The 112925-nt window shown below is 68.6% G+C and carries 101 protein-coding genes (2 of these 101 cut by a window edge); 54 read left to right on the top strand and 47 right to left on the bottom strand.

The annotated features are described in order from the left end of the window. From FBQ73_RS15050 to FBQ73_RS15040, 3 genes are all read left to right on the top strand, one after another. Nucleotides 1–747 carry the 3' portion of a putative bifunctional lysylphosphatidylglycerol flippase/synthetase gene (locus FBQ73_RS15050; RefSeq protein WP_138400307.1) on the top strand. Its footprint begins 399 nt before the window's first position, so 747 of the gene's 1146 nt are visible here — the last part of the coding sequence; the start codon falls outside the window, past its left edge; its stop codon occupies nucleotides 745–747. Between the two features lie 216 nt (nucleotides 748–963). Next, nucleotides 964–2178 carry an acyl-CoA dehydrogenase family protein gene (locus tag FBQ73_RS15045; RefSeq protein WP_138400306.1) on the top strand — a complete coding sequence of 405 codons (1215 nt, stop codon included), beginning with the start codon at nucleotides 964–966 and terminating at the stop codon, nucleotides 2176–2178. Further along, the gene (locus FBQ73_RS15040; RefSeq protein WP_138400305.1) at nucleotides 2175–3209 is read left to right on the top strand and encodes a phosphotransferase family protein; all 1035 of its coding nucleotides are present in this window, start codon (nucleotides 2175–2177) and stop codon (nucleotides 3207–3209) included. Before FBQ73_RS15045 ends, FBQ73_RS15040 begins: the two co-directional genes overlap by 4 nt. Nucleotides 3210–3305: 96 nt before the next feature. Here the strand turns inward: FBQ73_RS15040 and FBQ73_RS15035 are convergent, their stop codons facing one another. From FBQ73_RS15035 to FBQ73_RS15020, 4 genes are all read right to left on the bottom strand, one after another. Next, the gene (locus FBQ73_RS15035) at nucleotides 3306–3995 is read right to left on the bottom strand and encodes a TetR/AcrR family transcriptional regulator (protein WP_246089719.1); all 690 of its coding nucleotides are present in this window, start codon (nucleotides 3993–3995) and stop codon (nucleotides 3306–3308) included. Nucleotides 3996–4122: 127 nt separating this feature from the next. Next, on the bottom strand, nucleotides 4123–4341 hold the full coding sequence (locus FBQ73_RS15030) for a hypothetical protein (protein WP_138400303.1): 219 nt from the start codon (nucleotides 4339–4341) through the stop codon (nucleotides 4123–4125). Nucleotides 4342–4455: 114 nt separating this feature from the next. Then, a complete protein-coding gene (locus FBQ73_RS15025; protein WP_138400302.1) occupies nucleotides 4456–4926 on the bottom strand; it encodes an SRPBCC family protein in 471 nt (156 codons plus the stop codon). A 73-nt stretch (nucleotides 4927–4999) separates the two neighbouring features. Next, the gene (locus FBQ73_RS15020; RefSeq protein WP_138400301.1) at nucleotides 5000–5482 is read right to left on the bottom strand and encodes a hypothetical protein; all 483 of its coding nucleotides are present in this window, start codon (nucleotides 5480–5482) and stop codon (nucleotides 5000–5002) included. 116 nt (nucleotides 5483–5598) lie between these two features. Between FBQ73_RS15020 and FBQ73_RS15015 the strand changes: the two genes are divergently transcribed. Beyond that, nucleotides 5599–5934, top strand: coding sequence for a hypothetical protein (locus FBQ73_RS15015; protein WP_138400300.1), 336 nt, complete (start codon nucleotides 5599–5601; stop codon nucleotides 5932–5934). A gap of 64 nt (nucleotides 5935–5998) precedes the next feature. Here the strand turns inward: FBQ73_RS15015 and FBQ73_RS15010 are convergent, their stop codons facing one another. From FBQ73_RS15010 to FBQ73_RS14990, 5 genes are all read right to left on the bottom strand, one after another. Then, nucleotides 5999–6232, bottom strand: a complete 234-nt coding sequence (locus FBQ73_RS15010) for a type II toxin-antitoxin system HicB family antitoxin (protein WP_138400299.1) — start codon at nucleotides 6230–6232, stop codon at nucleotides 5999–6001. After that, the gene (locus FBQ73_RS15005; RefSeq protein ID WP_138400298.1) at nucleotides 6229–6471 is read right to left on the bottom strand and encodes a hypothetical protein; all 243 of its coding nucleotides are present in this window, start codon (nucleotides 6469–6471) and stop codon (nucleotides 6229–6231) included. Before FBQ73_RS15005 ends, FBQ73_RS15010 begins: the two co-directional genes overlap by 4 nt. Nucleotides 6472–6631: 160 nt before the next feature. Then, nucleotides 6632–8230, bottom strand: coding sequence for an AMP-binding protein (locus FBQ73_RS15000; RefSeq protein ID WP_138400297.1), 1599 nt, complete (start codon nucleotides 8228–8230; stop codon nucleotides 6632–6634). Nucleotides 8231–8349: 119 nt separating this feature from the next. Continuing rightward, the gene (locus FBQ73_RS14995; RefSeq protein ID WP_138400296.1) at nucleotides 8350–8892 is read right to left on the bottom strand and encodes a CAP domain-containing protein; all 543 of its coding nucleotides are present in this window, start codon (nucleotides 8890–8892) and stop codon (nucleotides 8350–8352) included. Between the two features lie 167 nt (nucleotides 8893–9059). Beyond that, nucleotides 9060–11675, bottom strand: coding sequence for a DUF3772 domain-containing protein (locus tag FBQ73_RS14990; RefSeq protein WP_138400295.1), 2616 nt, complete (start codon nucleotides 11673–11675; stop codon nucleotides 9060–9062). Nucleotides 11676–11846: 171 nt separating this feature from the next. On the opposite strand from FBQ73_RS14990, the gene dapE reads away from it, so the two are divergent. Together dapE and FBQ73_RS14980 are read left to right on the top strand one after the other, a co-directional pair. Next, complete coding sequence (dapE, locus tag FBQ73_RS14985) at nucleotides 11847–13067, top strand: succinyl-diaminopimelate desuccinylase (protein WP_281278815.1); 1221 nt, start codon at nucleotides 11847–11849, stop codon at nucleotides 13065–13067. A gap of 6 nt (nucleotides 13068–13073) precedes the next feature. Then, nucleotides 13074–13850 (top strand): alpha/beta hydrolase, encoded by a 777-nt coding sequence (locus FBQ73_RS14980; protein ID WP_138400294.1) that lies wholly within the window; start codon nucleotides 13074–13076, stop codon nucleotides 13848–13850. A 115-nt stretch (nucleotides 13851–13965) separates the two neighbouring features. Here FBQ73_RS14980 and rpmB read toward each other — a convergent pair whose 3' ends face one another. After that, nucleotides 13966–14271 (bottom strand): 50S ribosomal protein L28, encoded by a 306-nt coding sequence (gene rpmB / locus FBQ73_RS14975; protein WP_138400293.1) that lies wholly within the window; start codon nucleotides 14269–14271, stop codon nucleotides 13966–13968. Between the two features lie 160 nt (nucleotides 14272–14431). Next, the gene (locus FBQ73_RS14970) at nucleotides 14432–15352 is read right to left on the bottom strand and encodes a LysR family transcriptional regulator (protein WP_138400292.1); all 921 of its coding nucleotides are present in this window, start codon (nucleotides 15350–15352) and stop codon (nucleotides 14432–14434) included. A gap of 243 nt (nucleotides 15353–15595) precedes the next feature. Between FBQ73_RS14970 and FBQ73_RS14965 the strand changes: the two genes are divergently transcribed. The 5 genes from FBQ73_RS14965 to mmsB all read left to right on the top strand — a co-directional run bounded on the left by FBQ73_RS14965 (nucleotide 15596) and on the right by mmsB (nucleotide 20173). Continuing rightward, nucleotides 15596–17092 (top strand): CoA-acylating methylmalonate-semialdehyde dehydrogenase, encoded by a 1497-nt coding sequence (locus tag FBQ73_RS14965; protein ID WP_138400291.1) that lies wholly within the window; start codon nucleotides 15596–15598, stop codon nucleotides 17090–17092. Nucleotides 17093–17176: 84 nt separating this feature from the next. Then, nucleotides 17177–17401, top strand: a complete 225-nt coding sequence (locus tag FBQ73_RS14960; RefSeq protein WP_138400290.1) for a FitA-like ribbon-helix-helix domain-containing protein — start codon at nucleotides 17177–17179, stop codon at nucleotides 17399–17401. Then, nucleotides 17398–17823 carry a type II toxin-antitoxin system VapC family toxin gene (locus FBQ73_RS14955; protein WP_138400289.1) on the top strand — a complete coding sequence of 142 codons (426 nt, stop codon included), beginning with the start codon at nucleotides 17398–17400 and terminating at the stop codon, nucleotides 17821–17823. Before FBQ73_RS14960 ends, FBQ73_RS14955 begins: the two co-directional genes overlap by 4 nt. A 1-nt stretch (nucleotide 17824) precedes the next feature. Continuing rightward, nucleotides 17825–18967 carry an isobutyryl-CoA dehydrogenase gene (locus FBQ73_RS14950; protein WP_138400288.1) on the top strand — a complete coding sequence of 381 codons (1143 nt, stop codon included), beginning with the start codon at nucleotides 17825–17827 and terminating at the stop codon, nucleotides 18965–18967. 306 nt (nucleotides 18968–19273) lie between these two features. Further along, nucleotides 19274–20173, top strand: a complete 900-nt coding sequence (gene mmsB, locus FBQ73_RS14945; protein ID WP_138400287.1) for a 3-hydroxyisobutyrate dehydrogenase — start codon at nucleotides 19274–19276, stop codon at nucleotides 20171–20173. Between the two features lie 226 nt (nucleotides 20174–20399). On the opposite strand, the gene FBQ73_RS14940 is transcribed toward mmsB, so the two are convergent. Continuing rightward, nucleotides 20400–23204, bottom strand: a complete 2805-nt coding sequence (locus FBQ73_RS14940; protein WP_138400286.1) for a [protein-PII] uridylyltransferase — start codon at nucleotides 23202–23204, stop codon at nucleotides 20400–20402. 295 nt (nucleotides 23205–23499) lie between these two features. On the opposite strand from FBQ73_RS14940, the gene FBQ73_RS22815 reads away from it, so the two are divergent. From FBQ73_RS22815 to yihA, 3 genes are all read left to right on the top strand, one after another. After that, nucleotides 23500–24162: a hypothetical protein gene (locus FBQ73_RS22815; RefSeq protein ID WP_170218916.1), complete on the top strand. Its 663-nt coding sequence runs from the start codon at nucleotides 23500–23502 to the stop codon at nucleotides 24160–24162. Between the two features lie 271 nt (nucleotides 24163–24433). Continuing rightward, a complete protein-coding gene (locus FBQ73_RS14930) occupies nucleotides 24434–26644 on the top strand; it encodes a transglycosylase domain-containing protein (protein WP_138400284.1) in 2211 nt (736 codons plus the stop codon). Between the two features lie 109 nt (nucleotides 26645–26753). Continuing rightward, nucleotides 26754–27407 (top strand): ribosome biogenesis GTP-binding protein YihA/YsxC, encoded by a 654-nt coding sequence (gene yihA, locus FBQ73_RS14925; protein ID WP_138400283.1) that lies wholly within the window; start codon nucleotides 26754–26756, stop codon nucleotides 27405–27407. Nucleotides 27408–27625: 218 nt separating this feature from the next. Here yihA and FBQ73_RS14920 read toward each other — a convergent pair whose 3' ends face one another. The 7 genes from FBQ73_RS14920 to FBQ73_RS14890 form a co-directional block, all read right to left on the bottom strand. Then, nucleotides 27626–28249: a 2,3-bisphosphoglycerate-dependent phosphoglycerate mutase gene (locus FBQ73_RS14920; protein WP_138400282.1), complete on the bottom strand. Its 624-nt coding sequence runs from the start codon at nucleotides 28247–28249 to the stop codon at nucleotides 27626–27628. Between the two features lie 97 nt (nucleotides 28250–28346). Then, the gene (gene dapB, locus FBQ73_RS14915; RefSeq protein WP_138400281.1) at nucleotides 28347–29162 is read right to left on the bottom strand and encodes a 4-hydroxy-tetrahydrodipicolinate reductase; all 816 of its coding nucleotides are present in this window, start codon (nucleotides 29160–29162) and stop codon (nucleotides 28347–28349) included. Between the two features lie 113 nt (nucleotides 29163–29275). Then, nucleotides 29276–29920 (bottom strand): DUF1330 domain-containing protein, encoded by a 645-nt coding sequence (locus tag FBQ73_RS23470; RefSeq protein ID WP_170218915.1) that lies wholly within the window; start codon nucleotides 29918–29920, stop codon nucleotides 29276–29278. A 101-nt stretch (nucleotides 29921–30021) separates the two neighbouring features. Next, nucleotides 30022–30726: an orotidine-5'-phosphate decarboxylase gene (pyrF, locus tag FBQ73_RS14905; RefSeq protein ID WP_138400279.1), complete on the bottom strand. Its 705-nt coding sequence runs from the start codon at nucleotides 30724–30726 to the stop codon at nucleotides 30022–30024. Next, nucleotides 30723–31427: a histidine phosphatase family protein gene (locus FBQ73_RS14900; RefSeq protein ID WP_138400278.1), complete on the bottom strand. Its 705-nt coding sequence runs from the start codon at nucleotides 31425–31427 to the stop codon at nucleotides 30723–30725. The genes pyrF and FBQ73_RS14900 overlap by 4 nt, the downstream gene beginning before the upstream one ends. 58 nt (nucleotides 31428–31485) lie before the next feature. Next, on the bottom strand, nucleotides 31486–32103 hold the full coding sequence (locus tag FBQ73_RS14895; protein ID WP_210236788.1) for a class I SAM-dependent methyltransferase: 618 nt from the start codon (nucleotides 32101–32103) through the stop codon (nucleotides 31486–31488). Nucleotides 32104–32263: 160 nt separating this feature from the next. Then, nucleotides 32264–32896, bottom strand: coding sequence for a TetR/AcrR family transcriptional regulator (locus tag FBQ73_RS14890; protein WP_281278814.1), 633 nt, complete (start codon nucleotides 32894–32896; stop codon nucleotides 32264–32266). 78 nt (nucleotides 32897–32974) lie between these two features. Between FBQ73_RS14890 and FBQ73_RS14885 the strand changes: the two genes are divergently transcribed. Then, nucleotides 32975–33988: an NAD-dependent epimerase/dehydratase family protein gene (locus FBQ73_RS14885; protein WP_210236786.1), complete on the top strand. Its 1014-nt coding sequence runs from the start codon at nucleotides 32975–32977 to the stop codon at nucleotides 33986–33988. A gap of 32 nt (nucleotides 33989–34020) precedes the next feature. Here the strand turns inward: FBQ73_RS14885 and dnaJ are convergent, their stop codons facing one another. Continuing rightward, on the bottom strand, nucleotides 34021–35163 hold the full coding sequence (dnaJ, locus tag FBQ73_RS14880) for a molecular chaperone DnaJ (RefSeq protein WP_138400277.1): 1143 nt from the start codon (nucleotides 35161–35163) through the stop codon (nucleotides 34021–34023). A 263-nt stretch (nucleotides 35164–35426) separates the two neighbouring features. Next, nucleotides 35427–37322 carry a molecular chaperone DnaK gene (dnaK, locus tag FBQ73_RS14875; protein WP_138400276.1) on the bottom strand — a complete coding sequence of 632 codons (1896 nt, stop codon included), beginning with the start codon at nucleotides 37320–37322 and terminating at the stop codon, nucleotides 35427–35429. 240 nt (nucleotides 37323–37562) lie between these two features. Here dnaK and pncA point away from each other — a divergent pair, with 240 nt between their 5' ends. Further along, nucleotides 37563–38222 (top strand): bifunctional nicotinamidase/pyrazinamidase, encoded by a 660-nt coding sequence (gene pncA, locus FBQ73_RS14870; RefSeq protein ID WP_138400275.1) that lies wholly within the window; start codon nucleotides 37563–37565, stop codon nucleotides 38220–38222. A 27-nt stretch (nucleotides 38223–38249) separates the two neighbouring features. Here the strand turns inward: pncA and FBQ73_RS14865 are convergent, their stop codons facing one another. Both FBQ73_RS14865 and FBQ73_RS14860 read right to left on the bottom strand, forming a co-directional pair. Beyond that, entirely contained in the window at nucleotides 38250–38630 is a 381-nt protein-coding gene (locus FBQ73_RS14865; protein WP_138400274.1) for a VOC family protein, read from the bottom strand. Nucleotides 38631–38830: 200 nt separating this feature from the next. Then, nucleotides 38831–39307, bottom strand: coding sequence for a hypothetical protein (locus FBQ73_RS14860; RefSeq protein WP_138400273.1), 477 nt, complete (start codon nucleotides 39305–39307; stop codon nucleotides 38831–38833). Nucleotides 39308–39579: 272 nt separating this feature from the next. On the opposite strand from FBQ73_RS14860, the gene FBQ73_RS14855 reads away from it, so the two are divergent. The 10 genes from FBQ73_RS14855 (at nucleotide 39580) to FBQ73_RS14810 (ending at nucleotide 50573) form a co-directional block, all read left to right on the top strand. Further along, a complete protein-coding gene (locus FBQ73_RS14855) occupies nucleotides 39580–40236 on the top strand; it encodes an alpha-ketoglutarate-dependent dioxygenase AlkB family protein (RefSeq protein ID WP_246089718.1) in 657 nt (218 codons plus the stop codon). A gap of 126 nt (nucleotides 40237–40362) precedes the next feature. Further along, nucleotides 40363–41301: a hypothetical protein gene (locus FBQ73_RS14850; RefSeq protein ID WP_138400272.1), complete on the top strand. Its 939-nt coding sequence runs from the start codon at nucleotides 40363–40365 to the stop codon at nucleotides 41299–41301. A 68-nt stretch (nucleotides 41302–41369) separates the two neighbouring features. After that, the gene (locus FBQ73_RS14845; protein WP_138400271.1) at nucleotides 41370–42749 is read left to right on the top strand and encodes a sensor histidine kinase; all 1380 of its coding nucleotides are present in this window, start codon (nucleotides 41370–41372) and stop codon (nucleotides 42747–42749) included. Next, nucleotides 42746–43765 (top strand): NADH-quinone oxidoreductase subunit B family protein, encoded by a 1020-nt coding sequence (locus FBQ73_RS14840; RefSeq protein ID WP_138400270.1) that lies wholly within the window; start codon nucleotides 42746–42748, stop codon nucleotides 43763–43765. The genes FBQ73_RS14845 and FBQ73_RS14840 overlap by 4 nt, the downstream gene beginning before the upstream one ends. Continuing rightward, on the top strand, nucleotides 43762–45219 hold the full coding sequence (locus tag FBQ73_RS14835; protein WP_138400269.1) for a nickel-dependent hydrogenase large subunit: 1458 nt from the start codon (nucleotides 43762–43764) through the stop codon (nucleotides 45217–45219). Before FBQ73_RS14840 ends, FBQ73_RS14835 begins: the two co-directional genes overlap by 4 nt. A gap of 5 nt (nucleotides 45220–45224) precedes the next feature. After that, entirely contained in the window at nucleotides 45225–47516 is a 2292-nt protein-coding gene (hypF, locus tag FBQ73_RS14830; RefSeq protein WP_138400268.1) for a carbamoyltransferase HypF, read from the top strand. A gap of 94 nt (nucleotides 47517–47610) precedes the next feature. Next, a complete protein-coding gene (rsmI, locus tag FBQ73_RS14825; RefSeq protein ID WP_138400267.1) occupies nucleotides 47611–48573 on the top strand; it encodes a 16S rRNA (cytidine(1402)-2'-O)-methyltransferase in 963 nt (320 codons plus the stop codon). Next, nucleotides 48566–48949: a YraN family protein gene (locus FBQ73_RS14820; RefSeq protein ID WP_138400266.1), complete on the top strand. Its 384-nt coding sequence runs from the start codon at nucleotides 48566–48568 to the stop codon at nucleotides 48947–48949. The genes rsmI and FBQ73_RS14820 overlap by 8 nt, the downstream gene beginning before the upstream one ends. A gap of 75 nt (nucleotides 48950–49024) precedes the next feature. Beyond that, nucleotides 49025–49972, top strand: a complete 948-nt coding sequence (gshB, locus tag FBQ73_RS14815) for a glutathione synthase (RefSeq protein WP_138400265.1) — start codon at nucleotides 49025–49027, stop codon at nucleotides 49970–49972. 289 nt (nucleotides 49973–50261) lie between these two features. Beyond that, entirely contained in the window at nucleotides 50262–50573 is a 312-nt protein-coding gene (locus tag FBQ73_RS14810; protein WP_138400264.1) for a polyhydroxyalkanoic acid system family protein, read from the top strand. An 87-nt stretch (nucleotides 50574–50660) separates the two neighbouring features. Here the strand turns inward: FBQ73_RS14810 and FBQ73_RS14805 are convergent, their stop codons facing one another. Then, nucleotides 50661–51446, bottom strand: a complete 786-nt coding sequence (locus tag FBQ73_RS14805) for a class I SAM-dependent methyltransferase (RefSeq protein ID WP_138400263.1) — start codon at nucleotides 51444–51446, stop codon at nucleotides 50661–50663. Between the two features lie 140 nt (nucleotides 51447–51586). On the opposite strand from FBQ73_RS14805, the gene FBQ73_RS14800 reads away from it, so the two are divergent. Beyond that, nucleotides 51587–53119, top strand: coding sequence for a YifB family Mg chelatase-like AAA ATPase (locus FBQ73_RS14800; RefSeq protein WP_138400262.1), 1533 nt, complete (start codon nucleotides 51587–51589; stop codon nucleotides 53117–53119). Between the two features lie 181 nt (nucleotides 53120–53300). Here FBQ73_RS14800 and FBQ73_RS14790 read toward each other — a convergent pair whose 3' ends face one another. Beyond that, nucleotides 53301–53912 (bottom strand): hypothetical protein, encoded by a 612-nt coding sequence (locus FBQ73_RS14790; protein ID WP_138400260.1) that lies wholly within the window; start codon nucleotides 53910–53912, stop codon nucleotides 53301–53303. A gap of 476 nt (nucleotides 53913–54388) precedes the next feature. Between FBQ73_RS14790 and FBQ73_RS14785 the strand changes: the two genes are divergently transcribed. Further along, nucleotides 54389–55480, top strand: coding sequence for a GNAT family N-acetyltransferase (locus FBQ73_RS14785; RefSeq protein ID WP_246089717.1), 1092 nt, complete (start codon nucleotides 54389–54391; stop codon nucleotides 55478–55480). A 179-nt stretch (nucleotides 55481–55659) separates the two neighbouring features. Then, entirely contained in the window at nucleotides 55660–56082 is a 423-nt protein-coding gene (gene arfB / locus FBQ73_RS14780; protein ID WP_138400258.1) for an alternative ribosome rescue aminoacyl-tRNA hydrolase ArfB, read from the top strand. A 235-nt stretch (nucleotides 56083–56317) separates the two neighbouring features. Here the strand turns inward: arfB and recN are convergent, their stop codons facing one another. From recN to murB, 8 genes are all read right to left on the bottom strand, one after another. Then, a complete protein-coding gene (recN, locus tag FBQ73_RS14775) occupies nucleotides 56318–58015 on the bottom strand; it encodes a DNA repair protein RecN (protein WP_138400257.1) in 1698 nt (565 codons plus the stop codon). A gap of 6 nt (nucleotides 58016–58021) precedes the next feature. After that, the gene (locus tag FBQ73_RS14770) at nucleotides 58022–58876 is read right to left on the bottom strand and encodes an outer membrane protein assembly factor BamD (RefSeq protein WP_138400465.1); all 855 of its coding nucleotides are present in this window, start codon (nucleotides 58874–58876) and stop codon (nucleotides 58022–58024) included. Nucleotides 58877–59418: 542 nt separating this feature from the next. Continuing rightward, the gene (lpxC, locus tag FBQ73_RS14765) at nucleotides 59419–60354 is read right to left on the bottom strand and encodes a UDP-3-O-acyl-N-acetylglucosamine deacetylase (protein ID WP_138400256.1); all 936 of its coding nucleotides are present in this window, start codon (nucleotides 60352–60354) and stop codon (nucleotides 59419–59421) included. A 515-nt stretch (nucleotides 60355–60869) separates the two neighbouring features. Then, nucleotides 60870–62642 (bottom strand): cell division protein FtsZ, encoded by a 1773-nt coding sequence (gene ftsZ / locus FBQ73_RS14760; RefSeq protein ID WP_138400255.1) that lies wholly within the window; start codon nucleotides 62640–62642, stop codon nucleotides 60870–60872. Nucleotides 62643–62730: 88 nt separating this feature from the next. Further along, nucleotides 62731–64056, bottom strand: a complete 1326-nt coding sequence (gene ftsA / locus FBQ73_RS14755; protein WP_210236785.1) for a cell division protein FtsA — start codon at nucleotides 64054–64056, stop codon at nucleotides 62731–62733. Next, nucleotides 64053–64928 carry a cell division protein FtsQ/DivIB gene (locus FBQ73_RS14750; RefSeq protein ID WP_138400254.1) on the bottom strand — a complete coding sequence of 292 codons (876 nt, stop codon included), beginning with the start codon at nucleotides 64926–64928 and terminating at the stop codon, nucleotides 64053–64055. The genes ftsA and FBQ73_RS14750 overlap by 4 nt, the downstream gene beginning before the upstream one ends. 80 nt (nucleotides 64929–65008) lie before the next feature. Then, nucleotides 65009–65929 carry a D-alanine--D-alanine ligase gene (locus FBQ73_RS14745; RefSeq protein WP_138400463.1) on the bottom strand — a complete coding sequence of 307 codons (921 nt, stop codon included), beginning with the start codon at nucleotides 65927–65929 and terminating at the stop codon, nucleotides 65009–65011. A 136-nt stretch (nucleotides 65930–66065) separates the two neighbouring features. After that, nucleotides 66066–67019 (bottom strand): UDP-N-acetylmuramate dehydrogenase, encoded by a 954-nt coding sequence (murB, locus tag FBQ73_RS14740; RefSeq protein WP_138400253.1) that lies wholly within the window; start codon nucleotides 67017–67019, stop codon nucleotides 66066–66068. Nucleotides 67020–67157: 138 nt separating this feature from the next. Between murB and FBQ73_RS14735 the strand changes: the two genes are divergently transcribed. Further along, nucleotides 67158–67847, top strand: a complete 690-nt coding sequence (locus FBQ73_RS14735) for a sulfite oxidase-like oxidoreductase (RefSeq protein ID WP_138400252.1) — start codon at nucleotides 67158–67160, stop codon at nucleotides 67845–67847. A 25-nt stretch (nucleotides 67848–67872) separates the two neighbouring features. Here FBQ73_RS14735 and FBQ73_RS14730 read toward each other — a convergent pair whose 3' ends face one another. Continuing rightward, nucleotides 67873–68793 carry a LysR family transcriptional regulator gene (locus FBQ73_RS14730; RefSeq protein ID WP_138400251.1) on the bottom strand — a complete coding sequence of 307 codons (921 nt, stop codon included), beginning with the start codon at nucleotides 68791–68793 and terminating at the stop codon, nucleotides 67873–67875. 200 nt (nucleotides 68794–68993) lie between these two features. Here FBQ73_RS14730 and FBQ73_RS14725 point away from each other — a divergent pair, with 200 nt between their 5' ends. From FBQ73_RS14725 to FBQ73_RS14715, 3 genes are all read left to right on the top strand, one after another. Then, nucleotides 68994–69776: an alpha/beta hydrolase gene (locus FBQ73_RS14725; protein ID WP_246089716.1), complete on the top strand. Its 783-nt coding sequence runs from the start codon at nucleotides 68994–68996 to the stop codon at nucleotides 69774–69776. Nucleotides 69777–69814: 38 nt separating this feature from the next. Next, nucleotides 69815–71047: an efflux RND transporter periplasmic adaptor subunit gene (locus FBQ73_RS14720; RefSeq protein ID WP_138400249.1), complete on the top strand. Its 1233-nt coding sequence runs from the start codon at nucleotides 69815–69817 to the stop codon at nucleotides 71045–71047. A gap of 346 nt (nucleotides 71048–71393) precedes the next feature. Next, nucleotides 71394–74639: an efflux RND transporter permease subunit gene (locus tag FBQ73_RS14715; protein ID WP_138400248.1), complete on the top strand. Its 3246-nt coding sequence runs from the start codon at nucleotides 71394–71396 to the stop codon at nucleotides 74637–74639. A 364-nt stretch (nucleotides 74640–75003) separates the two neighbouring features. Here the strand turns inward: FBQ73_RS14715 and ppc are convergent, their stop codons facing one another. Further along, entirely contained in the window at nucleotides 75004–77775 is a 2772-nt protein-coding gene (ppc, locus tag FBQ73_RS14710) for a phosphoenolpyruvate carboxylase (RefSeq protein WP_138400247.1), read from the bottom strand. 323 nt (nucleotides 77776–78098) lie between these two features. Between ppc and FBQ73_RS14705 the strand changes: the two genes are divergently transcribed. After that, nucleotides 78099–78608: a prolyl-tRNA synthetase associated domain-containing protein gene (locus tag FBQ73_RS14705; RefSeq protein ID WP_138400246.1), complete on the top strand. Its 510-nt coding sequence runs from the start codon at nucleotides 78099–78101 to the stop codon at nucleotides 78606–78608. 7 nt (nucleotides 78609–78615) lie between these two features. Here FBQ73_RS14705 and FBQ73_RS14700 read toward each other — a convergent pair whose 3' ends face one another. After that, entirely contained in the window at nucleotides 78616–79236 is a 621-nt protein-coding gene (locus tag FBQ73_RS14700; RefSeq protein WP_138400245.1) for a hypothetical protein, read from the bottom strand. Nucleotides 79237–79308: 72 nt separating this feature from the next. Here FBQ73_RS14700 and FBQ73_RS14695 point away from each other — a divergent pair, with 72 nt between their 5' ends. Together FBQ73_RS14695 and FBQ73_RS14690 are read left to right on the top strand one after the other, a co-directional pair. After that, entirely contained in the window at nucleotides 79309–79863 is a 555-nt protein-coding gene (locus FBQ73_RS14695; protein ID WP_138400244.1) for a DUF2975 domain-containing protein, read from the top strand. Between the two features lie 125 nt (nucleotides 79864–79988). After that, on the top strand, nucleotides 79989–80213 hold the full coding sequence (locus tag FBQ73_RS14690; RefSeq protein WP_138400243.1) for a helix-turn-helix domain-containing protein: 225 nt from the start codon (nucleotides 79989–79991) through the stop codon (nucleotides 80211–80213). Between the two features lie 19 nt (nucleotides 80214–80232). On the opposite strand, the gene FBQ73_RS14685 is transcribed toward FBQ73_RS14690, so the two are convergent. Further along, entirely contained in the window at nucleotides 80233–80598 is a 366-nt protein-coding gene (locus FBQ73_RS14685; protein WP_138400242.1) for a winged helix-turn-helix transcriptional regulator, read from the bottom strand. 146 nt (nucleotides 80599–80744) lie between these two features. Here FBQ73_RS14685 and FBQ73_RS14680 point away from each other — a divergent pair, with 146 nt between their 5' ends. After that, a complete protein-coding gene (locus FBQ73_RS14680; RefSeq protein WP_138400241.1) occupies nucleotides 80745–81581 on the top strand; it encodes an SDR family oxidoreductase in 837 nt (278 codons plus the stop codon). Nucleotides 81582–81605: 24 nt separating this feature from the next. Here the strand turns inward: FBQ73_RS14680 and FBQ73_RS14675 are convergent, their stop codons facing one another. From FBQ73_RS14675 to FBQ73_RS14665, 3 genes are all read right to left on the bottom strand, one after another. After that, nucleotides 81606–82052: a GNAT family N-acetyltransferase gene (locus tag FBQ73_RS14675; protein WP_138400240.1), complete on the bottom strand. Its 447-nt coding sequence runs from the start codon at nucleotides 82050–82052 to the stop codon at nucleotides 81606–81608. Nucleotides 82053–82080: 28 nt separating this feature from the next. Then, nucleotides 82081–83784, bottom strand: coding sequence for an acyl-CoA dehydrogenase family protein (locus tag FBQ73_RS14670; protein ID WP_138400239.1), 1704 nt, complete (start codon nucleotides 83782–83784; stop codon nucleotides 82081–82083). Nucleotides 83785–84062: 278 nt separating this feature from the next. Next, nucleotides 84063–85181: an FUSC family protein gene (locus FBQ73_RS14665; RefSeq protein WP_170218914.1), complete on the bottom strand. Its 1119-nt coding sequence runs from the start codon at nucleotides 85179–85181 to the stop codon at nucleotides 84063–84065. 142 nt (nucleotides 85182–85323) lie between these two features. Between FBQ73_RS14665 and FBQ73_RS14660 the strand changes: the two genes are divergently transcribed. Then, nucleotides 85324–86220, top strand: a complete 897-nt coding sequence (locus FBQ73_RS14660; protein ID WP_138400237.1) for a YihY/virulence factor BrkB family protein — start codon at nucleotides 85324–85326, stop codon at nucleotides 86218–86220. Beyond that, complete coding sequence (locus FBQ73_RS14655; RefSeq protein ID WP_170218913.1) at nucleotides 86217–86693, top strand: MmcB family DNA repair protein; 477 nt, start codon at nucleotides 86217–86219, stop codon at nucleotides 86691–86693. The genes FBQ73_RS14660 and FBQ73_RS14655 overlap by 4 nt, the downstream gene beginning before the upstream one ends. A 261-nt stretch (nucleotides 86694–86954) precedes the next feature. On the opposite strand, the gene FBQ73_RS14650 is transcribed toward FBQ73_RS14655, so the two are convergent. Then, the gene (locus tag FBQ73_RS14650; RefSeq protein WP_138400236.1) at nucleotides 86955–87509 is read right to left on the bottom strand and encodes an ActR/PrrA/RegA family redox response regulator transcription factor; all 555 of its coding nucleotides are present in this window, start codon (nucleotides 87507–87509) and stop codon (nucleotides 86955–86957) included. Between the two features lie 84 nt (nucleotides 87510–87593). Beyond that, nucleotides 87594–88928 (bottom strand): ActS/PrrB/RegB family redox-sensitive histidine kinase, encoded by a 1335-nt coding sequence (locus FBQ73_RS14645; RefSeq protein WP_138400235.1) that lies wholly within the window; start codon nucleotides 88926–88928, stop codon nucleotides 87594–87596. A gap of 218 nt (nucleotides 88929–89146) precedes the next feature. Between FBQ73_RS14645 and FBQ73_RS14640 the strand changes: the two genes are divergently transcribed. After that, complete coding sequence (locus tag FBQ73_RS14640) at nucleotides 89147–90568, top strand: polyhydroxyalkanoate depolymerase (protein ID WP_138400234.1); 1422 nt, start codon at nucleotides 89147–89149, stop codon at nucleotides 90566–90568. A 61-nt stretch (nucleotides 90569–90629) separates the two neighbouring features. Further along, nucleotides 90630–91388: a M48 family metallopeptidase gene (locus FBQ73_RS14635; protein ID WP_170218912.1), complete on the top strand. Its 759-nt coding sequence runs from the start codon at nucleotides 90630–90632 to the stop codon at nucleotides 91386–91388. A gap of 300 nt (nucleotides 91389–91688) precedes the next feature. Here the strand turns inward: FBQ73_RS14635 and FBQ73_RS14630 are convergent, their stop codons facing one another. From FBQ73_RS14630 to FBQ73_RS14620, 3 genes are all read right to left on the bottom strand, one after another. Continuing rightward, nucleotides 91689–92099, bottom strand: coding sequence for a DoxX family protein (locus FBQ73_RS14630; protein ID WP_138400232.1), 411 nt, complete (start codon nucleotides 92097–92099; stop codon nucleotides 91689–91691). Nucleotides 92100–92278: 179 nt separating this feature from the next. Then, nucleotides 92279–93382, bottom strand: a complete 1104-nt coding sequence (locus tag FBQ73_RS14625) for an AbrB family transcriptional regulator (protein WP_170218911.1) — start codon at nucleotides 93380–93382, stop codon at nucleotides 92279–92281. Continuing rightward, nucleotides 93379–94662 (bottom strand): pyridoxal phosphate-dependent aminotransferase, encoded by a 1284-nt coding sequence (locus tag FBQ73_RS14620; RefSeq protein WP_138400230.1) that lies wholly within the window; start codon nucleotides 94660–94662, stop codon nucleotides 93379–93381. Before FBQ73_RS14620 ends, FBQ73_RS14625 begins: the two co-directional genes overlap by 4 nt. A 376-nt stretch (nucleotides 94663–95038) precedes the next feature. Between FBQ73_RS14620 and FBQ73_RS14615 the strand changes: the two genes are divergently transcribed. Then, nucleotides 95039–95629, top strand: a complete 591-nt coding sequence (locus FBQ73_RS14615; protein WP_138400229.1) for a malonic semialdehyde reductase — start codon at nucleotides 95039–95041, stop codon at nucleotides 95627–95629. A 171-nt stretch (nucleotides 95630–95800) separates the two neighbouring features. Here FBQ73_RS14615 and FBQ73_RS14610 read toward each other — a convergent pair whose 3' ends face one another. After that, nucleotides 95801–96250 carry a GlcG/HbpS family heme-binding protein gene (locus FBQ73_RS14610; RefSeq protein WP_138400228.1) on the bottom strand — a complete coding sequence of 150 codons (450 nt, stop codon included), beginning with the start codon at nucleotides 96248–96250 and terminating at the stop codon, nucleotides 95801–95803. Between the two features lie 348 nt (nucleotides 96251–96598). Here FBQ73_RS14610 and FBQ73_RS14605 point away from each other — a divergent pair, with 348 nt between their 5' ends. From FBQ73_RS14605 to FBQ73_RS14550, 12 genes are all read left to right on the top strand, one after another. Continuing rightward, the gene (locus FBQ73_RS14605) at nucleotides 96599–97114 is read left to right on the top strand and encodes a universal stress protein (protein ID WP_138400227.1); all 516 of its coding nucleotides are present in this window, start codon (nucleotides 96599–96601) and stop codon (nucleotides 97112–97114) included. A 355-nt stretch (nucleotides 97115–97469) separates the two neighbouring features. Further along, nucleotides 97470–98336: a ribosome maturation factor RimP gene (rimP, locus tag FBQ73_RS14600; protein WP_138400226.1), complete on the top strand. Its 867-nt coding sequence runs from the start codon at nucleotides 97470–97472 to the stop codon at nucleotides 98334–98336. Continuing rightward, nucleotides 98336–99931 carry a transcription termination factor NusA gene (gene nusA, locus FBQ73_RS14595; protein WP_138400225.1) on the top strand — a complete coding sequence of 532 codons (1596 nt, stop codon included), beginning with the start codon at nucleotides 98336–98338 and terminating at the stop codon, nucleotides 99929–99931. Before rimP ends, nusA begins: the two co-directional genes overlap by 1 nt. 27 nt (nucleotides 99932–99958) lie before the next feature. Then, a complete protein-coding gene (locus FBQ73_RS14590; protein WP_138400224.1) occupies nucleotides 99959–100678 on the top strand; it encodes an RNA-binding protein in 720 nt (239 codons plus the stop codon). Further along, nucleotides 100675–103938 carry a translation initiation factor IF-2 gene (gene infB / locus FBQ73_RS14585; RefSeq protein WP_138400223.1) on the top strand — a complete coding sequence of 1088 codons (3264 nt, stop codon included), beginning with the start codon at nucleotides 100675–100677 and terminating at the stop codon, nucleotides 103936–103938. The genes FBQ73_RS14590 and infB overlap by 4 nt, the downstream gene beginning before the upstream one ends. Nucleotides 103939–104237: 299 nt before the next feature. Continuing rightward, complete coding sequence (gene rbfA, locus FBQ73_RS14580; RefSeq protein ID WP_138400222.1) at nucleotides 104238–104693, top strand: 30S ribosome-binding factor RbfA; 456 nt, start codon at nucleotides 104238–104240, stop codon at nucleotides 104691–104693. Beyond that, a complete protein-coding gene (gene truB / locus FBQ73_RS14575; RefSeq protein WP_138400221.1) occupies nucleotides 104690–105790 on the top strand; it encodes a tRNA pseudouridine(55) synthase TruB in 1101 nt (366 codons plus the stop codon). Before rbfA ends, truB begins: the two co-directional genes overlap by 4 nt. Nucleotides 105791–106082: 292 nt before the next feature. Next, the gene (locus FBQ73_RS14570) at nucleotides 106083–107678 is read left to right on the top strand and encodes an ABC transporter substrate-binding protein (RefSeq protein ID WP_138400220.1); all 1596 of its coding nucleotides are present in this window, start codon (nucleotides 106083–106085) and stop codon (nucleotides 107676–107678) included. Nucleotides 107679–108038: 360 nt separating this feature from the next. Next, nucleotides 108039–108308: a 30S ribosomal protein S15 gene (rpsO, locus tag FBQ73_RS14565; RefSeq protein WP_138400219.1), complete on the top strand. Its 270-nt coding sequence runs from the start codon at nucleotides 108039–108041 to the stop codon at nucleotides 108306–108308. Nucleotides 108309–108589: 281 nt separating this feature from the next. Continuing rightward, nucleotides 108590–110782 (top strand): polyribonucleotide nucleotidyltransferase, encoded by a 2193-nt coding sequence (gene pnp, locus FBQ73_RS14560; protein WP_138400218.1) that lies wholly within the window; start codon nucleotides 108590–108592, stop codon nucleotides 110780–110782. A gap of 305 nt (nucleotides 110783–111087) precedes the next feature. Continuing rightward, nucleotides 111088–111453, top strand: coding sequence for a 2Fe-2S iron-sulfur cluster-binding protein (locus tag FBQ73_RS14555; RefSeq protein WP_138400217.1), 366 nt, complete (start codon nucleotides 111088–111090; stop codon nucleotides 111451–111453). 164 nt (nucleotides 111454–111617) lie between these two features. Beyond that, on the top strand, nucleotides 111618–112094 hold the full coding sequence (locus tag FBQ73_RS14550; protein WP_138400216.1) for a ferritin-like domain-containing protein: 477 nt from the start codon (nucleotides 111618–111620) through the stop codon (nucleotides 112092–112094). 114 nt (nucleotides 112095–112208) lie between these two features. Here FBQ73_RS14550 and FBQ73_RS14545 read toward each other — a convergent pair whose 3' ends face one another. Next, a protein-coding gene (locus FBQ73_RS14545; protein ID WP_170218910.1) for a phosphotransferase enzyme family protein crosses the window boundary here: on the bottom strand, nucleotides 112209–112925 show its 3' portion. 279 nt of this gene lie beyond the right edge of the window; the window shows 717 of its 996 coding nt (coding positions 280–996); the start codon falls outside the window, past its right edge — the gene reads right to left on this strand; its stop codon occupies nucleotides 112209–112211.

Genomic DNA, 112925 nt, shown 5'->3' with positions numbered 1-112925 from the left:
GCCATCGACGTGGCCAAGATCTGCTTCGTGGCGGGGCTCACCTTCTGGCTCGGCAACATCGCGGTGCTGGGCCTGGGCATTACCATCCATCCGGAGGCCGCCACGGCGGTGGACCGGCTGCCGCCCTTCATCAACCGGATGATCGGCATCGGCGCGCTGGCGGTGCTGGCGGGCTACATCACCTGGGTGTCGCTGGCGCCGCGCACCATCGGGCGCTCGTCCTGGTTCGTGACCCTGCCGCGCGGGCGCACCACTTTGGTGCAGGTGGGCATCGGCATCCTCGACCTCACCCTGTGCGCCGCCGCCATGTTCATGCTGATGCCGTCGACGCCCTATATCGACCCGGTGTCGCTGGCGGTCATCTTCGTCACCGCCACGCTGCTGGGCTTCGCCAGCCACGCCCCCGGTGGCCTCGGCGTGTTCGATGCGGCGCTGCTGGCGGCCCTGCCGCAGTTTGAGCTGACCGAGATGGTGGGCGCCCTGCTGCTGTTCCGGCTGTTCTATTACATCGTGCCCTTCGCCCTTTCGCTCACCCTGCTGGGCGCGCGGGAACTGAGCCTGCGCTTCATCAGCCGGACCCAGGCGCCCGCCGGGCCGGACGGGAGCGCGGCGGCCCACACCGGGGCCGCGATCGAGGCCGGCACGGAGCCCGGGATCCAATCCGCGGCCAAGACAGCCGCCAAGACAGCGGCCACGACAGCGACCACGACGACCACCAAGTCCACGGCCAAATCCGCCGCAGAGTGACGGAGGCCCCTGCCGGCGGACACCGGCAGGGTCGATATAGGGCGTCCGCCGGGAGATGAGGGGGGGTACGGTGCGATCCCGAACGCCTCGCCACCTGCTCTCTCGCCCGCGCGCGCAGCGCTCACACCTCCGCATGCCGGTCCCTTGCGGTTTCTTCAGCAGGAATATAAAAAGCGAGCGCTCGCTCTTTTTCTACGCCCAACCATCGAGGACGCCATGGACTTCACCATCTCTCCTGCCCTCGAAGACCTGCGGCGCCGCATCGGCGCATTCGTGGACCGCGAGATCATTCCGCTGGAAGCCGACCCCGCCGCCTATGACGCCCATGAGAACATCGCCCCCGCCCCCCTGGCGCGGCTGCGGGCGAAGGCGCGGGCCGAGGGCCTGTGGAACCTCCAGCTGAAGCCGGAGAGCGGCGGCCTCGGTGTCGGCCGGGTGGGCATGGCGGTGTGCTACACGGAAATGAACCGCTCCATCTTCGGCCCCGTGGTGTTCAATTCCGCCGCCCCCGACGACGGCAACATGATGGTGCTGGAGGCCGTGGGCACGCCCGAGCAGAAGGCCAAGTGGCTCGCCCCCATCGCGTCCGGCGCGGTGCGCTCCGCCTTTGTGATGACCGAGCCCCATCCCGGCGGCGGCTCCGACCCCGGCATGATGCTCACCCGCGCCGAGAAGCAGCCGAACGGCAGCTATCGCATCTATGGCCGCAAATGGTTCATCACCGGCGCGGAGGAGGCCGCCCACCTCATCCTTGTCGCCCGCACCTCGGACGATCCGCGCACCGGCCTCACCGCGTTCGCCTTCCACCGCGACGCGCCGGGCTGGCGCATCGTGCGCCGCATCCCCATCATGGGGCCGGAGGAGCATGGCGGCCATTGCGAACTGGAGTTCGACGGCCTCGAAATCCCGCCGGAAGACGTGCTGCTGGGCGAAGGCAAGGGCCTGCGTGTGACCCAGATCCGCCTGGGGCCGGCGCGCCTCACCCATTGCATGCGCTGGCTGGGCCTTGCCATGCGCTGCGTCGAGATCGCGCGGGAGTATGCGGATGTGCGCTACGGCTTCGGCGTGCGCCTCGCCGACCGCGAAAGCGTGCAGACCCTGCTGGGCCGCATCGCCATGGACATCGAGATCAGCCGCCTCCTCACCATGAAGGCGGCGTGGGAGCTGGATCGCGGCGGACTGGCCCGCAAGGAGGTGTCCATGGCCAAGATCAAGGCCGCCAACACCCTGCACCTCGCCGCCGACAGCGCCATCCAGATCAATGGCGCGCGCGGCTATTCCAAGGATACGGTGCTGGAGTGGATCTACCGCTACGCCCGTCAGGCGCGCCTCGTGGACGGCGCGGACGCGGTGCACGAAATGGTGCTGAACCGCTTCCTGGAGAAGGAGGAACGCGCCTTCTGGAACTGGCCGGTGGGAGAGGGCGCATGAGCACGCACGACTCCAGCACTTCCGGCGTCAGCGCCTACGGCTTCGACGTGGCGGCCCTCGATGCCCATCTGAAGGCGCACATCGGCGGGCTCGAAGGCGCACCGCAGCTCCAGCCCATTTCGGGGGGTCAGTCCAACCCCACCTTCTTCGTCACCTATGCCAACCGCGCGCTGGTGCTGCGCAAGCAGCCGCCGGGAGAGCTTCTGCCCTCCGCCCATGCGGTGGACCGGGAATTCCGCATCATGCGCGCTCTGGCCGACACGCCGGTGCCGGTGCCCCCCGCGCTGCTGCTGTGCGAGGACAAGTCCGTCATCGGCACCTTGTTCTATGTGATGGACAAGGTGGAGGGGCGCGTGTTCCACGACTGCACCCTGCCCGGCGTCTCGCCCGCCGAGCGCGGCGCCATGTATGCCGCCATGGCGCAGACGCTTGCCGCGCTCCACAACGTGGACTTTACCGCCGCCGGCCTCGCCGATTTCGGCCGTCCGGGCAATTATTTCGGCCGCCAGATCGCCCGCTGGACCCGCCAGTGGGAGCTGTCCAAGACCCGCGAGGACGCCAATATCGACCGGCTGGTCGCCTGGCTGCCGGCCCATGTGCCGGCGGACGACACCACCCGCATCGCCCATGGCGACTATCGCATGGGCAATCTCATGTTCCATCCCACCCGCCCCGAGGTGGTGGCGGTGCTGGACTGGGAATTGTCCACCCTCGGCCATCCGCTGGCGGACCTTGCCCATTGCGCCATGGCCTGGGTATCGCGCCCTGAGGAGTATGGCGGCATCGCCGGGCTGGACCTCGACGCGCTGGACATCCCGACCCGCGCCGATTTCGTGGCGCAATATGAGGCGGCGGCGACCCATGGCCTGACGCTCACCGACTTTCACATGGCGTTCGCCCTGTTCCGCTGGGCGGTGATCTTCGAGGGCATTGCAGCGCGGGCCAAGGCCGGCAATGCGGCAGCGGAGGGCGCGGCGGAAACCGGCGCGCTCGCCGCAGCCTTCGCCCAGCGCGCGGCGGAGTTTACTTAATACCATCGGCCTCGGTCTTCGGCCGCTGCCAAGGGTACTCTCAAAGCATCGCGCGCCTGACTTAAGTCAAGCGCGCGATGCTTTGGCTAAGTTCGCTCACTTGCGCACCGCGAGCGCGCCCTCCACGAAGCGCGTGACCTGCGCCGCATAGGTCTGTGCATCGATACCGCGCTCGCGATACTTGCTGCGCTTCACGTACCAATCCTGAAGCAAGGGCTTGATGAGGGTGGCGGCAAACAGCGGATCCTCGACGGCAAACACGCCCTGCCGCACCCCTTCGGCGATCACGTCCGCGAACATGCGCTCGGTCAGCCGCTCGCTGTCGATGGCGCGCTTGCGCGCCTCGGGCGGGAAGGCCTTCGCCTCCATATAGGCGAACACGAACCAGGCGTGCATGGCCTCGGACAGCTGGACGTGCGCAGCGATGAGCCAGTTGAGGTGCGCCGCCGGGTCGGCGCGCACCGCCTCCGGCACACGGCCCAATGCGGTGTCCACAGCGTGGGAGACCTCGCCCAGGATCATCAGCAGCAGCGTGTCCTTGCTGTCCAGATAGGAATAGAGGCCGCCCATGCTGAGGCCGGATTCGGCGGCCAGCTGGCGCAGGGTCATGGCATGGAAGCCGTGGCGGTTGGACAGCTTCAGCGCCGCATCGATGATGCGCGCGAGGTTGGCCACCGCGACATGAGGCTTCTGCACCTTGATGAGGTCGCGGTGGCGCGCGTGGATGCGCGCCGAAAGGGCTTCCAGGGAATGAGCTTCAGGCGCATCAGGTCCGGGCGCGTGCATTCCCGGCGCTTGGGTCTCGCCGGCCTCGGCCCTCTGGTCTGCACCCACCCTCAACCCCCGAATTTGAAAGGGGGAAGACTGCGGCGCGGATGCGGAAAGTCAAGCGCGCAGAGGTCGCGCGCGCCTTTCAGACCATGGCGCAGAGCGCTTCCATGCGGGCGCAGACATCGCTCAACGACGGCGGCGCGCCATCGCTCGGCAGGGTCATGAGCAGGTCGGCGAAATCGTCCGCCTCCTGCTGGCGCAGGAAGCGCACCACGTCGTCGATGCTGGAAGCCTGCATCTCCGCATCGCCGATGACGATGCGCAGGGAAAACGGATCGGTCGGCGGAAGGCTGCGTCCCATCGTGATCTCCCAAATGCCAGGCGCCGTCGGGGCGCGTCATGGCAACCGGAGAGTTAACGCGGCCTTCGCCGACAGGTTCCCGTCTTTCGCATGCGCACGGCGGCTTTCGTGCCCTCAGGCGCCGTGCTGGATGAGGTCCGGCAGGCGGCGGGTCAGGGTGCGCAGCACGCTCTGGGAACCCTTGTTCATCACGTCGAACACCCCGTCCGAGGTGGCGGCGGTGCTGAAGCCGTCATGAACGAAGCGGAAATGGGTGCCGCCGCTCGCGGTGGGCGTGAGGGTCCACGTCACCAGCGTGTCGATGTAATGGCCGAAGCCCTTCAGCTCCTCGTGCCCGCCCTTCCAGCTGAACGACAGCTCGCGCTCGGGCACGGCGGTCTTCACCTGGCACTGGAACTCGCCGTCCCAACGCTCGATGGGCCGGCCCCAGATGGTGAAGCGGTGGCCCTCCAGGGGCTGGATGTCGTTGGGAAAGAACCAGACGGCCAGCCATTCGGAATCGGTGATGGCCCGCCAGACAATGTCCACCGGATACTCGAACTCGGCTTCGGTCACGATGGAGCGGGTCTCGACGACATCCGACATGGGCGAAACTCCCCAAAAAAAGGCGAACAAGCAAAAAACGTAGCGCAGGGAGCGAGGAAGCAAGAAGCGGGCCTCAGGCCGCGTCGCATCGTCCGCCGGCGAGCGCGGCATGGAACTGGCGGGCGAAGGCGGCGCGGTCGTCCTCCTGCGCGAACAGGATGTCGGCGCTCCACTCGATGCTGTGGGCGCCATCGGGCCAGACGCGCTCGGCCCGATGCCATGACAGAGCCGGCCAGCGCGGGTTGCGCCGGGGCAGGCCATCGGGCCCCCGCGCCCCCGGACGGCCGAGATGGAAGCTCAGGAACGCCACCACCTCGGGGCGAAACGCGAGGGCGAAGGCGACCCCATGCCGAATGGTCCGGGGCGGCGGCCGCACCAGCGCCTGCTCGATCACTGCGAAGCCCGCCGGGCCGTCACCGTCGGCCAGTTCGCGCAGCACCAGCATGCGGAAACCATGGGCCAGCGCCACGGCCGGAACGGCGTGGACGGCCACAGCTGCGTCATGGGACGGCGCGGCGGCTAGATCGGGACGCGTGGGCGGGTCCGAGGCGCTCATGCGGGTCGGCCCTTGAAGCCCCCCGATGGCGCCGAAACCGCCCGAAGCGCATCTATTGGCACCGTTCCTGCTTCAAGCGGACCACCCCCTGCGCGGGGCGGGCGAGAGGTCACATCTTGGTCAAGACCGACTACATTCCCGAACTCAGCGAGGTGCGCATGGAGCGGCGCGCCCCGGAGGGGCCCTACACCCTCGACGCCGACGACCGCGCCTATATCGAGGGATGCCTCCGGCAGGTGGAAGCCGCCTTCGGCACGCAAGGTTTTACCGGCATGCCGTTCGAGGCCATTCCCGGCCGCGCGCTGATGCGCCGGTTCATCGTGTGGTGGCGCACCCTGGAGCCGGAAACCGAAGCCCAGGGCGAGGCCCACGCCCAATTGCCCGGCGCCATCCGCCTGCTCGACACCGTCTCGTCCTATCTGGAGGAGAAGGCGCGCGGCGGCGGGCGCTGACGGGCGGGTTCCCCCACACGATTTTGGTCCTGCACGTGTTATCAGGCGTGCGGCGGCCACCGCCTCACGCCTTCGCCGAACCGGGCTCGGGCGGGGTGCGATCGGCAGCCTTCAGGGCGTCGATGCAGGCGAACAGGGCCTGACGCCCGTCGGCCAGGGCCGCTTCTTCGGTCTCGCCGACGCCGTGGCAGCCCGGCACATCCGGAAAGCTTGCCACGAAGCCCCCGCCCTCCTCGGGTGGGATGGGCGCGACGGTGACGGGATAGGCTTCAATGCCGGGGGGAAGGGGGGCGCTCATCGGTCCAGCGCGTCCATGCGGTCCACCATGGCGACGAACGCCTTCACATGGACGGCGCGAATCTTCTGCTTCATGGGCACGGCGACGCAATCGGGCACCGAGGGATGGGTGAAGACCACATGGGTCCCCGTCACCTTGCGGAACTTCATCGCATACTGGGATGCGGTGATCTCGATGTCGGCGGGCCGCCACTCCCCGCCGGGATTGGCGCGCAAGGCTTCGAGCCTCTTGTTATGCATGACAGTATCCGTCGAATGAAAAGGGATGAAGCTGGAAAGACTTCAGTGTAGGCGCACGCGCCCTGCGGGCAAGCCGAAATGGTGGGCAGCACCGAGGGGCGGCCTGCGCCAAGCGCAGGCGGGGCGATGTGAATGTCTAGAAGTGAAGGCCGGGCGCCCGTCAGTCCCTGAGCAGGCGGCGGATGACCTTGCCGGTGGTGGTCAGGGGCAGCTCGTCCACGAACTCGAACGCGCGGGGATATTCATAGGTCGCAAGGCGGGTGCGCACGAAGGCGCGGATGTCATCTTCCAGCGCCGCCGAGGGCGTGATGCCCGGCATCAGCACGATCACCGCTTTGACGATCTCGGTGCGCAGCGGGTCCTTCTTGCCCACCGCGGCGGCGATGGACACCGCCGGATGGCGCAGCAGCACATCCTCGATCTCCGCCGGGCCGATGCGATAGCCGGCGGAGGTGATCACGTCGTCGTCGCGGCCGAGGAAGTGGAAATAGCCCTCCTCGTCCAGGGTCGCGAGATCCCCGGTGATGAGCCAGCCGTCGCGCACCTTCTCCTGCGTGGCGTCGGGCCGGTTCCAGTATTCAAGGAACATGACCGGGTCGGGCGCGCGCACGGCGATCTGCCCCATCTGGCCGGGGGGCAGCACCGTGCCGTCCTCGCCCAGCACCGCCACCTCGTGGCCCGGCACCGCCTTGCCGGTGGCCCCGGCCTTGGCCACGCCCAGGACGGCCGAGGAGCCGATGACGTAATTGCATTCGGTCTGGCCGTAGAACTCGTTCACCGGCACCCCGAGGGCCTGCCGGCCCCATTCGAAGGTCTCCGCCCCCAGCGCCTCGCCCGCCGAGCCCACGGTGCGCAGGTCGAAGCTGAAGCGGGCCTTGGGGTCCGGCACGGCGCGCATCATCTTGAGCGCGGTGGGCGGGATGAAGACGTTGCGCACCTGCGCCCGCCGGATCAGATCGAAAGCGGCCTCGGGGTCGAACTTGCCGCGCGGCTGCGCCACCACCGGCACCCCCAGCGCCAGCGCCGGCAGGATGGTGTTCAGCAGCCCGCCGGCCCAGGCCCAGTCGGAGGGGGTCCACATGCGGTCGCCCGCCTGGCCGATGCCGTCATGGGTGAAGGTGACGCCGCTCACATGGGGCAAGAGCACCCGGTGGCCGTGCAGCGCGCCCTTGGGCTGGCCGGTGGTGCCGGAGGTGTAGATCATCAGCGCCGGATCGTCCGGGCCGGAAGTGATCGCAAGCGGCCGGTCCGAGGCGGCGTCCAGCAGGGCATTGAAGTCGAGCACCCCCGCCCGCGCCCCGTCCACATTGATGAGGAGTCCCAGCGCCTCCGGCCGCTCCACCACCTTGGCAAGGCCGGCATCGTCGGTGACGAGGGCCTTGGCACCGGAATCGGCGAGGCGATAGGCGATGGCGTCCACCCCGAAGGCGCCGGCCAGCGGCACCGCGATGGCGCCCATCTTGTAGACGGCGAGATGGGTGACCAGCACATCCAGCGACTGGGGCAGCAGGATCGCCACCCGGTCGCCCCGGCCGATGCCGTGGGCCAGCAGGGCGTGGGCCAGCCGGTTGGAGGCCGCAGCCAGCGCACCGTAGGAGACCGGGCGGAAGCCGGCGCCATGGGGCAGGAACAGTGCAGGCCGATCGGGCGCGCGGGCGGCGATGCCGTCGCAGGCATGGACCGCCATGTTGTAACGGCGCGGAATGTCCCAGGAGAACGCCCGGCGCCGGCGCTCATATTCACTCGTGTGCGCCAGCATAACCCGGCCGACCCTTCTGCCCCCGCAATGTTGCGGCGCACGCTACAGCTTCGCGCCTGCGAGGTGCAAGGGGTCTTTTGCCGGCCCCGGATGCGCCGGCCCGGGCCGAGAACTTCAGGTCACCGCGCGCTCTTGTCCGGCTCGGCCAGCACCAGCGCCCAATAGACCTTGTACTTGGAATTGGGCGCATTGGCCGTGGCGATGCCCATGCGGCTCACCCCCGGCTCCAGCATGTTCTTGTTGTGGGATGGGGAATCGCGCCAGCCGGAGAAGGCTTCAGCGAGGGTGTGATAGCCCGCGCCCACATTCTCCACCGCCTTGGAGGCGTTGTACCCTGAAGCCTTCATGCGGGTCATGAAATTGCGCCCGCCCACCTCGTGGGAGAGGTTGTCGGCCCGCGCCATGGCGTTGGCCTGGTCCTGAGCGATCTTGTTGAGCTGGTCGTCGATGGTCACCGGGCTCAGCCCGCGCCCGACCCGATAGTCGGAGATGATGGATGCGGCCGCGGCCGCATCCACCGGCTTCCCGGTCTTGGCGAGGTTGATGTAGAAGGCCGGCTGGCTGTCGAGCTGGGTATCGGTGGTGCCGCAGGCGCCGAGTGTCAGCAGCAGAGCGAGCCCGGCACCGGCGAGAAGGGGACGGCGGAGGATCGGGTCGCGCATTTCTCTCTTCCAGCTGGTTCGGGGGCTCCTCGCCCCTTGGACATCCCGCCCGCCTCGCCCGGAGCCCGCCATCTCGGCGGATCCTGCGCGCGGGGGACCGCCAGCCTTGTGCGCCCTCGGGGTTGAGGAAGCGTTAGCGGGCGGCACTGGCGCCCGCCGCCGGCGCCTCACTGGAGCGGATCGGGCGGCGCGGGCGGCGGCGGCACCATGTCCACGGGGGCGCGCGACAGCGAGGCCCAGGGCTGGATCGCCATGCCGATGCCGGCCTTGCGGAAGCGCGCGAGCACCTGGAAATGCAGGTCGCTCTTCACCGTCAGGCCGTAGTCCACGTTCGCCACCACGCAGCGCAGCTCGAAGGCCATGCCCGCATCGGCAAACTTGGTGAGGAACACCCGTGGCGGCGGCGTCTGCAGCACCTGCGGATGGTCGCAGGCGCAGCCGACGAGGATGTCGCGCACCTCCTCCGCGTCGCAGTCATAGGACACGTTCACCGCCACGATGATGCGGCCGGTGGTGTTGGAGTGCGTCCAGTTCTTCACCATGCCGGTGATGAGGTCGGAGTTGGGCACGATCACCGTGGCGCGCTCGAAGGTCTCGATCTCGGTGGAGCGCACCGAGATGCGCCGCACATAGCCTTCCTCGCCCTTCACGTTGATGGTGTCACCCACCCGGATCGGCCGCTCCGCGAGCAGGATCAGGCCCGACACGAAGTTCGACACGATGGCCTGGAGGCCGAAACCGATACCCACCGAGAGCGCGCCGGCCACCAGTGCGATGTTCTCAAGGTTCAGCCCCACCTCGCTCATGGCGATCATGATCGCGATGATGGTGCCCACATAGCTGACGATGGTGGCGATGGAGGATTGCAGCGACGGCTCCAGCCCCGAGCGCGGCAACAGGGCGGTGGAGACCCAGCGCTGGAAGGCGCGGGCGGCCACCAGGCTCACCAGCAGCAGCAGCACCGCGTAGAATACGCTCCACAGGGTGATGGTGGCGGAGCCGATGCGCACGCCGAAGGAGGCGCGCTCCACCGTGTCCATCACGTCGGCGGTGGAGGTGCCCCAGCTGCCGGCGATGAGGAAGGCGGCCACCACGAACAAGAGCAGCTTCAGCAGGCCGGACAGCACCACCCCGATCAGCTCCAGGCTGGTGGGCTGGAGGCCGAGGGCCTTGGACATGTGGCGGGCGCGCGGCGTCTCGGCCGAAAGCCCTTCCCCGAAGAAGGAATCGATGAGGGCGTAGAGCAGGTAAAGCCCGCCCAGCACCGCAGCGGCCACTACCATGCGAGCCGCGACGAAGGCGGCGAAGCTCACATAGCCCCCCACCAGGGCGCCGATGAGCAGGATCACCGACATCCAGATGACGAGGCGCAGCCATTGCGGGCGACTGCCGGACGCGGCCGCCGCCTGCTCCGCCGGAGAGGCCTCGCCCTCGGCCTCGATACCGCCATCCTCCGAGCGGGCCACCCCCACGAGGAAGCGGGCGATGAAGCCGGCGATGAACAGGGCGAGGAGCGCGCTGGTCAGCACCGTCAGGCCCACGGGGGCGAACAGCACCTTGTGCATGGCGTTGAGGAAGGCCGCGATGGCCAGCGTCCACACCGCGAACGAGAAATAGCGGAAGGCGAGCGCCGCCGCGGCGTCGGACAAAGGCGGCAGACGGCGCCACGGCTCGTCGGGGGCGAGCAGCGCGCGCGCCACCGCATTGCCGATGGCCTTGATGAAGACCGCCACCACCAGCCCGTGCAGCAGGTCCGAGGCGCGCGGCGGCACCACGTCGAACCCGCCCAGGAAGGCGAGGGCCGCCATGGTGGCGGCGGGTGCCACGCAGGCGTTGAGAACGAGGACCTTCAGCGCCTCGCGGGCGGAGCGCAGGCGGGTGAAGCTCTCTCCCGGGCCGGGGGGCGGGGTGCGCAGCCGGCGGCGCAGCAGGCGTCCACCCAGGACCACCGCGGCGCCGATGCCGAAGCCGCCCACAACGATGCCCAGCAGGGCGAGGGAGCCCTGGCGGCGCTGCGCGAAGGACGACCAGTCGTTGACGAAATAATGGACCGCCCGCCACTCGGACGACACCGAGGACAGCGCATTACCCCAAAGATCCGGATCGAGGATGGAGTCCGAGCGCTCGAACAGCTGGCCGGTGAACAGCGCCCGGCGGCGGGTACTGATGCGGTCTGAGATCTGGTCGGCGCGCAGCAGCAGCGCCCGGTTCTGCTTCAGCACCGCGCCGAGGTCGGAGCTGATCTTTTGCAGGCGCTCGCGATCGGCGGCCACCGCCGGATCTTCCGTGGCGCCGTCGGCCGGCTTGGCGCCGAGGCCGCTGAGCCGGCTCTCGGCGTCAGTGACGCGGGGCGCAATCTGGTCGCTCACCGCCGCAAGGTCGCGGCGGGCGGGGTCGAGCCGCTGGCGCACCTCGTCGAGATCGTTGGGACGCAGGCCCTCCAGCGCCAGGGTGGCGTCGAGGGCATCCAGGGTGGCGCGCGCCGCCTCCAGCTTCTCGCGGGCGGAGGTGATCATCGGATCGGGCGGCAGCACCACCGGCTTGGCCGCTTCGGGCGCGGCGGCAGCAGGTGCGGCGGCGGGCGGGGCTCCGGCGGCAGGAGGGGTTCCAGCGGCGGGCGTTCCGGCGGCAGGCGCAGCCGGCGCGCCCGCAGCGGGCACGCTCTGGTGCGGGGCGGCCTGCCCCTGCGCCGTCTGCGCCCCAGCCGGGGCCAGGGGGACCATCGACACAACCATCGACAGGAAGAGCGCGACCAGAACGGCCGCGGGCTTCGTTACATGCATATCAGACCTCCGCGGCGGCGTTCCTGTCGCCTGAAGGCGGCATGTTCGTGGCGGATGGGAGAGAAAGGCGGCGCGGCAGGGCTTCGAAATCGCGAAAACCGGTATAAAGATCGTCCCGTTTTCGCCTTTTCGCATGCTCCGGCCGCAACCGGAGGCAGAGAGACTCTCGTGATGACCGGCGCCGCTCCCGTCAAGCCCCAGACTGCACCTTCCGCCTCCATTGCCACGCCCGAAGGCACCCCCTTGGCTGCCGCCTCCGATCCCGTCGCGCTGGCCGCCGAGCTGATCCGCGCGCCTTCGGTGACGCCGCACGCGGCCCACGCGCTGGAGCTGGTGGCCCAGCGCCTGGAGGCCGCCGGATACCGGGTGGAGCGCCTGACGTTTGAAACCGGCGGCGTGCCCATTCCCAACCTTTACGCCCGCATCGGCGAAACCGGTCCCAACCTGTGCTTCGCCGGCCATGTGGATGTGGTTCCCGAGGGCGATGCCGCCCAATGGGCCCACGGCCCCTTTGCAGGCACGGTTGAGGATGGCGTGCTCCACGGGCGCGGGGCGGTGGACATGAAGGGGGCGGTGGCCGCCTTCCTCGCCGCCGCGCTCGCCTTCGGCCGGCCGGAGCGCGGCAGCCTCTCCTTCCTCATCACCGGCGACGAGGAGGGCCCGGCGCTGGACGGCACGGTGAAGGTGGTGGACTGGCTGAAGGAGAAAGGCGAGACCATCGATCATTGCCTGCTGGGCGAGCCCACCAATCCCGACGCCCTGGGCGATGCCTTCAAGGTGGGCCGGCGCGGCAGCCTCTCCGGCGTCCTCACGGTGAAGGGGGTGCAGGGGCACGTGGCCTATCCGCACCTCGCCGACAATCCCATTCCTCGCCTCCTGAAGCTCATCGGCGAGCTGACCGCCGCGCCCCTCGACCACGGCTCGGACTTCTTCCCGCCGTCCAACCTCGAAGTTGTCTCGGTGGACGTGGGCAATCCGGTGTTCAACCTGATCCCGGCGCAGGCCACCGCCCGCTTCAACGTGCGCTTCAACGACCACTTCTCGCTGGCGACGCTGAAGTCCGAGATCATCCGCCGCATCGATGGCGCCGGCCTCACCTATGACCTCGAATTCCAGACCGGGGCGAGCCAGAGCTTCCTCACCGCCCCCGGCCCGTTCACGGAGCTGGTCGCCGGCGCGGTGGAGGAGGTGACCGGGCGACGGCCCGTGCCCTCCACCTCGGGCGGCACCTCGGATGCGCGCTTCATCAAGGACATCTGCCCGGTGGTGGAATTCGGCCTCGTGGGCCGCACCATGCACAAGGTGGACGAGGCGACGCCGGTGGCGGACATCCAAGCCCTCACCGCCATCTATGGCCGCATCATCGCCCGCTATTTCGCAACCTTCGCGTGAGTTCCCATGACGCCCGGTGAAACGACACTCGACGAAGACTTCTCCCGGCTCGATGTGGATGGCCGCGACATCGCCATGCGCGCTTTGGCCGGAGCGACGCCGGGCCTGTTCTGGCTGGGCGGCTTCAAGTCGGACATGACCGGCACCAAGGCCGAACACCTCGCCCGCTGGGCCGCCGACCATGGCCGCGCCAACGTGCGCTTCGACTATTCCGGCCACGGCACCTCCGGCGGCGCCTTCGAGGACGGCACCATCTCCCGCTGGCTGGAGGAGGCGGTGGCGGTATTCGACCACAAGACCCAAGGCGATCAGGTGGTGATCGGCTCGTCCATGGGCGGCTGGATCGCGCTGCTTCTGGCGCGGCTGCTGGCCAAAAGGGGAGACCGGCGCCTGAAGGGGCTGGTTCTGGTGGCCCCGGCGCCGGACTTCACCGAGGACCTCATGTGGGCGGGGTTTCCGCCGGAGGTGCGCGCGACCATCGAGAGCACGGGGCGTTTCGAGAAGCCGTCCGCCTATTCCGACTCGCCCTATGTGATCACCCGCGCCCTCATCGAGGACGGCCGCCGTCACCTGCTGCTGGGCGCGCCGTTCGCGGTGGGCTGCCCGGTGCGCATCCTCCAGGGTGCGCATGACGAGGACGTGCCATGGCAGCACGCCATGCGCCTCGTGAGCTGCCTTGCCGAGGATGACGTGGTGTTTTCCCTGATCAAGGACGGCGACCACCGCCTGTCCCGCCCGGAAGACCTGGAGCGCCTGACCGACGCGGTGGCCGAGCTGGCCTGAGGCTCGGCCACCGAAGGCGGGAACAAAACGCCCCGCCCAAGACGACGAAAACCCGCGGAGGCATTGCCGCCCGCGGGTTGATTCGTCAAACCGGGCCGAAGCCCGAAGGTCGGCTTCAGGCCGCGGCGGTCTCCGCCTCGGCGGTCGCAGCCTTGGCGATCAGGCGCTTGAACTCGAGGGCGCGCGGGGACAGTTCCTCGTCGCGAGCCTTCTTGAGGAAGGCGTCGAGGCCACCGCGATGATCCACGCTCTTGAGAGCATTGGCGCTCACCCGCAGGCGGATAGTGCGCTTCAGCGTCTCGCTCTCAAGGGTGACGTTGCACAGGTTCGGGAGGAACCGGCGCTTGGTCTTGTGGTTCGAGTGGCTCACCGTGTGGCCGCTCAGAACCCCCTTGCCGGTCAGATCACACCGCCGGGACATGGCAGAAGTCCTTCTTATCTGGTCTTCAGCGGGGAACGCGAAGCGGGGCCAGACGACCCTGCCGCACTCACCCGCTCTATCGGGAAGCGGCTCGTATAGGGGGATAGGGGCGGACAGTCAAGGTATGGGGAGGACGCCACGGCGCACGCCGCCCCATCCCTCACCCCGGCAGCAGCACGCTCCGGCCCTTCTGGACCACGCCGGCGATGAAATCCGCCGCCACGCGGATGCGGGCGAGGTCGCGGGTGTCGGTGTGGGTGAGCAGCCAGAAGGTGCGCGTCAATCCCACCTCGCCGGGCAGAATGGGCACCAGGGCATCGGGCAGATCACCGGCGAACAGGTCCGCCATGAAGCACGGCAGCACGCACACCCCCGCCCCCGCCTGGGTGGCGGTGAGCTGGGCGACGAGGCTCGAGCTCTTCAGCCGAACGCGAATATCCTTGGCCACCAGCGGCACATAATCCAGCTCCGGCGCGTAGATCAGGTCATCCACATAGCCGATGAAGGGATGGCGCTGGAGACTGGCGCGGCTCTCGATGGGGCCGTGCCGCTCCAGATAGGCCCGCGACGCATAGAGCCCCAGCCGGTAGTCGGTGAGCTTGCGCGCATGGAGCCGCCCTTCCTTGGGCCGCGACAAAGAGATGGCAATGTCCGCCTCGCGCTTCGACAAGGAGAACAGGCGCGGCATGGCGAGGAGCTGGATGTCCAGCTCCGGGTGCAGGTCGGCCAGCGCCGAGATGCGCGGGGCGAGGAAGAAGGTGCCGAAGCCGTCCGGCGCGCCGATGCGCACGGTGCCGGCGACGCCCAGGTCCGCCCCGCCGATCTCGCCCTGCGCCGCCAGCGCCAGGGTCTCCATGCCCTCGGCGGCGGCCATCAGGCGCTCGCCGGCGGCGGTGAGGCCGTAGCCGTGGGGCCGGCGGTCGAACAGCTTCGCCCCCAGCGCCTCCTCCAGCGCGCCGATGCGCCGGCTCACGGTGGAATGCTCCACCTTGAGGCGCGCGGCGGCCGCCGTCAGCCGCCCGGCCCGCGCCACGGCGAGGAAGAAGGTGAGGTCCGACCAGTCGAAATCCCCCGCGCGCACGGCTCCCCCTCATGTGATCCCGGCGGCTCGGACACGCCCGCGCGGCGCTTGGGTAAAACGCCGGGAACCGGTCCAGGACCGGTGCCGCAGGTGTGAATTGACGCACATCGATGGTGCGGAGATTGCCGTAGCTGTGCACAAAAAGATAGGGCAATGTGCCGGCCAACAAAGGGTGCCGCCCAGGTGGTGCCCTCGCTCAAAAGCATCAGATCCTCGGAAACGCACCACAAGGGAAAACCCATCATGCGCGAGATCGGCCATTTCATCGGCGGCAAGCACGTGCCCGGCACGTCGGGCCGCTATGCCGACGTCTACCAGCCCATGACCGGCGAGGTGATCGCCCATGTGGCCCTCGCCTCCACCGACGAGCTGAACGCCGCCGTCGCCAACGCCAAGGCCGCCCAGCCGGCGTGGGCCGCCACCAATCCCCAGCGCCGCGCCCGCGTGCTGATGAAGTTCCTGGAGCTGGTGCAGCGCGACTATGACAAGCTCGCCGACCTGCTCGCCCGCGAGCACGGCAAGACCGTGCCGGACGCCCGCGGCGACATCCAGCGCGGGCTGGAAGTGGTGGAATTCGCGGTGGGCATCCCCCACCTCATGAAGGGCGATTATTCCGACGGCGCCGGCCCCGGCATCGACATCTATTCCATGCGCCAGGCGCTTGGCGTGGTGGCCGGCATCACCCCGTTCAACTTCCCGGCCATGATCCCCATGTGGAAGTTCGGCCCCGCCATCGCCTGCGGCAACGCCTTCATCCTGAAGCCGTCCGAGCGTGATCCCGGCGTGCCCATGCTGCTGGCCGAACTGATGCTCGAAGCCGGCCTGCCGGCGGGCATCCTCAACGTGGTGAACGGCGACAAGGAATCGGTGGACGGCATCCTCGACCATCCGGACATCCAGGCCATCGGCTTCGTGGGCTCCACCGCCATCGCCCAGTACATCTATGCCCGTGGCGCGGCCAACGGGAAGCGCGTGCAGGGCTTCGGCGGCGCCAAGAACCACATGATCATCATGCCCGACGCCGACATGGACCAGGCCGTGGACGCCCTCATCGGCGCCGGCTACGGCTCCGCCGGCGAGCGCTGCATGGCCATCTCGGTGGCGGTGCCGGTGGGCGAGGACGCCGCCGAGCGGCTGCTGGAAAAGCTGGTGCCCCGCGTAGAGAACCTGAAGATCGGCCCCTCCACCGACGGCGCGGCGGACTTCGGCCCCCTCGTCACCCGCGAGGCGGTGGAGCGGGTGAAGAACTACGTGGACATCGGCCTCCAGGAAGGCGCGAAGCTGCTGGTGGACGGCCGCGGCTTCAAGATGCAGGGCTATGAGAACGGCTTCTACATGGGCGGCTGCCTGTTCGACCACGTGACCGCCGACATGCGCATCTACAAGGAGGAGATCTTCGGACCCGTCCTCTCCGTGGTGCGCGCCCCGGACTACCAGGAAGCCCTGCGGCTTCCCACCGAGCATGAATACGGCAACGGCGTCGCCATCTACACCCGCGACGGCGACGCGGCCCGCGACTTCGCCTCCAAGGTGAACGTGGGCATGGTGGGCATCAATGTGCCGATCCCGGTGCCGCTCGCCTACCACACCTTCGGCGGCTGGAAGCGCTCGGGCTTCGGCGACCTCAACCAGCACGGGCCGGACGGCGTGCGCTTCTACACCAAGACCAAGACCGTCACCTCCCGCTGGCCCTCGGGCATCAAGGACGGCGCGGACTTCGTCATCCCCACCATGGGCTGACGGAGCGACTGGACCGGCGCTCCCTTGTACTTGAAATCTCGTGCTATCATTTTTGATAGCACGAGATGAGAGCAGGAGGGGGCCATGGCCCAGGTGCTGATCCGCAACATTCCCGACGAGACCCTCAACGTCTATCGGGAGCGAGCCAAGCGGAACGGGATCTCGCTGGAGCAGGAAATCCGCAACCTGCTGGAGAAGAACCGGCCCTACACGCCGGAGGAGCGGGTGGCGGTGTCGCGGTATTTCCGCTCACGCACCAAGCCCTCTCCCCCCTTGACCCTCGATGAGATCCGCGAAGGCAGCAAGTGAGCCGCTTCATCGTCGATGCCTCTATCGCGCTGAAATGGTTCTTCGATGAGGGCGACGAGGCGCAGGCCGAAGCCCTTGCCGCTTCCGGCGCCACCCTGCTGGCGCCGGTTCTGATCCAGACGGAAGTCGCGAACGCCCTGTGGAAGAAGGGCCGGACGGGAAGGGTGACGGTGACCGAGGCGATCAACATCTGCGCCCAGCTGCCTGCGTTCTTCGAGCGGCTCTTTCCGGTTGAGCCGCTGCTTCCCGAAGCTGTGGCGCTGTCGTTCCGGCTGGATCACCCCATCTACGACTGCATCTATCTCAGCCTTGCCCACGCTGCCGATTGCCCGCTCGTGACCGCCGATCGCCGACTGGTCCAGAAGATCAGGGGCGAAAGCGGCCTGCCGAACATCCTCCCCCTCGATCACTGGCGCCCCTGACATGTTCACGCTCACCGAAGACCAGATCGCCATCCGCGAGATGGCGCGGGATTTCGCGAACGCCGAGATCGCCCCTTTCGCCGTGGAGTGGGACGAGAAGAAGCACTTCCCGGTGGACACCCTGCGCGCCGCCGCCGCGCTGGGCATGGGCGGCATCTATGTGCAGGACGACGTGGGCGGCTCCGGCCTCTCGCGCCTCGACGCGGCGCTGATCTTCGAGGCGCTGGCCACCGGCTGCCCCGGCACGGCGGCCTTTCTCTCCATCCACAACATGGCCACCTGGATGATCGACCGCTTCGGCGACGACGACCAGCGCAATTCGTGGGTGCCCCGCCTCACGACCATGGAACATATCGCCTCCTACTGCCTCACCGAGCCGGGCGCGGGATCGGACGCCGCCGCCCTGAAGACCAAGGCGGTGCGCGACGGCGATTACTATGTGGTCGATGGCCAGAAGCAGTTCATCTCGGGGGCGGGGGCCTCCGACATCTATGTGGTGATGGTGCGCACCGGCGGGGAAGGCCCCAAGGGCATCTCCACCCTGGTGATCGAGGCGGGCACCCCCGGCCTCTCCTTCGGCGCCAACGAGAAGAAGATGGGCTGGAACGTGCAGCCCACCCGCGCCGTCATCTTCGAGGGCGTGCGCGTGCCGGTTGCGAACCGCCTCGGCGCCGAGGGTGACGGCTTCAAGATCGCCATGGCCGGCCTCGACGGCGGGCGGCTGAACATCGGCGCCTGCTCGCTCGGCGGGGCGCAGGCGGCCCTCGACAAGACGCTCGCCTACATGCGCGAGCGCAAGGCGTTCGGCCAAAGGCTCGACGCCTTCCAGGCGCTGCAATTCCGCCTCGCCGACATGGCCACGGAGCTGGAGGTGGCGCGCACCTTCCTGTGGCGCGCGGCGGCGGCCCTCGACGCCAAGACGCCGGACGCGACAAAGCTCTGCGCCATGGCCAAGCGCTTCGCCACCGACGCCGGGTTCAATGTCGCCAACGAGGCGCTCCAGCTCCACGGCGGCTACGGCTATCTCGCCGATTACGGGGTGGAGAAGATCGTGCGCGACCTTCGGGTCCACCAGATCCTGGAAGGCACCAACGAGATCATGCGGCTCATCATCTCCCGCGCGCTGATCGCGCAGGGGAATTGAGCGGGGCGGGAGGGTGCTGCCGGCCGTGGGCAGGTAATTCAGACCGGAAGCACCGGTCCGCCCCCTCTCCCGCGTGCGGGGGAGGGCTAGGGAGGGGGCAGCCCCTTCCCGGAGACATCACGTCAGGTGGATGGGCAGCAGCCCCCACCCTGCCCTCCCCCGCAAGCGGGAGAGGGTTTGCGCGGCTCCCGGCCCCAGGTCGTGGGTACGAAGATTGAGGCCGGAAGAACCGGCCGGCTCCCTCTCCCGCGTGCGGGGGAGGGCTGGGGAGGGGGCAGGCCCCCTGCAGCATCGGGGAGGAAACACATGACCACCATCGCATTCATCGGCCTCGGCAACATGGGCGGGCCCATGGCGGGCAATCTGGTGAAGGCCGGCCATAGCGTGCTGGGCTTCGACCTCGCCCCGGCGGCGCTGGAGGGGGCGAAGGCGCGGGGCGTGGCGCTGGCAGACAGCGCCAAGGCGGCCGTGGCCGCATCGGACGTGGTGATCACCATGCTGCCCTCGGGCAAGCATGTGGTCGCCGCCACCACCGGCGCCGATGGCCTGTTCGCGGCCGCCAGGCCCGGCACCCTGTTCATCGATTCGTCCACCATCGACGTGGCCTCCGCCCGCGCCTTCCATGAGGCGGCCAAGGCGGCGGGCCATGCCAGCGTGGATGCGCCCGTCTCTGGCGGCGTGGGCGGGGCGGAAGCGGGCACCCTCACCTTCATGGTCGGCGGCACCGACGAGGCCTTCGGCGCGGCAAAGCCCCTGCTGGAGCTGATGGGCAAGAAGATCGTGCATTGCGGCGGCGCGGGCGCGGGTCAGGCGGCGAAGATCTGCAACAACATGATCCTCGGCATTTCCATGATCGCGGTCTCGGAAGCCTTCGTGCTGGGCGAGAAGCTCGGCCTGTCCCACCAGGCGCTCTACGATGTCGCCTCCACCTCGTCGGGTCAGTGCTGGTCGCTCACCACCTATTGCCCGGTGCCGGGGCCGGTGCCCACCAGCCCGGCCAATCGCGACTATGTGCCGGGCTTCGCGGCGGCGCTGATGTTGAAGGATCTGAAGCTGTCGCAGGATGCCGCCGGGACCTCGGGCGCGGCCACGGCGCTGGGCGCGGCGGCCACCGCCCTCTACACCGCCTTCGCGGCGGAGGGGAACGAGGGCAAGGACTTCTCCGGCATCGTGGAGTGGATCCGCACCCGCGCCGACGAGACCTGATCGGCCACTTCTTCCCGTCTTCGGCTCCCGGTCTTCGACCAGGGCCGAGCGGGTCCGCTCATGCGCCGCGCGGGCTTAAGGCGCGCGCGGGCAAGCTTCGCGCGTAAAAGCGTTGTCGTGCGAAGTGGCTCCCGGTTCGCGTGAAGAAAACGCATCAGCACAAGGCTCTAGAACGATTTCCGCAAGCCAGGGCGAGCGGAAAACGTTCGAGCCGCGTTCCGCCGCCTCACCCCCGCGCGGCGCGGCGCGGGGCTTCCTCGTCCTCGGCGGGGCCTTCGAACACGGCCACCAGCGCCCGGCGGATGGTGGACTGGCGCGCCGCCCCGGTGATCTTCGCGCCCATGAGGTCGGTGACGTAGAACACGTCCACCGCCCGCTCACCGAAGGTCGCCACATGGGCCGAGGCGATGTTGAGGTTCAGCCGCGACAAGGTGTTGGTGAGGGCGAACAGCAGGCCCGGCCGGTCGAGGCCGGACACCTCCACCACCGTGTGGCGGTTGGACCAGGCGTTGTTCACCGTCACCTCGGGCTCCACTGTAAAGGTGCGGCGGCCCTTGGGGATCTTGCGGGCCATTACCTCCGGCAGGCGCACCTCGCCGGTGAGGGCCTGCTCCACCGCCTCCTGGATGCGGCCGGCGCGGCGCAGTTCGTCCTCGTCGCGATCGAAAGCGCGACGCAGGGCGATGGTGTCCAGCGCCAGCCCGTCGGTGGTGGTGGAGATGTGGGCATCCACGATGTTCGCCCCCGCCGCTGCGCACGCGCCCGCGATGATGGACAACAGCTTGGGATGGTCCGGCGCCACCACGGTGAGGGTGGTGATGCCGCGCCCGGCCTCCAGCGTCGCATGGGTGGCGATGGAGCGGCCGGCGGTTTCCGCCTCGTCGATGAAGCGGGCGTGGCGCAGCTTGGTGTCGAGGTCCACCCGCAGCCAGTAGGGCGGATAATGGCGGGCGACGTAGGCGGCCACCTTCTCATCCGACCAGTCGGCGAGGGAGGCGCGGAACTGGGATTGGGCGGCAGACACGCGCTTGCCCCGGTCCACTTCCGAGAAGCCGCCGGTGAGCACCGGCTCGGTCTCGTAATAGAGCGTCTTCAAAAGCTGGGCCTTCCAGCCGTTCCAGGTGCCCGGCCCCACCGCCTTGATGTCGGCGGTGGTGAGGATGGTGAGCAGCTTCATGCGTTCCAGGTTCTGCACCACGGACGCGAAGTTCTCGATGGTCTTGCGGTCGGACAGGTCGCGGGACTGGGCCACCTGCGACATGACGAGGTGCTGCTCCACCAGCCACACCACGGTCTCGGTCTCCACCGGCGACAGGCCCAGGCGCGGGCAGATGCGCCGGGCGATACGCGCCCCCGCCACCGAATGGTCTTCCGGCCGGCCCTTGGCGATGTCGTGCAGCAGCAACGCCACGTAGAGCAGGTTGCGGTTCTTCACCGTGCCCATGAGGTCGTTGGCGAGCCCGTTCTCCGGATTCACCTTGCGCTCGATCTCCGACAAAACGCCGATGCAGCGCAGCAGGTGCTCGTCCACCGTATAGTGGTGGTACATGTTGAACTGCATCATGGCGACGATCTTGCCGAACTCCGGCAGGAAGCGGCCGAGCACGCCCACCTCGTTCATGCGCCGCAGCACGGTCTCCGGCGCGTTCTTGGAGGTGACGATCTCCAGGAACAGCCGGTTGGCTTCCGGATTCTCGCGCACGCCCGCATCGATCAGCGCGAGGGAGCGAGCGGCGAGCTGGGTGGCGTCGGGATGGAGCGCGAGGTTGCGCTTGTCCGCCACCTGGAAGATGCGGATGAGGTTGACCGGGTCCCGCTTGAAGGCCTGATCGTCGATGACGTTCAGCCGGTCATGGTCGAGGATGAAGTCCGGGGTTTCCTTCAGGGTGATGCGGCGCGAGCCGGCGCGGAAGCGCTCCACCATGCCCTTCAGGCCCGGCACCGGCTTGTCGTGGCGCGCCTCCAGCGCGGCGGACAGGATGGCGGTGAGGTCGCCTACATCCTTCGCCACGAGGAAATAATGCTTCATGAAGCGTTCCACGTCGCGCTGGCCGGGGTGCTCGGTATAGCCGAGGCGCTGGGCCATCTCCCGCTGCACGTCGAACGAGAGCCGATCCTCGGCGCGGCCGGTGAGGAAGTGGAGGTGGCACCGCACCGACCACAGGAAGTCCTCGCACTTGGTGAAGAGGCGTGCCTCCTCGCGGGTGAACACGCCCTTCTGCACCAATTCGTCGGTGGTCTGCACCCGGTAGACGTATTTGGCGATCCAGAACAGGGTGTGCAGGTCGCGCAGGCCGCCCTTGCTCTCCTTCACGTTCGGCTCGACCAGATAGCGCGACTGGCCGGACCGGCGCAGCCGCTCCTCTCGCTCGGCCATCTTGGCGGCGACGAACTCGGCGCCGGTGCCCTCCACCACTTCCTTGTCGAAGCGTTTCTCCAGGTCCTCGAACAGGCCCTTGTCGCCGACGATGTAGCGCGCCTCCAGGATGGAGGTGCGGATGGTGAAGTCGGCGCGGGCCTGCCGCAGGCACTCCTCCACCGAGCGGGTGGCGTGGCCCACCTTCAGGCCGAGATCCCACAGCATGTAGAGCATGGCCTCGGCCACGCTCTCGCCCCAGGCGGTCTGCTTGTAGGGGAGGAGGAACAGGATGTCGGTGTCGGAGCCGGGCGCCATCATGCCCCGGCCGTAGCCGCCCACCGCCGCCACCGCCATGCGCTCGGAGCGGGAGGGATTGTCGGCCGGATAGAGGAAGCTGGTCGCCACCTCGTGGGCACAGGCGATCACCGCGTCCTGAAGGGCGGAGAGGCGCATGGAGCAGCAGCGCCCGCAGCCGTCCTCCCTCAGCTGGCGCTCGGCCTCGGCGCGGCCGTCGTGAAGCGCCTTCTTGAGGCGGGCGACCACGGCATTGCGCAGGTCGAGGTCGCGGCCCTTGTGGGCGGCGGCAATCTCGCGGGCCTCGACCCGGAGCTTGGTGCCTTCGAACGGTTCGCCGATGACGCGATGGGCTTTGAGAGTGCGGACGATGGGCATGCTCGGCGATCTGAAGGCAGCAAGAGTGACGTCAACTTATACCTTTAGCGCAAACCCATCCGCCCCGCGAGGGGGCCGTGGGCTGGGATGGATGCGAAGCGCCGCAAGCGTGGGGGGGCACAGTGCGTGAGGTGATGAAAACGCATCCTTCCGTGGAACCGTCGCCCCTCTCCCCCGCAAGCGGCGGAAGGTTCACAGCGTGCGACGGGGTGAAACCCCTCATCCCCGCCGCCGCACTGCCCATCAAAGGGCCTATCTTGCCGCCGATCATGGAGGCTGACGCTTGGAGATGATGATGCGCGGTGCAAGGCGGGGAACGCTGCTGGCCGGTCTGCTGGCGAGTCTTGCGGCGAACCTGGCCATGGGCGCCGGCGGGGCTTCGGCCGCCCAGGTCGGGGTTCCCCTCGGCATTCCCGCCCGCCCGGCCCCGCTCGCCCCGGCGGCGCCCGTGGTGCGGCCGGCACCGAAGCCGGTGCCGCTGGCACGTCCAGCGGTCCGCCCCCTCACGCCGCCCACCATGGCGCCTCTGAAGCCGGTGGGCGCGCCCGCCGGGACCGGGCGTCTGCCGCCACCCCCGCCAGCTGCGGCCCCCGGCCCGGTGACTCAACCGCCGCCGCTGCCGCCGCTCTCCTCCACCACCCCCTTGAGCACCCCCTCCACCACCCCCTTGAGCGCCCCTGCAACCGCGCCGTTCCGGCCGGCCGCGCCCCCGGTGCCCTTGACGAACCAAGGGCCTTTGACGAACCAAGGGCCTTTGACGAACCAAGTGCCGCCGGTAATCCTCCGCGCGCCCACGCAGAGCTGGGGCCCCGGTGGCCCGGTGGCCAATGGCGGGGCACTGGGCATGCTGCAGCCGGGCATGGCGGCAGGGCTCGTCGGCCCGCCCCCGGCCAACGGCATGTGCTGGTACTACCGCACGCCGGACCGGCGCACCGGCTTCTGGGACCGGTGCCGCTAGGCCCCCCCGGGCCGTCCTTAACGGGTCCTTATGCCGCTGCCGTTAGGGTGCCTTCCGCTGCGCTGCGCTTCCGCCCCATTTTGATGCTGCAAGGGACGTTGCAAGGGGTACGGCTCCCGCTGTGCGGCGGACGGGAGCACGGCCTCGGTCGCTGACCGATGCCGCACGCGAAGTGGGCACGCTCAGGCGCCGCGCGGGCTTGACCCACGGCCCATGGGCGAAGCGCACGGGCAAAGCTCACGGGCATGGGTCTCAAGCCACAGGATCATTCATGACGGCACGCGGACGAGGCGAGGGTATGAGGCGGGAACCGGTGCTGGAACGCCCCGAGAGCCTGTTCGACATCCGTCTCGACGCCCGCGACCGCTCCGCCCCGCCGCCGGTGGACCCGCCCCGCCGGGCCACCCGCGCCAAGGCCGCCCCCGAACCGAAACCCGCTCCCGCCGAGCCCCGCCGCGGCCGGGCCGATCCGCCCCGGAAGACCAAGCCGGCACGGCGCCGGCGGCGCGGGTCGCTGGTGTTCGGGCTAATCAAGTGGGGCCTCATCCTCGGCGTGTGGGCGGTGCTGGCGCTGGCCGGCGTCATCGCGTGGGAGGCCTCCAAGCTGCCACCCATGCAGACGCTGATGATCCCCAAGCGTCCGCCCACGGTGACCGTGCAGGCCGCCGACGGCAAGACGCTCGCCACCCGTGGTGACATGGGCGGCGTCGCCGTGCCCATCGGCGAACTGCCGCCCTATCTGCCCAAGGCGTTCGTGGCCATCGAGGACCAGCGCTTCTTCAGCCATTTCGGCCTCGATCCCGAGGGCCTTGCCCGCGCGCTGGTGACCAACCTCACCTCGCGGCGGCTGCGCCAGGGCGGCTCGACGCTCACCCAGCAGCTCGCCAAGAACCTGTTCCTGACCCAGGAGCGCACCGCCTCCCGCAAGATCCAGGAACTGGTGCTGGCCCTATGGCTGGAGCACAAGTTCACCAAGGCGGAGATCCTCGACCTCTATCTCAACCGGGTCTATTTCGGCGCCGGCGCCTATGGGGTGGAGGCCGCCGCCCAGCGCTATTTCGGCAAGTCCGCCCGGCAGGTGACGCTGGCGGAAGCGGCCATGCTGGCCGGCCTCGTCAATTCCCCCTCCCGCCTTGCCCCCACCCGCAACCTGAAGGGCGCGCAGGCGCGCGCCGGGCTGGTGCTCAACGCCATGCGCCAGCAGGGCCTGATCACCCCGGAGATGGCGAGCACGGCTTTGGCCCGCCCGGCCCAATTGGCTCGCGCCGGCATGCCGGACAGTTCGGGCTATGTGGCCGACTGGGTCATGGACCAGCTGGAGTCCTTCGTGGGCGAGGAACTGCCCGGCGACGTCACCGTGCGCACCACGGTGGATTCCGGCCTCCAGCAGGCGGCGGAAAAGGCGCTGGAGGACACGCTGGCCAAATCCGGCGCCAAGTTCGGCGTCGGCCAGGGCGCGCTGGTGGTGCTCGACACCGATGGAGGGGTGAAGGCTCTCATCGGCGGCCGCAATTATGCCGACAGCCAGTACAACCGGGCAGTGACCGCGCGCCGGCAGCCCGGCTCCGCCTTCAAGCCTTTCATCTATCTCACCGCCATCGAGCACGGCCTCACCCCCGAGACGGTGCGCGAGGACGGCCCCATCCAGCTCAAGGGCTGGCGGCCGGAAAATTCCACCCACGAATATCGCGGCCCGGTGACGCTGACACAGGCCCTCGCCCTGTCGCTGAACACGGTCTCGGTGCGCCTCACGCTGGAGGTCGGCCCCAAGGCGGTGGTGGCCACGGCCAAGCGGCTGGGCATCGCCTCGCCGCTCGATCCCAACCCGTCCATCGCGCTCGGCACCTCGGAAGTCTCGGTGCTGGAACTGGCCGGCGCCTATGTGCCGTTCGCCACCGGCGGCATCGGCGTCATCCCCCACGTCATCGACGTGGTGAAGGGCGCCGACGGCAAGGTGCTGTACCAGCGCAACATCTCCGGTCCCGGCCGGGTCATGGACCCGGCCTATGCGGCCATGATGAACCACATGATGATGGAGACGCTGTCGAGCGGCACCGCCCGGCGCGCCGACCTTCCCGGCTGGGAGGCGGCGGGCAAGACTGGCACATCGCAGGATTATCGCGACGCCTGGTTCGTGGGCTACACCGCCCGCTACGTCACCGCCGTGTGGCTCGGCAACGACGATTCATCCCCCACCAGGAAGGCGTCCGGCGCCAACCTCCCGGTGGAGATCTGGAGCCGGGTGATGAAGACCGCGCACCAGGGCGTACCGGTAGCCGAGTTGCCGGGGGGGCTGCGCTCCTACGGCTTCGGCGGCGCCGGCTATGGCGCGCCGGGGGGCAGCCTGCTGCCGCCGGAGAGCCTGCCGGATGATCGCCCGCCCGCCGTGGTGGGCCAGATGCCGCCGCCGCCCCAACAGGAACAGCCCATGACCATCGACCGCTGGTTCGCCGAGACCTTCCTGGGCGCCAAGCGGCAGTAATGCCAACGGCTCCGGTCTTCGACCGGTGCCGAGAGGGCGACGCTCAGGCGCCGCGCGGGCTTCACACCAAGCGCTTGCGCCGGGCGCATTGCTCCCCGATAACGCCCTCATGACCGATACCGCTTCCGACGCGACCGACCCCTTCCTGGAAACCGGCCGCCTGCTGTTCGCCGGCGACTGGCAGTTCGTCACGGCCGCCCCCACCGTGGAGGTGCTGCCGCCCATGGTCGGCATGGAGATCGCCCTCGCCGGCCGCTCCAACGTGGGCAAGTCCTCCCTCGTCAACGCGCTCACCGGCCGCAAGGCGCTGGCGCGCACCTCGGTGACGCCGGGGCGCACGCAGGAGCTGATCTTCTTCCGGGTCGGGCCTGAACTGTCGCTGGTGGACATGCCCGGCTACGGCTTCGCCAAGGCGCCGAAGGAGAAGGTGGAGGCCTGGACCCACACCATCAAGGCCTATCTGCGCGGCCGGGTGAACCTGGCCCGCGTGTTCGTGCTCATCGACAGCCGCCACGGCATCAAGCCGGTGGACGAGGAGATCCTCGACCTGCTGGACAAGGCGGCGGTGTCCTACGCCATCATCCTCACCAAGTCCGACCAGGTGAAGCCCACCGCTTTGCCGCACGTGATCGCGGGGGTTCAGGAGAAGATCAAGCGGCGGCCGGCGGCCTATCCGGTGGTGTTCCCCACCTCCAGCCAGACCGGTGCCGGCTTCCCCGAGCTGCGCGCGGCGGTGGCCCGCCTGCTCCACGAGCAGGGGTAGGGTTCAGGGCAGGTTCGAGGGGAGCGCCCTCGCCCCGCACCGGCCGGCCCCCTCTCCCGCTTGCGGGGGAGGGTTGGGGTGGGGGCAATACGCTGGGGCAAGACACCGGCGGGCGGGATGGCGGAGACGGTCTGCCCCCTCCCTGCCCTCCCCCGCACGCGGGGGAGGGTTCGCCGGCGGCCTCAATCTTAAACCGTGCCGGACGCCCGGCACTGGCGTCACGCCACCAGGTCGCGCTTCTCCGCCACGGTGGAATCGGCCGCCAGCTTGTAGATGATGGGCACGCCGGTGTTCAGCTCGCGCTTCATGATGCCCTCGGGAGAGAGCTTCTCAAGCGTCATGATGAGCGCCCGCAGCGAATTGCCGTGGGCGGCCACCAGCGTCACCTGGCCGCGCAACACGCACGGCAGGATCTCCTGCACATAATAGGGCAGCGTGCGGGCCACCGTGTCGCGCAGGCTCTCGCCGCCGGGCGGGGCGATGTCATAGGAACGGCGCCAGATGTGAACCTGGTCCTCGCCCCACTTGGCGCGGGCGTCGTCCTTGTTCAGGCCGGCGAGGTCGCCGTAGTCCCGCTCGTTCAGGGCCACGTTGCGGGTGGTGGGCACGCCCTCCTGCCCCATCTCGCCGAGGATGAGGCCCAGCGTCTTCTGGGCGCGGGTGAGATCGGAAGTGAAGGCCACGTCGAACTTCAGCCCCTCGGCCTTCAGCAGCGCGCCGGCGCGCTTGGCCTCGGAGATGCCCTGCTCGGTGAGGTCCGGGTCGCGCCACCCGGTGAACAGGTTCTTCAGGTTCCACTCGCTCTGCCCGTGACGGACGAGGACGAGGATGCGGTCGGACATGGAAAGCTCCTGGGTAGTCTCCGGGCGTGGCTCCCGGCTTTAGGAAATCTGCGGATGGGAAATCGGTAGTCGGAAATCGGCGGTCGGAAACCGGCGCTCAGAAATCGCCGAGGCCGAGCACGTCGGCCATGGAATAGAGGCCCGGCTCGCGGCCCTTCAGCCAGCGCGCCGCCGTCAGCGCGCCGCGGGCGAAGATCATGCGGTCCTCGGCCTTGTGCACCAGCTCGATGCGTTCGGCCTGGCCGGCGAAGATCACCATATGCTCGCCCACCACCGAGCCGCCGCGCAGGCTGGCAAAGCCGATGGCGCCGGGCTTGCGCGCGCCGGTGACGCCGTCGCGGCCGCGCTCGGAGCACTCGTCGAGATGGCGCCCGCGGCCCTGGGCGGCAGCCTCGCCCAGCAGCAGCGCCGTGCCGGAGGGCGCATCCACCTTCTTGTTGTGATGCATCTCCACGATCTCGATGTCGAAGCTGTCGTCCAGCGTCGCCGCCACCCGGCGGGTGAGGGCGGCCAGCAGGTTGACCCCGAGGCTCATGTTGCCGGACTTCATGATGGGCGTGCGACGGGCGGCGGCGGCGATGGCCGCATTGTCCTCGTTGGAGAAGCCGGTGGTGCCGATGACATGGGCGATGCCCGCCCCCGCCAACGTCTCCGCCAGCCGCACCGAGGCCGAGGGGCTGGAGAAATCCACCACCACGTCGGCACCGTTGAGGGTGGGCGCCACGTCGCTTTCCACGGTCACGCCGTTGGGCGTCAGGCCGCTCATGGCCCCGGCGTCCTCACCGAGATAGGACGAGCCGGAATATTCCAGCGCGCCAACGAGCGTGAGGCCCTCCGTCTCCGAGATGGCCCGGATCAGAGCGCGGCCCATGCGGCCGCCGGCGCCGGAGATGACGATGCGCAGTTCAGACACGGTCCTGGTCCTTCGCTGGTGGCCCGACCGTGACCGGCGGACCACATCTCGTTGACCGCTTGGCCGGGCGGAGCGTTCCGGCGCGCGCGGGAGGTGGCGGGTCGGGCGCGCCGTCAGGCCGGCGGCGCCTCGCGCCCGGTAAAGCCGGAGATGATGAGCAGGTCCGCCACCGAGGCGGACTGGCGGATGGCCAGCGCCCGCTGGTAGCCCGGCGAGAAATAGCAGGCCCGCGCCGTCTCCATGTCGCGGAAGGCGATCACCACATAGCGCGAGCGCCCGCGGCCATCCAGCAGTTGGTGCCGGCCGCCGCGCACCAGGAACCAGGCGCCATATTCGGCGAACGGCTCCGCATTGGCGGCCACATAATCCTTGTAGCGCTCGGGATCGGTGACATCGACCTTGGCCATCCAGTAGCCGCGCGGCTTGTCCGGCGTGCCCTCGGGCGGGGGCGCCGCCGACGGCTGGGGCCCCTCATAGCCCTCCACCGCCGCAAGGTCGGCAATGGCCGTGGCCCGTCGCAGGGCCTTCACCGGCTGATATTCGGGGATCTCGTAGGTGGAAACCGCCACCTCGAAGGAGGGCAGTTCCACCAGCACGTTGCGGTGGCGCTTGATGCCTTCCAGATGCTCGAAATCGCCGCCGCGCACGATGAAGGGCAGATGGTGCTCCGCCGCGAAACGGGCGTTGGCTTCCCGGTAGGTGATGTAGTCCACCGGGTTGACCACGTCGAGATTGAGGAACCAGTAGCCCTTCGCCATCGCCCCGCCTCCTGTTGCCCCGGCTGTCCCTGACCCGTGCCCTCGGGTGTCCCTTGCCTCACGCGCCATGCTTCAGACACCCTGCTTCAGGGGCAGGGGTGTCAGGCGCCCGCCAGTTCCGCGAGGATGGCCTCCGCCGCCGCCACCGGATCCGCCGCGGCCGTCACCGGCCGGCCCACCACGATGCGGTCGGCGCCGGCGGCAATGGCCTGCGCCGGGGTGGCGACGCGCTTCTGGTCGCCCACGTCCGCCCCCTTGGGCCGCACCCCGGGCGTCACCACCCGGCCATCTGGCCCGAGGATGGCGCGCACCATGGCTGCATCGGTGGGCGCGCAGATGACCCCGGCAATCCCCGCCTCCCGCGCCTGCCCGGCCCGGAGGCGGACGGTGTCGGTCACCCCCATGCGATAACCGGCGATGGCGAGGTCCGTGTCGTCATAGGAGGTGAGCACCGTCACCCCCAGCACTTCGAGCGGGCTGCCCTTGGCGCCCCGCGCCGCGGCGGCCATGGTCTGGGGATAAGCGTGGACGGTGAGGATGTGCACCCCCCGCTCCGCCGCCGCCGCCGTCGCCCGCTCCACCGTATTGCCGATGTCGTGCAGCTTGAGGTCGAGGAACACCTTCTTGCCGGCGCCGATGAGGTCGGCGGCAAGGTCGAGCCCCCCCGCGATGGAGAGTTCGAGGCCGATCTTGTAGAAGGTCACGATGTCGCCGAGCTGCCAGACCAGGGCCTCGGCTGCGCTCACGTTGGGATAGTCGAGCGCCACGATCATGCGGTCGCGGACTTTCGCATCGACAAGGCTCATGGGCCCTCCTCCGGAGCGCATGCTGGCGCAGCGCCCTGTTCCCGTGCGCCGGCTGGCGCTGTGCTCTCTCGACCGGCACCAGCCTGGGCCGGGCCGTCCTGTCCGGCGTGGACCTGCGCCGCGCCCTCTTCCATCGTGCGCCAGCGGTCCGGGCGCTGTCCCGCGCCGGCGCGGAACCAGCAGCCGCCACCCACCGGCGGCTGGTCGTGGAGCCGGGAGATGGGGTAGCCCGCCAGATGGCACAGAAGCAAGGTGCCGACCCCGCCATGGCCCACAAACAGAACTGGAACCTGCCGATGTTCTTGAAGTTCGGCGAGGGTTCGGCTGATGGCGGCGACGATGCGGGCCTGAGCGTCCTGCGCCCGTTCCCAACCGGCCACACTCTCGCGCGGGCGGGCGAAGAAGGCATCGGCCATCTCCTGGAACTGCGCTTCCGGCAGATAACCCGTTGCGGAGCGGTCGTTTTCCTCCATCCCCTCGCGCACCTCGACCGGCACGCCCAGGGTGGCGGCCAGGAGGCTTGCGGTCTCCTGCGCCTTCACCTCGGTGGAGGACACAATGCGCCGGTAGGGGGAGAGATCAGTGCATGCGGCAAAGGCGCGCGTGCGCGCCCGCCCAACCTCGGACAGGCCCCAGCGGGGCACCGGAACGGCCGGGTCCACCATGACCTGAGGGTGGGTCAGGTAAAGGAAATCCGTCACTTATGACCCCGGCGGTGTGGCCGTCCGGGCGCCGGACGGCGCCAGCGGCGCGGAAGCCTCAGGGCCGGCGATAGGCCCAGACACGGGCGGGGGGAATATTTCTCCACACCCGCGGCGAACGCTCGCCCTCGATGGCGCCGGGCACCAGCGGCACCGGCGAAACCACCGCATAAGTGAACTGCACGAACGGCGAGCCGGGGTTGGACATGTCGAACGCCTCGTTCACCATGCGGTGCCGCTCGGTCTCCGGCATCGTGAAGAGCGGCAGCGACGAAATGGTGCCCACCGCCTTGCCGGGCAAGCGGCCCGTCAACGTCTTGGCGAGAGTGTAGGCGTCGCCATTGATCACCGTGACACCGGGATAGCGCAGGCGCAGCAGCGCGCAGAATTCCGGATTGTACTCGATGAGGAACAGGCGCTCGGGCGCGAAGCCGCGCTGAATCAAGGCCTTGGTCACAGGGCCCGTACCTGGGCCAAGCTCGATGACCGGGCCGTCCTGCTTCGGGTCGAGGTAGCCTGCCATCATCTTGGCCAGAGCCGGGCTGGACGGCGCCACAGCGCCAGTCTTGAGCGGATTCTGGAACCACGACTGCAGAAAGCGGACCTCGTCCTTGAGATTCGGCTTCGGAAGCAAGGGCTTTTGAAGCGGCCTGCGCTGGTCGTGGGAGTGAAGCATCAACGGCACCTCGGGCGCCCGAGAGAACTCGGATATCAGGCGCTTAGACGGGAAAGCAGGCGGGGTCAAGGTTCGTGCCACCGGCAGGGACGCGCGCCGACCAGCGTCAACCCCACGCTGATCGGACAATGCGGTCTCCAACCATGGTCCAGCCACCGATCTACCGCTCGGGCAGGTTCAGCCCAGTCGGCTCCGGCGCCAGTATCCCATTGAGGAGACTGTCGAGGGCGGTGGCGAGAAGGTCCTCTTCAGGTGGCGAAAGAAAGGCAGAGCAGGTCAGCTTCAAGCTGACCGTGCCATGCAACAGGATCCAGAAGGTCAACGCGAGCCCGCCCAAATCCTGTCCCGGCCTCAGTCGGCCGGCGTTTCCCAAGGCCTCGAAGGCGCCGGCGAGCAGTTGAAATGCCGCAGCTCCCGCTTCGTCCTTGCCGCCGAGGGCACTGGCGGCAAAGCCGGGCTCCATGAAGATCAGACGGTAGGTCTCCGGCTCGATTCGGGCAAAGCCCACATAAGCGAGGGCCAGTGCCCGCAACCGCTCTACCGGATCCTCGGCGGCGGCAGCCTCGGTCAGCGCCGCCAGCAGGCCCTGCATGCCGCTTTCGCCCAGCTCTCGAGCGATGGCATCGCGATTTTCGAAATGAAGATAGAGCGCGGCCGCCGAATAGCCGGCGGCTTCTGCGATGCGGCGCATCGTCAACGCCTCGAAGCCATTTTCCAGCACGATGCGCCGCGCCTCTTCCAGGATGCGGGCGCGGGCGTCTTCCTTGCGGCGGGTGCGGGGCGCAGACGGCAAACGGTGGTCTCCGGGATTGACATGAACATCGTTCAGTTTATGAACTATATTCAATGAACGCTGTTCAGGAGCACTCTAATGCCCGTCGTCGCCGCCTTGCAAGCCACCCCCCGCATCGGTCTCGTGGGCGCCACCGGCCCCGTGGGCGCCAGCATCGCCACGGCACTTGCCAACGCCGGCGCACCCTTTGCCTGCATCGGCCGCTCCGCCCCGGGCCTTGCCCGCGCCTTCGCCGCCCGGCCGGAAGCCGAGCTGCGGACCTGGAACCCCGACGGCCCCGCCAGTATCCGGGGCGCGTTCCGGGGTCTTGAAACCCTCGTCTACATGGTGGGAGTGCCCTACGACGCCTTCCATCTTCACCCCCAGCTCATGGCACGCACCATCGAGGCCGCGGCGGCGGAGGGAGTGTCGCGCCTAATGCTCATCGGCACCGCCTATCCGTTCGGACGGCCGCAGGCGGCGCTGGTGGATGAAAACCACCCGCGCGCTCCCCACACCTTCAAGGGCCAGATGCGCAAGGCGCAGGAAGACGTGCTGATGGAGGCGGACGCCGCCGGCACGATCCGCGCGACCATCCTGCGCCTGCCGGATTTCTACGGGCCGGGGGTCGAGCGCAGCTTTCTGTCAGACATCTTCGCCGCAATGGCCGAGGGACGGCGGGCCAAGGTGATCGGCCCCATCGACGGGCCGCACCAGTTCGTCTTCGTGCCGGACGTGGGGCCGGTGGTGCGGGATCTGATCGCGCGGGAGGAAGCGTTCGGCCGCACCTTCAACCTGGGCGGTGCGGGCACCATCAGCGTGCGGGAGGTGGCGGAGCGCGCTTTCCGTCTGGTGAGTGCCAAGTCCGACGCCAAGCCGCGGCTGATGGTGGCGAACAAGACCATGCTGCGCCTCGCCGGCCTGTTCGACCCGGTGATGCGCGAACTGGTGGAGATGAATTATTTGATGACCACGCCGGTCATCATGGACGACAGCGCCCTCGAAGGCCTCATCGGCCCCCTGGCAAAGACGTCCTATGCCGACGGCATCGCCCAGACCATGGCGGCGGCGACTGCCGCGCTGCTCGCGCGCACCCGCCGGCAGGCCGCCTGAAGGCAGCCCCGCCGGTCCCGCGCGGGAAGGCCTCAGGCCCCCTCGCCGGCGGCGCCCTGGAAGAACTCCTTCACCTTGGCGAAGAAGCCAGTGGATTCGGGATGGGTCTCGCCGGAGCTGTCCTTGTCGAACTCGGCGAGCAGTTCCTTCTGCCGCTTGGTGAGCTTCTGCGGCGTCTCCACGACCACTTGGACATACATGTCGCCGTGGTTGCGCGCCCGCATGATGGGCATGCCCTTGCCGGAGAGGCGGAAACGCTTCTGCGACTGGGTGCCCTCGGGGATTTTCACCTTGCTCTTGTCGCCGTCGATGGTGGGAACCTCCACTGCGCCGCCCAGCGCCGCCGTCACCATGGAGATGGGCACCCGGCAATAGAGGTCCGCGCCCTCGCGCTGGAAGAAGGGGTGGGGCTCGATGGAGAGGAAAATGTAGAGGTCGCCCGCCGCCCCGCCGCGCACTCCCGCCTCGCCCTCGCCGCCGAGGCGGATGCGGGTGCCGTCCTCGACACCGGCGGGGATCTGCACCGAGAGGGTGCGCTCGCGCGTTACCCGGCCGGCACCGCCGCAGTCGGAGCAGGGGTCCTCGATGACGCTGCCCCGGCCCTGGCAGTTCGGACAGGTGCGCTCCAAAGTGAAGAAACCCTGGGCGTGGCGGATCTTGCCGGCGCCGCCGCACATGCGGCAGGGCTTGGGCTGGGTCCCGGGCTTGGCGCCGGTACCCGAGCAGGTCTCGCACGACACTGAGGTGGGGATCTTGATCTGCGCGGTCTTGCCGGAGAACGCCTCCTCCAGCGTGATTTCCATATTGTAGCGCAGGTCCGCCCCGCGCCCGCGCTGCTGGCCGCCACCGCCGCGGCTGCGGTTCATGGCGCCGCCAAACAGATCGTCGAAGATGTCGGCGAAGGAGGACGCGAAATCATTGCCGAAGCCGGGACCGCCCCCGCCGCCATTCTCGAAGGCGGCATGGCCGAAGCGGTCGTAGGCGGCGCGCTTCTGGGGGTCTTTGAGGACCTCGTAAGCCTCGTTGACCTCCTTGAACATCACCTCCGCTTCGCCATTGCCCTGGTTGCGGTCGGGATGCCACTTCATGGCGAGCTTGCGATAGGAAGCCTTGAGCACCGTGTCGTCGGCGCCGCGGTCGCAGCCGAGGGTTTCGTAATAATCGCGCTTGGCCATGCTCAATCTTCACCTGCCGCAATCGGCCTGCCCTGCCGTCCGGCCCGAAGGCTTGGCGGGCAGTCTTCGCATTCTGAACAGATCATCACTGCCGGCCTTGGCCGACAATCCACGCATCGTGGCCAGGAACGCGCTTTTGCACGTTGCTCCGGCGGATCTGCGTGGATGCCCGGGACAAGCCCGGGCATGACGTTGAAAACCTGATGCCCGAGCCCTCTTTCAAAAGAGGGCTGACGGCGGGCGCAAACGCCCGCCGTATTGGATCACGCCGACTTCTTCTTGTCGTCGTCGACCTCGGTAAACTCGGCGTCCACCACGTCGTCCGCCGGCTTGGAGGTGCCCTCGGCACCCGGCTGCTGGGCCGCATACATGGCCTCGCCGAGCTTGAGGGAGGCCTGGGCCAGGGTGTTGGTCTTGGCCGTGATGGCCTCCACGTCGTCGCCTTCCAGCGTCGACTTGAGGTCCGCCAGGGCTGCCTCGATGGCCCCCTTCTCCACCGCGCCGACCTTGTCGCCATGCTCGGCGACGGCCTTCTCCGTGGAGTGGACGAGGGCTTCCGCGTGGTTCTTGGCTTCCACCAGGGCCCGACGCTTCTTGTCCTCGGCCGCATGGGCCTCGGCGTCCTTCACCATCTTCTCGATGTCGACCTCATTCAGGCCTCCCGAGGCCTGGATACGGATCTGCTGCTCCTTGCCGGTGCCCTTGTCCTTGGCGGAGACCTGCACGATGCCGTTGGCGTCGATGTCGAAGGTCACCTCCACCTGCGGCACGCCGCGGGGCGCGGGCGGGATGCCCATGAGGTCGAACTGGCCGAGGATCTTGTTGTCCGCCGCCATCTCGCGCTCGCCCTGGAACACGCGGATGGTCACCGCAGTCTGGCCGTCCTCGGCGGTGGAGAAGGTCTGGCTCTTCTTGGTCGGGATGGTGGTGTTGCGGTCGATGAGGCGGGTGAACACGCCGCCCAAGGTCTCGATGCCCAGCGACAGCGGGGTCACGTCGAGCAGCAGCACGTCCTTCACGTCGCCCTGGAGCACGCCGGCCTGGACCGCGGCGCCGATGGCGACCACTTCGTCCGGGTTGACGCCCTTGTGGGGCTCCTTGCCGAAGAACTGCTTCACCACTTCCTGCACCTTGGGCATGCGGGTCATGCCGCCGACGAGGACCACCTCGTCGATCTGCCCGGCGGTGAGGCCGGCATCCTTGAGCGCGAGCCGGCAGGGTTCCACCGTGCGCTGGATGAGGTCATCCACCAGCGCCTCGAACTTGGCGCGGGTGAGCTTCAGGGTGAGGTGCTTTGGGCCCGTGGCATCGGCGGTGATGAAAGGCAGGTTGATCTCGGTCTGGGTCGCGCTCGACAGCTCGATCTTCGCCTTCTCGGCGGCCTCCTTGAGGCGCTGGAGGGCCAGCTTGTCGTTGCGCAGGTCGATGCCCTGCTCCTTCTTGAACTCGTCCGCCAGATACGTGACGAGACGCATGTCGAAGTCTTCACCGCCGAGGAAGGTGTCGCCGTTGGTGGACTTCACCTCGAACACGCCGTCGCCGATCTCCAGCACCGACACGTCGAAGGTGCCGCCGCCGAGGTCGTACACCGCGATGGTGCCGGCCGACTTCTTGTCGAGGCCATAGGCGAGCGCCGCCGCCGTGGGCTCGTTGATGATGCGCAGCACCTCAAGGCCGGCGATGCGGCCGGCGTCCTTGGTGGCTTGGCGCTGGGCGTCGTTGAAGTAGGCCGGGACGGTGATGACCGCCTTCTCGACCTTCTCGCCCAGGAACGACTCGGCCGTCTCCTTCATCTTCTGCAGGACGAAGGCGGAGATCTGCGAGGGGGAATATTTCTTGCCGTCCGCTTCCACCCAGGCGTCGCCATTGTCGGCGCGCACGATGGAGTAGGGGACGAGATGCTTGTCCTTCTCGACGGTCGGGTCGTCGTAGCGGCGGCCGATGAGGCGCTTCACCGCGAAGAAGGTGCGCTCGGGATTGGTGACGCTCTGGCGCTTGGCGGGCTGGCCGACGAGACGCTCGCCGTCCTCCGTGAAGGCGACGATGGACGGCGTGGTGCGCGCGCCTTCAGCGTTCTCGATGACTTTCGGGGTGGACCCCTCCATCACCGCGACGCAGGAATTGGTGGTGCCGAGGTCGATACCGATGATCTTGGCCATATGGTTTTCTCCTTGTCGGCAGGCCGACCGGGCCCTTTCGGCACCCGCGGGGGATGGCCGCAGGCCCCTCCCGCAACCGATCCGCCGGCCCCCTGAACTTTCGAATTGGGGTTCGTCGCGACAACGACGATCGAGGCGGATATAGGGGGGGTGTTTTGGCGCCGCAAGGCGTGCCGGTTCGCGGCCCGGTCCTTTTTCACGTCCGCGCGAGCCCGCGCGTCATCGCAAAGGACCCTCCCGATGCCCGCCCCCTCCCTGGTCCCGCCCGCAACCGCCACCAGGGCACGCACCGCGCTCGTGGCGGTCGACCTGCAGGTGGACTTCCTGCCCGGCGGTCGCCTGGCGGTACCGGGCGGGCACGAGGTGGTGCCCCTCGCCAATGCCGTGGCGCGGCATTTCCCAAATGTGGTGCTGACTCAGGACTGGCACCCGCCGGGCCACATCTCGTTCGCCTCGAGCCACCTGGGCAAGGCGCCGTTCGACGAGATCGACCTGCCCTATGGGCGGCAGATCCTGTGGCCTGACCATTGCGTGCAGGACAGCGAGGGCGCCCGCCTGTCCGCCGCGCTGGATATTCCCCACGCCCAGCTGATCATCCGCAAGGGGCACCACCGCACCATCGACAGCTATTCCACCTTCTACGAGGCGGACCGCACCACGCCCACCGGCCTCTCCGGATACCTGCGGGACCGGGGGGTCGATACGGTGTATCTCCTCGGGCTGGCCACGGATTTCTGCGTGTCCTGGTCGGCCGTGGACGCCGCCCGGCATGGCTTCACCACCTACGTGATCGAGGATGCCTGCCGGGCGCTGGACGTGGACGGCTCCCTGGCCAAGGCTTACGCCGACATGGCCGCCGCCGGGGTGCGACGGGTGCGGCTGGCCGATGTGATCGCGTGAACGTGGCGGCCTGAGCCGCCCGCCGGCTCACTCGTCAAAAGCGGTCATCAGGCCCAGCGGCGCGCCCGTCGCGTCGGCAACGATGGCGATGCGGCCGACACCCTCGATGTCGAACGGCGGCCGGACCACCTGTCCGCCCTTGGCTTCAAGCAGGGCAACGCGCGCGTCCACATCGTCCACGCTGATGTAGCCGAACCAGTGGGGCGGGACGTAGGGCGGCACGATGTCGGTTTTATCCATGAGGCCGGCCACCGGTTCCTCGCCCAGCATGGCGACGTAATAGACCCGACCGCCCTCCATGGGCATTTCGCTGAAGGTCCAGCCGAGCACGGCGCTGTAGAAGGCCTTGGCCTTTTCCACGTCGTCGGTCATCAGCTCGTTCCAATAGAACTTCGCGTGCGGTGCCATGGCCTCTCCTGCCTGATGGGCGAGCGCCGGCACCATGCCCGAATGGACCGGCCACGGCCAGCGATCCGGATAAATTGCCGACCCGGTACCCCCGGACGTGGGAAACCGGACGTGGGATAGCCGGACGTGGGACGCCCGGACCTGCGGCCCCCCCTCCCCCCGCCGCGGGAAAGGGGGCCTGGGTCATGCGACCATCGCGCTCATTCGATGATCAGGATGATGCGGCGGGTGCGGGGCTCCACCACCGCCGCCTCGGCCCCCGGCAGCACCACGTAACGGTAGCCGGAGAGGTCGGCGCCATTTCCATAGCCGCTGCCATAGGCCCCACCATAGAGTTCACCGGGATAGACGGGGCTGTTGTAGTCAGCCACGTCATAGCCACCCCGGTCGGGATAGGCGACCCCCGGATCGCCCTGGCCATAATAGACTTGGCCATAATAGCCGGGGCCGTAATAGCCTTGACCATAGGTGGCATAGCGCTGCGCGGGCGCTACCGCGAAGCGCTGGAGCGGGATACCTGCCGGCAACACCGCTCCCACAGAGGCGACAAAGCCCCCGGGGATCGGAGCCGGCGGCACCGGGTGACGCACCACATAAGCCTCGATGTATTCCCGCTGCGTCGGCGAGATATATCCGCCGGGCCCCACCACGACGGCCTGGGCCGACGCCGCGGACACTCCAGCGATCAAAATCGCGATGCTGATGCCGAAGGAATGGCGAACGCTCACGCGACGACACTGACGACTCTTGAGGCGGGGATTCATGGCGACTCTCCTGTCGACCCCAGCGACCCGAAGACATCATGCCGCGCCTTTTTGTTCCGACTTAGCTTAAATGTGATATGTAACATATGGTTACTTCCGCATTAAAGCCGTGGTCACGCCAAGGGAAAGCCTCCATCCAATACCGCTATTTTCTTTGAAACGCCGGCATCGGAGCGTCTGGACACATGACGGGACCTCACGATTCCATGCCAGCCCCTCTGCCAGCTCATCTGGAGGTCGCCCCCGGCGCCCTGTGGTTTCGCGAGGCGCTCGACCGAGAGGCGCAGGCCGCCCTGCTCGCTGACATCCGTGCCGTGCTGGAGGAAGCGCCCCTGTTCACGCCCGCCATGCCGCGGACCGGCAAGCCGTTTTCCGTCCGCATGAGCAATTGCGGGCCGCTCGGCTGGGTCTCGGACGCTGCCGGATATCGCTACCAGCCATTCCACCCCAACACGCGCGCGCCCTGGCCCGCCATGCCACCGGCGCTGGCGGCCCTGTGGACCACCTATGCGGCCGTCCCGGCGCCGCCCGAGGCCTGCCTGATCAATTATTACGGGCCGGACGCCCGCATGAGCCTGCACCAGGACCGCGACGAAGCCGACTTTACCGCTCCGGTGCTCGCCCTCTCGCTGGGGGACACCGCCCTGTTCCGCATCGGCGGCGAGACGCGGGGCGGCGCGACCCGCTCGATCCGTCTCGCCTCGGGCGACATCTTCCTGTTGTCCGGGCCGAGCCGGCTCGCCTTCCACGGCATCGACCGGATCCTACCGGGCACCTCCACGCTCCTGGCGGAGGGCGGGCGCTTCAACCTCACGCTGCGGCGCGTCAATCCGGCTACCTGAAGCGCTGTATCTGTGGCAGAGGCCCACAGAAAAGCCCGATTGTCGCCCGAAACAGGCCTTTCGATCCGAGACCGGGGGGAGCGGAGGCCCTGCCGCCGGATCCCTCATCCCCCGCCGGAGCCCTCCATGCGCCTGCTCTTGTCCGCCGCCGTCCTCGCGTTCACCCTCGTCGCGGCGCCGCTGTCTTCGGCCTTTGCCGCCGACCCCATGTTCCCCCGCGGCTCGGCCATCGGCCTCGTCCCGCCGCCGGGCATGGTGGAAGGGCAGGCCTTCGCGGGGTTCGAGGATCGCGCCCACAGCGCCTCCCTGCTCATCGTGGACATGCCGCCGGACGCCTACGATCAGATCGACGCCGGCTTCACCGATGCGGCGCTGGCCGGCAAGGGCATTACCCTGGACAAACGCGAGGCCTTCCCCCTCAAGAACGCCAAGGCCGTGCTGTTCACCGGCACCCAGACGGCGGGCCCCGTCTCCCTGCGCAAATGGGTGCTGCTGGTTGGCACCGACCAGCTCACCGGCCTTCTCACCCTGCAGGTGCCCGAGAGCGAGGCCGCCGCCTACCCCGACGCCACCGTGCGCGCCGCCCTGGCCACGGTCGCGATCCGCTCGGTGCCCGATCAGGTGGCCGCTCTGCCCTTCGCCGCAACCAACCTCGCCGGCTTCCGCCCAGTGCGAACGCTCGCCGGCACCACCCTCATCCTCACCGACGGGCCGAAAGACGTGCAGGAGGGTGTGGACCAGCCTTTGTTCGTAGTCACCGTGGGGGGAGGCGCCCCGCGTGAGGACGAGCGCCGCCAGTTCGCGCTTCGCCTCCTCTCCAGCCTGCCCGGCGTGAAGGATCTGAAGCTGGAGCGCGCCGAGCCGCAGCGCATTTCCGGCCAGACCGGCTTCGAGGTGATGGCCACCGGCGTCGACGTGAAGACCGGCACCCCGGTGAAGCTGGTGCAATGGATCCGCTTCGGACCCTCCGCCTATATCCGCATGGTGGGCGTGACCCGGCTCGACGCCTTCCCGGACACCTACGACCGCCTGCGGGCGCTGCGCGACGGCGTGGAGCCGCGCTGAGGGCGGCGTTGCGCTTTTCCCCGGCGCGGGATTAACTCCCGGACTTAACTCCCGCGTCAGGACCCCCGATGCCCGTGCCCGAGGGCAAGGACTTTCTCACCGACAGCCCGCTGGCCCTCGCCAGCGGCGCGCCCGATTTCGGCGCGGTCGACGCGGAAGAGGCGTGGATCTCCGTCATCCGCAAGATGGACGAGACCTATGCGGAGCTGGTCCGCCAGCAGGTGGAGCTGGAGGAGAAGAATGCCGCGCTGGAGGAAGCCCAGGGCTTCATCGCCGGCCTGCTCGGCTCCATGACCGACGTGCTCATCGCCTGCGACCTCGCCGGGCGGGTGGAACAGGTGAACCTTGCCGCCGAACGCGTGTTCGGCCAGCTGGCCGACGCTCTCACCGGCCGCCCCCTCGCCGCGCTGCTGGACCCCTCCTCCCCCACCTCGGCCAGCGATGTTCTTGCCACGGCGGCGCGGCGCCAGCGCATCGCCGACCGGGAATTCACCCTTGCCACGCCGGAAGGGCCGCAGGCGGTCTCGGTGAACGGCGCCCTGCGCTTCGATCCGCGCGGACGGCCGGTGGGCGTGGTGCTGGTGGGCCGGCCCATCGGCGAACTGCGCGCGGCCTACCACGCCCTCGCCAACGCCCACGAGCATCTCAAACGCACCCAACAGCAGCTGGTGCATGCGGAAAAGATGGCCTCCCTCGGCCGCCTCGTGGCCGGCGTCGCCCACGAGCTGAACAATCCCATCTCCTTCGTCTATGGCAATGCCCACGCGCTGAAGCGCTATGCGGAGCGCCTCATCACCTATCTCGACGCGGTGCATGCCGGCTCCGATGCCGCCGCCCTCGCCCGCACCAGGGGGGAACTGCGCATCGACCGGGCGCTGGCCGACATTCCCGCCACCCTCGCCGGCATGCTGGAAGGCGCCGAGCGGGTGCGCGACATCGTGGCGGACCTGCGCCGCTTCTCCTCGGACAACCGCGAGGCGCGCGAGGTGTTCGACCTCGCCAGCGTGGTGCGATCGGCGGTGGACTGGGTGGCGAAATCCCAGATGCCGGACCTCGCCATCCGCGTCGCGATCCCGGAGGGGCTGGAGGCGGTGGGCCACCCCGGCCACATCCACCAGGTGCTGATGAACCTCGTCCAGAACGCCGTGGACGCGCTGGAAGGCCGGCCCGATCCGCGCCTCGACATCACCGGCGAGCGGCTCGGCGGTCCGGACGGCGGGCGGGTGGCGGTGCGGGTGCGCGACAGCGGGCCGGGCATCCCCGAGGACATCCTCGGCCGCATCTTCGATCCTTTCTTCACCACCAAGGCGGTGGGCAAGGGCACGGGGCTCGGCCTGTCCATCTGCTACCGCATCGCCGAAGAGCATGACGGCCGGCTCGAAGCCGCCAACCATCCGGACGGCTGCGCCGTCATCTCCCTCATCCTGCCGGCAGGAGGGCGGCCATGAGCACCGCTGCGCGCGAGCCCTTCACCGTGCTGTGGCTGCAATCGGGCGGCTGCGGCGGCTGCACCATGTCGCTTTTGTGCGCCGAGGCGCCGGACCTCGCGGCGACGCTGGCGAGCGCCAATATCCGCTTCCTGTGGCACCCGACCCTGTCGGAGGAGACCGGGGACGAGGCCATCGCCCTGTTCGAGGCCGTGCTCTCGGGACAGATCCGGCTCGATGCCCTGTGTATCGAAGGCGCGCTGCTGCGCGGGCCGAACGGCACCGGGCGCTTCCACACTCTTGCCGGCACTGACACGGCCACCATCGAATGGGCGCGGCGGCTCGCGGCCGTCGCCGAACATGTGGTGGCGGTGGGTACCTGCGCCGCCTATGGCGGCGTCACGGCGGCCGGGGTCAATCCGGCCGACGCCTGCGGCCTGCAATATGACGGGCGCCGCCCGGGCGGGGCGCTGGGTGCGGCCTTCCGCTCCCGCTCCGGCCTGCCCGTGGTCAATGTCGCCGGCTGCCCCACCCATCCCAACTGGGTAACCGAGACGCTGATGCTGCTCGCCTCCGACCTCCTGCGGGCCGAGGACCTCGACAGCTACGGCCGTCCGCGCTTCTACGCCGACCACCTCGTGCATCACGGCTGCCCGCGCAACGAATATTACGAATACAAGGCCAGCGCCGAGAAGATGAGCGACCTTGGCTGCATGATGGAGCATCTGGGCTGCCTCGGCACCCAGGCCCATGCCGATTGCAACACGCGGCTGTGGAACGGCGAGGGCTCCTGCACGCGGGGGGGCCATGCCTGCATCAACTGCACCGCCCCCGAGTTCGAGGAGCCGGGTCACGCCTTCCTCGATACCCCGAAGATCGGCGGCATCCCGGTGGGCCTGCCCACGGACATGCCAAAGGCCTGGTTCATCGCCCTGTCGTCCCTCGCCAAGGCGGCGACCCCGGAGCGGCTGAGGCGCAATGCCACCGCCGACCACGTGCTGACCCCTCCGGCCGTGCGGGACATCCGCAAGCGATGAGCACAGAGACCAAACGGCTCGTGGTGGGGCCGTTCAACCGGGTGGAAGGCGACCTCGAAGTCCGGCTTGACGTGGCCGACGGGGAAGTGCGGCAGGCCTTCGTCAATTCGCCCTTGTTCCGCGGCTTCGAACGCATTCTGGAGGGGCGCGACCCGCGCGACGCCCTCGTCATCGCGCCGCGCATCTGCGGCATCTGCTCGGTGTCGCAGTCCCATGCGGCGGCGCTGGCGCTGGCCGGCCTTGAGGGCGTCACGCCCACGGACAATGGCCGGGTCGCCACCAACCTCATCCTCGCCACCGAGAATGTGGCGGACCACCTCACCCATTTCCACGTCTTCTTCATGCCCGACTTCGCCCGCGCCATCTATGAGGACCGCCCCTGGTTCGCCACCGCCGCCCGCCGCTTCAAGGCGGCGCAGGGGGAGAGCGTGCGCCGGGGGCTGGCCACGCGGGCGACGCTGCTGCACGTCATGGGCTTGCTCGCCGGGCGCTGGCCGCACACGCTGGCGATCCAGCCGGGGGGCGTCGCCAAGGGCGCCGACGCGCGGGACCAGATGCGCCTCATCGCCACCCTCGGCGCCGTGCGCGCGGACCTGGAGGAGCGGCTTTATGGCGCCCCGCTGGAGCGGGTGGCCGAGATCGCCGACGTAGCGGAACTGGAGGCGTGGCGACAGGCCGGCCCGGACGGCGACTTCCGCCTGTTCCTCGAAATCGCCGCCGACCTGGATCTGGCCCGCCTCGGCCGCGCCCACGACCGCTTCCTGTCCTACGGCGCCTATGCTCTGGAAGAGGGCCGGCTCTACACCGGCGGCACCTTTGCCGGCGGGCGGGCCCAAGGCCTCGATCCAGCGGCCATCGCCGAGGATCACAGCTTCGCCCGCATGGAAGGGCGCGAGGCGCCCCACACCCCCTTCGAGGGCTCCACCTTCCCGGATGCGGCGGACGAGACCGGCTACACCTGGTGCAAGGCGCCGCGCCTCGCCGGCCTGCCGTTCGAAACGGGTGCCTTCGCCCGTCAGGTGGTGGCCGGCCATCCCCTCGCCCGCGACCTTGCAGCGAAGGAGGGCGCCAACGTGCGCGCCCGTGTGGTCGGCCGGCTGGTGGAGACGGCGCGCACCCTGATCGCCATGGAAAGCTGGGTGCGCCAGCTTCACCCCGGCGCGCCCTGGTGCGCGCAAGGCGTGATACCGCAGGCGGGGCGCGCCTTCGGCCTCACGGAAGCCGCGCGCGGGGCGCTCGGCCACTGGATGGTGGTGGAGAAGGGGCGCATCGCCCGCTACCAGATCATCGCCCCCACCACCTGGAACTTCTCCCCCCGCGATGCGGTTGGCCAGCCGGGCCCGCTGGAGACGGCGCTGGTGGGCGCCCCCATCCGGCAGGGCGAGGCCACGCCGGTGAGCGTGCAGCACATCGTGCGCTCGTTCGACCCCTGCATGGTCTGCACGGTGCATTGAGCCCCATGAGCACCGAGGTCGCGGGCGAGGAGATCGAGGTTTCCGGCATCGTGCAGGGGGTGGGCTTCCGCCCCTTCGTCTATCGCCTCGCCCGCCGGCTGGTGCTGAACGGAGACGTGCGCAACGCCGGTGACCGCGTCGTAATCCGCATCGCTGGCCCCGCTGCCGCGCGCGACGCCTTCGCGGCGGCGCTTGGGAATGAAGCCCCCGTGCTGGCGCGGGTGGAGCAGGTGACACGGCGCCCCGCTCTGGTCTCGGAGGGCGCCTTCCGCATCGTGGCGAGCGGCGCCGGCACCGTCTCGGTGGGCGTGGTGCCGGATGTGGCCACCTGCCCCGCCTGCCGCGCCGAGATCGCCGACCCCAAGGCGCGGCGCTTCCGCTACGCCTTCACCAATTGCACCGATTGCGGCCCGCGCTTTTCCATCGTCACCGGCCTGCCCTATGACCGGCCGGCCACCACCATGGCCGGCTTTCCCCTGTGCCCAGCCTGCCGCGCGGAATATGACGACCCCGCCGACCGCCGCTTCCACGCCCAGCCCATCGCCTGCCCGGACTGCGGCCCGAAGCTCTGGCTGGAGGGCGATGACGCTACCGGCGCGGACCCCATCGAACGCGCCGCCGCCCTGCTGCGCGCGGGACAGATCCTCGCAATAAAGGGCATCGGCGGCTTCCATATCGCCTGCGACGCCACCAATGCGGACGCCGTCGCCCTGCTGCGCGCCCGCAAGCACCGCCCCACCAAGCCGCTGGCAGTGATGGCGGACCTCGCCACCGCCCACGCCCTGTGCGTCATCTCGGCGGAGGAGGCGGCGGCCCTTCTCCACCCCTCCGCCCCCATCCTGCTGCTGCCGCTGAAGCCCGGCACGCCGCTCGCGCCCGGCATAGCCCCCGGCCAGCACCATCTCGGCGTGATGCTGCCCTATACGCCCCTGCATCACCTGCTGATTGCCGCCGTGGACCGTCCGCTGGTGATGACCTCCGGCAACCGCTCCAGCGAACCGCAGATCTTCCGCGACGACGAGGCCCGTGACCGCCTCGCCGGCATCGTCGATGCGTTCCTGATGCACGACCGGCCCATCGCCCGCCGCCTCGACGACAGCGTGGCGCGCCATGTGGCGGGCCGGCTGCGCGTCATGCGGCGGGGGCGCGGGCGCGCCCCCATGCCGTTGGCCCTGCCCGCCGATTTCGCCGGGGCTCCGGCCGTGCTCGCCCTGGGCGGGGAGATGAAGAGCGCCCTCTGCCTCACCCACGGCGCCAAAGCGCTACTTTCGCACCATCTCGGCGATCTCGACGAGCCCGCCACGGGCGACGCCTTCGAGACCGCGCTCGCCGACTACACCGCCCTCTTCGCCCACAAGCCGGCGGTAGTGGCGGTGGACCTGCACCCGGACTACCGCGCCACCCGCCTCGGCGAAGACCTCGCCGCCACTCGTGGCCTGCCGCTGGAGCGGGTGCAGCACCACCATGCCCATGTGGCTGCCGCCATGGCCGAGGCCGGCTGGCGGCGGGCGGATGGGCCGGTGGTGGGCATCGCGCTCGACGGCCTCGGCCTGGGCGAGGACGGAGCGGTCTGGGGCGCCGAAATCCTCGTGTGTGACTACCGCACCAGCCGCCGTGCTGCCCGCCTCTCCCCCGTCCCGCTGGCCGGCGGGGATGCGGCGAGCCGGGAACCGTGGCGGGTACTGCTCGCCCACCTCGACCGTGCGCTGGGACCCGCGACCGTGGATGGCGACCCGCGCCTCGCGGCGCTGTTCGCCGGCAAGCCGCTCCTGACCCTCCGCGCCATGATGGACAAGGGCCTGAACGCGCCTCCGGCCTCCTCCGCCGGCCGGCTGTTCGATGCGGTGGCGGCACTGCTCGGCCTCGCGCCCGACCGCCTCAGCCACGAGGGCGAGGCCGCCATGGCGCTGGAGGCGGCGGCAGAGGGGGACGCCCCGCCCTACCCCTTCGCCCTGCATGCGGAAGCGACCCCGATCGAGATCGACCCCGCGCCGCTGTTCAAAGCGTTGATCGCCGACCTCCACGCCGGGCGCCCCCCCGCCGCCATAGCCGCCGCCTTCCATACCGGCCTCGCTGAAGCCTTCGTGGCGGCGGCGGCCCAGGTGGCGGCGACGGAAGGCCTCACGGCCGTCGCCCTGTCCGGAGGCGTGTTCCAGAACGCGCGGCTGCTGGAGGAGACGGTGCGACGGCTGGAAGCGCGCGGCCTCACCCCGCTGGTGCCCGCCGAAGTGCCGGCCAATGACGGCGGCCTCGCTTTCGGCCAGGCGGTGGTGGCCGCCGCCCGCCGCCTGGGATGAGGGTGCGCGTCCACCCGACCGCGCCCGGCGCCTTCCGTCACACCCGCCCCGCGTCCCCGTTTTCGTCCCGCGCGAGCGGGGCTATGGTGGGACCATGACCAGCCCCCACCGCTCGCCCACCCCCGCCCGCCCGGAGTCCTCCGCCGCCGGAACGGACGCGAACACCTTCCTCGTCGCCGGCACGCGCGTTTCGGCCCCGGCGCTTGCCCCCGGCCTGCACGTGGTGGCGACACCCATCGGCAATCTCGGCGACGTGACGTTGCGCGCGCTGGAGACGCTGGCGGGCGCGGACGTGATCGCCTGCGAGGACACCCGCATGTCGCGGCGGCTCACCGAACGCTACGGCATTACCACGCCGCTCGTGCCCTATCATGACCACAACGGCGCTAGCGCCCGGCCCAAGCTGCTGGCGCGCCTGGCTGCCGGTCACCGCATCGCGCTCATCTCGGATGCCGGCACGCCGCTGGTCTCGGATCCCGGCTTCAAGCTGGTGGTGGAGGCGGCCGAGGCCGGCCACACCGTGCATCCCGTGCCCGGCGCCTCGGCCCTGCTCGCGGCCCTGGTGGCCGCCGGCCTGCCCACGGACTGCTTTCTGTTCGACGGCTTCCTGCCGCCCAAGTCAGGGCAGCGCCGCAACCGCCTTACAGCCCTTGCGAGCGTTCCGGCCACGCTGGTGTTCTACGAGACCGGTCCGCGCCTCGCCGAGAGCCTCGCCGACCTCGCCGACCGGCTCGGCCCGCGCAAGGCGGCGGTCTGCCGGGAACTCACCAAGGCCTATGAGGAGGTGCGCCGCGGCGACCTCGCCACCCTCGCCGCCCACTATGGGCAGGCGGAGGCTCCGCGGGGCGAGATCGTGCTGGTGGTGGGCCCGCCGCTGGAAGAGGCCGCCGGCGACGCCACCGTAGATGAGGCCCTCGCCCGCGCCCTCAAGGACGCCACCTTGAAAGATGCGGTGGCCGCCGTCACCGCCATGACCGGACGGCCGAAGCGGGAGGTTTATGCCCGCGCCCTTGCCTTGTCCGAAGGCCGGGCCGAGGACAAGGCAGCCGATGACTGACGTTCCCGCCGCGACGCGCCGGCGCCGTGCCGCCCATGCGCGCGGTCTCGCAGCGGAGGACCGCGCCGCCACGCTTCTGGGCGCCCACGGCTTCGAGATATTGGCCCGGCGGGTGCGCACCAAGGCCGGCGAGATCGACCTGATCGCGCGCCAGGGCGACCTGCTGGTCTTCTGCGAGGTGAAGCTGCGGGCCGCCCTTTCCGATGCCGCCTTCTCGCTGCTGCCGCGCCAAAGGCGGCGCATCGCCGCGGCGGCCGAGGCGTTCCTCGCCGACCATCCGGAGCTCGCGGGCCTCAACATGCGCTTCGACGCCGTGCTGCTCGCCAGCTCGGGCGCAGCCGAGCACCTGCCCGGCGCGTTCGAGGCGGAGTTCTGACGAGGGCGCGGGTGGCAGGTTGCCGTGCGCGCCTATAGATAAGGCGAAGCCCCAGCCGGGCGCCGGGAGATTGCCATGGCCCTCAAGGTCGCCGTCCAGATGGACCATATTGCCAACATCAACATTGCGGGCGATTCCACCTTCGCCCTGCTGCTCGAAGCGAAGGCGCGCGGACATACCCTGTTCCACTACACCCCCGACCGCATGGCCATGCGCGACGGCGCCGTCTTCGCCACTGTCGAGCCGCTTGAGGTGAAGGACGAGGCCGGCGCCCATTTCAGCCTCGGCAAGAAGCGGCGCGTCGCCCTCGACGAGATGGACGTGGTGCTGATGCGCCAGGACCCGCCCTTCGACATGGCCTATGTGACCGCCACGCACCTCTTGGAGCGCATCCACCCGAAGACGCTGGTGGTGAACGATCCGGCCCATGTGCGCAACGCGCCGGAAAAGATCTTCGTCACCGAATTTCCCGAGCTGATGCCGCCCACGCTGATTTCCCGCGACCTTAGCGAGATCAAGGCGTTCCGGGCCGAATTCGGCGACGTGGTGATGAAGCCGCTCTACGGCAACGGCGGCGCGGCCGTGTTCCGCCTGACCGCCGACGACCTGAATTTCGGCTCCCTCTACGATCTGTTCGCCACCACCTTCCGTGAGCCTTGGGTCATCCAGCAGTTTCTGCCGGCCGTGAAGCACGGCGACAAGCGCATCATCCTGGTGGACGGCGAGGCGGCAGGCGCGGTCAACCGGGTGCCGAGCGAGGGCGACCTTCGCTCCAACATGGTGCGCGGTGGCGCCGCGCGGCCCACCGACCTCACGGATCGGGAACTGGAAATCTGTGCCCGCATTGGTCCTTCACTCAAGAAGATGGGGCTCATCTTCGTGGGCATCGACGTGATCGACGGCAACCTCACCGAGATCAACGTCACCTCCCCCACGGGCCTGCGCGCCATCAAGCGTCTGGGCGGACCCGACATCGCCGCCCAGATCTGGGACAGGATCGAGGAGAAGCGTGCCACGGGCTGACGTCTTGAGCGCAATCCCGGTCGACGGAAGCCATCGGCCGGCAGATCGCGCTCTCGTTTCAATGAGCGAAGGCGCTATCCGATCAGCTTGCCGCGCATGTGATAGGCACGCGCAGCAACCTCCGGCCCGGTGCTGCCGGTGCTGGACATGGCCCGCCGGCCGATCAGCCCGATCGCCGACAACTCGGCAGCTCAAGGGGCCGACGCGAAGGCTTCACCGAGCGAACCAGACGAACCAGAACACCCGGCCGGAGGACATCGCCCGGCCACCGCCATCGGGAGACAAGCGCATGGGCCAGCCGTTCACCGCTTCCATTCCGCACCGCCTCGGCAAGGTGGAGGCCACGCGGCGCCTGCAGGTGGGGCTCACCACCGTGCGCTCCCGCTTCGGTCGCCACATCTCCATCCTCCAGGAGGTCTGGACCGACGAGCATCTGGACTTTCAGATCGCGGCCCTCGGCCAGACCGCAGGCGGCACCCTCGACGTGACGGAGGAGGCCGTTCACCTGTCCGTCGAGCTTCCCTTCCTCCTCGACCTGTTGGCTCGCAAGGCGCAGGACCTCATCAAGAAACAGGGCCGGCTGATGCTGGAGAAGAAATAGGCGTTATCCCGACGGCCCCCTCATCCCCATGCTTTCTCGAAACGAACTATTGCCCTGGCCGATCCGGCCGACGGCACCGGCCCGCGCTCAGGCCGGCTCAAGTTCCAGCGTCAGCGTATCGAGGGTGAAGGAGCCATCCGCCTCGATCTCGAAATGATCGGCCACATCGCGGCTCGCCCCGGCGATCAGGGACCGGATAGCCGCCACGTGCAGCTCGGGCGTACGGATCCGCTCGACCCAGGCGTTGAACGCGAGTCGCAGACGCCGACGCGCCGTTCGCATGACGCGAAAGCCGGCGCCCTCCGCATGCTCCACCCATTCCGCCTCGCGATAGTCGCGGCCATGTGAGGGATCGCGCAGCACCTCGATGGTTTGCAGGAAACTGTCTGCCACTGACCAGTCCGGGGCGATCACATCCATCACCATGGCACGCCCGTCGGCCTTCAAAACCCGGTGCGCCTCACCCATGGCAGCCGGAACATCCCGCCAATGGTGGGCACTGAAGCGGGTGGCAATGAAATCGAAGCTGGCGTCGGAAAACGGCAGGCGCTCGGCCACCCCCTGCCGAGTGGCGATGTTGGCGAAGCCGCGCTGCACAGCCTCGGCAGCGACCGCCCCCAGCATGTCGTCGGAGAGATCGTAGGCCACCACCTCAGCCACGAACGGCGCCGCCGCGAAGCTCACATGCCCGCCGCCGCACCCCAGATCCAGAAGCCGACCGGGCCGCAATTCCGCCACCAGAGCCGACAAGGCTTCAAGGTCCGCGCCGCGCGCATGCACGGCGCTCGCCACATAGGCGGCGGCCTGAGGACCGAACACGTCGGCCACCTGCGCCTCGTGACTGCGCATTCCGCCCGCTGCAGCGTCCGCCATCACCCGTCCCCGTTTGTCAAAGCTGGTCCAGAATAGCCACCGCCTCGACCGTGGCAAGCAAAATTGTTCCGCTTTCGTTCTTGTCGCTTCGGTAATCCTCCGCTACCTTGAGATGCAGGCAGTCGAGCGGGGTGGGCGCGGTGATCCAGCGGGTGGCGACAGTCGCATTCGAGGGGGTGGACGCGCGACCCGTGGACGTCCAGGTTCATGTCGCGGCGGGCCTGCCGGCCTTCACCATCGTCGGCCTGCCGGACAAGGCCGTGTCTGAGGCGCGCGAGCGCGTGCGTGCAGCACTCATCGCCTCGGGCCTTGCACTGCCGGCGCGGCGCATCACCGTCAACCTGGCCCCGGCGGACCTGCCGAAAGAGGGTTCCCACTACGATCTGCCCATCGCCCTCGGACTCATGGCGGCCATCGGCGCCATTCCCTCGGATGCGCTCGGCGGCTTCACCGTGGTGGGCGAGCTTGCGCTCGACGGAGCCATCGCCGCAGTGGCGGGCGTGCTGCCTGCAGCCATCGGCGCCAACGCCCGCGGCCATGGGTTGATCTGCCCCGCCGCCTGCGGCGCGGAGGCGGCCTGGGCCAGTCCCGACATGGAGATCCTGGCGCCGCAATCCCTCATCCAGCTCGCCAACCATATGACCGGCCGGCAGGTGATGGGCCGGCCCGAACCCAGGATGAAGGCGCCGGGGGAAGCCATGCTCGACCTGAAGGACGTGAAGGGGCAGGAGACCGCCAAGCGCGCCCTGGAGGTCGCCGCCGCCGGTGGGCACAATCTTTTGTTCATCGGGCCGCCTGGCGCGGGAAAATCCATGCTGGCCCAGAGGCTGCCCTCTATCCTGCCACCATTGTCGCCCGCCGAGATGCTTGATGTGTCCATGATCGCGTCCGTGGCCGGCTCCATCGAGGACGGCGCGCTGATGGACCGCCGCCCGTTCCGGGCGCCGCATCATTCTGCCAGCATGGCCGCCATGGTGGGTGGCGGCGCGAAAGCGAAGCCCGGTGAAGTCTCCCTCGCGCACAATGGCGTTCTGTTCCTGGACGAATTGCCAGAATTCTCGCCGCAGGTGCTCGATTCCCTGCGCCAGCCCCTGGAGACGGGGGAGGTGCTGATCGCGCGGGCCAACCATCGCGTCACCTATCCCTCGCGCTTCCAGTTGATCGCGGCCATGAATCCGTGCCGCTGCGGACGCGCGGGCGAGCCCGGCTTCACCTGCAAGCGCGGCACGCGCTGCGCCGACGAGTATCAGGCCCGGCTGTCCGGCCCCTTCCTCGACCGCATCGACCTCCATCTGGAAGTGCCGTCGGTATCTGCATCCGACCTCGTGCTACCATCCCCTGCCGAAGGCTCGCGCGAAGTGGCGGCGCGGGTCGCCATGGCGCGGGAGATCCAGATCGAACGCTATGCCGCCCTTGGGCGACGGGACGTTCGCACCAATGCAGAAGCCTCCGGCCCGCTGCTGGACCAGGTCGCGACGCCGGACACGGCCGGCGCAGCCCTGCTGCGAGACGCTGCGGATGCCATGCGCCTGAGCGCCCGGGGCTACCACCGGGTTCTGAAAGTGGCGCGCACCCTTGCTGATCTCGACGGCGCCGACACTATCGGACGCCGGCATCTTGCTGAGGCATTGGCTTATCGCGCGGCCGCGGAACGCCCGCGGGCGGCCGCATGACCTCTACCCCGCATGTGACCGCCACCCCGCATGTGACCGCCACCCCGCATGTGACCGCCACCCCGCATGTGACCGCCACCCCGCATGTGACCGCCACCCCGCATGTGACCGCCACCCCGCATGTGACCGCCACCCCGCAGTCCGGCGCCTTGCGGCGCCGGACTGCGGGGCTTGGAACAACTCACCGGATGGCGTTGATGGCGAGACCTTCCAGATAGCTGACCTGCGCAAGGTCGCCGGGCTGGACCTGCTGCAGGTCGGCAAGCACCTTGTCATTGGCTGCACGCAACGTACGCACGCCGCCGTCCGGTCCTTCGAAGGTGACTGTTCCTGCCGCCTTGTTGACGTCCACGAAGATGGTCGTGAGCGTCACTTCGCGCACGCCGAAGCCTTCCGGCCACCCAGGCAGGCCGGCATCAAGAACCACCTCGCTCATCACTTCGCCGGGCTTGCCCTGCCGCGCCTTGCCGAGGGCGGTGACCACCCCGGGCGCCTTGCGGATGATCAGGGTCTCGCCATTGCGGAAGAAGGAGAGGTCCCCCAGCAGCGGCGGCGCGATCACCGCCCACCGGCGACCGGACGGATCTTCCAGCACCACACGCCGTGTCGCGGGGTCAGCGGAGACGAATTGCGCCTTGTACGTGAAAACCGTGATCTGCCCCACGCCCTGCACGATCACCGTGTCGACCTCGGCCGGTGCCGGCCGGGCCTGCGCGAGCGCTGCGCCGGACATGATCTGTACCAGACCGGCGGCCAGCGCCACAGCCGCGAACGTTCTGCGGATCTCAAACATCGTGCCCCCCTTGGAATCACAGGCGCCACCTACCCGCGCCTCGGTCTGGCGCTAGCATCGCGCCGGGCTCCCCACAAGGCCGCAGCTTGTCGAGGCTTGCCTCGACGCGCCAGCTCCTGGTGCCTCCATTGGCTGCACCGGAGGCGGCTGGCAGGCCGGTTCACCACCGTCGAGGCGCGCTCCCGGGGCGGACGGACGACCGGCCTGGCTCATTTGCGCGCCGGAGGCGCTGGTCCGTTGTCACATGGGCGTCGGAAAACTATGGTGTTGGTCACGTTCATATCCTGGTAACCGGGGACAAGGGTTCCGGGAAGGGAAGAGGTGGCGCCCCGCGTCGCGGCAGCCGGGAGGCGGGCGCTGATGTTCAGGGATGGCGCGCGCGCCGCAGGCGGCGGCCCGGGGAGGGGGTCGTTGCAATGAAACGGACAGGACAAACCGATCCTAATTTCAGCCTGCCCGCACTGTTCGGGCGAGGCATGGATGTTGCCCGCGATCTGGCGCGCGATTTCGCGCGGGATCTCTCCCGCGACTTTTCCAGGGACATGACGCGAGACGACGCCCGCTCCCGCTTCGGGCAGGCCGGTCTCAGCTCCATTGGGCCCATTGGCGAGCCGCCATTCCAGGCGCCGTTCCCAAAAACAGGCGTAGACGCCATTCCCAGCAAGCCCGCCATGCCAGTGCCGCAGAAGCTGGTCACCGATTTCCGCGCCTATTCGGGCATCCGCTACAAGGACGCGCTGCCGCCGGACCCGGACGGCCTTGTCCTCGGACGCCTCGGGGCGATGGAAGTGCGGCTCGCCCGCACCGCGCGCGACGTGCGGCGCGCCCAACGCCTGCGCTACAAGGTGTTCTACGAGGAGATGTCGGCTGTACCCGATGGCGCGGCCCGCCTCGCCCGCCGCGACATGGACAGCTTCGACGCCATCTGCGAGCATCTGCTGGTGCTTGACCACGACGCCGGAAAAATGGTGCTCGGCCGGCGCAAGCCCAAGGTGGTCGGCACCTATCGCCTGCTTCGGCAGGAGGTGGCCCAGCGACATGGCGGCTTCTATACTCAGGGCGAGTTTCATGTGAACGGCATCATCGCCGCCCACCCGAACCTCCGGTTCCTGGAACTCGGCCGGTCGTGCGTGCTGAAGCCCTACCGCAACAAGCGCACTGTCGAACTGCTCTGGCATGGGGTGTGGACCTACATCCTGCGCAACAAGATCGACGCCATGTTCGGCTGCGCGAGCCTTGAGGGCACCGACCCCGCGGCCCTCGCCTTGCCCCTCTCCTTCCTCCACCACAATGCACTTGCTCCGGACGAGTGGCGCGCGCGGGCCGTGGAAGGGCGGCACGTGTCCATGGATCGCATGCCGAAGGCCGAGATCAACCCGAAGGCCGCGCTTCAGGCCCTGCCGCCGCTCATCAAGGGCTATTTGCGCCTTGGCGGCTTCGTGGGGGATGGCGCGGTGGTGGACCACCAGTTCGGCACGACGGATGTGCTCATCATCCTTCCGGTCTCGGTGATCAGCCCGCGCTACGTGGAACATTTCGGCCCCACCGCGAATCGCCACGCCATTTGACCGGAGCGGCTCCGGAGCATCGTTCTTGGCCGGGCACACCGTCGAGGCCGTTGGTGGGCGGCGGCATTTGGTCTAAGAGCGATCGCGCCCATGCGGACCGCCTGCGGATCGCCGAACGGCAAAAGGTCCGGACGCGGTCGCGCCCCGTGGCAGGCGCACCTGACGCCGAAGGTTCCGCCATGATCGAAATCACGCCCCGCATCGCCATTTCGGAGGACGAGATCGAACTCGCCTTCGTGCGCGCCTCGGGGCCGGGCGGCCAGAATGTGAACAAGGTGTCGAGCGCGGTGCAATTGCGCTTTGATGCTGCGGGCTCGCCCAACCTTCCCGAAGGGGTGAAGATCCGGCTGGTGCGGCTGGCCGGAAAGCGGATGACCCAGAGCGGCGTCATCATCATCCAGGCACAGCGCTTCCGAACCCAGGAGCGCAACCGGGAAGATGCGTTGGCCCGGCTGGTGGACCTCATCCGCAGCGCAACCGTGGTAGCGCCGATCCGCCGGCCGACCCGCCCCACGCTGGGCTCAAAGGAACGGCGCCTCGCGGCCAAGGAGCGGCGTGGCGAGGTCAAATCCCTGCGCCGCGACAAGCCCCAGGCAGACTGATTCGGCCGCTGGCCTGTCCGCCTGCGAAGCGGCCTTGCATCACGTATCCGATCCAACCCGACCCGTCCCATCGATCAACGATGGCTGCGCGAATCTATCCGAGCGGCCAAATCAACCTTGCCGTTTGAGATCCGGGACGCCTTTGAGCGCCTGCACCAATGGTCATGCGGGCGATGCGCACGATTTCAGCAGAAGGCGTGGTCCAGCCAGCCGCTGAAATCGCCTCGAACGAAACCTAGCGTGCCGCCTTCAACAGCCGGTCGGCGGCGGCGCGGGCTTCGGCGGTCACGGTGGCCCCAGCCAGCATACGGGCGATTTCCTCGCGTCGCGTGGTGGCGTTGAGCGGCGCCACCCGCGTGGTGACCGGCGCGTCCTCCGCCAGCCCGTCCTGTCCCGGTGCCCCTTCCGCCGCGGCCTTGGCGATGAGGAGATGATGCCGCGCCCGCGCTGCCACCTGCGGCGCATGGGTGACGCACAGCACCTGCACCTTCTGCGCAAGACGCCCCAGCCGCTGGCCGATGGCGTCGGCCACCGCGCCGCCAACGCCGGTGTCGATCTCGTCGAAAATGAGGGTGGGGGCGGAGCCGCGATCCGCCAGCACCACCTTCAGCGCCAAGAGGAAGCGGGACAGTTCGCCGCCGGACGCGACCTTCATGAGAGGCCCCGGCCGCGTTCCGGGATTGGTGCGCACCCAGAATTCCACCTGGTCGTAGCCGTCAGGCCCGGCCGATGCGGGATCGCTCGTGACCTTGGTGATGAAGGCGGCGCGCTCCAGCTTCAAGGGCGGCAGCTCCGCCACCACGGCGGCGTCAAGCACGCCTGCAGCGCCATGGCGCTCCAGCGACAAAGCGGCGGCGGCGGTGCGATAGGCGGTTTCCGCCTCGGCCACGGTTTTCTCCAATCGGGCGAGGGTGGCCGCGCTCTGGTCGAGGCGTTCAAGTTCGGCGGAGAACCGTGCCGCGACGGTGGGCAGGTCATCCACGCTCGCCCCGTATTTGCGCGCGGCCGCGCGTAACGCGAACAGGCGCTCCTCGATGCGCTCCAGTTCCGCCGGCTCGAAGGCCGCATCCGCCAGCGCCGCCTCCAGATGGGCACGGGCGGTCTCCAGCGCGTCGAGGGCCTGATCGATGGCCTCCACGGCGGGCCGCACCAGATCCTGCGCCTCGCCAGCGCGGCGCTCCAGCCGGCGGACGGCGGCGGCCAGCGAGGGTACCGGGGAACTGCCGCCTGCCACGGCATCCAGCGCCTCGTCGAGGTCGGTGGCGATCTTTTCCGAGCGCATCATGCCGGTGCGCCGTTCGGACAGGGATGCTTCTTCCCCGACCTCGGCTGCGAGAGCGGTGAGTTCTTCCACCGCATGACGGGTGAAATCGGCCTCGCGGGCGGCGATCTCCAGCCGCTCCCGCTCGGCACGGGCGTCCGAGAGGGCCACGCGCCACGCCCGCCACAGGGCGCCGAGGGCCTCCGCCTTGGCGGCCAGCCCGCCAAAGGCATCAATCACGGCGCGATGGCTGGCGGGGTCCACGAGGGCACGGTCATCGTGCTGGCCGTGTAGCTCGATGAGGCTCGCGCCGATCAGGCGGAGCGTCTGCACGCTGACCGTTTCTTCATTCACGCTCGCCCGCGTGCGCCCGTCCGCCATCTGGATGCGGCGCACCACGAGAGGCCCTTCGTCGGGCAGCTCGGCGGCGGCGAGAATAGAGTGCGCGGGATGGTCGGGAGACAGATCGAAGGTGAGCGTCACCTGCCCCTTGGGCAGGCCATGCCGTACCAAGGCGCCGTCACCCCGCCCACCGAGGGCAAGGGACACGGCATCGAGCAGGATCGACTTGCCAGCACCCGTCTCACCCGTGAGGACCGTGAGGCCCTCCGAGAGGGTGAGATCGAGCTTCTCGATAAGGACGATGTCCCGGATCGAGAGCGTTGCCAGCATGGATGATCAGCCAAGCCCCATCTTCTTGAACGCCTGGCTGATCCAGGACGCCTTGTTCTCTTGCGGTTCGACCCCTCCGGCCTGAACCAGCTTGTAGGCGTCCTTGTACCACGAACTGTCCGGGAAGTTATAGCCGAGTACGGCGGCTGCCGTCTGCGCTTCGTTCACCACGCCGAGGGCCATATAGGCCTCGGTGAGACGATACAGGGCTTCTTCCACCTGACGTGTTGTCTGGTATTGTGTCACCACGACCTTGAAGCGGTTGATGGCACCCGTGTAATTACGCTGCTCAAGATAGTAGCGGCCGATCTGCATCTCCTTGCCGGCGAGCTGGTCGCGGGCAACCTCGATCTTCTTCTTGGCCGTGGCGGCATATTCGGTGTTGGGATACTTGCGCGCCACATCTTCCAGGGCATCGAGGGCCTGTCGCGTCTTGCGCTGGTCGCGGGATGTGTCGGGAATGTTCTCGTAAAGCGCCGAAGCGACGAGATATTGCGCATAGGCCGCATCCTGCGATCCGGGATAGAGCGCGATGTAGCGCTTCCCGGTTGCGATGGCCTCGTCATACTTGCCGGCCTCGAAATAGGCATAGGTGGTCATGAGCAGCGACTTGCGCGCCCATTCCGAATAGGGATGGGTCTTGTCCACATCCTCGAAGCGCTTGGCGGCCTTCTCCGGCTCCTGCCGGCGCAGCAGGGTCAGACCCTCGTTGTAGATTTTCTCCGCCGGCTCGTCGGGGGGCAGCACATCATCCTTGTCGCTGGCGCAGCCGGTCACAAGCAGGCCCATGACCAAGGCGAGCGCCAGTGCTCCGCCGCGGACGACGGCGCGCACCTTCAGGACCTCGTAAAAGAATCGCATCACGGTTCAGCTTCCGTCCCGCGCCCCAGGGCGCTGCCTGTAAAGGAGGATGGTCGGCCGAGACATGGCGCCATGGTGGCGCCGCCCAACCTTGATCCTCTCCCCATCGTTGGAGCCTGTTCCCGGAGCCGGCCTGAAACCCCGGCCGGGGAACACGCACCTGCCACAGCTTCGTCCCCGCCGCGTCTTCCCCCTCCAACCCCGCCCGCCGGGCCGGAGGAAAAAATTTCCGTCTCCGCGCTATCGGGGCTTTCGGTCGGCAATGTGGCGGCGCGGCGGCATGGCCGTGCCCTATGACCGCCAACGACGCACTGTGGCGCCCCCGCAACGCCGGCTCACCATCCCCGCGCAGCCCGATACGGATCAGCCGCGCAGCAGCAGTTCCGCCGTTCAGGGCGGAACTGCCCGGATAGATCCTGCCCTATGAACGGGAATCCAGGTTAAGAAACCGCAAGCGCCGGCCTGACGCGCCTACGGAAGGGTCATCCCAGACGCAAACGGCGCCCGAGAGGGCGCCGTCGAAATGCGAGCAGAGGGCCCGATCAGACTTCCGGCGCGAACACCGGCACCGGAGCCGAGACACCCATGTCGGCGCCCACCGTGTCGCGCACGGGACGGGCCGGAGCCTCCACCACCGCATAAGCGGAACGGTCGGAGAAAAGCGCGTCCACCACCTGATAGTTCAGCTTGTGGCCGCCACGGAACGACCGGTAGCGAGCAAGCAGAGGGAGGCCGGAAAGCGCGAGGTCGCCCACCGCGTCGAGGGCCTTGTGGCGCACGAATTCATCGGTGAAGCGCAGGCCGCCTTCATTCATCACGCCACCGTCGTCGAGGCACACGGTGTTTTCCAGCGCCGCCCCCAGAGCATAACCAGCCGAGCGCAGGCGCTCCACATCCTTCAGGAAGCCGAAGGTGCGGGCGCCGGCCAGTTCGCGGCGGAACACGGCGGGGGACATGGTGGCGGCGAAACGCTGACGGCCGATGGCGTCGTGGGCGAACTCGATTTCCACTTCCAGGCGGAAGCCCGCGTCATAGGGCAGGAGTTCGCCGAAGGAGGCGCCGTTTTCCACCCGCACCGGCTTCAGAACCTTGAGAAATTTGCGGCGGGCGCGCACCTCGGTGACGCCGGCGGCATCGATGGCGGCTACGAACTGGGAGGCGCTGCCGTCGAGGATCGGAACTTCCGGGCCGTCGATCTCCACCACCGCATTGTCGATCGCGAGGCCATGGAAGGCCGCCAGCAGATGCTCGACCGTGGAGACAAGGGCGCCGGAGCGATCACCGAGGACCGTGGCAAGGTCGGTGGCCTGAACCGAAGTGCGGCTCACGGCAGCCTTGCGCGGCGCCTGATCGGCGAAAGAGCGGACGAAGACGATACCGGTATTCGCGAGGGCAGGCTTCAAAGTGAGGGTGGCCTCAACAGCCGCATGGACACCCGCACCTTTGAGCGTGATCTCGCGAGCCAGTGTCGTCTGCATGTCGATGCGTCCCGTATGGGAGGTCCAAGTACCCGGCGCCTTACGACTGCCGCAACCCGTCCCTCAAACCTTCACCTTGCGTTCCCACTTTCGCCTCGGTTGTACCAACAAACTGTCAACGCGAGGCGTGTGGAACCTTTGGAATGGGTGCACCCTAGTCGCCGGAACAGGCGACGCCAAATCACGCTTGCCTACCAACTGTTACCAAGCTTCGGCTTCAATTTTTCATTAACTATCAAATTGTTAGCCGCAGCGACGCCAAGCGGGTCGCGGCGACTGTTACAGGCTGCGCAATACCGTCGCAGACCGGTCGCGCCCGAATCGCCTCCGCCCCGACCTCACATCCATACGAAAACGGCACCGGTCTTGCGACCGATGCCGGCAACACAACAAAGCCTCAGGTTGCATCCGGACGGAGGGCGGGGGGGACACCTCCCGGCCGGTCGCCTCATCCGCGATCCACAGATGCCAGAGGCATCCGGGATCGCGTCTGATCAGGGCTTGGTCCCGACTTCTCAGTTGGCCTGACGGCGCAGGAAGGCGGGGATCTCCAGCTGGTCGTCCTCGTGGTGCGGGCCGGGGCGGGACGGCACTTCGGCGGCCGGACGGGCCGGCGGACGCTTGGCGAATTCCGACACCGGCGGCTCGCCGGCGCGGCCCGGCAGAGTCGGACGCACATCGCGGGTTTCTTGCCGGGGCTCCGGCCGGGCTTCCTGCCGCGGCTCCACCGGACGGCGCTCGGGGGCGCGCATGCTCGGCTGGTCGCGACGCTGGGGCTCCGGCTCCTCCTCGCGGCGGCCCACATGGGCGAGACGCTGCAGAAGGGTCATGCGCTTCTTGTCGGGCTGCGGCTGCTCCACCGGCGGCTCGCCACGCTGGGCGCGGATCTGGTTCTGGCCGGGCAGCGGCAGCTCATCCACGCGCGGCATGCGCTGGCTGCGCGGGCGCTGGCCCTGCGGCGGGATGTAGGGCGCGAACTCGTCCTCCACCATGGGCGCCGGCGGAGCGGCGGGCTCCGGCTCGGCGAAGTAGGAGGGCTTGGGCGCGGCGGCGCGGATGGTCACGTCGTCGATGGCGACCGCCTGCTGGGGCGCCTGGGCGGCCGGCGCATAGGCCTGCGGGGCATAAGCCGCGTGAGATTGCGCCGCCTGGGCCTGGGCATCCTCCATGCCGATGAGGTCCTCGGCCGAGATGGAAGCGACGGCGGTGCGGATCTGCGCCTCGCGGGTCGCCTCGACGGCGGCGCGGCCGGCGTTGGAGATCTTGCGGCCGGCGAGATCGGGGAAACGCTCGGCGCCGGGGCTGATCTGGTCGGGGATGACCGCCGGGTCGATGCCGGTGGCCACCACGGAGACGCGGATGATGCCGTCGAGCACTTCGTCGAAGGTGGCGCCGAGGATGATGTTGGCGTCGGGGTCCACTTCCTCGCGGATGCGGGTCGCCGCCTCGTCCACCTCGAACAAGGTCATGTCCTTGCCGCCGGTGATGGAGATGAGCAGGCCGCCGGCCCCGCGCATGGAGGTCTCGTCCAGCAGCGGATTGGCGATGGCGGCCTCGGCGGCCTGGATGGCGCGCTTGTCGCCGGAGGCTTCGCCGGTGCCCATCATGGCCTTGCCCATGTCGCGCATCACGGCGCGCACGTCGGCGAAGTCGAGGTTGATGAGGCCTTCCTTCACCATCAGGTCGGTGATGCAGGCGACGCCCGAATAGAGCACCTGGTCGGCCATGGCGAAGGCGTCGGCGAAGGTGGTCTTCTCGTTCGCCACCCGGAACAGGTTCTGGTTGGGGATGACGATGAGGGTGTCGACGCTCTTCTGCAGCTCGCTGATGCCATGCTCGGCGACGCGCATGCGCCGGGCGCCCTCGAAGTGGAAGGGCTTGGTCACCACGCCCACGGTCAGGATGCCGAGCTCACGGGCGGCCCGCGCCACCACGGGAGCGGCCCCGGTGCCGGTGCCACCGCCCATGCCGGCGGTGATGAACACCATGTGCGAGCCGGAGAGGTGATCCCGGATCTCGTCGATAACTTCCTCGGCCGCGGCGCGGCCCACTTCCGGCTGCGAGCCGGCACCGAGACCCTCGGTCACCGCCACGCCCATCTGCACCACACGCTCGGCCTTGGTGAGCGAGAGCGCCTGGGCGTCGGTGTTCGCCACCACGAACTCCACCCCATGGAGGCCGGCGGTGATCATGTTGTTCACCGCGTTGCCACCAGCACCGCCCACACCGAACACCGTGATTCGGGGACGAAGCTCACGAATGTCGGGCATCTGAAGATTGATCGTCATGCTTTTGCTCCGTCGAACCCGATCGGCCTGTCCGCCTCTCACGAATCCTGTCTGACCACTTTGTTAGCCCAGGCTTCGTTAACCATGTCTAAAAGCTGTCCTTCAGCCAGCGTCCCACGCGGCCGAAATAATTCGGGCTTTCGCCCACCACCGCCTGCCTCCGGCGGGGCTCGAAGTGTTCCAACCCTGCCACCTGAGGGTAAACAAGAAGGCCTGCTGTCACCGCGAATGCAGCGCCGCGCGCCGCCTCGGGAAGCCTGGAAACACCAAGCGGCCGGCCGATGCGAACCTGTGGCCCGATGAGCCGCGCCACGAGGTCCGGCAGGCCCTGGAGCTGCGCCGCGCCCCCCGTGAGCACGATGCGCCGGCCGGCGTCGCCGGCGTGTCCGGAGGCCTTCAGGCGATCACGCACCAGTTCGACAATTTCTTCCGCCCGCGGCCGGACGATGGTGACGAGACGCGATTTCGGCACCATGTGCGGCTGGTCGCGCGAATCACCCGACAGGGGCGGCACGGTCAGCATGTCGTGGTCGTCGGAGGAGACCGCCACCACCGCCCCATGGAGGGCCTTCATGCGCTCGGCATCGGCAAGTCGCGCCGGCAGGCCGCGGGCCACGTCGTTGGTGATGTGCTGGCCACCCAGGGCCACGCCATCCACATAGACGCAGTGACCGCCGGCCACGATGGAAAAAGTGGTGGTGCCCGCCCCCATGTCGATGAGGGTGACTCCCAGCTCCATCTCATCGTCGGTGAGCGAGGAGAGCGCCGCCGCATAGGGCGCCGCCACCATGGCCTCGATGGAGAGATGGCAGCGCTCCACGCACAGGACGAGGTTCTTCAGCGCGGTCAGGTCGGCGGTGATCACATGCATGTCGGCGCCGAGCTCACGCCCCAGCATGCCGCACGGCTCGCCGATGCCCCGCCGCCCGTCCAGCGAATAGCCCACCGGCAGGGCGTGCATCACCGCTTGCCCGTCGCCCACCCCGTAGGTGGAGGCGGCTTCCAGCACCCGGCGGATGTCGAACTCCTCCACCGCCGGGGCGGTGAGGCGCACGGCGGCTTCATAATGCTGGGAAGCGAGGCGCCCGCCGGAGACGCCCACCACCACGGATGCGATCTGCACCCCCGAGGCGCGCTCGGCCATGTCAACGGCCTGGCGGATGGCAAGCTCGGCCTTGGCCATGTCCACCACCGCGCCGCCCTTGATGCCGTGGGCGCGGGTGTGGCCGATGCCGAGCACGTCGATGGCGTGGGTGCGCCGCGTGAGCACATCCGATGCGCCGCGCGGCTTCAGCCGTGCGATGGCGCACACCACCTTGCTGGTTCCGATGTCGAGCACACCGACGATGCCGCTCTTCTTCGGCGGCATCGGGCGCATCTTCGGCGCGAAGCCCTGGGCGAGCCGGTGCCTCATGCTGGGCCTCCCTTTTTAGCCTTGGCCCGCGCCTTGAGCATCTGCGCACGGGCGTCGGCAGCGGCATCCGAAAGCCGGACCACGACGCGGTCCGGCAGGCGCAGGTCCACGATTGAAATGTCGCGGCTGAGCAATTTTTTCTCGCGGTCGAGATCCATGAGCGCCAACAGGGCCTCATCGAGGCCGCCTTCCGGCAGGCGCACGTCGATGCCGTTGCGCATCTTCAGGGTCCAGCGGCGCTCGGCGACGCGGATAGCGGCGCGCACCTGGTCGCGCAGGGCCGGAACCCGGGCCAGCGCATCCACCACCTCGCCCACCTTCTTCTGCGCGCCCTCGCCCACCACGATGGGCAACTGCACGTAGCGCGGATCGTCCGAATAGGGCGCGATGGGGGTGCCGTCGCGGGCGATGACCTTCAGCTCACCATTGACCTGCCATAGGGCGAAGGCCTGCCGTTCGGCCACCGCGATGTCGATGCGGTCGGGATAGAATTTGCGCACGCTGGCCGACGCGATCCAGGGCAGCGCCTCGAGGCGGGCGCGCATCTCGTCGGCATTGAGGAACAGGATGGAGGTGGAGGACTTGACGCCCGCAGCCTCCAGGATTTCCGCCGGGGCCACATGGTTGTGGCCGGAAATGTTGACTTCCTTGACCTTGAAGCCGGCCACGTTGCCGGCCGCGTCCGCCACGTCGAGCACAATGCCCTTGGCCGTCTCGGCGTGACCGCCGAGCATGACGCCGTAGGCCGAGAAGCCGCCCACCACCGCGATGGTGAGCAGGCTGGCACTGCGCCGGCCGAGGCGGGAGGAGGCGAGGCGCACCGTCAGGCGGCGCAGCAGGAGGGACATGCGGCTGGTGGGGCGCGGCTCCACCGGCAGGCGCTTGTGCCGGCCCGGCGGCGGCAGGGGAACCGGACGCTGCGGCGGTTTCCTCCCCGCTTCGGGGCGGGGTCTTAGCGCTCCAGCGAAGCGTCCTCCACCATCCATGTCACAAGCTCACTGAATGAGATGCCCGCGTGGGCGGCCAGTTCCGGCACAAGAGACGTCTCAGTCATCCCGGGCTGGGTGTTCACCTCGAGGCAGATCAGGCCGGAGCCATCCTGTCTCGAAGGGTCGAACCGAAAGTCGCTCCGCGACACCCCCCGGCATCCGAGAGCTCGGTGCGCCGTGAGGCTTAACATCTGCACCCGTTGGTAAATTTCGGGTAAAATCCGGGCCGGAAGAATGTGCTGCGAGCCACCCGGTGCATATTTGCTTTCGTAATCGTAAAACTTCTGTGAGGATTCGATCTCGATCACGTCGAGCACCTTGTCGCCCATCACAGCGCAGGTCAGTTCGAGGCCCGGAATAAATTCTTCGGCCAGAAGATTTTCTCCGTGCGGCCAATCCTCACGGGTCAATTCCTGCGGCGGATGGGCCTGGTCTTCACGGACGATGAAAACGCCGACGCTGGAGCCTCCCGCGTTGGGCTTCAGCACATAGGGGGTGGGCAGGATGTGGGCCTTTGCCGCCTCCGCACGAGAGACGAGCCCCCCCTTCGCCACCGGGACGCCGGCCGCGGCGAGCATGATTCGCGCCTGCGCCTTGTCCATGGCGAGGGCCGAGGCCAGCACGCCGGAATGGGAATAGGGGATGCGCAGGATTTCCAGGATGCCCTGGATGGTGCCGTCCTCGCCCGGCTGGCCATGCAGCACGTTGAACGCCACGTCGGGCGCAAGGCGCGTCAGCACCTCGGCCACGTCGCGGCCCACATCGACGCGGGTGACCTGGTAGCCGGCCGCCTCCAGCGCCCCGGCGCAGGCGGCGCCGGAGCGCAAGGAGACTTCGCGCTCGGAGGACCAGCCGCCCATGAGCACCGCCACGTGTTTCGCCATGACCTTCTTCCCGATCTGATCGCCGGCGCCCCAAGGAAAACCCGCAAGGCAAGCCCGCAATGGGGCGCGTCTTGCGGCGCCACGGGGCCGGCGCCCCAAAATGGCGCAGCTGCCTTGCGCCTTTGCTAATGTCCGCTCAGGAGGAGGCAGGCAGGCCGATGCGCTTGATTTCCCATTCCAGCTCGATGCCGGAATGGGCCTTCACCCGGCGGCGCACTTCCTCGCCCAGCCCCTCGATCTCGGCGGCGGTGGCGCCACCAAGGTTGATGAGGAAGTTGGTGTGCAGCTCGGACACCTGCGCCCGGCCGATGGTCAGGCCCCGGCAGCCGGCCGCATCCACCAGCTTCCAGGCGCTGGTGCCGGGCGGGTTCTTGAAGGTGGAACCGCCAGTGCGGCTCTTGATGGGCTGGGTCGCCTCCCGGCTCTCGGTGATCTTCGCCATTTCGGCGGCGATCACCGCCGGATCGCCGGGCCGCCCCTCGAACACGGCGCGGGTGAAGACCACGTCCGCCGGGACGGCGCAATGGCGGTAGGTGAAACCCATTTCGGCGTTGGTGAAGCGCACCTTCGCGCCGGCGCGGGTGACGGCGTCCGCGCTGACCAGGACGTCCTTGGTCTCGCCGCCATAGGCGCCGCCATTCATGCGCAGGGCACCGCCCACGGCGCCGGGAATGCCGCGCAGGAAGGAGAAGCCGGCAAGGCCCGCATCAGCCGCCGCCCGCGCCACCTTCACATCGGGCACGCCGGCGCCGGCGATGATTCGAGTGCCTTCCACTGCGATCTCCGTGAAGCCGCGGGCAAGGCGGATCACCACCCCCGGCACGCCGCCGTCGCGTACGATGAGGTTGGAGCCGAGGCCGATGACGGTCACCGGCACCTCCGCAGGCAGGCCGGCGAGGAAGGTGGCGAGGTCATCCTCGTCCGCCGGCACGAACAGCATCTGGGCCGGGCCGCCGGCGCGGAACCAGGTGAATTCGGCGAGCGGCGCATTGGCCTTCAAGGAGCCGCGCAGGCCCGGAAGGCGCGCCTTGAGGCCGGGGACCAGGTCCTCGAAGCCATGTCCCGCCGGGTGTGTCTGTGCCACGCTCATCCTGCCCGTCCGTCCATCATAGGGGTCGCTCTCCCATAACAGGGTCGCGAGGGCAAGCATCGCCGGCTTTTGCCGGGCCGCCATGACGTGGCATCATGGCAGACCATTCGCCCTTCCCTTTCGCCTGGAGCTGCCCCCATGAGCGAAGACCTGCATCAAGGTCCTGGCGCCGACCCGTCGCTGCCGCCCGATACCAAGCTCACCACCACCAAGCAGCGCTGGGCGCAGGAAGGGCGCTTCCTGACCGGCCGCGTCACCCGTCCGGAGACCGAACGCCTGCCCGCCGGCCAGCATCTGGTGAAGGACTGGCCGGTGCTCGACCTCGGCATGACGCCGGTGGTGACGCGGGAGGCCTTCCGCCTTGATGTCACCGGCGCGGTGGAGACCGCCCTGTCGCTGGACTGGGATGCGTTCCGCGCCCTGCCGCAGACCCGCAATGTCAGTGACATCCACTGCGTCACCACCTGGTCGCGCTATGACAACGCCTTCGAGGGCGTCTCTACCCGCGAGCTTTTGGAGCGGGTGAGGCCGGCGCCCCACGCGGTGGCGGTGATGCTGCATTCCTACGACGGCTACACCACCAACCTGCTGCTGGAGGATTTCGCCGCCGAAGACGCGGTGATCGCCCATTCTTGGGAGGGATCGCCGCTCACCCGCGAGCATGGCGGCCCGGTGCGGCTGGTGGTGCCGCACCTGTATTTCTGGAAGAGCGCCAAGTGGCTGAAGGGCATCGAGTTCATCGCCCGCGACAAGGCCGGATTCTGGGAGGCACGGGGCTACCACATGCGCGGCGACCCCTGGGCCGAGGAGCGCTATTCAGACGACTGAAACGCGCGCGCCGGCCTCACCTGGGTCACCCCGCCGCCCGGCGGGCGAGGTCGGAGCGGGCGAACAGCTCCGCCACCCAATCCACGAACACCCTCAGGCGGTTGGAGAGGTGGCGGCTCGGCGGATAGACCACATGGATGGGCATGCTGCCGGCGGTCCAGTCGGTGAGCACGCGCACCAGCGCCCCGGAGGCGAGGTGCTCGTCCACGTGGAACACGGGCGCCTGAATCACGCCAAGGCCGGCGAGGCCGGCGGCGATATAGGCGTTGCCGTCGTTGCAGGCCATGCGGTAGTCGCCCGTCACCTCCACCACCTCCGAGCCCCGGACGAACTCGAACGGGTGGTAACGTCCCGTCTGCGCGCTGAAATAGCGGACCACCACGTGGCCGGCCTCAAACTCCTTCGGGTGTGAGGGCATCCCGTAACGGGCGATATAGGCGGGGGCCGCCACCGCCTCGAAGCTCAGTTCGCCGATGCGGCGGGCGACCAGATTGGGATCGTGGATCTCGCCCACGCGGATCACGCAATCCACGTTTTCACCCAACAGATCCACCGGCCGGTCGGTGCAGCCGACGTCGAGGGCAATATCGGGAAAGCGGGCAAGGAAATCCGGCAGCGCCGGGATCAGCAGGCGGGTGGCCAGCGACGGCGACAGGTCGATGCGCAGCCGGCCCTGCGGCAGGGCCTGCGCCGTGGAAAGCGAGCCGTCCAGTTCGTCGAGATCGTTGAGGATCAGCAGTGCCCGCTCGTAATAGGCAGCCCCGTCGGGGGTGACGGTCACACGCCGCGTGGTGCGGTTGAACAGGCGCGTGCGCAGATGCTGCTCCAGCGATTGCACGTGCTTGGTCAAGGTCGCCTTGGGCATGTCCATGAGGTCGGCGGCGCGGGTGAAATTCCCGGTCTCCACCACCCGCACAAAGGCCCGCATCGCAGCAAGCTGATCCATGATCCAACCTTCCGCCGTGAAAATATGCGCATATTATTCACTGATGTGAACAATGATACCATATTTAACGGCTTTATCGGCATATAGACGATCAATATCGTTCTCGCACTGCACAAGGCGGGCGTCGCCGCCGGCACCGAGGACAGTTCGCGATGGCCCCCCACTGGCAAGAGACATCCCTGCAGACGCAAGCCGGCCCCATGCCGGCGCGGCTGTATGGTGTCCGCCCCGGCAAGGGCGCCGTTCCGCTCATTTTACACCTGCACGGCGGTGCCTTCACCGGTGGCACCCTTGACTGTGGCGCCTATATCGCCGCCCTGCTCGCGGAGGCCGGCGCCGTGGTGGTCTCGGCCGACTATCCGCTGGCCTGCGAGCACCCGTTCCCCTTCGCCCTGACCGCCGCCTTCGGCGCATTGTCGGCGCTCTACAGTCGCCGAACCGAGTTCGCCGGCCGCAATGCCCCGCTCTACGTGGCGGGGGAGGAATCGGGTGGCAACCTTGCCGCCGGCCTCGCCATGATGGCCCGTGACCAGCAAGCCCCGCCCCTCGCCGGCCAGATCCTCATCTCGCCCATGCTCGACCCCAGCCTCGCCACCGCCTCGCTGCGCGCCGCCGAAGCCGGCACCTGCGGCTGCAAGTGGGCCGACGGCTGGCAGACCTATCTGGGCTCGCCCGAGAAGGCCGCCCACCCCTATGCCGCGCCCCTCGCCTCCTCCCGCCTGCAAGGCCTGCCCCCCGCGTTGGTGGTGAGCGCGCAGGACTGTCCCATGCGGGACGAGAGCGCCCGCTACGCCGGCGCGCTGGAGAAGGCCGGCGTCGCCACCGAACTCCACATCCTGCCCGGCCCAACCCACTGGCCCGAGGGCATTTCGGCGCCGCCCGAAAAGCCCGAATCCTGGGCCGAGGCCATGCGCACCCTGTTTTCCCGCTTCTTCGAATCGTCACGACCGCGTCGGCGCAAGCCGGCCCCGGCCGTCCTCTGACCGCCCGACATCCAGAACCGCCCCAGGGATCTGCCCCCATGACCGCCCCCATCACAACCCCGACACCCGCCCCCCGCACAGCCCGCCTGCGCAACCGCCTGCTCCTCGGCTCCGTCGCCGTGGCCGCCGTCCTCGGCACGCTTTACGGCCTGCCAGAGACCCGCGCCCATGCCGAAAAGCCGGCCGCAGCCGCGCCCGCCGCGGTCGCGGTCTCAGTCGCCACCGTGGAACCCCGCGACGCGCGGCTGTTCGAGACCTTCTCCGGCCGCCTCGAAGCTGTGGAACGGGTCGAGGTGCGCTCACGCGTCGCCGGCGCCATCAAGGCCATCCATTTCCGCGAGGGTGCCCTGGTGCGCGAGGGCGAACTGCTCGTCTCCATCGATCCTGAGCCGTTCGAGGCTGAAGTCGCCGAGGCCGAGGCTCAGGTAGCCGCCGCCCAGGCCCGCGTGGAACTGGCCCGCAACGAACTGGAGCGTGGCCAGCGCCTGTGGACCTCCCGCACCGTCTCCCAGCGCGACCTCGACGAGCGCGTCAACGGCCAGCGCGCCGCCGAGGCGGCCCTGCGCGCCGTCGAGGCCAAGCTTACCTCGGCCAAGCTCAATCTCTCCTACACCCGCGTCCGCGCCCCGGTGTCGGGCCGCGTCGGCAAGTCCGAGATCACGGTGGGCAACCTCGTTGCCGCCGGCCCCGGCGCGCCGGTGCTCACCACTTTGGTGTCGGTGGACCCCATCTACGCCAGCTTCAACGCGGACGAAGCTACCGTCTCCCGTGCCCTCGCCGGGCTCGGCACCGGCGCGGATGTGTCCGAGCAGTTGGACCGTATCCCCGTGCTCATGACCACCTCCGCCGGCGGCGCGCCGGTTGAGGGGCGCATGCAGCTGGTGGACAACCAGGTAGACGTGCGCACCGGCACGGTGCGGGTGCGCGCCCGCTTCGCCAACGCCGACGGACGGCTTTTGCCCGGCCAGTTCGCGCGCCTTGAGATGGGCCAGCCCGTCAGCGAGCCGGCCCTCCTCGTAAGCGAGCGGGCGGTGGGCACCGACCAGGACAAGAAGTTCGTCTTCGTGGTGGACGCCGCCAATACCGCCGTGTGGCGCGAGGTCACCCTGGGCGCCCCGGTGGACGGCCTGCGCGTGGTCACCAGCGGCCTGAAGGCGGGCGAACGTATCGTCGTCAACGGTCTCCACCGCGTGCGCCCCGGCGCGCCGGTGGCTCCCCAGAGCGTGCCCATGCGGGTGACGGAAGCAGCTTCCGCGACCATCGCCAACTGACACCTCTCGCCGTCGGCCCCGGCCTGCCGGGGATGACGCAAGAATTGTGAACCGGTTTTCGATCCCTCTCCCCCGCATGGGAGAGGGCGGGTGAGGGGTGGGCCGTGCGCTGCGCCCCCGGCAAGCGGCATCGCCCCTCACCCACCTTTTCCGTCCTCCCCTTCCCGTAGCGGGAACGGGCAAGGACCTGCCGCGTCCCATGTTCCCAACCGCTTCAGAGTGCTTTCGAGCGAAGTGGATACCGGTTCGCGTGAAGAAAACGCGTCAACACAACACTCTAGAGCAATTACCGCGAGCCAAGGCGAGCGGAAATCGCTCTAGCCACCCGCATCTTCGGGAGGGTCCCATGAACCTGTCCAAGTTCTTCATCGACCGTCCCATCTTCGCGGGTGTGTTGTCGGTGCTCATCTTCCTCGCCGGCCTCATCGCCATGCGGGCCATGCCCATCTCCGAATATCCGGAAGTGGTACCGCCGCAGGTGGTGGTGCGTGCCACCTATCCCGGCGCCAACCCCAAGGTGATCGCCGAGACCGTCTCCACGCCGCTTGAAGAGGCCATCAACGGCGTCCAGGACATGCTCTATATGTCCAGCCAGGCCACCACCGACGGCCTGATGACGCTCACCGTCACCTTCAAGCTGGGTACCGACCCGGACAAGGCGCAGCAGCTGGTGCAGAACCGCATCTCCCAGGCGGAACCCCGGCTGCCGGAAGAAGTGCGGCGGCTCGGCGTGACCACGGTGAAGTCCTCGCCAGACCTCACCATGGTGGTTCACCTCATTTCCCCCAATAACCGCTACGACACCACCTATCTGCGCAATTACGCGGTGCTGAACGTGAAGGACCGGCTCGCCCGCATCGAGGGCGTGGGGCAGGTTCAGCTGTTCGGCGCCGGCGATTATTCCATGCGCATCTGGCTCGACCCGCAGAAAGTGGCCGAACACGGGCTGTCCGCCGCCGACGTGGTGCGCGAGATACGCGCCCAGAACGTGCAGGCGGCGGCCGGTGTGGTGGGCGCTTCCCCCGGCGCGCCGGGCCTCGACCTGCAACTGTCCATCAACGCCCAGGGCCGCCTCGCCAACGTGGAGGAGTTCGGCAACATCGTGGTGAAGAGCGGCACCAACGGCGAGATCGTGCTGTTGAAGGACGTGGCGCGGGTAGAGTTGGGCGCCTCCGAATATGCCCTGCGATCCTTGCTCAACAACACCCAGGCGGTGGCCGTTCCCATCTTCCAGGCCCCCGGCTCCAACGCCATCCGCATCGCCGACGAGGCGCGGCGGGTGATGGAGGAGATCAAGGCCAACATGCCGGAAGGCGTGGATTATTCCATCGTCTACGACACCACCCAGTTCGTCCGCGCCTCCATCGACGCGGTGGTGCACACGCTTCTGGAAGCGGTGCTGCTGGTGGTGCTGGTGGTGATCGTGTTCCTCCAGACCTGGCGGGCCTCCATCATCCCGCTTCTGGCGGTGCCGGTGTCGATCGTCGGCACGTTCGCGGTGATGCATCTTTTCGGGTTTTCCATCAATGCCTTGACCCTGTTCGGTCTGGTGCTCGCCATCGGCATCGTGGTGGATGACGCCATCGTGGTGGTGGAGAATGTGGAGCGCAACATCGAGGCCGGGCTCTCCCCGCGGGAGGCCACCTACAAGGCCATGCAGGAGGTGTCGGGACCCATCATCGCCATCGCTCTGGTGTTGATCGCGGTGTTCGTGCCGCTGGCCTTCATCACCGGGCTAACCGGCCAGTTCTACAAGCAATTTGCCCTCACCATCGCCATCTCGACGGTGATTTCGGCGATCAATTCCCTCACCTTGTCCCCAGCACTCTCGGCCCTGCTGCTGAAGGGGCATGATGCGCCGAAGGACCGCCTCACGCGCCTCATGGATTTTGCTTTCGGCTGGTTTTTCAAGGGCTTCAACAAGGCCTTCGTGAAGGGCTCCAACGCCTATGGCGGCGTGGTGAAGCGCACCATCGCCCACAAGGTGATCATGCTCGGCCTCTACCTCGTTCTGGTGGCCATGACTGCGGTGCTGTTCCGCGCCGTGCCGCCCGGCTTCGTGCCGGGGCAGGACAAGCAGTATCTCGTCGGTTTCGCTCAGCTTCCAGACGGCGCCACGCTGGACCGCACGGAAGAGGTGATCCGCCACATGAGCGACATCGCCCTCAAGCAGGAGGGCGTGAAGTCCGCCATCGCCTTCCCCGGCCTGTCCATCAACGGGTTCACGAACTCCTCCAACTCCGGCATTGTTTTTGTCGGTTTGGACGAGTTCGAGGCGCGCAAGTCCCCGGCCCTCTCCGGCAATGCCATCGCCTTGACGCTGAACCAGAAATTCGCATCCATCCCGGATGCGATGATCGCCATGTTCCCCCCGCCCCCGGTCCAGGGGCTCGGCACCATCGGCGGGTTCAAGTTCCAGATCGAGGATCGCGCCGGCCGCGGCTACGAGGCGCTCGACGCGGCCACCAAGGCCTTCCTCGCCAAGGCCGCCACCGCGCCGGAACTGGCCGGCCTGTTCTCCTCCTATCAGGTGAACGTGCCGCAGCTGTTCGCCGACATCGACCGGGTGAAGGCGCGCCAGCTGAATGTGGCCGTCACCGACGTGTTCGAGACCATGCAGATCTATCTGGGCTCGGCCTATGTGAACGACTTCAACACCTTCGGGCGCACCTACACGGTGCGGGTGCAGGCGGACGCCCCGTTCCGCGCCCGGCCGGAGGATGTGGGCACCCTGAAGGTGCGCTCGGCCACCGGCGAGATGATCCCGCTCTCGGCGCTGCTCAAGGTGCGCTCGGCGGCGGGGCCGGAGCGGGCTATGCGCTACAACGGCTTCCTCTCGGCGGATGTGAACGGCGGTGCTGCCCCCGGCTTCTCCTCGGGCGAGGCACAACAGGCGGTGGAGCGCATCGCGGCCGAGACCCTGCCCAAGGGCTTCTCCTTCGAATGGACGGAGCTGACCTACCAGGACATCCTCGCCGGCAACTCGGCGGTGTGGGTGTTTCCGCTGGCCATCTTCCTCGTCTTCCTGGTGCTGGCGGCCCAGTATGAGAGCCTGATGCTGCCGCTCGCCATCATCATGATCGTCCCCACGGGCCTGTTCGCGGCCATGACCGGGGTGTGGCTTGCCGGGGGGGACAACAATGTCTTCACCCAGATCGGCCTCGTGGTGCTGGTGGGACTGTCCGCCAAGAACGCCATCCTGATCGTGGAGTTCGCCCGCGAACTGGAGTTCGCCGGACGCACCCCCGTCGCGGCGGCGCTGGAGGCGAGCCGGCTGAGGCTGCGGCCGATCCTGATGACCTCGCTTGCCTTCATCATGGGCGTGGTGCCGCTGGTCACCTCCATCGGTGCCGGGGCGGAGATGCGCAATGCCATGGGCACGGCGGTGTTCGCCGGCATGATCGGCGTGACCGCCTTCGGCATCTTCCTGACGCCGGTGTTCTACGTGATGCTGCGGGCGCTGTCGGGCAACCGGCCCCTCACCCAGCACGGCCACGGCACGGTGGCGCCGGATGCGCCCCAAGGGGCGGGCCACGGGGCGGGCCATGGTGCCGCCCCTGCCACGCCTCCGGCGCTTCAGCCGGGGGAGTGAGGGGGCGGCTGGTTCGTTCCCGGAACGACGGGCGAGAACAAGGCGGCTTCTCGGTCTGAAAGTCTGCTGCTTCGGCCGATTACGATGAGAACCCTCTCCCGCTTGCGGGGGAGGGCAGGGTGGGGGCAGAGGTGCTTTCCAGCGGCACCGCCGGTGTTTATCGGCACCGGCCTGCCCCCTCCCCACCCCTCCCCTCCCCCGCAGGCGGGAGAGGGAGCGACAGCGCCTCCTCAACCGAGACATCTCCAAGAAAAATACCGGATCTGCCTGCTGCGCAGTACCCTTGCGTTAGGTCCCAGATCGCATTCCGCTAACGCTGCATGCGTCCGGGACATGAGGGCGGTTCGCGGACCCGCCCCGCCCCTCACCCCGAGTTGCGCAGGCCCGCCGAGATGCCGTTGATGGACAGCTGGATGCCGTGCAGCACCTTGTCGTCGCCGGAATTGGCGCGATGCTGGCGCAACAGCTCGATCTGCAGATGGTTCAGCGGATCGAGATAGGGGAAGCGGTTGCGGATGGAGCGGTCGAGCAGCGGGTTGTCCTCCAGCAGCTTCTGCTGGCCCATGATGGCGAGGACATACTTGATGGTGCGCTCGTATTCGGCGCGGATGCGGCCGAAGATCTTGGTGCGCAGCTCCACGTCCGGCACCAGTTCCGCATAGCGCGAGGCGATGGCCAGCGACGACTTCGACAGCACCATGTCCATGTTGGAGAGCTGGGTGCGGAAGAACGGCCATTCGCGATACATGGCCTGCAAAAACGACAGGCCATAGTCGGGCCGCCGCTCGGCAAAGGCTTCCACCGCCGAGCCGAAGCCGTACCACGCCGGCAGCATCAGCCGGCACTGGGCCCAGGAGAACACCCACGGAATGGCCCGCAGCTTCTCGATGGAGCGCGTCTTCGCCCGCGAGGCCGGCCGCGAGCCGATATTCAGGGTGGCGATCTCGCTGATCACCGTGGACGACCAGAAATAATCCTCGAAGCCCTCGGTCTCGTAGACGAGGTTGCGGTAGGCGCCGAAGGCGGTATCCGAGATTTCCTCCATGGCGGTGAGAAATTCGGTGCGCGGGGCATTGTACTGGGGCTGGAGCAGGGAGGCTTCCAGCGTCGCCGAGACCAGGATCTCCAGGTTGCGCCGGCCCATGTCCGGGTTGGAATATTTGGAGGCGATGATCTCGCCCTGCTCGGTGATGCGGATCTGCCCGTTCACCGCCCCGCCCGGCTGCGCCAGGATAGCATCATAGCTCGGCCCGCCGCCGCGCCCCACCGAGCCGCCCCGGCCGTGGAACAGGCGCAGGCGCACCTTATGGGCGCGGAACACCTCGATGAGGCCGATCTCGGCCTTGTACAATTCCCAGCCGGAGGTGACGAAGCCGCCATCCTTGTTGCTGTCGGAATAGCCGAGCATCACTTCCTGCTCGTCGCCGCGGCTCGACACCAGCTTGCGATAGGCCGGGATGGAAAACACCCGGTCCATCACCTTGGCGCAGACCTGAAGGTCGCCGATGGTCTCGAACAAGGGGATGATGTTCAGCGCCGTGGTGCCCTCGGCGGTGACAAGGCCCACCTCCTTCAGCAGCAGCGCCACTTCCAAGAGGTCGGAGACGCCCTCGGCCTTGGAGATGATGCAGTTGGGGATGACCTCGCGCCCCAGCGCCCGGTGCGCCTCGGCCGCCATGCGCAGGATGGCGAGCTCCGACTGGGTCTCCTCCTCATAGGCGAGGAAGGGCGAGGCCAGCGGGCGGGCGGTGGCCAGTTCCTTGAGCAGGAGAGCGATGCGCGCCTCCTCGTCGAGGCCGACATAATTGGTGCCGGGGGCCACCTTCTCGAACAGGTCGGCCACCACCCGCTCGTGCACGTCGGAGTTTTGCCGCAGATCGATGCAGGCGAGGTGGAAGCCGAAGCAGTCCACCGCCCGCCGCAGCAACCTGAGCCGCCCGCGCGCCAGCACCTTGGATCCGTTGTCGCAGAGCGAGGCATAGATGATGTCGAGGTCCGCCTTCAGCGCCGCCGCGTTCTCGTAAGGGGCGAGGCCGCCGGCCTCCTCCGCCTCGGCCGTTTCGCCCTTCAGGTGGCGGGCGGTGAGCTTGAGGCGGCCGAGCACATAGGCGAGCGCCAGGCGATAAGGCTCCTCCCGGTGCTCCTGGGAGCGGTCGGGGGAGCGGGCGGCCAGTTCCGCCAGCTCCGGCGAAACCTTGATAAGCCGCGCGCCGAGGGACAATTCGGCGCCCAGCGCGGTCAGCTCCTGCTCGTAATGGGCGAGGATGCGGTCGCGGTGGACCCGCACGGTCTCCTTCAGCACGTCGGCAGTGACGAAGGGATTGCCGTCGCGGTCGCCACCGATCCAGCTGCCGATGCGCAGGAACGAAGGTAGCGCTACCTCGGAGCCGCCCTGCGAGACATGGTCCTCGATGGAACAGTAGAGGCGCGGCAGCTCGGTGAGGAAGGTATAGTCGTAATAGGACAGGCCGTTGGCCACCTCGTCCAGCACGGTGAGCTTGATGCGGCGCAGCAGCGCGGTCTGCCACAGGGTGAGCACGGCGCGGCGCAGGGTTTCCTCGTCCTGCTCCTGCTCCGCCGGGGTGGGCACCACGCGCTCGCGGCGGTCCAGCAAGGCGGCGATTTCCATCTCGCGGTTGAGGGTGCTCTTGCGCCGCACCTCGGTGGGATGGGCGGTGAGCACCGGGCTCATGTGCGCGCCGGAGAAGAAGTCCGTGAGCTGCTGCGGCCCGATGCCCAGCGCCTCGGCGCGGGCGAGGGAGTAGGCCAGGCTCCCGGCCCGCGGCGCCGAGCCGGCGATGGCATGGGCGCGGTTGCGGCGGATGTGGTGCTCGTCCTCAGCGATGTTGGCGAGGTGGGAGAAATAGCTGAAGGCGCGGATGATATCCACCGCGCGCTGGGAGGAGAGCTGCTCCAGCAGCGCGCCCAGCTCCTCGCGGGCCGCCTCGTCGTCGTCGCGATGGAAGCGGATGGAGGTCTGGCGGATGCGCTCCACCAGATCGAACACCTCCTCGCCCTCCTGCTCGCGCACCGTATCGCCGAGGATGCGCCCCAGCAGGCGAATATCCTCGCGCAGGGGCCGATCCTTCACTTCCTCGTCGCCCGGCGCCTCAATGGACCAAACCGCACTCGTCATCTGGCAACCCTTCCCCCGGAGCGGATCGCAGCCGCTTTTCGACGTTAGTCTTACGGAATTTGTGCAGGAGCGAAAGAGCAACGCAGCGGCACAACACTGTTGCTTCTGCACGCTTGAGAGGCAGGTTCCGGCGCTGCCCTGCGCCAGCGCGGGCCGATCCGGCATGGCTGGCCCGCAGCTCCCGCGCTTGCACGCCGCGGCGCGGCGGGGGTACAGCCGGGAGCCCCCGGCGGCATGGCCATGCGATACCGCCTGACGGGTCGCTCGCCCGCGATTCGCGCGGGCGGCGCAGGTGCCCCCTCCTCCCACGCCAGACAGCCCCGATGCCCCTGACCCCCGACGCGCTCCTCGAACTGCTTGAAAACAACGGCATCCCCGCCACCACTCACGCCCATCCGCCGGTGCATACGGTGGCTGAATCCCAGGCCCTGCGCGGCGACATTCCCGGCGCCCACACCAAGAACCTGTTCCTGCGCGACGCCAAGAAGACCTATTTCCTGGTGGCGGTCGCCGAGGACACTCCGGTCAACATCAAGGCGTTGAAGGGGCCGCTGGGAGCCAAGGGCTCGCTCTCTTTCGGCTCGGCGGAGGCGCTCTACGAGCATCTCGGCGTGCTGCCGGGATCGGTGACGCTGCTCGCCGCGGCCAATGACGTGGCTGGCCTCGTGACCATCGCCATCGATGCCGAACTGCTGAAGGCGGAGGCGGTGTGCTGCCACCCCCTCACCAACGAGCGCACCACGTCGCTCGCCCCGGAGGCGCTCGACGCCTTCTTCCGCCTCACCGGCCACCAGCCCCTGGTGATCGAGATCCCGCCAGCGCCGGAGGCGTAAGGCTCCCTCAGCCGGGACAGGCCTTCATGGCGGTTTCGTCCGAGCCGGCCTGGGCCAGGAGGGTGCGCAGATCCACGTCCTGGATCAGCGGAACGAAATTGCCGCCCGGCTTCAGCCGCAGGTAGGTGCTGAGCGGCAGCGGGCCGGACGGCAGCGCGCCCCGTAGGCAGCCCTCCGCGGACACCGCGAGGGAGCCGTGGAGGCGGCGCCCCTTGGCAAGCTCGTCCGACTTGAGCGCCAGCATCTCGCTGCGGGCGGCCTCCAGCTTGCGCCGCCCCTCTTCCGTCAGGCGGAACACGGTGATGCGCAGGCCCTCGCGCTCGTCCTCCTTCAGGGCGGCGAGGGCCTTCGGGTCGGCCTCCACCTCCAGCAACGCCTGGATGGTGGTCTTGCGGGCCTCCTCCCCCGACCGCCAGTAGGACATGGTGACGAACGCGCCGCCGGGCACCGGCGCGATCTCCTTGGGCGCCCGCACGGCGGCGCGCAGCACCGAGAGATCCGCCGTATCGAGATCGAGGCTCGCCAGCTGCGGCAGACTGCTGACGGGAACATGCGAGCAGGCGCCGACGGACAAAGCGAGCGACAGCAGGAGCAGGGAGCGGCGGACGAAGGCACGGCCGAGACGCATATCTATTCTCATTAACGATTGCATTATTATTGTTTTACGATAAATTTTGATTGCGTCAAGGAAAGCCCTCTCATGTCTCCTCCTCCCCTCGACCCCCGCCTCGATCGCGTCGTGCGTCTTGGCCGTGCCCTCTCCCTGGCCACCCTCGTGGTGGTGGTGCTGCTGGTGACATCCGGCCTCGGCATCTGGCTGCGCCCGGCCCTCGTGGAGCAGATGGTGGTGCCGCGCCTCGGGCTCGCCGGGCACCAGGTCTCGCTCGACGGCGCGAGCCTGTGCGCGGGCCTCGTCATCTCCGCCGTGCCGCTCGGCATCCTGGCCTATGGATTGCTGCAGGTCCGCCAGATCTTCCGCGACTTCGGACGCGGCGAACTCATCTCGCAGATGCTGGCGCACCGCCTCGAACGCTTCGGAGCGGCGGTTGCCGTTCAGGGACTGATCAGCCCGTTCGCCGGCGCGGCGCTGAGCGTCGCGCTCACCCTGGGCAATCCCCCTGGCGAACGCGCCCTCGCCGTGTCGCTGTCGAGCCACGACGTGGTGGCGGTGATCGTCGGGTTGCTGATCATCGGGGTCGGCGCGGTCATGCGCGAGGCGGCGCGAATCGCCGAAGAAAATGCAAGCTTCGTCTAGAGTGCTTTCCGTTCGCCCTGGCTCACGGCAATCGCCCTATATTCTTGTTTTAACGCGTTTTCTTCACGCGAACTGGTATCCAATTCGCTCGAAAACGTTCTGATGCGAAGGGCAATGGGAGCAACATGCCCATCATCGTCAATCTCGATGTGATGCTGGCGCGCCGCAAGATGCGCTCGCGCGAGCTTGCCGAGCGCATCGGCATCACCGAACAGAACGTCTCGCTGCTGAAGTCGGGCAAGGTGCGGGGCGTGCGGTTCGACACGCTGGCGCGCATCTGCGAAGCCCTCGGCTGCCAGCCGGGAGACATCCTGGAATATGTGCCGGGGCCGGAAGAAGAGGTGGACTAGCTCCGCCGCACCGGCCCCCTCACCGCGCTATGGAATCATACGCCTTCTGGGCGGCGAGCACGGCATCCATGTTGGCCTCGGCCCAGTGGGCGAGGGCGGCGACGGTGTCGGTGAGGGTGCGGCCGAGGCCGGTGAGGGCGTATTCCACCGTCACCGGCACGGTGGGGAACACCTGCCGCGAGATGAGGCCGTCCCGCTCCAGCTTCTTCAGGGTCTGCGACAGCACCTTCTGCGAGATGCCGGCGATGTCGCGTCGCAGATGGTTGAACCGCACCGGACCATCCCGCAGCCGATCGAGGATCAGCAGCGCCCATTTGTCCGCCAGCCGGTCCAGCACCATGCGGGTGGGGCAGCGATCCTGATAGACGTCATAGGGCTGATCCATTGTCCCTCCACCCGGTGGCCGGTTTCCCGGCGGTGACCATGTGAGTTTCAGGTGCTCTCTTTCGGCCCACCGGCAAGGCCTGTATGTATCTCTTTGATACGTGGTTTCCAATAGAAACCTATCGGGCAACATTTCGGGAGCAGGACATGAGCGACGCGATTCTGGTGATCGGGGCCACGGGCAATGTGGGCCGCCCCCTGGTTGAGGCGCTTAAGGCGCGGGGCGCCCGGGTCAGGGCCGCCTCGCGCACCGGCAAGGCGGTGGACGGGGCCGAGGGCGTCGCCTTCGATATCGCCGATCCCGCCACCTTCGGCCCGGCCCTCGCGGGGGTGAAGAGCGCCTTCGTGATGCTGCCCACCGGCTCCATGGACCCCAAGGGCCAGCTTCTGCCGCTGATCGAGGCCGCGAGCGCCCGCAAGGTGAAGGTGGTGTTCCAGAGCGTGCTCGGCGCCGATGCGGACGAAGCCATCCCCTATCGGCAGGTGGAGCGGGCGCTGGAGGCGTCAGGCACGCCTTATGTGATCCTGCGGCCCAACTGGTTCGCGGACAATTTCCACACCTTCTGGAAGCCCGGCCTCGACCATGGCGTCATCGCCTTGCCGGCGGGAGCAGGCAAAACCAGCTTCATCGACACCCGCGACATCGCCGAAAGCGCCGCGGCGGCGCTGACCTCCGACCGCTTCGACGGCCGCGCCTTCAACCTCACCGGACCCGAGGCGCTGGGCTATGGGGACGCGGCGGCGATCCTCGCCACGGTCATCGGCAGGCCGGTGGCCTACACCCCCATCGACGACGACACCTTCGTCGGCATCCTCACCGGCGCCGGCGTGCCGCAGGACTATGCCCGCTTCCTCGCTTCCATCTTCGTGCCGGTGCGCGAGGGCTGGACTTCCGCCGTCACCCCGGACGTGGAGACCCTGACCGGGCACGCGCCCCGGTCGCTGGAAGCCTATGCGAAAGACAATGCCGACCGGCTGAAATAGGCGCCGCACGAGGCGCCCGAGCCGTCACAGCTCCATGCGGTAGCGGACGAAATCGTCGGCCTCGACAAAGCGGTCGTAGAGCGCGCGCGCCGGGTTATCCCGGCGGGTGTGCCAATAGAGGCGCGACCAGCCCCTCGCCTTGCCGAGGCTGACGAGATCGGCGATCAGGCTGCGGCCGATGCCGAGGCCCCGGCAGGCGGGGTCCACGAACAGGTCCTCCAGATAGCAGACCGGGGCCACCACCCAGGTGCCCTCATGCAGGACGCTGAGGGAGAAGCCCGCCAGCCCCCCGCCGCGCCGGGCGACGCGGCCCAGCAGGGGGGAGGCGGGATCAAGCATGCGCTGCCAGGTGCGGTCCGTGACCTGCGGGGCGACGCTCGCCTCATAGAAGGCGTTGTAGCCCGCCCAGAGCCGGAGCCAGTCGGCCTCGTCCGCCGGCTGGACATCCTCGATCACCAAGGCCTCGCTCATGGTCCGCACCCGTCCGACGGGACGGGCCTCAGTTGCCGCCGTCGAGCAGGCGGCGGGCGATCACCTGCGCCTGGATCTCGGCCGCGCCCTCGAAGATGTTGAGGATGCGCGCGTCGCACAGGATGCGCGACACCGGATATTCCAAAGCGAAGCCGTTGCCGCCGTGGATCTGCAGCGCATTGTCCGCCGCCGCCCAGGCGACGCGGGCGCCCAGCAGCTTGGCCATGCCGGCCTCAAGATCCGTGCGGCGCCCCTCATCCTTGGCGCGGGCGGCAAAGTAGGTGATCTGGCGGGCGATCATGGTCTCCACCGCCATCATCACGATCTTGTCGGCGACGCGGGGGAAGTGGATGAGCGCCTTGCCGAACTGGATGCGCTCCTCGGCATATTTGAGGCCCACCTCCATGGCCGCCTGGGCCACGCCCACGGCGCGGGCGGCGGTCTGGATGCGGGCGCTCTCGAAGGTGGTCATGAGCTGCTTGAAGCCCTGCCCCTCCTCGCCGCCGAGCAAATTGGCCGCCGGCACGGTGAAGCCGTCGAAGCCGATCTCATATTCCTTCATGCCGCGATAGCCGAGCACCTCGATCTCGCCGCCGGTCATGCCCTCGGCGGGGAACGGGTTCTCGTCGGTTCCGCGCGGCTTCTCGGCGAGCAGGATGCTGAGGCCCTTGTAGCCCGGCTCGGCCGGATTGGTGCGCACCAGCAGCGTCATCACGTCGGCGCGGACGGGATGGGTGATCCAGGTCTTGTTGCCGGAGACCTTGTAGACCGCGTCGTCCCCTTGGCCCTCCTTCACCGCGCGGGTGCGCAGGGAGGCAAGGTCCGAGCCGGTGTTGGGCTCGGTGAACACCGCCGTGGGCAGGATCTCGCCGGCCGCGAGCTTGGGCAGGTAATGGGCCTTCTGGTCGTCGGTGCCGCCGGCGAGGATCAGTTCCGCCGCGATCTCCGAGCGGGTGCCCAGCGAGCCGACGCCGATATAGCCGCGCGACAGCTCCTCTGTGACCACGCACATGGCTTCCTTCGGCAGGCCGAGGCCGCCGAACTCCTCCGGAATGGTGAGGCCGAACACGCCCATCTCGGAGAGGTGGGTGATGATCTCCAGCGGGATATAGTCGTTCTTCAGATGCCACTCGTGGGCGTGGGGGGCCACCTCCGCTTCCACGAAACGGTGCATCTCGGTGCGCATGGCCTCAGTGGTCTCGTCGAGGCCGGCTTCGCCGATGGTGCCGGTGGGATGGGCGCCGCGGATGATGTCCGCCAGCGCCGCGCGGCTCGCCGCCGTATTGCCCTTGGCCGCGAGGGTCGCGATGGCCGGGTCGGCGCGCAGGGCGGCCTCGGTGGCATCCGACACATAGAGGTCGCCGAGGCGGACGATCTCGCCCTGGCTCATGGGAATGCCGCCGAGGATCTGGGCGACATATTCGCCAAGACCGATCTGCACGATCAGCTTTTCGGTGGCGCCGAACTTGCCCATCTCGGTGAGGCGGTCGGCATAATGCACCAGCTCGCGCACCGAGAAGACATAAGTGGCGAGCCACGCGAGGCCGTGGGTGGAACGCTGCTCGCGCTCCATCAGCGCCGGGGAGATGCGGCCGCCCTCGGTCACCTGTGCCTTCACCAAAGAGGTGGCTTCCGCCAGCAGGGCTTCGAGCCGCGCCGTGGCCGTGCGGCCGAGCGCGACGGCATCCAGGGTGTCGGTGGCGACGGTCTGAAGGGCGGCGCTGGCGCTCATGAAGGCTTTCTCCCCGATTGTGCGTTGCAGAATTGGCATATCCTTGCCTTGGAACCGGACCAAAGCAACGCCTGATTACGGCTGCGGTGTGCGCCGGGATCAGCGGCGCGGTGCCATTGTGCGGCGCCCGCGCGTGGCGGTGACTTAGAGAGGAATTCGCCGGAAGGGTCGATCCGACCTTCTTCCCATGCGCGGCATTGCCCACGAATTATTTTCTGGCGGAAAATAAGTGATTTCCACGCGCAAAAATCGGGGCTCGCTCCAGCCGGCGGATAGTGTTACCGCTCCGCTTCGATCTCGTCGAACCTCGCGGCGAGGTCGTCCAGATTCTCCCGCACGTGATTGCAGGCGGAGACCGCCGCAAACAGCGCGGTGAGGGTATCGGCGCCCGCCGTCTCCAGCACGCCCTCGCCGTTGAGGCGCTCGGCCTCAGCCTCCAGCGCCGCCACCGCCGCCCGCGCGGCCTGCGCCTTTTCCTCGATCCCTTCCACCGCCTGCCCATCGAGGCGATCGGCGAGGGCGAGGATATGGCCGTTCAGCCCGGACACGGCGGCATCCAGGCTCGGGGCGACGCGGTCGGCCACCTCCTTGTCCATGGGCCGGTCGGCGCCGCGCAGCAGGATGATCACCGAGTGCCACAGCCGGCGGCAGGAGCGCACCACCGGCGCCGGGTCCACCTGCCCGGTCAATCCGCCCACCTGTTCGCGCAACGCCTCGGAAATGCGCGCGTCGGCGGCGCGCAGGGCCTGGCGGGCGCCGGAATTCAGCCGGTCGAGGGCGGTGGGGTCGAGGCCGCGCCCGAGCAGCCCGTCGCGGCCCAGCTCCAGCAGTCCGGCGTTGAAGCGCAAGGCCTTGGCGCAATGGGGGAACAGCCGCAACAGCGCCCGCTCGGGCAGGATCAGGATGGACGAAGCCATGCCGACCACCCCGCCCACCGCGATCTCGAACACCCGGTGCAGGCCGGACAGCCACGGCTCCAGATGGCTCGGATCCGCCAGCAGCACGATCACCACCGTCACCGGCGCCAGCTTGAAGCTGGCGGAGCGGGCCGACAAAGTGGCGGTGAAGAACACGGCGACGCCCAGCGCCACATAGGTCAGCGTCGCCGAATTGCCCGCCAGCATGGCCGCGGCCACGCCCACCACGCCGCCCACCACCGTGCCCAGCGCCCGGTCGATGGCCACCGTCAGGCTGGCGCCGATGGTGGCCTGCACCACCAGCACCGCGGTGAGCACCGCCCAATAGCCGTTGGGCAGGGCAAGTCCGGTGGCCAGTCCATAGGCCACGAGCCCGGCAATGGCCGCCCGCAGCCCGAGCTTGAAATGGCTGGGGCTCAAGAGGCCTGAGAGCCGCGCCATGAGGCTGGGCAAGGCGGGTCCCTGGTCGGGGCTCGGCATGGTCCTGTCCGCAAACGTTCGGGTACGGCAGAGCTGCCGCAGCCTGCCCTCGTTCCTATCCCATGGCCCCGCCCTCGGCCAGCCGGCGCGGCGCGCGCGGGACACGCGCCGCGCGTGCTTGCCATTCGCCGAGGAAAGCCCGATGTGGGAGGAAACGGGAGTCTCCATGCTGCGGCGCATCATCCATATTCCGCTGGATGCGTTCTGGACGTTCGCCGCCGACGACGGCTGGGCGATCGCCAGCCATATCGCCCTGTCGGCGCTGATGTCGCTCTTCCCGTTCCTGATCTTCGTGACCGCGCTGGCCGGCTTCCTCAACCTCCAGCCTTTGGCCAACGAGACCATCCAGCTGATCCTGGAGACCTGGCCCCAGCAGGTGGCCGGCCCCATCTCGCGCGAGATCTACAATGTGGTGAACCAGGTGCGCACCGACGTGCTCACCTATGGCGTGGTGCTCGCCATCTACTTCTCCTCCAACGGCATCGAAAGCCTGCGCATCGGCCTCAACCGCGCCTATGGGGTGAAGGAGATGCGCTCCTGGTACTGGCTCAGGCTCGAATCGATCGGCTACGTGCTGCTGGCCGCCGTCTCCATGCTGGCCCTGTCGTTCCTGGTGGTGCTGGGGCCGCTCATCTGGCAGGCGGTGGTGGCGCAGGTGCCGGCACTGAAGCCGTTCTCGGGGGCCATCACCCTGATCCGCTTCGGCGCCACCTCCATCATCCTGGTGGTGTCGCTGGTGGTGGCCCATCTGTGGCTGCCGGCGGGGCGGCGTTCGCTCGCCGAGGTGGCGCCGGGCATCCTCGTCACGCTGGTGCTGTGGCTGGTGGCGGCCACCACCTTCGGCTTCTACCTCGCCGAATTTCCCGCCAATTACGTCAGCACCTATGCCGGCCTCGCCTCGGTGATGATAGCGCTGGTCTTCCTGTACCTTACGGCGTCCATCTTCGTGTTCGGCGGCGAACTGAACGCCGCCATCAAGCGCGGCTTCGCCGCCGCCGAGGCGGAGGCCGGCGCTACCCCGGTGGAAGCCAAGCCGTGAGGGAGCTGCTGCCCGAACTGCGGCCGGACGGCCGCCAGTCGGAGACGGCGCGGGCCGTGCAGCGCGGCGTGCTGCGCCATCTGGCGCTGGCCGGGCTCGCCGGCATTCCGGAATTCGCGCTGGTGTCGGGCCGCCGGGCGGACATTCTGGCGCTGGGGCCGAAGGGCGAGATCACCATCATCGAGATCAAGTCGTCGGTCACGGATTTCCGCACCGACGCCAAGTGGCCGGAGTACCGCGCCTTCTGCGACCGGCTGATGTTCGCCGTGCCGCTGGATTTCCCGGTCGAGATCCTGCCGGAGGAGACCGGGCTTCTGGTGGCGGATGCCTTCGGGGCGGAATGCCTGCGCGAACCGCCGGTCCATCCCCTGGCGCCGGCCACCCGCAAGGCCTTGACCCTGCGCTTCGCCCGCGCCGCCGCAACCCGGCTGGCCGTGCTCTACGACCCGGACCTGCTGCGGGGGCTGATGTAGCGTTCGCTCCTGGACTTAATCGTCGCTCGAGACAGGGGCACCAGCGCTCTCCTCCCTCTCCCGCTTGCGGGGGAGGGTTGGGGAGGGGGCAGAGGCGCCGGGACAGAACAACGGCGGCGGATTAAGCGGAGAGGCCCCAGCCCCCACCCTGCCCTCCCCCGCAAGCGGGAGAGGGTTCGCATCCTGCCCGGTCGACGCAGCAGCTTTCAAAACGAGAGCCGGCCAGCTGCTGCGGCGCGCCGAGCCCCCCTGCGCGAGCCGCTACCGCGGCGCGCGCTTGGCCAGAATCCGTTGGAGCGTGCGGCGGTGCATGGAGAGGCGACGCGCGGTCTCGGAGACGTTGCGGCCGCACAATTCATAGACGCGCTGGATATGCTCCCATCGCACCCGGTCGGCGGACATGGGATTTTCCGGTGGGATCGGCTTGTGGTCGGCGCTGGCGAGCAGCGCGGCCACCACGTCGTCGGCGTCCGCGGGCTTGGCCAGATAGTCCACCGCGCCCATCTTCACCGCCGTCACCGCCGTGGCGATGTTGCCGTAGCCGGTGAGCACGATGGCCCGGGCGCCGGGCCGGTGCCGCTTCAGCGCCGAGATCACGTCGAGCCCGGTGCCGTCGCCGAGGCGCATGTCCACCACCGCGTAAGCGGGCGCCGAGGCTTCCACGCGGGCGAGGCCATCGGCCACGGTTTCCGCCGTCGCCACCTCGAAGCCGCGGGCTTCCATGGCCCGCGCGAGGCGCTGCAGGAAGGACCGGTCGTCGTCCACGATCAGAACCGACCGGTCTTCCCCCACGTCGGGCGGCGTCGTCTCATTCATAACGTCTTCCTCAAAAATCCAGCTCCGGCAGGGCCGGCTACGAACAGAACTGGCTGCGGCTTTCTACGCCGACTGCCTGGTAGATTAATCCGAACCGCGTCCCTTTGTCGCGTAGTCATCCGTCTCAATGGCCAAAGCCTTGCGCGGCCAGTGCATGCGGATGACTGCGCCGGTCTCGGGCGGGAAGCGATTCTGAAACGTCAGCGTCGCACCGGTACGCTCGAGCAGGGTCTTGGCAATGAAGAAGCCGAGGCCCAGCCCGCTTTCGCCGTCCTCTTCCAGGCGGTCGCGGGCCCGGGACGTCACATAGGGCTGACCGATGCGCCCGCTCACCTCCGGCGAAAAGCCCGGGCCGTCGTCGGCCACCACGATGTCGAGACCGGCCACGCTCCATTGGGCGCTGATATCGACCCGCGTGGTGGCGAAATCCACCGCATTCTCCACCAGATTGCCCAGGCCGTAGAGCAGACCGGGATTGCGGGCGATCACCGGCGCGTCCGGATCGTCCTTCACCTGCACATTGATGGTGATGCCGAAATTGCGGTGCGGCTCCACCACCTCCTCCAGCAGCAGCGCCAGCGGCATGCGGTCGAAGGGCGCGTCGCCCGAGCTGAGGGACGTCAGCTTCTGCAGGATGTCGCGGCAGCGATTGGACTGGTCGCGCAGCAGGGCGACATCCTCCGCATGGGGATCGCCGTCGGTCATGGAGCGCTGCATCTCCTTCACCACCAAAGCGATGGTGGAGAGCGGCGTGCCCAGTTCGTGGGCGGCGGCGGCGGCCAGGCCATCGATGGCGGACAGATGCTGCTCGCGCGCCAGCACCAGCTCGGTGGCCGCCAGGGCGTCGGCGAGTTCGCGCGCTTCCTCGGCCACCCGCCAGGCGTGCAGGCCGATGAAGCCCACCGCCACCGAAAGGGACACCCAGATGCCGGCGAGATAGAGGTCCGGTAACACCGGCAGGTCGCCGCCCGCCCATGGCAGCGGCCGGGCCCACAGGCCCACCGTCCCCGCGCAGGTCACCGCGAGCACGCCCAGCAACACCGTGGTGCTCCAGGACAGGGCGGTGGAAGAAATCATGACCGGCGCGAGATAGAGCAGCACGAACGGGTTCTTCAGCCCGCCCGTCAGATAAAGCAAGGCGGTGAGCTGGAGCACGTCATAGGCGAGCAGCGGTCCGGCGGCGGCATCCCCGAGCCGGCGCGCCACCGGATACTTCACCCGCAGCAGCACATTCACCAGCGCCGAGAGCCCCACCACCGCGAGGCAGGGGGTGAGCGGCAGCGGAAAGCCAAGCCCGAGGTTCACCACCACCAGCGCCAGGATCTGTCCAGATACCGCCAGCCAGCGCAGACGAATCAAGGTGTCGAGGCGCAGCCCGAAGGACCGGCCGTGCGGCGGCGTGACGAAGGCGGTGCTCATGAGCGAGCGCCTTTCATGGCGGGGATTTCAGAGGCAGCGGCACGGCATGGAACCCTAGCGTTTAACCATGTGACGTTAGGGAATAGTGGCCCGGATGCCATAAGCGTGCGCGAAGCGGACTCTATGTCTTTTGTCGGCATTGACCAAACCTGCAAGTGCGCCCACGTTTCCGAAAAGGCGCCAACCGTAATGGAGCGCACTAATCGTGAGGAGCGCAGATGGCAATCGGTGAGTTCGCGAGCGCGCTGCGTTTACCACGCCAGGGTGACGTCGGCCTTTCGACCCCGCTCTACTGGATGTACGAGATGGGTTACGCTGCGCTCAACCCGTCGCGGGCGATGGCGGACGCCAGCCGGGCGGTCCTCAACAATCCCATCAATCCGGTTTCCCATACCACTCTCGGCAAGTCGATGGCGGCGGCCTGCGAGCTGTTCGAGCGCACCACGCGGCGCTACGGCAAGCCGGACTGGGGCATCACCCATACCGTCGCGAACGGCCAGAGCGTGCCAGTGCACGTGAACACCGTGTGGCGCCGGCCGTTCTGCAACCTGCTGCATTTCGAGCGCGCGTTCGAATATCCGCCGCGCCAGCCGCAGCCGCGCCTGCTCATCGTGGCCCCGGTGTCCGGCCACCACGCGACGCTGCTGCGCGGCACGGTGGAAGCCATGCTGCCCACCCACGACGTCTATGTCACCGACTGGGTGGACGCCAAGCTGGTCCCCCTCACGGAGGGGCGGTTCAGCCTGTCGGATTATGTGGACTACCTCATCTCCATCTTCCACCGCATGGGCGGCGACTGCCACGTGATGGCGGTGTGCCAGCCGGCGGTGCCGGTGATGATGGCCGTGGCGCGCATGGAGGCGGAGGAAGACCCCTTCGTGCCCAAGTCCATGATCCTCATGGGCGGCCCTATCGACACCCGCGAGGCGCCCACGGCGGTGAACGCCATGGCCAAGGATCGCGGCATCGACTGGTTCAAGCGCACCGTGCTCACCACCGTGCCGTGGTCGCATCCGGGCGCCATGCGCGAGGTCTATCCCGGCTTCCTGCAGCTCAACGGCTTCATGTCCATGAACATGGACCGCCACCTGCAGGCCCATTGGGACCTGTTCCACCACCTGGTGCAGGGCGACGGTGATTCGGCCGAGAAGCATCGCGACTTCTACGACGAGTATCTCGCGGTCATGGACCTCACGGCCGAGTTCTATATTGAAACGGTTGAGAACGTGTTCATCACCCATGCCTTGCCCAAGGGCGAGATCATGCACCACTCCCAGGTGGTGAAGCCCGACGCCATCCACCGCGTCGCGCTGATGACGGTGGAAGGCGAGAAGGACGACATCTCCGGCATCGGCCAGACCAAGGCGGCGCACAAGATCTGCCCGCGCATTCCCGAGGACAAGCGCGCCCATTACGAGCAGCCGGGCGTCGGCCATTACGGCGTGTTCAACGGCTCGCGCTTCCGCTCGGAGATCGCCCCGCGCATCGCGGACTTCATCCTGTCCCAGGAACTGCCCCGCGGCGCCACCGCTCAGGCCCCCACTGCGCGGCCGGCCGCCGAGGCGGTGGAGGACGGGCCGGACGTGTTCGCCCTCAACAACAAGGTGACCGCCTTTTATCCCCGGGTTGCTCCGACTTAGCACTGGCAGGGCGAAGCAATTGAGGGGAAGATACGGAGGTAACGTCGCCCCGGTTGCCCCCATGCTGTTTCGCCGTCAGGACCGAAAGCCGCCCGCACCGCAGGCGGCCGAATGGATCGAGCTGATGCTTGATGACGGGCCGCTGCGCGTGGCGGTACGTCGAAATGCCCAGGCGCGCCGGCTCACCCTCCGGGTGCGGGCCGCCGCGCGGGACGTGACGCTCACCGCCCCGCCCCACGTGCCCCTCGCCTTCGCCCGCGATTTCGTGCAGCGCCAGCGCGAATGGGTGCGCGTGCGCCTCGTGCGGCTGCCGGAAAAGGTGCTGTTCGAACCTGGTGCGCTGATTCCGCTCCACGGCACGCCCCACCGCGTCATCCATTGCCCGCAGGCGCGCGGTACCGTCTGGGTGGCGCCGGATGCGGACGGCCGCCCCACCCTGCATGTGGCGGGCGAGGCCCCCCATCTGGCGCGCCGGGTGCAGGATTTCCTCAAACGCGAGGCCCGGCAGGCGCTTGGCGCCGCCGTCAAGACCTATACAGCCGCGCTGAAGGTAGAGGTGGGCCGCATCACCCTGCGGGATACGGCGAGCCGCTGGGGCTCATGCTCGGCGCGGGGCGACCTGTCGTTCTCGTGGCGGCTGATCATGGCGCCGGCCTTCGTCCAGGATTATCTGGCCGCCCACGAGGTCGCCCACCGGCTGGAGATGAACCACGGTCCGCGCTTCTGGCGGCTGGTGGAGCAGGTATGTCCCAACCGCCGCGAGGCGGAGGCCTGGCTGCGCCGCCACGGCTCAGACCTGCACCGCTACGGCAGCGAATAGACCCCCACTCGGGACGTGCGCCCCGCTTGGAGCCTATTTTGACATTCAAAAGGGCAAAGGCGCGATCACTCCGTCATGCCAGGGCTTGTCCCGGGCATCCGCGCCTAACCGCTTGGAAAATCTCACCAAGATTGCTCCCAGACCCCGCGCGAGGGTGGTCGGAACCCGCACGTTTGCGAGTTCCGTTCTCAGGGACGCACGTCGTCAACGGCCGACTTGCGGGTCAAGCCCGGGCATGACGGTGATAAAGCCCGTGCGAGGGCTGCAATCCCCTACCCGGGCGCATTGTCAAACGGGCGCTCAGTTCCATTCCTTGCGGCCGAGAGCGAAACGGCCCGGGCCGGCGACGAAATAGAACAGCAAACCGCCCATGATGGCCGCGTTCTTGAAGAAATGGATCTGCTGGCCCGCCGCGGCGCCCGGGTCCGCGATCGTCCAGAACACATGCGAGGTGGCGGTGGCGATCACCACGAAGCCGGCCAGCACCACCGCGACGATGCGCGGGATGACGCCGAGGATCAGCAGCAGGCCGCCGCCGATTTCCACCGCGATGGTGAGATAGGCCATCAGGGTCGGCATGGGTACGCCCTTGGCGGCAAGGCTCGCGGCAAAGCCGGCCACCTTGCTGATCTTGCCGATGCCCGCGGGCAGGAACAGGGATGCCATCAGCAGCCGGCCGGCCAGAAGGGCCAAATCATCGAGTATCCGCAAACCCAACCTCCAGAGTCCGGCGTCGTCCGACGCACCCGCCAGCCAATACCACGGCACCGTTCCCCGCCCCACAAGGAGCCGCGAGGCGCAATACCGCCGCACCACCCCCGCAGGGAAGGCCGAACCTGTTTGGCGAGGAAGCGGTAGCGGGGCAAGCGCCGGACTAACGTTGCGGAACACTATTTCGTGTGCTCGCCGTCCGTCGGCGCCACGTGCCGCGTTACCTCTTTCGCCTCCTCCACCACAGCGAACAGCAGCCGTGCCGCCACCGGCAAGGCGACCGACAGTCCGGCGAAGCGGAACAGGTGGTGGGCGCTCATGAAGGCCGGGTCGTAGCCGAGGGCGAAGCCCAGCGCGGTCATGGCCTCCAGCGCGCCGGGGGCGAAGGCGGTGACGAGCTTGCCGAGATCATCCCCCGTCAGCCACGCCGCCAGCAGGGCGAACAGGGTGGAGATGCTGACCGCCACCACGAAGGCGCCCAGCGAGGCGAAGAAATAGGCCCGGATGGTGCCCAGCGTGGTGCCGAGGAAGCGCACCCCCACGCTCGCCCCCAGCACCACGAAGGCCGGCACGATGAAGGCTTGCGGCAGCACGGCGCTGGAGAGGCTGGTGGCGTGCAGCGCCGCGCTGCCAGCGAGCGCACCGAGGATGAGCCCGCCCGGCACCTTCAGCCATGCCGCGCCCAGGCCGGTGGTGACGCAGACGGCGAGAAGGATCACCACCTCCAGCGCCGTCGACACATGGGGCGGCGGCGGCAGGCCGCCGGCCGTGAGCCCTGCGGCGCCCAGCACATTGGGCAGGGCCGCCACCAGCAGGAACAGGCGCAGGGCCTGGGCGAACGCCACCTTGCGCAGGTCCGCATTGGTGTCGGCCGCCATGGCCACCACGGTGCCGAAGGCGCCAGGGGCGGAGGCCCAGAAAGCGGTCTCCCGGCTCCAGCCGGCGACGCGATTGAGGAACAGGGCGCCCCCCGCCATGGTGGCGAGCACGCTGGCCCCAAGGCACGCCATGCTGACCGGCCAGGTGGCGGCGCGCGCGAAGGTTTCCGGCGTCAGCGCCGTGCCCATGGAGGTGCCGAGCACGATGAAGGCGAGGAAGCGGATCCATTCGGGCACCGCGATCCGCACCCCCGCCACGGCAAGTGCGATGGATACCACCAGCGCGCCGGAGATCCAGGCCGCGGGCAGGCCCAGGGCGGCGAACACGCCGCCGCCGAGGGCGCCCGCCCCCAAAGTCACCGCCGCCGCGACGGCCGACCGCAACTGATAGGCGAGCGAACTCACGCCGCGCCTGCTCCCGTGAGCCCGTCTCCCTGAAGCCAGGCCACGAGGCGGCGGCTCGCCTCGGCGAGCTGGGCATCACCCCGGGCAAAGCACAGCCGCATGAAACCTTCCCCGCCGGGACCGAAGGCGGTGCCGGGGGCAAGGCCCACGTTGGCCTCGTCCACCAAAGTGAGACCGAGGCTGCGCACGTCGCTCCGGCCCTCGATGCCGAAGAACAGGTAGAAGGCGCCGGGCGGCTTCACCAGGTCCACCTTTCCGGTGGCGATCAGCGCGTCGGCGACGAGGTCGCGTCCTTTTCGGGCGCGGGCGATCTGCGCGGCGACGAAATCCTCGCCCTGATCAAGCGCCGCCACGGCGCCGCGCTGCATGAAGGCGGCGACGCCGGAGGTGGAATACTGGATCAGGTTCTCGATGACCTGCCCGAGCCGCGGGTCGGCCTCGATCCAGCCCACGCGCCAGCCGGTCATGGCCCAGTTCTTGGAGAAGGTCTGCACGAACAGGATGTGGTCACCCTCGTCCATCACGTCGTGGAAAGAGGGGGCGCGGGGCGCGTCGCCATAATAGAAGCGGCCGTAGATCTCGTCGGCGATGATCCACAGACCGTGCCGGCGGGCCAGCGCCAGCACCGCCCTGAGGTCGTCGTGGGTGGCCACGAAGCCGGTGGGATTGGCCGGGGTGTTGAGGAAGATGGCGCGGGTGCGCGGCGTGATGGCCTCCGCCAGCCGCTCATGGTCCAGGCTGAAGCCGTCCTTGCCGTAGGCGAAGGGCACGTAAACCGGCCGCGCCCCCGCCTTCTGCGCCGCGGCGGCGGCATTGGGCCAGGACGGGGAGGGAATGATCACCTCGTCCCCGGCCCCCACCGCCATGGCCAGCGCGATATGGATCGCCTGCATGCCCGAGCCGGTGACGAAATAGCGGTCCGGATTTTCAGTAACGCCATAGGTGCGCGCCATATAGCGGGCGATGGCGCCGCGCAGTTCCGGCAGGCCGCGCTGCCAGGTGTAGAAGGTCTCGCCGGCGTGCAGCGCGGTGGCGGCGGCCTCGCAGATGAAGGGCGGGGTGGCGACATCCCCCTCCCCGGCCCAAAGCGGGATCATGCCGGGCCGGTCGCGGCCGTAGTTCATCACCTCGACGATGCCGCTCTCGGGCAGGGTGCGGATATGGTCGCGCACCCGCTCCAGATAGGGGTCTTCCCCCGCGCCGACGGGCGTCAGCGGCAGGTGGGCGGATGCAGAATGGGCGGAGGGATCTTCAGGCGCAGGGAACGCACGCGAATTCATGGCAGGCTCGCGGAACGGGGCGATCGGGACAGGCGGCGACATCGGGACAGGCGGCGACTTGGACCCTCGGTCCCGGTCTTCAAGCGATGCCGGGAGGCATCACCCAGGGACCGCACGGACTCAAAGCCACCGGCCGATGAGACCCCCTCATCAGCCGGTGGTCTTATAGAGGCTTCGACGGGGAAGCACCCATCAATTGCGGTGGGGGAGGGATCAGACGCGCTGATGACAGCCGTCGTGCAGTGCTGCAAGAGCCCGCTTGCAAGCGGGGCCATTGTAGCGACGCCCGCGTCGTCCTACGTCGTTGGCGATGCTTCCCCGATGCGCGCGGGCCCAGGCACGCGCCGCGCCCCGATTGCCCCAAGGACATTTCGCCATGACCAGCAAGATCGACCAGGCCGCCATCGACCGCCTGTTCCTCGAAGCCCGCTCGCAGAACGGTTGGACCGACCAGCCGGTGACCGAGGCGGAGATCCGCGCCCTCTACGATCTGGTCAAGTATGGCCCCACCTCGGCCAACACCCAGCCCGCCCGCTTCGTCTTCGTCACCAGCCCCGAGGCCAAGGAGCGCCTGCGCCCGGCCCTGTCGCAGGGCAACCTGAAGGCTCTGGCCGCGCCGGTCATCGCGATCATCGGCTATGACCTCGCCTTCCACGACAAGATCCCCGAGGTGTTCCCGCACAATCCGGGCTTCCGCGACATCTTCGTGAACAATCCGGCGGCCATCGAGCCCCACGCCTTCCGCAATTCCTCGCTGCAGGGCGCCTATCTCATCCTCGCGGCGCGGGCGCTGGGGCTGGATGTGGGCCCCATGTCCGGCTTCGACGCGGCCAAGGTGGATGCGGAATTCTTCCCCAGCGGCACGGTGAAGACCAATTTCATCGCCGCCATCGGCCACGGCGACGCCTCCAAGGTGATGCCCCGCCTGCCGCGCCTCGCCTTCGCCGACGCCGCGCAGATCGTCTGAGCGGAAAAGGGCCGCGCGGTCTTGAGAGCCGGCTGTCGACCGGCACGGTGCGAACCCTCTCCCGCTTGCGGGGGAGGGAGCGGACCGCACTTCGGGAGCGGCCGCACTCGGCTTCAAACTGACGCGATACCCTAAAAGGCCCGGCGCGACCCTCCGGGCCTTTTTTCGTCCTCAGTCCTGGCCGGGATCCCCCACGAGGCCGGCGGCGGTGATTCCAGCGAGGGCGCTCGCCTCGTCATTGTCCGAGGTATCCCCGGAAATCCCCACCACGCCGATGATGCTGCCGGAGGCAGAGCGGATCAGCACGCCGCCCGGCACCGGGACCAGCGAGCCGCCGATGGCGGCGGTGGCGGCGGAGATGAAGAAGGGCTGGTCCTTGGCCCGCTTGAACAGGGACCGCGACCCCATGCCCAGCGCCAGTGCGCCGTTGGCCTTGCCACGGGCGATCTCGCCGCGGTTGAGGCTGGTGCCGTCTTCCGCCGCATAGGCCTTGAGCGCGCCGCGGGCATCGAGCACGCACACCGCGAGCGGGTTCATGGCGCCGGCGCGGGCGTGGGCGAGGGCCGCGGCAACGATGGTCTGCGCCGCCTCCAGGGTGAGATCGGTGGCTGTGCTGGTCATGAGGGCCTCTCCTTGCCGGCGCGCGCCCCGCGCGGCCGCCTGTCTTGCGGAAATGGAAGGCCCGTCTTTAGAGCAGATTCGCCCGGGGTTGAATCGCGAAGCACGGCCTTCGCGGGCAATGCAGTCTTGCCGTCGCCGCCTCGCCAATCCCCCGGTGCCGTGCCCCGGCACGATCGGCCACGCCGACATTTTCCTCCCCCTCGGCCATGCCGGCATGGCACCATGGGTCAGTCTGCCGGTTCTTCGCGCCCATGTGGCGCTCACCTGGGCCTTCTGAATGCGCCGTCCTTCCCGCCCCCCGGTCTGCCCGGCGCCCGAAGCGCCCCGCGCGCCCCTCCGGCTGCTGCCATGACCACAACGCCGCAACCAACAACACCCCGCCGCAGCCGGGAGCCCGGCCACCGCCGCAAGTTCCTGGTGGTGGTGGACGACACCCCAGAATGCGACCGCGCCATCTATTATGCCGCCCGCCGCGCTGCCGGCACGCAAGGCGGCCTGGTCCTGCTCGGGGTGCTGGAGCTGGAGGGCGTGGCCCAGCAATGGCTTGGCGTCGCCGACCTGATGCGCGCGGAAGCCCATGAGGAGATGGAGGCGCGGCTCCAGAAGTTCGCCGCCCGCGCCCGCCAGGTGGCCGGTATCACGCCCGATCTTGTGGTCAAGGAAGGCGCCCCGGCCGAAGCCATCGCCCGGCTGATCGCGGAGGATCGCGACATCGCCATCCTGGTGCTGGCGGCCGGCGTCGGAAAGGAGGGCCCCGGCCCACTGGTCACGGTGCTGGCGGCCGGCCATGCCGCGCGGTTCCCGGTGCCGATCACCATCGTGCCCGGCGCGCTCACCGACGCCGAGCTGGACGCCATCGCCTGAGGGCGGTGTCCCGGCGGCGGCGCCATCCCCTCGCCCGGGATAAGGACGACGTCACGCTACGCTTGCGCCTTTGGCATTTCCGTCTATATTAGCGCCGTCCCCGATGAGGGATGCCTCAGCGCCATCGCAGTCGAAGGTGATGAGAGTGGGCCCCCACCGGGACCCGCTCCGTTTCTGCTTATCCGGCCTCGCCGGAAGGTTCGCTGCCAGGCCGCAGGGGGAGAATTGGGAGACGGATGACACGGTCCAATCCACCGGGTCGGTTTCGTCTCTTGTGCACTATCCGGGCGCCGGTGCCGAACCGCCGCGTGCCCACCGGCCGACAACGGCCGCAGTTCAGCTGTCCTGGAGGGACATGACCGAGATCCAAGCCGTGCTCGACGATCCCAACGAGCCGCGCCTCATCACCGAAACCGGGGTGGCCGCCCGCGTGGCCGCCATCGCCTCCGGCGTGCTCGGCGCGCTCGGCTACCGGCTTGTCCGCGTGAAGGTGACGAACCGCGACGGCGGCACGCTGCAGATCATGGCCGAACGCCCCGACGGCACCATGAGCATCGACGATTGCGAGGCTGCCTCGCGCGCCTTGTCTCCGGTGCTCGACGTGGAAGACCCCATTTCCAGCGCCTACCGCCTTGAAATGTCCTCCCCCGGCATCGACCGGCCGCTGGTGCGCCAGTCGGACTTCGTCCGCTGGGCCGGCCATGAGGTGAAGGTGGAGATGGCCCGTCCCGTGGACGGCCGCAAGCGCTTCCGCGGCATCCTGATCGGCGCCGAGGACGGTATCGCCGTGGTCCGCCGCCTCGATGCGCCGGCCACGGAGGAACCCACCGTGCGCCTGCCGGTGGCCGACATCCACGACGCCAAGCTCATGCTCACGGACGCCCTCATCCGCGAGGCCCTGCGCGCCGCCAAGGCCGCCGGCCAGGACATTGACGAGGAGGCGGAAGCCTTCCTCGACGGTGAGGACGGAGAGGACGTGGAAGGCACCGGCGTGGACGCCGAGGACCAGGACGACGACGAGACCCTCGTCGAGGCCGATGCGGCCGCCCAGCCTGCAGCGCCCTACAAGGGTCCCTCGCGCAAGGACGGCGGCAACAAGGTCGTCGGCCGCAAGGCCAAGGGCAAGAAGGCTTCACCCAAGAAATCCAACGCCAAGAAGAAGGCCGGCCTGGAAACGGCCGCTTCCTCTGCCAACGCCAGCACCGTGAAGGAGACGCACTGATGGTTGCCGTCAGCGCAAACCGGCTGGAACTGCTGCAGATCGCCGATGCGGTCGCGCGGGAAAAGTCCATCGACCGCAGCATCGTGATTGCCGCCATGGAAGATGCCATCGCCAAGGCCGCGCGCTCGCGCTACGGCCAGGAGACGGACATCCACGCCGACATCAACGCCAAGACCGGCGAGCTGCGTCTGGCCCGCCACCTGCTGGTGGTGGACGAGGTGGAGAACACGGCCACCGAGATCACTTTGGACGGCGCCCGGCGCCACAATCCGGCGGCGCAGGTGGGCGACACCATCGCCGACACCCTGCCCCCGTTCGATTTCGGCCGCATCGCGGCCCAGTCGGCCAAGCAGGTCATCGTGCAGAAGGTGCGCGAGGCCGAGCGCGACCGGCAGTATGACGAATTCAAGGACCGCATCGGCGACGTGGTGAACGGCCTCGTCAAGCGGGTCGAATATGGCAACGTGGTGGTGGACCTCGGCCGTGGCGAAGGCATCCTGCGCCGCGACGAGCTGCTGCCGCGCGAGACGGTGAAGACCGGCGACCGCATCCGCGCCTATGTCTATGACGTGCGCCGCGAGCCGCGCGGGCCGCAGATCTTCCTGTCGCGCACCCATCCCCAGTTCATGGCCAAGCTGTTCGCGCAGGAAGTGCCCGAGATCTACGACGGCATCGTCGAGATCAAGGCGGTGGCGCGCGATCCCGGCTCCCGTGCCAAGATCGCGGTCATCTCCCGCGACCAGTCGGTGGACCCCGTGGGCGCCTGCGTCGGCATGCGCGGCTCGCGCGTGCAGGCGGTGGTGAACGAGCTGCAGGGCGAGAAGATCGACATCATCCCCTGGAACCCGGACATCGCCACCTTCATCGTCAACGCCCTCGCCCCCGCCGAGGTGGTGAAAGTGGTGCTCGACGAAGACCGCGAGCGCATCGAGGTGGTGGTGCCCGACGCCCAGCTGTCGCTGGCCATCGGCCGTCGCGGCCAGAATGTGCGCCTCGCCACCCAGCTCACCGGCTGGGACATCGACATCATGACCGAGCAGGAAGAGAGCGAGCGCCGGCAGAAGGAATTTGCCGAGCGCACCAAGATGTTCTCCGAGGCCCTCGATCTCGACGAGATGATGGGCCAGTTGCTCACCTCCGAGGGCTTCACCTCGGTGGAAGAGATTGCCTACGTGTCCATTGCGGAGCTGGCCTCCATCGAGGGCTTCGACGAGGACACCGCCACCGAGCTGCAGGACCGCGCCCTGAAGCACCTCGCCGAGGTGGAGGCCGCCCTCGACGCCCGCCGCACCGAGCTGGGCGTGGAAGACGACCTGAAGAGCGTGCCCGGTGTCACCTCCAAGATGCTGGTGGCGTTCGGCGAGAACGATATCAAGAACGTCGAGGACCTCGCTGGCTGCGCCACCGATGACCTCGTCGGCTGGACCGAGCGCAAGGACGGCGAGACCATCCGCCATGCCGGCGCCCTGGACGGCTTCGAACTGTCCCGCGAGGACGCGGAGGCCCTGGTCATGCAGGCCCGCGTCGCCGCCGGCTGGATCGAGGCGGACGAACCTGCTGCGGATGGCGATGACGCCGCCGCCGCTGAAGCCTGAGACGGGAGATGACCCACGGTGCCCGCTATGCTGGTCGAGGACGAGACGGACGAGGGACTGCGCAGCCTTGCGGCGGCGCGGGCGCCTCTGTCGCGCCTGTGCCTTGCCACCCGGCGGGTCACCCCGGTCGCGGACATGCTGCGCTTCGTGGTGGGGCCGGATGGCGCGATCGTCCCGGACATCGGCCGTAGGCTGCCTGGACGTGGCGCCTGGATCAGCGCCACCCGCGCCGACCTTGAGACCGCGCTGAAGCGCAAGGTCTTCGGCCGCGCCTTCAAGGGCAAGGGCACCACGGCGCCCGACCTTGCAGATCTCATCGATACTTTACTGGACAAGGACGCCCGCAGCGCTCTTTCCCTGGCCAACAAGGCCGGGAAGGTGGTGACGGGTACAACCAAGGTCGAGGCGGCTCTCGCCTCCGGAGACGTGCGGGTTCTCCTGCACGCCCAGGACGCACGCCCGGACGGGGTGCGCAAGCTCAAAGCCCTCACGCGCCAGGTCGAAAACGCCGGCGCCCGCCAGGTCTCCAGCGTCGATTGCTTTACCGGCATCGAATTGGACTTGGCGTTGGGGCGGTCAAATGTGGTACATGCGGCGCTGCTCGCGCATCCGACGACGGAAGGGTTTCTCGAGCGCTGCCACAAGCTCCTGCGCTGGCGGACGGGTACGTCCGGCACCGAGGAGACTGGGCAGGGCGAGGGTCACGCGCATGTCCCCGATCGGATGCAAGGAACGGATACGGAATGAACGATACGAAGACCCCAGGCGACAAGACGCTGCATCCCGCCACCGGCAAGACGCTCACGCTGAAGCGCCCGGTGGAGCAGGGCATGGTGCGCCAGAGCTTCAGCCACGGCCGCTCCAAGGCGGTTGTGGTGGAGAAGGTGAAGCGCCGCGTCATCGCCCCCGGCGAAGCAGCCGGCCAGGGTACCGGGCAGGCGGCACCGGCCGCTCCGGCAGCGGCACCGGCCGCGCCGCGCCCGGCTGCGCCCGCCGCTGCTCCGTCCGCGGCGTCTGCTCCCGCGCCTGTCGCGCCCGCCCCGGCTCCGGTTGAGGCGAAGGCCCCGGCTGCAGCCGCACCGGTGAGCGCCCCCGTGGCGCCGGCCCCGGCTGCGGAAGCCCCCGCGCCCCAGGCTGCGGCGCCCGCGCCCGTCGAGGCGAAGGCTCCGGCTGCTCCGGCCGTGGAGGCCCCTGCGGCTCCGGCTCCCGTTGCCGAGGTACCCGCCCCGGCGGTCGCCGAGCCGGCTCCGGTTGCGCCCAAGGCGGCACCGGCCGAGCCCGTTCAGGCTGCGGCGCAGACCCCCACACCTCAGGCCCCCGCGCCCAAGGCCGCGGCTCCCGCCAGCGCACCCCAGACCTCTGCGCCCCGCTCCGCAGCTCCGGCTGCGTCCGAGGCTAAGCCGGCTGCATCGCGTCCCGGCCAGTCCACGGGCGGCCGCAGCGACGGTCCGCGCACCGCCGCCGGTGCGTCCAGCCGTCCCGGCTCGCAGGGCTCCCAGCGTCCCGGCGCCGGTGGCCCTCCCGGCCGTCCCGGCCAGCCGCCGCGCTCCGGCGGTCCCGGCGCCGATCGCCGCCCCGGTGCCGGCGGCCCTCCCGGCCGTCCCGGCGCCCAGCAGCGTCCCGGCGGTTCCGGCGTGGTGCTGCGTACCCTGACCGAGGAAGAGCGCAACGCCCGCGCCAGCGCCCTCGCCGACGCCCGCGTCCGCGAAGTGGAAGAGCGGCGCATGGCGGAAGAGCGCCGCGCCGCCGAGGAAGAGGCGCGTCGCCGCGCCGAGCGCGAGCGCGTCGAGCGTGCCGAGCGCGAGGCCGCCGAAGCCCGCAAGCGCGAGGAAGAATCCCGCCGCGCCCAGGAAGACGAAAGCAAGCGCCGCGCCGAGCAGGAAGCGCGCAAGCGCTTCGGCGGCGAGGAGCAGGGCAACCGTCCGGCTGGCGCCGGCACGACCACCGGCGGCAACGCCGGAGCGGGCGCTGCCGCCACCACCGCGCGGCCGCTGACCCCGCGTCCGGCCGGCACCGCCGAATCCGAGGACGAGGAACGCCGTGCCGCCCGTCGCGGCCCCGGTGCGCGCGTCGCGCCCCCGGTGAAGGTGCCCCGCGCCCCCGCCGGCCAGGAAAAGCAGCGTGGCCGCCTGACCCTCGTCACCGCCCTCTCGGGCGACGACGAGCGCCAGCGCTCGCTCGCCTCGTTCCGCCGCCGCACCCAGCGCATGACCGGCCATCGGGCGCAGGAGAGCAAGGAAAAGATCCTCCGCGAGGTGATCCTGCCCGAGACCATCACCATCCAGGAACTCGCCAACCGCATGTCGGAGCGGGCCGTGGACGTGATCCGCATGCTCATGAAGCAGGGCCAGATGGTGAAGATCACCGACGTGATCGACGCCGACACCGCCGAGCTGATCGCCGAGGAACTGGGCCACACCGTGCGCCGCGTCTCGGAATCCGACGTGGAAGAAGGCCTGTTCGACACGCCCGACTCCCCGGAGAGCCTGGTGCCGCGTCCCGCCGTCGTGACCATCATGGGCCACGTCGACCACGGCAAGACCTCGCTGCTGGATGCCATCCGCAAGGCCAACGTGGTCTCCGGCGAGGCCGGCGGCATCACCCAGCACATCGGCGCCTACCAGGTGACCTCGCCCTCGGGCAGCAAGATCACCTTCATCGACACCCCTGGCCACGCCGCCTTCACCGCCATGCGCGCCCGCGGCGCCAAGGTGACGGATATCGTGGTGCTGGTGGTGGCGGCCGACGACGGCGTGATGCCACAGACGGTGGAGGCCATCCATCATGCGCGCGCTGCCAAGGTGCCGCTGATCGTGGCCATCAACAAGATCGACAAGCCCGGCGCCAAGCCCGAGCGCGTGCGCTCCGAGCTGCTTCAGTATGAAGTGCAGGTGGAAACCATGGGCGGCGATACGCTCGAAGTGGAGGTCTCCGCCAAGGAGCACCTCAACCTCGACAAGCTGCTCGAGGCCATCGCGCTCCAGTCGGAGCTGCTGGACCTGCGTGCCAATCCGGACCGTGCGGCCGAAGGCACCGTGGTGGAAGCCAAGCTCGACCGCGGTCGCGGCCCGGTGGCCACCGTGCTGGTGCAGCGCGGCACGCTGAAGGTCGGCGACATCGTGGTGGCCGGCGCCGAATGGGGTCGCGTGCGTGCCCTCATCTCCGACACCGGTGCCAACGTGGACACCGCCGGCCCGTCCCTGCCGGTGGAAGTGCTGGGCTTCAACGGCACCCCGGAGGCGGGCGACCGCCTCGCCGTGGTGGAGAACGAAGCCCGCGCCCGCGAGATCACCGACTACCGCCAGCGCCAGAAGCGCGAGAAGGCGGCGGCCCGGTCCGCCACCGTGCGCGGCTCGCTCGAGCAGATGATGAGCCAGGTGAAGGCCACGGGGCGGAAGGAATTCCCCCTCATCATCAAGGGCGACGTGTCCGGCTCCGTGGAAGCCATCATCGGCGCCCTGGAGAAGGTCGGCAACGACGAGGTGCAGGCCCGCATCATCCATTCCGGAGCGGGCGGCATCAACGAAAGCGACGTGACGCTGGCGGAAACCTCCGGCGCCGCGATCATCGCCTTCAACGTGCGCGCCAACAAGGAAGCGCGCGACGCGGCCGAGCGGGCGGGCATCGAGATCCGCTACTACAACATCATCTACGACCTCGTGGATGACGTGAAGAAGGCCATGAGCGGCCTGCTCGCGCCCATCAACCGCGAGACCATGCTGGGCAACGCCCTCATCAAGGAGATCTTCGCGGTCTCCAAGGTGGGCAAGGTGGCCGGCTGCACCGTCACCGACGGCAACGTGGAACGCGGCCAGCATGTCCGCCTCATCCGCGACAATGTGGTGATCCACGAAGGCAAGCTTGCCACGCTCAACCGCTTCAAGGATGCGGTCAACGTGGTGCACGCGGGCCAGGATTGCGGCATGTCGTTCGAGAACTACCAGGACATGCGCGCGGGCGACGTGATCGAGTGCTATCGCGTCGAGGTGATCCAGCGCTCGCTGTGAGGCGGGCGACAGGTCGCCGACCCCCTCTCCCGTCACGGGCTTGAGCCCTCTCCCGCTTGCGGGGGCGGGTTTGGGGGGAGGCGCATCCGCCGGCAGGACCGTTTGACGACGGTGCCGGCGGCGCCACCGCCACCGTCCGCCCTTCTTCCGCGCGCGGAATCCGCACGCGAGAGAGGGGACGACAGGCGTCGGGGGCACAGAGAACCAACCGGAGCGGCACGGTCCAAACCCGTCCGCTCCCTTTTGAAGGAGAAGGTGCCCTGGCCCCGGCCCGGCACCCGCAAAGGCATTCTAGACCCATGAAACCTGATACCCGCACGGGGGGCGGCCCCTCCCAGCGCATGCTGCGCGTGGGCGAGCTTGTCCGCCACGCGCTCGCCGACGTGCTCCAGCGCGGCGCCATCACCGATCCGGTGCTCACCGCGCACATCATCACGGTGCCCGAGGTGCGCATGTCGCCGGACCTCAAGATCGCCACCTGCTACGTCATGCCCCTCGGCGGCAAGGACGTCACCCCGGTGATCAAGGCGCTGGCGGCCAATGCCCGCTACCTGCGCCTGGAGGTCGGCCGCCGCATGGAGCTGAAATCCGTGCCCGAACTGCGCTTCCGCGAGGATACCTCGTTCGACGAGGGCGCCCGCATGGACGCCCTGCTGCGCTCGCCCAAGGTGGTGCGCGACCTCGATGACACCGCCTCGGATGACACGTCTTCGGACGCCACCACCGACACCGACAAAGAGACCGACGCCGAATGACCGCCCCCTTTGCTGCCGACGCCGCCGCTCCGATCCTCGCCGCCGAGGCTGAGCTCCCGCCCGCGCCCGTGGCTGCCGATGCGACCGCCGCGCAGACGCTGCCGGACGGTGCCGAACCCCCCCGGGCCTCTCGCGAGCAGGACAATCGCCCCCGCGCGCCCAAGCGCGACCTGGACGGCTGGGTGCTGCTGGACAAGCCCACGGGCATGACCTCCACCCAGGCAGTGGCGGTGGTGAAGCGCATCTTCGGCGCCCGCAAGGCCGGCCATGCCGGCACTCTCGACCCGCTGGCCTCCGGCTGCCTGCCCATCGCCTTCGGCGAGGCCACCAAGACCGTTCCGTACGTGATGGACGGCCGCAAGACCTACCGCTTCACCGTGCGCTTCGGCGTCGAGACCGACACCGACGACAGCGAGGGCAAGGCCGTGGTCACCTCCGACCACCGCCCCACCGACGCGGACATCGTCGCCGCGCTGGCCGCCTTCCGGGGCGAGATCATGCAGGTGCCGCCGGCCTATTCGGCCCTCAAGATCGGCGGCGAGCGCGCCTATGACCTCGCGCGCGAGGGCGAGGAGGTGGTGCTCCAGCCCCGCCCGGTCACCATCTTCCGCATCGAGCTGGTGGAGCGACCCGACGCCGACCACGCGGTGCTGGAAGCCGAATGCGGCAAGGGCACCTATGTGCGCGCCATCGCCCGCGACCTCGGCCGCATGCTGGATGCGCGCGGCCACGTCTCGGCCCTGCGCCGGGCCTGCGTCGGCCCGTTCCTGGAAGAGGACCTGGTGCCCCTCGACGAGATGCGCGAGCGCGCCGAGACCAGCGAGGAAGCCCTGATGGACGCCCTCGACCCGGTGGCGCTGGCGCTGGAGGAGATCCCTCAGATCGCCGTGACTCCGCCCGACGCCCACCGCCTGCGCTGCGGCCAGAGCGTGATCCTGCGCGGGCGCGATGCGCCCATCGTGCAGGGCCATGCCGCCATCACCTGCCAGGGCGCCCTCATCGCCATCGGCGACGTGGACGCGGGCGAGATCTTCCCCCACCGCGTCTTCAACTGGGGCCAGAAGGACAAGAAGCCCCAGCGTCGCGGCAAGCGCTGAAGCCTGTTTGGCAATTCAAAAAGGGGCATCTCTCCCCCGTTATGCCCGGCCTTGTGCCGGGCATCCACGCTGTGCCGCCGGTCGCTCCGACCGGAGCCTTGTGCCCGGCCCAACCACATGGATGGCCGGGTTAAGCCCGCCATGACGATCCGTAAACGTCGGACAGGACTGCGCGCACCGAAAGGGCGAACTTTACACCGAGCGCTGAGCTGAGCGTATCCTGCGCATTGCATACAATGCGGCATGCGTCTTGCGTTGGTTCCGTGGGGGCTCTCCACGGAAGGACGTTTTCATGGCGCTTCGATATCGCCTAGCCGCTGCTTTTTTCGCCGCCGTTGCACTGGCGGCCCCGGCCCGGGCCGAAAGCGTGGTTCGCTACGGCATCTCCATGGCCGACATTCCCCAGACCACGGGACAGCCTGATCGTGGGGCAGGTGCCTATCAATTCACCGGCTACACCCTGTATGACCCGCTGGTGGCGTGGGAGATGAACGTGGCCGACCGCCCCGGCAAGCTGGTGCCGGGCCTTGCCACCGAATGGAAGGTGGACCCCACCGACCAGAAGAAGTGGATCTTCACCCTGCGCAAGGGCGTGAAGTTCCACGACGGCAGCGATTTCAACGCCGACGCGGTGGTCTGGAACCTCGACAAGGTGCTGGACGAGAAGGCGCCCCACTACGACAAGCGCCAGGCCGCCCAGGTGAAGACCCGCCTGCCCGGTGTCGCCGCCTGGAAGAAGATCGACGACACGACCGTGGAGATCACCACCAAGGACGTGGACAGCTTCTTCCCCTACCAGATGCTGTGGTTCCTGGTCTCCAGCCCCGCCCAGTATGAGAAGCTCGGCCGCGACTGGGACAAGTTCGCCCAGAGCCCGTCCGGCACCGGGCCGTTCAAGCAGGACAAGCTGGTGCCCCGCGAGCGGCTGGAGCTGGTGAAGAACCCCGACTATTGGGACAAGGCCCGCCTGCCCAAGACCGACCGCATGATCCTCATCCCCATGCCGGAGGCGCTGACCCGCACCAATGCGCTGCTCGCCGGCCAGGTGGACCTGATCGAGACCCCGGCGCCCGATGCCGTGCCCCAGCTCAAGTCGGCGGGCATGAAGATCGTCACCAACGTCACCCCGCACGTCTGGAACTACCATCTCTCGGTGCTGCCCGGCTCGCCCTGGACCGACGTGCGCCTGCGCAAGGCCCTCAACCTCGCGGTGGACCGCGACGGCGTGGTGGAGCTGATGAACGGCCTCGCCAAGCCCGCCAAGGGCCAGGTGGACGTGTCCAGCCCGTGGTTCGGCAAGCCGGACTTCGACCTGAAGTATGATCCTGAGGCGGCGAAGAAGCTGGTGAAGGAAGCCGGCTATTCTCCCGAGAAGCCGCTGAAGGCCACTTTCATCATCGCCGCCGGCGGCACCGGCCAGATGCTCTCTTTGCCCATGAACGAGTTCCTGCAGGCGAGCTTCAAGGAGATCGGCGTGGACGTGGAGTTCAAGGTGGTGGAGCTGGAAGCGCTTTATACCGCCTGGCGCAAGGGCGCGAAGGACCCGATGAATGCGGGCATCACCGCCAACAACATCGCCTATGTGACCTCGGACCCGCTCTACGCCCTCATCCGTTTCTTTGATTCACGGCAGGTGGCGCCGGTGGGCGTCAACTGGGGCTTCTACGCCAACCCCAAGGTGGATGCCCTGATCGACGAGGCCAAGCACACCTTCGACACACAGAAGCAGGACGAGCTGCTGGCGCAGGTGCACCAGACCGTGGTGGACGACGCGGTGCTGGTGTGGGTGGTGCACGACACCAACCCACACGCGCTCTCGCCCAAGGTGAAGAGCTTCGTGCAGGCCCAGCACTGGTTCCAGGACCTGACCACCATCGGCATGCAGTAGCACCTTCTCCCGTTGGACCCGGCAGCACCGCAAGGCCGAGGTCGCCGCATCTCCGGTCAGGCCTGCTGCCTCGACCGGGCGCAGCCGTGGAACCCTCTCCCGCTTGCGGGGGAGGGATTTTTCGGTGCTGATGCCAAATCGCCCCACTCCAGCCGGGGTGAACATTCCTCTGGTTTCACGGGGAAAATTGGATATAGTCCGCCGCGCGGACGGTGCCGAAAGGCGCCGCCGTCCGCGTTTTGCCTCGACCGTGCTGGACGACATCCCGGCCCGGCCGAGCGGAAGCCTCAACGGCCATCCGGCTACCCGGTGGCTCATCCCAGGGGCTTCCATCCCACTCTCGTTTGAAAGGATGGACCGATGTCGATCACAGCAGAGCGCAAGCAGGCGCTGATCAAGGATTATGGCGCGAAGGACGGCGACACGGGTTCGCCGGAAGTGCAGGTGGCGATCCTCACCGAGCGGATCACCAACCTCACCGGTCACTTCAAGTCCCATCACAAGGACAACCATTCGCGCCGCGGGCTGCTGAAGCTCGTCTCCCAGCGCCGCAGCCTTCTCGACTACCTGAAGCGCAAGGACGAAGGGCGCTACAAGTCCCTCATCGAGCGCCTCGGCATCCGCCGCTGACGCGGTGAGAAAGACCCGCCCGGCACCGGTGGAAAACCTGCGCCGGCGGGTTCAGCAGCGGCCCGGTCCATGGAGGGCCGGCGCCGTGCGCGCCTTGAAGAGGCGTGCTTTACGCAGCGGGCATGGGGCCGGCTGCGGGTCCGCGCACGAAGGACAGGTCATGGCAGGATCGCCGGACGCAACCGTCGGAGCCTCCTCTTGAGGGAGCTGCTTCGCGCGGCGCGTCCGGCCGTCTTGCTCATGGCTTGCCTGCGTCGCGCCTGAATCAAGAAAGAACACACATGTTCGATATCCATCGCGAAGAGCTGGACTGGGGTGGTCGCACCCTCACTCTCGAGACCGGCAAGATGGCCCGCCAAGCCGACGGCTCGGTGCTCGCCACCTACGGCGACACCAAGGTACTCGCCACCGTGGTCTCCGCCCGCGAGCCCAAGCCCGGCCAGGACTTCTTCCCCCTGACCGTGAACTACCAGGAAAAGACCTACGCCGCGGGCCGCATCCCCGGCGGCTATTTCAAGCGCGAGGGCCGTCCCTCCGAGAAGGAGACCCTGGTCTCCCGCCTCATCGACCGCCCGATCCGCCCGCTGTTCCCCGATGGCTACAAGTGCGAAACCCAGGTGATCATCACCGTGCTGGCGCATGACCTGGAGAACGACCCCGACGTGGTCGCCATGGTCGCCGCCTCCGCCGCCCTCACCCTCTCGGGCGTGCCCTTCATGGGTCCGGTGGGCGCTGCGCGCGTGGGCTTCGTCGACAACGAGTACGTGCTGAACCCCACCGTGGACGAGGTGAAGGAAAGCGCGCTTGAGCTGGTGGTCGCCGGCACGGGCGACGCCGTGCTCATGGTGGAATCGGAAGCGAAAGAGCTGCCCGAGGAGATCATGCTCGGCGCCGTGATGTTCGGCCACCGCCACTTCCAGCCGGTGATCGAGGCCATCATCAAGCTGGCCGAGAAGGCCGCCAAGGAGCCGCGCAACTTCCAGCCGGCCGATGTCTCCGAGGTGGAGTCCAAGGTCCGCGAGATCGCCGAGGCCGACCTGCGCGCCGCCTACAAGATCAAGCAGAAGCAGTCCCGCTACGAGGCGGTCGGCGCTGCCAAGTCCAAGGTGAAGAAGTATTACGAGGAACTGGCCCTCGACGGCACCAAGGTGCCCACCGCCCAGGTGGTCTCCGACGTGTTCAAGGCGCTCGAAGCCAAGATCGTGCGCTGGAGCATCCTCGACGAGGGCATCCGCATCGACGGCCGCGACGTGTACACCGTCCGCCCCATCGTGTCGGAAGTGGGCATCCTGCCCCGCGCCCACGGCTCGGCCCTGTTCACCCGCGGCGAGACGCAGGCCCTCGTGGTCGCCACGCTCGGCACCGGCGAGGACGAGCAGTTCATCGACAGCCTGGAGGGCACCTACAAGGAGCACTTCCTGCTGCACTACAACTTCCCGCCCTTCTCCGTGGGCGAGACCGGCCGCATGGGCTCGCCGGGCCGCCGCGAGATCGGCCACGGCAAGCTCGCCTGGCGCGCCATCCACCCCATGCTGCCGGCCAAGCACGAGTTCCCCTACACCCTGCGCGTGGTGTCGGAAATCCTCGAGTCCAACGGCTCGTCCTCCATGGCCACCGTCTGCGGCACCTCGCTGGCGCTGATGGATGCGGGCGTGCCGCTGCGCCGTCCGGTGGCGGGCATCGCCATGGGCCTCATCCTCGAGGGTGAGAAGTTCGCCGTGCTCTCCGACATCCTCGGCGACGAGGATCACCTCGGCGACATGGACTTCAAGGTGGCCGGCACCGAGCAGGGCGTGACCTCGCTCCAGATGGACATCAAGATCGCCGGCATCACCGAGGAGATCATGAAGGTCGCCCTCACCCAGGCGAAGGACGGCCGCGTCCACATCCTCGGCGAGATGGCCAAGGCCCTCACCACCGCCCGCGCGGAACTGGGCGAGCACGCCCCGCGCATCGAGGTGATGAAGATCGCCGTGGACAAGATCCGCGAAGTGATCGGCTCCGGCGGCAAGGTGATCCGCGAGATCGTCGAGAAGACCGGCGCCAAGATCAACATCGAGGACGACGGCACCATCAAGATCGCCTCGGCCTCGGGCGACGCCATCAAGGCCGCCATCAACTGGATCAAGTCCATCGCTTCCGAGCCGGAAGTGGGCCAGATCTATGAAGGCACCGTGGTGAAGGTGGTGGACTTCGGCGCCTTCGTGAACTTCTTCGGCTCCAAGGACGGCCTCGTCCACGTGTCGCAGATGGCCAACGAGCGCGTGGCCAAGCCCTCCGACGTGGTCAAGGAAGGCGACAAGGTCAAGGTCAAGCTCATGGGCTTCGACGAGCGCGGCAAGACCCGCCTGTCCATGAAGGTGGTGGATCAGGCCACAGGCGAGGACCTGGAAGCCAAGGCCAAGGCCGAGCGCGACGCCGCTCGCGCCGCCGCCCCGGCCGCCACCGGCGACGAGGCTGGCGCCGCGGAGTGATCCGCCCGCGCACTCGCGAACAATCAGGAAGGGCGGCCTCAGGGCCGCCCTTTTTTGTTGCCCGGCCGCGTAGGAAGCCAAGGCGCGGCCGCCGGCATCCAGCCGCCCCGATGAAAATTTCCCCCGAAATGACCCATGTCAACAAACTGAACTTGTCTTTGGAATAAGTGGAAAAAGACGTGCCGCTTGCGGAGATGTCTACGGGCTTTTTCGACTATATCGCTCGAAGTATAGCCTAAGCGTATTCATGCACGGGTTTCGCATTTTTTGACGAAAATAGAACTTCAGGCGATTGGAAAAAGACAATGCCCATCATCACTTTTCGGTCGACGACCACCAAGGACAAGCGCGCCTACGCCACTGCCGGTGACACCGGGACAATTCTCGCCGTCGCCCGCGCCAACGACGTGAAGATCCCCTTCGAATGCCAGGAGGGCGAGTGCGGTTCCTGCCTCATCCGGGTCGAATATGTCGAGGGCAAGCCGCGCATGGCGATTGCGCTGACGGAGCGGGAAAAGACCAAGCTCAAGGAACTCGGCAAGATCACCGAGGAGCAGATCGCGGACGCGGAAGTCAACGATATCGCACCGCCTTATCGGCTGGCCTGCCAGTTCATCGCCCGCGAGGAAGAAGTCATCATTCACTATGAGCATTGCCCCGCCGAGGCGTGACCTGCGCCTCTGGAGCATGCACCGGTCAGCTTGCATCGCCGGCGGATCGGGTGACGCGTTCTCGCTTCCGCAATGAGTGCCGGACCCGATCGGAGTGCTGTGCAATCCGATCGGTGTTCTGGGTGAAGATCTGATATTCTTGATTTTTTCGGAAGGGTAATGCCTTGGAAACCGTTGGTGAATTCCTGTCTTATGCCGCAAAGCTCGAGGAGGAGGCCGCCCTTCGTTTCGGGGAGCTTGCGGATGTCATGCAGAGCTGCGGAAATACCGAGGTCGCCGCTCTTTTCAGGCGGCTGTCGGATTATTCACGGCTGCATCTGGCTGATGCCCGCGCGCGCGCTGCATTCCGCGACATGCCCGAAATGAAGCCCGAAGAATATAATTGGCCGGATCTGGAAAGCCCGGAGACGGCGGGAATCTGGGCGGCGGATCCCTTCATGGGGCGCACGCAGGCTCTTGAGATTGCGCGCGATGCCGAAGAAGCAAGCCTGAAATACTACAAGTCCATTTTCGACACGACCACCGACCCTGAAATCCGCATCCTCGCGAAAGAATTCTACGAAGAGGAAACGGAGCACGTCCAGGAAATCCACAAGTGGATCGAGGCCCACAAGGCCGGAAAGCGCCTTTCCGCCGAGTGATGCTCGGCCGGGCACGGCCCGCACCGTGAGACGACGCACCTGAAAGGGCGGCCGCAGGGTCGCCCTTTCCTTTGGCGCCCGGTGCGCACAATCTTCGAGGCGGCGGCTCAGGCCCTACCGACTGAGGCCCGATCCCTGCCGCGCCAGGAACCCCTCCGCCAGTGTCAGCGTGCCCTGCGTATAGGCGGTCCCCATGGCCTGGGCGGTGGGCGTCTCGGCGTGGGAGGCGACCCAGGCGGTGAGCAGCATCCGCCGCAGCAGCACGAACACGTCGAGCGCATCCTCCACCCCCTCCGGCAGGCCCGCGCGGGTACGGTAGCCGTCCAGCCAAGCCGCCTTCAGCTCCGGCAGGCGGGGCGAATGCTCGATGAAGGAGACGGCGGCGGCGAAGTCGTAGAAGAACCACGAGAAGCCGCAATCGTCGAAATCGATCAGCGTCAGCCCGTCCCCCTCCACCAGCAGGTTGGCAAGGCGCAGGTCCGCATGGATCAGGCCGAAGCTGCCGGGCTGTGACAACGGCCCGAGGCGCGCCTTCAGCGCCCCGGCGGTGCGCTCCAAGAGCGCCCGGCCCGGCGCGTCGAGGCCCAGCGCGGCGCGAAAATCGCCCCACAGCGGGCGCGCGCCGAGCATGCTGTCGAAATCCCACACCTTGCGGGTGAAGCCCGCCGGCCGCGCCCAGCGCCGCGCATGGGCGTGAAGGCGCGCATGAATGGCGCCGAGATGGCGGAACCATGCCGGCAGGTCTGCGCCCTCCTGCGGCTCGACGCCGGGCACGAAGGCGAAGGCGGCCATGCGGCGGGGCGTGCCGCCATCGTCGATCTCGGCGAGCCG

The organism is Xanthobacter autotrophicus, assembly GCF_005871085.1.
Classification (GTDB): Bacteria; Pseudomonadota; Alphaproteobacteria; order Rhizobiales; family Xanthobacteraceae; genus Xanthobacter; species Xanthobacter autotrophicus.
This window is presented reverse-complemented; position numbering and strand designations above follow the sequence as displayed.

Excerpts from the sequence above, each read along its gene's own strand:
- pncA (WP_138400275.1), top strand. The coding sequence starts at position 37,563 with ATGCCCGCCCCCTCCCTGGTCCCGCCCGCAACCGCCACCAGGGCACGC.
- ftsZ (WP_138400255.1), bottom strand. The coding sequence starts at position 62,642 with ATGACGATCAATCTTCAGATGCCCGACATTCGTGAGCTTCGTCCCCGA.
- FBQ73_RS14790 (WP_138400260.1), bottom strand. The coding sequence starts at position 53,912 with ATGTTTGAGATCCGCAGAACGTTCGCGGCTGTGGCGCTGGCCGCCGGT.
- FBQ73_RS14650 (WP_138400236.1), bottom strand. The coding sequence starts at position 87,509 with ATGAATGAGACGACGCCGCCCGACGTGGGGGAAGACCGGTCGGTTCTG.
- FBQ73_RS14785 (WP_246089717.1), top strand. The coding sequence starts at position 54,389 with ATGGATGTTGCCCGCGATCTGGCGCGCGATTTCGCGCGGGATCTCTCC.
- recN (WP_138400257.1), bottom strand. The coding sequence starts at position 58,015 with ATGCTGGCAACGCTCTCGATCCGGGACATCGTCCTTATCGAGAAGCTC.
- FBQ73_RS14660 (WP_138400237.1), top strand. The coding sequence starts at position 85,324 with ATGTGGGAGGAAACGGGAGTCTCCATGCTGCGGCGCATCATCCATATT.
- FBQ73_RS14730 (WP_138400251.1), bottom strand. The coding sequence starts at position 68,793 with ATGGATCAGCTTGCTGCGATGCGGGCCTTTGTGCGGGTGGTGGAGACC.
- FBQ73_RS14745 (WP_138400463.1), bottom strand. The coding sequence starts at position 65,929 with ATGGCGAAACACGTGGCGGTGCTCATGGGCGGCTGGTCCTCCGAGCGC.
- FBQ73_RS14845 (WP_138400271.1), top strand. The coding sequence starts at position 41,370 with ATGCCCGTGCCCGAGGGCAAGGACTTTCTCACCGACAGCCCGCTGGCC.
- FBQ73_RS14885 (WP_210236786.1), top strand. The coding sequence starts at position 32,975 with ATGCCCGTCGTCGCCGCCTTGCAAGCCACCCCCCGCATCGGTCTCGTG.
- infB (WP_138400223.1), top strand. The coding sequence starts at position 100,675 with ATGAACGATACGAAGACCCCAGGCGACAAGACGCTGCATCCCGCCACC.
- FBQ73_RS14865 (WP_138400274.1), bottom strand. The coding sequence starts at position 38,630 with ATGGCACCGCACGCGAAGTTCTATTGGAACGAGCTGATGACCGACGAC.
- FBQ73_RS14635 (WP_170218912.1), top strand. The coding sequence starts at position 90,630 with ATGCTGTTTCGCCGTCAGGACCGAAAGCCGCCCGCACCGCAGGCGGCC.
- yihA (WP_138400283.1), top strand. The coding sequence starts at position 26,754 with ATGACCGATACCGCTTCCGACGCGACCGACCCCTTCCTGGAAACCGGC.
- FBQ73_RS14820 (WP_138400266.1), top strand. The coding sequence starts at position 48,566 with ATGACTGACGTTCCCGCCGCGACGCGCCGGCGCCGTGCCGCCCATGCG.
- FBQ73_RS14930 (WP_138400284.1), top strand. The coding sequence starts at position 24,434 with ATGACGGCACGCGGACGAGGCGAGGGTATGAGGCGGGAACCGGTGCTG.
- FBQ73_RS14590 (WP_138400224.1), top strand. The coding sequence starts at position 99,959 with ATGCTGGTCGAGGACGAGACGGACGAGGGACTGCGCAGCCTTGCGGCG.
- FBQ73_RS14995 (WP_138400296.1), bottom strand. The coding sequence starts at position 8,892 with ATGCGCGACCCGATCCTCCGCCGTCCCCTTCTCGCCGGTGCCGGGCTC.
- FBQ73_RS14965 (WP_138400291.1), top strand. The coding sequence starts at position 15,596 with ATGCGCGAGATCGGCCATTTCATCGGCGGCAAGCACGTGCCCGGCACG.
- FBQ73_RS14770 (WP_138400465.1), bottom strand. The coding sequence starts at position 58,876 with ATGCGATTCTTTTACGAGGTCCTGAAGGTGCGCGCCGTCGTCCGCGGC.
- FBQ73_RS14680 (WP_138400241.1), top strand. The coding sequence starts at position 80,745 with ATGAGCGACGCGATTCTGGTGATCGGGGCCACGGGCAATGTGGGCCGC.
- FBQ73_RS14805 (WP_138400263.1), bottom strand. The coding sequence starts at position 51,446 with ATGGCGGACGCTGCAGCGGGCGGAATGCGCAGTCACGAGGCGCAGGTG.
- FBQ73_RS14895 (WP_210236788.1), bottom strand. The coding sequence starts at position 32,103 with ATGCTTCACTCCCACGACCAGCGCAGGCCGCTTCAAAAGCCCTTGCTT.
- FBQ73_RS14715 (WP_138400248.1), top strand. The coding sequence starts at position 71,394 with ATGAACCTGTCCAAGTTCTTCATCGACCGTCCCATCTTCGCGGGTGTG.
- murB (WP_138400253.1), bottom strand. The coding sequence starts at position 67,019 with ATGAGCGTGGCACAGACACACCCGGCGGGACATGGCTTCGAGGACCTG.
- FBQ73_RS14665 (WP_170218914.1), bottom strand. The coding sequence starts at position 85,181 with ATGCCGAGCCCCGACCAGGGACCCGCCTTGCCCAGCCTCATGGCGCGG.
- FBQ73_RS14615 (WP_138400229.1), top strand. The coding sequence starts at position 95,039 with ATGACCAGCAAGATCGACCAGGCCGCCATCGACCGCCTGTTCCTCGAA.
- FBQ73_RS14990 (WP_138400295.1), bottom strand. The coding sequence starts at position 11,675 with ATGCATGTAACGAAGCCCGCGGCCGTTCTGGTCGCGCTCTTCCTGTCG.
- FBQ73_RS15020 (WP_138400301.1), bottom strand. The coding sequence starts at position 5,482 with ATGAGCGCCTCGGACCCGCCCACGCGTCCCGATCTAGCCGCCGCGCCG.
- FBQ73_RS14690 (WP_138400243.1), top strand. The coding sequence starts at position 79,989 with ATGCCCATCATCGTCAATCTCGATGTGATGCTGGCGCGCCGCAAGATG.
- FBQ73_RS22815 (WP_170218916.1), top strand. The coding sequence starts at position 23,500 with ATGCGCGGTGCAAGGCGGGGAACGCTGCTGGCCGGTCTGCTGGCGAGT.
- FBQ73_RS14700 (WP_138400245.1), bottom strand. The coding sequence starts at position 79,236 with ATGCGTCTCGGCCGTGCCTTCGTCCGCCGCTCCCTGCTCCTGCTGTCG.
- FBQ73_RS14620 (WP_138400230.1), bottom strand. The coding sequence starts at position 94,662 with ATGAATTCGCGTGCGTTCCCTGCGCCTGAAGATCCCTCCGCCCATTCT.
- rsmI (WP_138400267.1), top strand. The coding sequence starts at position 47,611 with ATGACCAGCCCCCACCGCTCGCCCACCCCCGCCCGCCCGGAGTCCTCC.
- gshB (WP_138400265.1), top strand. The coding sequence starts at position 49,025 with ATGGCCCTCAAGGTCGCCGTCCAGATGGACCATATTGCCAACATCAAC.
- hypF (WP_138400268.1), top strand. The coding sequence starts at position 45,225 with ATGAGCACCGAGGTCGCGGGCGAGGAGATCGAGGTTTCCGGCATCGTG.
- FBQ73_RS15030 (WP_138400303.1), bottom strand. The coding sequence starts at position 4,341 with ATGGGACGCAGCCTTCCGCCGACCGATCCGTTTTCCCTGCGCATCGTC.
- dnaJ (WP_138400277.1), bottom strand. The coding sequence starts at position 35,163 with ATGGCCAAGCGCGATTATTACGAAACCCTCGGCTGCGACCGCGGCGCC.
- lpxC (WP_138400256.1), bottom strand. The coding sequence starts at position 60,354 with ATGCAGACGACACTGGCTCGCGAGATCACGCTCAAAGGTGCGGGTGTC.
- nusA (WP_138400225.1), top strand. The coding sequence starts at position 98,336 with ATGGTTGCCGTCAGCGCAAACCGGCTGGAACTGCTGCAGATCGCCGAT.
- FBQ73_RS15040 (WP_138400305.1), top strand. The coding sequence starts at position 2,175 with ATGAGCACGCACGACTCCAGCACTTCCGGCGTCAGCGCCTACGGCTTC.
- pyrF (WP_138400279.1), bottom strand. The coding sequence starts at position 30,726 with ATGAGCCTTGTCGATGCGAAAGTCCGCGACCGCATGATCGTGGCGCTC.
- FBQ73_RS14725 (WP_246089716.1), top strand. The coding sequence starts at position 68,994 with ATGCCGGCGCGGCTGTATGGTGTCCGCCCCGGCAAGGGCGCCGTTCCG.
- dnaK (WP_138400276.1), bottom strand. The coding sequence starts at position 37,322 with ATGGCCAAGATCATCGGTATCGACCTCGGCACCACCAATTCCTGCGTC.
- FBQ73_RS15010 (WP_138400299.1), bottom strand. The coding sequence starts at position 6,232 with ATGAGCGCCCCCCTTCCCCCCGGCATTGAAGCCTATCCCGTCACCGTC.
- FBQ73_RS14640 (WP_138400234.1), top strand. The coding sequence starts at position 89,147 with ATGGCAATCGGTGAGTTCGCGAGCGCGCTGCGTTTACCACGCCAGGGT.
- FBQ73_RS14735 (WP_138400252.1), top strand. The coding sequence starts at position 67,158 with ATGAGCGAAGACCTGCATCAAGGTCCTGGCGCCGACCCGTCGCTGCCG.
- FBQ73_RS14685 (WP_138400242.1), bottom strand. The coding sequence starts at position 80,598 with ATGGATCAGCCCTATGACGTCTATCAGGATCGCTGCCCCACCCGCATG.
- FBQ73_RS14555 (WP_138400217.1), top strand. The coding sequence starts at position 111,088 with ATGCCCATCATCACTTTTCGGTCGACGACCACCAAGGACAAGCGCGCC.
- FBQ73_RS14810 (WP_138400264.1), top strand. The coding sequence starts at position 50,262 with ATGGGCCAGCCGTTCACCGCTTCCATTCCGCACCGCCTCGGCAAGGTG.
- FBQ73_RS14610 (WP_138400228.1), bottom strand. The coding sequence starts at position 96,250 with ATGACCAGCACAGCCACCGATCTCACCCTGGAGGCGGCGCAGACCATC.
- FBQ73_RS14570 (WP_138400220.1), top strand. The coding sequence starts at position 106,083 with ATGGCGCTTCGATATCGCCTAGCCGCTGCTTTTTTCGCCGCCGTTGCA.
- rimP (WP_138400226.1), top strand. The coding sequence starts at position 97,470 with ATGACCGAGATCCAAGCCGTGCTCGACGATCCCAACGAGCCGCGCCTC.
- FBQ73_RS14645 (WP_138400235.1), bottom strand. The coding sequence starts at position 88,928 with ATGAGCACCGCCTTCGTCACGCCGCCGCACGGCCGGTCCTTCGGGCTG.
- FBQ73_RS14980 (WP_138400294.1), top strand. The coding sequence starts at position 13,074 with ATGACGCCCGGTGAAACGACACTCGACGAAGACTTCTCCCGGCTCGAT.
- ppc (WP_138400247.1), bottom strand. The coding sequence starts at position 77,775 with ATGACGAGTGCGGTTTGGTCCATTGAGGCGCCGGGCGACGAGGAAGTG.
- FBQ73_RS14950 (WP_138400288.1), top strand. The coding sequence starts at position 17,825 with ATGTTCACGCTCACCGAAGACCAGATCGCCATCCGCGAGATGGCGCGG.
- FBQ73_RS14705 (WP_138400246.1), top strand. The coding sequence starts at position 78,099 with ATGCCCCTGACCCCCGACGCGCTCCTCGAACTGCTTGAAAACAACGGC.
- FBQ73_RS14675 (WP_138400240.1), bottom strand. The coding sequence starts at position 82,052 with ATGAGCGAGGCCTTGGTGATCGAGGATGTCCAGCCGGCGGACGAGGCC.
- FBQ73_RS14695 (WP_138400244.1), top strand. The coding sequence starts at position 79,309 with ATGTCTCCTCCTCCCCTCGACCCCCGCCTCGATCGCGTCGTGCGTCTT.
- mmsB (WP_138400287.1), top strand. The coding sequence starts at position 19,274 with ATGACCACCATCGCATTCATCGGCCTCGGCAACATGGGCGGGCCCATG.
- FBQ73_RS15025 (WP_138400302.1), bottom strand. The coding sequence starts at position 4,926 with ATGTCGGATGTCGTCGAGACCCGCTCCATCGTGACCGAAGCCGAGTTC.
- FBQ73_RS14835 (WP_138400269.1), top strand. The coding sequence starts at position 43,762 with ATGAGCACAGAGACCAAACGGCTCGTGGTGGGGCCGTTCAACCGGGTG.
- rpmB (WP_138400293.1), bottom strand. The coding sequence starts at position 14,271 with ATGTCCCGGCGGTGTGATCTGACCGGCAAGGGGGTTCTGAGCGGCCAC.
- FBQ73_RS23470 (WP_170218915.1), bottom strand. The coding sequence starts at position 29,920 with ATGGCGAAGGGCTACTGGTTCCTCAATCTCGACGTGGTCAACCCGGTG.
- FBQ73_RS14670 (WP_138400239.1), bottom strand. The coding sequence starts at position 83,784 with ATGAGCGCCAGCGCCGCCCTTCAGACCGTCGCCACCGACACCCTGGAT.
- FBQ73_RS14940 (WP_138400286.1), bottom strand. The coding sequence starts at position 23,204 with ATGCCCATCGTCCGCACTCTCAAAGCCCATCGCGTCATCGGCGAACCG.
- FBQ73_RS15035 (WP_246089719.1), bottom strand. The coding sequence starts at position 3,995 with ATGCACGCGCCCGGACCTGATGCGCCTGAAGCTCATTCCCTGGAAGCC.
- FBQ73_RS15045 (WP_138400306.1), top strand. The coding sequence starts at position 964 with ATGGACTTCACCATCTCTCCTGCCCTCGAAGACCTGCGGCGCCGCATC.
- rpsO (WP_138400219.1), top strand. The coding sequence starts at position 108,039 with ATGTCGATCACAGCAGAGCGCAAGCAGGCGCTGATCAAGGATTATGGC.
- ftsA (WP_210236785.1), bottom strand. The coding sequence starts at position 64,056 with ATGAGGCACCGGCTCGCCCAGGGCTTCGCGCCGAAGATGCGCCCGATG.
- arfB (WP_138400258.1), top strand. The coding sequence starts at position 55,660 with ATGATCGAAATCACGCCCCGCATCGCCATTTCGGAGGACGAGATCGAA.
- FBQ73_RS15005 (WP_138400298.1), bottom strand. The coding sequence starts at position 6,471 with ATGCATAACAAGAGGCTCGAAGCCTTGCGCGCCAATCCCGGCGGGGAG.
- FBQ73_RS15000 (WP_138400297.1), bottom strand. The coding sequence starts at position 8,230 with ATGCTGGCGCACACGAGTGAATATGAGCGCCGGCGCCGGGCGTTCTCC.
- pnp (WP_138400218.1), top strand. The coding sequence starts at position 108,590 with ATGTTCGATATCCATCGCGAAGAGCTGGACTGGGGTGGTCGCACCCTC.
- FBQ73_RS14605 (WP_138400227.1), top strand. The coding sequence starts at position 96,599 with ATGACCACAACGCCGCAACCAACAACACCCCGCCGCAGCCGGGAGCCC.
- FBQ73_RS14850 (WP_138400272.1), top strand. The coding sequence starts at position 40,363 with ATGCGCCTGCTCTTGTCCGCCGCCGTCCTCGCGTTCACCCTCGTCGCG.
- FBQ73_RS14920 (WP_138400282.1), bottom strand. The coding sequence starts at position 28,249 with ATGTCCGACCGCATCCTCGTCCTCGTCCGTCACGGGCAGAGCGAGTGG.
- FBQ73_RS14855 (WP_246089718.1), top strand. The coding sequence starts at position 39,580 with ATGACGGGACCTCACGATTCCATGCCAGCCCCTCTGCCAGCTCATCTG.
- truB (WP_138400221.1), top strand. The coding sequence starts at position 104,690 with ATGACCGCCCCCTTTGCTGCCGACGCCGCCGCTCCGATCCTCGCCGCC.
- FBQ73_RS14840 (WP_138400270.1), top strand. The coding sequence starts at position 42,746 with ATGAGCACCGCTGCGCGCGAGCCCTTCACCGTGCTGTGGCTGCAATCG.
- dapE (WP_281278815.1), top strand. The coding sequence starts at position 11,847 with ATGACCGGCGCCGCTCCCGTCAAGCCCCAGACTGCACCTTCCGCCTCC.
- rbfA (WP_138400222.1), top strand. The coding sequence starts at position 104,238 with ATGAAACCTGATACCCGCACGGGGGGCGGCCCCTCCCAGCGCATGCTG.
- FBQ73_RS14720 (WP_138400249.1), top strand. The coding sequence starts at position 69,815 with ATGACCGCCCCCATCACAACCCCGACACCCGCCCCCCGCACAGCCCGC.
- FBQ73_RS14960 (WP_138400290.1), top strand. The coding sequence starts at position 17,177 with ATGGCCCAGGTGCTGATCCGCAACATTCCCGACGAGACCCTCAACGTC.